At 67.1% G+C, this 115,343-nt stretch carries 96 protein-coding genes, 7 tRNA genes and 1 pseudogene (1 of these 104 running past the window's edge); 24 read left to right on the plus strand and 80 right to left on the minus strand.

All coding sequences use genetic code 11. The features are described from left to right. Positions 1-319, plus strand: a 319-nt coding sequence (locus ACQ3HB_RS15715) for an HNH endonuclease (protein ID WP_430921202.1), incomplete at its 5' end; no start/stop codon positions are given. A gap of 120 nt (positions 320-439) precedes the next feature. Here ACQ3HB_RS15715 and ACQ3HB_RS15720 read toward each other — a convergent pair. The 7 genes from ACQ3HB_RS15720 to ACQ3HB_RS15750 form a co-directional block, all read right to left on the minus strand. After that, the gene (locus ACQ3HB_RS15720) at positions 440-1,576 is read right to left on the minus strand and encodes a carbohydrate ABC transporter permease (RefSeq protein WP_430921204.1); all 1,137 of its coding nucleotides are present in this window, start codon (positions 1,574-1,576) and stop codon (positions 440-442) included. Continuing rightward, positions 1,573-2,541, minus strand: coding sequence for a carbohydrate ABC transporter permease (locus tag ACQ3HB_RS15725; RefSeq protein WP_430921206.1), 969 nt, complete (start codon positions 2,539-2,541; stop codon positions 1,573-1,575). The genes ACQ3HB_RS15720 and ACQ3HB_RS15725 overlap by 4 nt, the downstream gene beginning before the upstream one ends. Positions 2,542-2,721: 180 nt before the next feature. Next, positions 2,722-4,176 (minus strand): ABC transporter substrate-binding protein, encoded by a 1,455-nt coding sequence (locus tag ACQ3HB_RS15730; RefSeq protein WP_430921208.1) that lies wholly within the window; start codon positions 4,174-4,176, stop codon positions 2,722-2,724. 151 nt (positions 4,177-4,327) lie between these two features. After that, positions 4,328-6,022, minus strand: coding sequence for a glycoside hydrolase family 13 protein (locus ACQ3HB_RS15735; RefSeq protein WP_430921402.1), 1,695 nt, complete (start codon positions 6,020-6,022; stop codon positions 4,328-4,330). 522 nt (positions 6,023-6,544) lie between these two features. After that, the gene (locus ACQ3HB_RS15740) at positions 6,545-7,624 is read right to left on the minus strand and encodes a LacI family DNA-binding transcriptional regulator (RefSeq protein WP_430921209.1); all 1,080 of its coding nucleotides are present in this window, start codon (positions 7,622-7,624) and stop codon (positions 6,545-6,547) included. A 263-nt stretch (positions 7,625-7,887) separates the two neighbouring features. Beyond that, on the minus strand, positions 7,888-8,760 hold the full coding sequence (locus ACQ3HB_RS15745; protein WP_430921210.1) for an NAD-dependent epimerase/dehydratase family protein: 873 nt from the start codon (positions 8,758-8,760) through the stop codon (positions 7,888-7,890). 295 nt (positions 8,761-9,055) lie between these two features. After that, positions 9,056-9,556 (minus strand): GNAT family N-acetyltransferase, encoded by a 501-nt coding sequence (locus tag ACQ3HB_RS15750; protein ID WP_430921212.1) that lies wholly within the window; start codon positions 9,554-9,556, stop codon positions 9,056-9,058. A 217-nt stretch (positions 9,557-9,773) separates the two neighbouring features. Here ACQ3HB_RS15750 and ACQ3HB_RS15755 point away from each other — a divergent pair, with 217 nt between their 5' ends. The 6 genes from ACQ3HB_RS15755 (at position 9,774) to ACQ3HB_RS15780 (ending at position 16,104) form a co-directional block, all read left to right on the plus strand. Then, positions 9,774-10,691 carry a DUF1684 domain-containing protein gene (locus ACQ3HB_RS15755; protein ID WP_430921213.1) on the plus strand — a complete coding sequence of 306 codons (918 nt, stop codon included), beginning with the start codon at positions 9,774-9,776 and terminating at the stop codon, positions 10,689-10,691. A 133-nt stretch (positions 10,692-10,824) separates the two neighbouring features. After that, the gene (locus ACQ3HB_RS15760) at positions 10,825-12,339 is read left to right on the plus strand and encodes an ABC transporter substrate-binding protein (protein WP_430921214.1); all 1,515 of its coding nucleotides are present in this window, start codon (positions 10,825-10,827) and stop codon (positions 12,337-12,339) included. Positions 12,340-12,471: 132 nt separating this feature from the next. Then, the gene (locus tag ACQ3HB_RS15765) at positions 12,472-13,434 is read left to right on the plus strand and encodes an ABC transporter permease (protein ID WP_430921216.1); all 963 of its coding nucleotides are present in this window, start codon (positions 12,472-12,474) and stop codon (positions 13,432-13,434) included. Beyond that, positions 13,431-14,348: an ABC transporter permease gene (locus tag ACQ3HB_RS15770; RefSeq protein WP_430921218.1), complete on the plus strand. Its 918-nt coding sequence runs from the start codon at positions 13,431-13,433 to the stop codon at positions 14,346-14,348. Before ACQ3HB_RS15765 ends, ACQ3HB_RS15770 begins: the two co-directional genes overlap by 4 nt. A 62-nt stretch (positions 14,349-14,410) precedes the next feature. After that, a complete protein-coding gene (locus tag ACQ3HB_RS15775) occupies positions 14,411-15,223 on the plus strand; it encodes an ATP-binding cassette domain-containing protein (RefSeq protein ID WP_430921219.1) in 813 nt (270 codons plus the stop codon). Then, entirely contained in the window at positions 15,220-16,104 is an 885-nt protein-coding gene (locus tag ACQ3HB_RS15780) for an ABC transporter ATP-binding protein (protein WP_430921221.1), read from the plus strand. Before ACQ3HB_RS15775 ends, ACQ3HB_RS15780 begins: the two co-directional genes overlap by 4 nt. A 31-nt stretch (positions 16,105-16,135) precedes the next feature. On the opposite strand, the gene ACQ3HB_RS15785 is transcribed toward ACQ3HB_RS15780, so the two are convergent. Then, positions 16,136-16,927 (minus strand): response regulator transcription factor, encoded by a 792-nt coding sequence (locus ACQ3HB_RS15785; RefSeq protein ID WP_430921223.1) that lies wholly within the window; start codon positions 16,925-16,927, stop codon positions 16,136-16,138. A gap of 7 nt (positions 16,928-16,934) precedes the next feature. Continuing rightward, the gene (locus tag ACQ3HB_RS15790) at positions 16,935-18,137 is read right to left on the minus strand and encodes a sensor histidine kinase (RefSeq protein WP_430921224.1); all 1,203 of its coding nucleotides are present in this window, start codon (positions 18,135-18,137) and stop codon (positions 16,935-16,937) included. A 380-nt stretch (positions 18,138-18,517) separates the two neighbouring features. Between ACQ3HB_RS15790 and ACQ3HB_RS15795 the strand changes: the two genes are divergently transcribed. Both ACQ3HB_RS15795 and ACQ3HB_RS15800 read left to right on the plus strand, forming a co-directional pair. Further along, positions 18,518-19,111 (plus strand): hypothetical protein, encoded by a 594-nt coding sequence (locus ACQ3HB_RS15795; protein WP_430921225.1) that lies wholly within the window; start codon positions 18,518-18,520, stop codon positions 19,109-19,111. 190 nt (positions 19,112-19,301) lie between these two features. Then, entirely contained in the window at positions 19,302-20,912 is a 1,611-nt protein-coding gene (locus tag ACQ3HB_RS15800; protein ID WP_430921226.1) for an MFS transporter, read from the plus strand. Between the two features lie 63 nt (positions 20,913-20,975). Here the strand turns inward: ACQ3HB_RS15800 and ACQ3HB_RS15805 are convergent, their stop codons facing one another. The 3 genes from ACQ3HB_RS15805 to ACQ3HB_RS15815 all read right to left on the minus strand — a co-directional run bounded on the left by ACQ3HB_RS15805 (position 20,976) and on the right by ACQ3HB_RS15815 (position 24,397). After that, on the minus strand, positions 20,976-23,135 hold the full coding sequence (locus ACQ3HB_RS15805; protein WP_430921227.1) for a RecQ family ATP-dependent DNA helicase: 2,160 nt from the start codon (positions 23,133-23,135) through the stop codon (positions 20,976-20,978). A gap of 93 nt (positions 23,136-23,228) precedes the next feature. After that, a complete protein-coding gene (locus ACQ3HB_RS15810; RefSeq protein ID WP_430921228.1) occupies positions 23,229-23,705 on the minus strand; it encodes a VOC family protein in 477 nt (158 codons plus the stop codon). A 179-nt stretch (positions 23,706-23,884) separates the two neighbouring features. After that, positions 23,885-24,397 carry a DUF3224 domain-containing protein gene (locus ACQ3HB_RS15815; protein ID WP_430921229.1) on the minus strand — a complete coding sequence of 171 codons (513 nt, stop codon included), beginning with the start codon at positions 24,395-24,397 and terminating at the stop codon, positions 23,885-23,887. Positions 24,398-24,431: 34 nt separating this feature from the next. Here ACQ3HB_RS15815 and ACQ3HB_RS15820 point away from each other — a divergent pair, with 34 nt between their 5' ends. Next, a complete protein-coding gene (locus ACQ3HB_RS15820; protein WP_430921230.1) occupies positions 24,432-25,421 on the plus strand; it encodes a DUF6597 domain-containing transcriptional factor in 990 nt (329 codons plus the stop codon). 54 nt (positions 25,422-25,475) lie between these two features. Further along, positions 25,476-25,868, plus strand: coding sequence for a VOC family protein (locus ACQ3HB_RS15825; RefSeq protein ID WP_430921231.1), 393 nt, complete (start codon positions 25,476-25,478; stop codon positions 25,866-25,868). Positions 25,869-25,985: 117 nt separating this feature from the next. On the opposite strand, the gene ACQ3HB_RS15830 is transcribed toward ACQ3HB_RS15825, so the two are convergent. Next, positions 25,986-26,822 (minus strand): helix-turn-helix domain-containing protein, encoded by an 837-nt coding sequence (locus ACQ3HB_RS15830; RefSeq protein WP_430921232.1) that lies wholly within the window; start codon positions 26,820-26,822, stop codon positions 25,986-25,988. 123 nt (positions 26,823-26,945) lie between these two features. Beyond that, positions 26,946-27,974 (minus strand): non-homologous end joining protein Ku, encoded by a 1,029-nt coding sequence (gene ku, locus ACQ3HB_RS15835; RefSeq protein WP_430921233.1) that lies wholly within the window; start codon positions 27,972-27,974, stop codon positions 26,946-26,948. A gap of 161 nt (positions 27,975-28,135) precedes the next feature. On the opposite strand from ku, the gene ACQ3HB_RS15840 reads away from it, so the two are divergent. Further along, positions 28,136-30,775, plus strand: a complete 2,640-nt coding sequence (locus ACQ3HB_RS15840; protein WP_430921235.1) for an ATP-dependent DNA ligase — start codon at positions 28,136-28,138, stop codon at positions 30,773-30,775. A gap of 252 nt (positions 30,776-31,027) precedes the next feature. Next, complete coding sequence (locus tag ACQ3HB_RS15845; protein ID WP_430921237.1) at positions 31,028-32,575, plus strand: acyltransferase family protein; 1,548 nt, start codon at positions 31,028-31,030, stop codon at positions 32,573-32,575. Here the strand turns inward: ACQ3HB_RS15845 and ACQ3HB_RS15850 are convergent. The 48 genes and pseudogenes from ACQ3HB_RS15850 to ACQ3HB_RS16085 form a co-directional block, all read right to left on the minus strand. Beyond that, positions 32,529-33,320 (minus strand): response regulator, encoded by a 792-nt coding sequence (locus tag ACQ3HB_RS15850; RefSeq protein WP_430921239.1) that lies wholly within the window; start codon positions 33,318-33,320, stop codon positions 32,529-32,531. The genes ACQ3HB_RS15845 and ACQ3HB_RS15850 overlap by 47 nt on opposite strands. Further along, positions 33,317-34,966 (minus strand): sensor histidine kinase, encoded by a 1,650-nt coding sequence (locus tag ACQ3HB_RS15855; protein WP_430921240.1) that lies wholly within the window; start codon positions 34,964-34,966, stop codon positions 33,317-33,319. The genes ACQ3HB_RS15850 and ACQ3HB_RS15855 overlap by 4 nt, the downstream gene beginning before the upstream one ends. A 151-nt stretch (positions 34,967-35,117) precedes the next feature. Beyond that, a complete protein-coding gene (locus tag ACQ3HB_RS15860) occupies positions 35,118-36,092 on the minus strand; it encodes an aldo/keto reductase (RefSeq protein WP_430921242.1) in 975 nt (324 codons plus the stop codon). Between the two features lie 236 nt (positions 36,093-36,328). After that, positions 36,329-37,756, minus strand: a complete 1,428-nt coding sequence (locus tag ACQ3HB_RS15865; protein ID WP_430921243.1) for an HNH endonuclease signature motif containing protein — start codon at positions 37,754-37,756, stop codon at positions 36,329-36,331. Between the two features lie 503 nt (positions 37,757-38,259). Then, the gene (locus ACQ3HB_RS15870; protein WP_430921244.1) at positions 38,260-38,928 is read right to left on the minus strand and encodes a histidine phosphatase family protein; all 669 of its coding nucleotides are present in this window, start codon (positions 38,926-38,928) and stop codon (positions 38,260-38,262) included. Between the two features lie 112 nt (positions 38,929-39,040). Next, complete coding sequence (locus ACQ3HB_RS15875) at positions 39,041-40,591, minus strand: CoA transferase (RefSeq protein ID WP_430921245.1); 1,551 nt, start codon at positions 40,589-40,591, stop codon at positions 39,041-39,043. A 167-nt stretch (positions 40,592-40,758) separates the two neighbouring features. Continuing rightward, positions 40,759-42,174, minus strand: a complete 1,416-nt coding sequence (gene pyk / locus ACQ3HB_RS15880; protein WP_430921246.1) for a pyruvate kinase — start codon at positions 42,172-42,174, stop codon at positions 40,759-40,761. Positions 42,175-42,248: 74 nt separating this feature from the next. Continuing rightward, positions 42,249-43,706 (minus strand): glutamate synthase subunit beta, encoded by a 1,458-nt coding sequence (locus ACQ3HB_RS15885; RefSeq protein WP_430921247.1) that lies wholly within the window; start codon positions 43,704-43,706, stop codon positions 42,249-42,251. Then, a complete protein-coding gene (gltB, locus tag ACQ3HB_RS15890) occupies positions 43,699-48,261 on the minus strand; it encodes a glutamate synthase large subunit (protein WP_430921249.1) in 4,563 nt (1,520 codons plus the stop codon). Before gltB ends, ACQ3HB_RS15885 begins: the two co-directional genes overlap by 8 nt. A gap of 122 nt (positions 48,262-48,383) precedes the next feature. After that, positions 48,384-49,388, minus strand: coding sequence for a prolipoprotein diacylglyceryl transferase (gene lgt, locus ACQ3HB_RS15895; RefSeq protein WP_430921251.1), 1,005 nt, complete (start codon positions 49,386-49,388; stop codon positions 48,384-48,386). A 46-nt stretch (positions 49,389-49,434) separates the two neighbouring features. After that, positions 49,435-50,238, minus strand: a complete 804-nt coding sequence (gene trpA / locus ACQ3HB_RS15900) for a tryptophan synthase subunit alpha (RefSeq protein WP_430921253.1) — start codon at positions 50,236-50,238, stop codon at positions 49,435-49,437. Next, positions 50,235-51,455 (minus strand): tryptophan synthase subunit beta, encoded by a 1,221-nt coding sequence (gene trpB, locus ACQ3HB_RS15905; RefSeq protein WP_430921255.1) that lies wholly within the window; start codon positions 51,453-51,455, stop codon positions 50,235-50,237. The genes trpA and trpB overlap by 4 nt, the downstream gene beginning before the upstream one ends. Further along, positions 51,452-52,231: an indole-3-glycerol phosphate synthase TrpC gene (gene trpC, locus ACQ3HB_RS15910; protein WP_430921256.1), complete on the minus strand. Its 780-nt coding sequence runs from the start codon at positions 52,229-52,231 to the stop codon at positions 51,452-51,454. The genes trpB and trpC overlap by 4 nt, the downstream gene beginning before the upstream one ends. A gap of 3 nt (positions 52,232-52,234) precedes the next feature. Further along, on the minus strand, positions 52,235-52,465 hold the full coding sequence (locus ACQ3HB_RS15915; protein WP_430921258.1) for a DUF6704 family protein: 231 nt from the start codon (positions 52,463-52,465) through the stop codon (positions 52,235-52,237). Positions 52,466-52,631: 166 nt separating this feature from the next. Next, positions 52,632-53,234 (minus strand): Trp biosynthesis-associated membrane protein, encoded by a 603-nt coding sequence (locus ACQ3HB_RS15920; RefSeq protein ID WP_430921260.1) that lies wholly within the window; start codon positions 53,232-53,234, stop codon positions 52,632-52,634. A gap of 2 nt (positions 53,235-53,236) precedes the next feature. After that, on the minus strand, positions 53,237-54,769 hold the full coding sequence (locus tag ACQ3HB_RS15925) for an anthranilate synthase component I (RefSeq protein WP_430921262.1): 1,533 nt from the start codon (positions 54,767-54,769) through the stop codon (positions 53,237-53,239). 31 nt (positions 54,770-54,800) lie between these two features. Continuing rightward, positions 54,801-55,163, minus strand: coding sequence for a phosphoribosyl-AMP cyclohydrolase (hisI, locus tag ACQ3HB_RS15930; RefSeq protein ID WP_430921264.1), 363 nt, complete (start codon positions 55,161-55,163; stop codon positions 54,801-54,803). Further along, positions 55,160-55,921 (minus strand): imidazole glycerol phosphate synthase subunit HisF, encoded by a 762-nt coding sequence (gene hisF, locus ACQ3HB_RS15935; protein WP_430921266.1) that lies wholly within the window; start codon positions 55,919-55,921, stop codon positions 55,160-55,162. The genes hisI and hisF overlap by 4 nt, the downstream gene beginning before the upstream one ends. A gap of 10 nt (positions 55,922-55,931) precedes the next feature. Continuing rightward, positions 55,932-56,771, minus strand: coding sequence for an ATP phosphoribosyltransferase (gene hisG / locus ACQ3HB_RS15940; RefSeq protein WP_430921268.1), 840 nt, complete (start codon positions 56,769-56,771; stop codon positions 55,932-55,934). Between the two features lie 80 nt (positions 56,772-56,851). Continuing rightward, positions 56,852-57,115, minus strand: coding sequence for a phosphoribosyl-ATP diphosphatase (locus ACQ3HB_RS15945; protein ID WP_430921269.1), 264 nt, complete (start codon positions 57,113-57,115; stop codon positions 56,852-56,854). Between the two features lie 175 nt (positions 57,116-57,290). After that, positions 57,291-57,953 carry a ribulose-phosphate 3-epimerase gene (gene rpe / locus ACQ3HB_RS15950; protein ID WP_430921271.1) on the minus strand — a complete coding sequence of 221 codons (663 nt, stop codon included), beginning with the start codon at positions 57,951-57,953 and terminating at the stop codon, positions 57,291-57,293. A 9-nt stretch (positions 57,954-57,962) separates the two neighbouring features. Beyond that, on the minus strand, positions 57,963-59,396 hold the full coding sequence (locus ACQ3HB_RS15955; RefSeq protein WP_430921272.1) for an RsmB/NOP family class I SAM-dependent RNA methyltransferase: 1,434 nt from the start codon (positions 59,394-59,396) through the stop codon (positions 57,963-57,965). Further along, positions 59,393-60,322, minus strand: a complete 930-nt coding sequence (gene fmt / locus ACQ3HB_RS15960; RefSeq protein ID WP_430921273.1) for a methionyl-tRNA formyltransferase — start codon at positions 60,320-60,322, stop codon at positions 59,393-59,395. Before fmt ends, ACQ3HB_RS15955 begins: the two co-directional genes overlap by 4 nt. A gap of 40 nt (positions 60,323-60,362) precedes the next feature. Beyond that, the gene (locus ACQ3HB_RS15965; RefSeq protein ID WP_430921275.1) at positions 60,363-62,324 is read right to left on the minus strand and encodes a primosomal protein N' family DNA-binding protein; all 1,962 of its coding nucleotides are present in this window, start codon (positions 62,322-62,324) and stop codon (positions 60,363-60,365) included. Further along, complete coding sequence (gene metK / locus ACQ3HB_RS15970; protein ID WP_430921276.1) at positions 62,324-63,517, minus strand: methionine adenosyltransferase; 1,194 nt, start codon at positions 63,515-63,517, stop codon at positions 62,324-62,326. Before metK ends, ACQ3HB_RS15965 begins: the two co-directional genes overlap by 1 nt. A gap of 334 nt (positions 63,518-63,851) precedes the next feature. Beyond that, positions 63,852-64,109 (minus strand): DNA-directed RNA polymerase subunit omega, encoded by a 258-nt coding sequence (gene rpoZ, locus ACQ3HB_RS15975; protein WP_422780444.1) that lies wholly within the window; start codon positions 64,107-64,109, stop codon positions 63,852-63,854. A 68-nt stretch (positions 64,110-64,177) separates the two neighbouring features. Next, positions 64,178-65,056 carry a guanylate kinase gene (gene gmk, locus ACQ3HB_RS15980; RefSeq protein ID WP_430921404.1) on the minus strand — a complete coding sequence of 293 codons (879 nt, stop codon included), beginning with the start codon at positions 65,054-65,056 and terminating at the stop codon, positions 64,178-64,180. Positions 65,057-65,123: 67 nt separating this feature from the next. Further along, a complete protein-coding gene (pyrF, locus tag ACQ3HB_RS15985; RefSeq protein WP_430921405.1) occupies positions 65,124-65,981 on the minus strand; it encodes an orotidine-5'-phosphate decarboxylase in 858 nt (285 codons plus the stop codon). Then, on the minus strand, positions 65,975-69,268 hold the full coding sequence (gene carB, locus ACQ3HB_RS15990; protein ID WP_430921278.1) for a carbamoyl-phosphate synthase large subunit: 3,294 nt from the start codon (positions 69,266-69,268) through the stop codon (positions 65,975-65,977). Before carB ends, pyrF begins: the two co-directional genes overlap by 7 nt. Further along, positions 69,268-70,488, minus strand: a complete 1,221-nt coding sequence (gene carA, locus ACQ3HB_RS15995; RefSeq protein WP_430921279.1) for a glutamine-hydrolyzing carbamoyl-phosphate synthase small subunit — start codon at positions 70,486-70,488, stop codon at positions 69,268-69,270. Before carA ends, carB begins: the two co-directional genes overlap by 1 nt. After that, positions 70,485-71,012: a PH-like domain-containing protein gene (locus ACQ3HB_RS16000; RefSeq protein ID WP_430921280.1), complete on the minus strand. Its 528-nt coding sequence runs from the start codon at positions 71,010-71,012 to the stop codon at positions 70,485-70,487. The genes carA and ACQ3HB_RS16000 overlap by 4 nt, the downstream gene beginning before the upstream one ends. After that, positions 71,002-72,399, minus strand: coding sequence for a dihydroorotase (locus ACQ3HB_RS16005; RefSeq protein WP_430921281.1), 1,398 nt, complete (start codon positions 72,397-72,399; stop codon positions 71,002-71,004). Before ACQ3HB_RS16005 ends, ACQ3HB_RS16000 begins: the two co-directional genes overlap by 11 nt. After that, the gene (locus ACQ3HB_RS16010; protein ID WP_430921283.1) at positions 72,392-73,351 is read right to left on the minus strand and encodes an aspartate carbamoyltransferase catalytic subunit; all 960 of its coding nucleotides are present in this window, start codon (positions 73,349-73,351) and stop codon (positions 72,392-72,394) included. The genes ACQ3HB_RS16005 and ACQ3HB_RS16010 overlap by 8 nt, the downstream gene beginning before the upstream one ends. Then, positions 73,348-73,890, minus strand: a pseudogene (pyrR, locus tag ACQ3HB_RS16015) (bifunctional pyr operon transcriptional regulator/uracil phosphoribosyltransferase PyrR); the annotation flags it as partial. The gene ACQ3HB_RS16010 and the pseudogene pyrR, both read right to left, overlap by 4 nt. Positions 73,891-74,421: 531 nt before the next feature. Further along, complete coding sequence (locus ACQ3HB_RS16020) at positions 74,422-74,808, minus strand: VOC family protein (protein WP_430921285.1); 387 nt, start codon at positions 74,806-74,808, stop codon at positions 74,422-74,424. Between the two features lie 9 nt (positions 74,809-74,817). Next, positions 74,818-75,234, minus strand: coding sequence for a transcription antitermination factor NusB (gene nusB, locus ACQ3HB_RS16025; RefSeq protein ID WP_430921287.1), 417 nt, complete (start codon positions 75,232-75,234; stop codon positions 74,818-74,820). After that, entirely contained in the window at positions 75,234-75,797 is a 564-nt protein-coding gene (efp, locus tag ACQ3HB_RS16030; RefSeq protein ID WP_422780434.1) for an elongation factor P, read from the minus strand. Before efp ends, nusB begins: the two co-directional genes overlap by 1 nt. 96 nt (positions 75,798-75,893) lie before the next feature. After that, positions 75,894-76,349, minus strand: a complete 456-nt coding sequence (locus ACQ3HB_RS16035) for a type II 3-dehydroquinate dehydratase (protein WP_430921288.1) — start codon at positions 76,347-76,349, stop codon at positions 75,894-75,896. 24 nt (positions 76,350-76,373) lie between these two features. Beyond that, a complete protein-coding gene (aroB, locus tag ACQ3HB_RS16040) occupies positions 76,374-77,453 on the minus strand; it encodes a 3-dehydroquinate synthase (RefSeq protein ID WP_430921290.1) in 1,080 nt (359 codons plus the stop codon). Then, on the minus strand, positions 77,450-78,061 hold the full coding sequence (locus ACQ3HB_RS16045) for a shikimate kinase (protein WP_430921292.1): 612 nt from the start codon (positions 78,059-78,061) through the stop codon (positions 77,450-77,452). The genes aroB and ACQ3HB_RS16045 overlap by 4 nt, the downstream gene beginning before the upstream one ends. Positions 78,062-78,069: 8 nt before the next feature. Continuing rightward, positions 78,070-79,272 carry a chorismate synthase gene (gene aroC / locus ACQ3HB_RS16050; protein WP_430921294.1) on the minus strand — a complete coding sequence of 401 codons (1,203 nt, stop codon included), beginning with the start codon at positions 79,270-79,272 and terminating at the stop codon, positions 78,070-78,072. Positions 79,273-79,324: 52 nt separating this feature from the next. Next, complete coding sequence (locus ACQ3HB_RS16055) at positions 79,325-80,200, minus strand: shikimate dehydrogenase (RefSeq protein WP_430921296.1); 876 nt, start codon at positions 80,198-80,200, stop codon at positions 79,325-79,327. Further along, positions 80,178-81,413, minus strand: coding sequence for an endolytic transglycosylase MltG (gene mltG / locus ACQ3HB_RS16060; protein WP_430921298.1), 1,236 nt, complete (start codon positions 81,411-81,413; stop codon positions 80,178-80,180). Before mltG ends, ACQ3HB_RS16055 begins: the two co-directional genes overlap by 23 nt. A gap of 502 nt (positions 81,414-81,915) precedes the next feature. Beyond that, entirely contained in the window at positions 81,916-82,386 is a 471-nt protein-coding gene (gene ruvX, locus ACQ3HB_RS16065; protein WP_430921300.1) for a Holliday junction resolvase RuvX, read from the minus strand. A gap of 3 nt (positions 82,387-82,389) precedes the next feature. Then, positions 82,390-85,044 carry an alanine--tRNA ligase gene (alaS, locus tag ACQ3HB_RS16070; protein WP_430921301.1) on the minus strand — a complete coding sequence of 885 codons (2,655 nt, stop codon included), beginning with the start codon at positions 85,042-85,044 and terminating at the stop codon, positions 82,390-82,392. 22 nt (positions 85,045-85,066) lie between these two features. After that, positions 85,067-85,297, minus strand: a complete 231-nt coding sequence (locus tag ACQ3HB_RS16075; RefSeq protein WP_430921302.1) for a hypothetical protein — start codon at positions 85,295-85,297, stop codon at positions 85,067-85,069. Between the two features lie 204 nt (positions 85,298-85,501). Beyond that, positions 85,502-86,131 carry a 30S ribosomal protein S4 gene (gene rpsD / locus ACQ3HB_RS16080; protein ID WP_422780426.1) on the minus strand — a complete coding sequence of 210 codons (630 nt, stop codon included), beginning with the start codon at positions 86,129-86,131 and terminating at the stop codon, positions 85,502-85,504. Positions 86,132-86,382: 251 nt separating this feature from the next. After that, entirely contained in the window at positions 86,383-87,873 is a 1,491-nt protein-coding gene (locus ACQ3HB_RS16085) for a replication-associated recombination protein A (protein WP_430921304.1), read from the minus strand. A 221-nt stretch (positions 87,874-88,094) separates the two neighbouring features. Between ACQ3HB_RS16085 and ACQ3HB_RS16090 the strand changes: the two genes are divergently transcribed. From ACQ3HB_RS16090 to ACQ3HB_RS16100, 3 genes are all read left to right on the plus strand, one after another. Then, complete coding sequence (locus ACQ3HB_RS16090) at positions 88,095-88,913, plus strand: peptidylprolyl isomerase (RefSeq protein ID WP_430921306.1); 819 nt, start codon at positions 88,095-88,097, stop codon at positions 88,911-88,913. A 117-nt stretch (positions 88,914-89,030) separates the two neighbouring features. Further along, positions 89,031-90,260 (plus strand): DUF349 domain-containing protein, encoded by a 1,230-nt coding sequence (locus tag ACQ3HB_RS16095; protein WP_430921308.1) that lies wholly within the window; start codon positions 89,031-89,033, stop codon positions 90,258-90,260. A gap of 104 nt (positions 90,261-90,364) precedes the next feature. Then, positions 90,365-90,958: a type IV toxin-antitoxin system AbiEi family antitoxin gene (locus tag ACQ3HB_RS16100; protein WP_430921310.1), complete on the plus strand. Its 594-nt coding sequence runs from the start codon at positions 90,365-90,367 to the stop codon at positions 90,956-90,958. Positions 90,959-90,999: 41 nt separating this feature from the next. Here ACQ3HB_RS16100 and ACQ3HB_RS16105 read toward each other — a convergent pair whose 3' ends face one another. The 12 genes from ACQ3HB_RS16105 to thrS form a co-directional block, all read right to left on the minus strand. Continuing rightward, positions 91,000-93,252 carry a RelA/SpoT family protein gene (locus ACQ3HB_RS16105; protein ID WP_430921311.1) on the minus strand — a complete coding sequence of 751 codons (2,253 nt, stop codon included), beginning with the start codon at positions 93,250-93,252 and terminating at the stop codon, positions 91,000-91,002. A 63-nt stretch (positions 93,253-93,315) separates the two neighbouring features. After that, positions 93,316-94,347, minus strand: coding sequence for a protein translocase subunit SecF (gene secF / locus ACQ3HB_RS16110; protein ID WP_430921313.1), 1,032 nt, complete (start codon positions 94,345-94,347; stop codon positions 93,316-93,318). Next, positions 94,347-96,092 carry a protein translocase subunit SecD gene (gene secD / locus ACQ3HB_RS16115; RefSeq protein ID WP_430921314.1) on the minus strand — a complete coding sequence of 582 codons (1,746 nt, stop codon included), beginning with the start codon at positions 96,090-96,092 and terminating at the stop codon, positions 94,347-94,349. Before secD ends, secF begins: the two co-directional genes overlap by 1 nt. 62 nt (positions 96,093-96,154) lie before the next feature. Further along, positions 96,155-96,529 carry a preprotein translocase subunit YajC gene (locus ACQ3HB_RS16120; protein WP_430921407.1) on the minus strand — a complete coding sequence of 125 codons (375 nt, stop codon included), beginning with the start codon at positions 96,527-96,529 and terminating at the stop codon, positions 96,155-96,157. 72 nt (positions 96,530-96,601) lie between these two features. After that, positions 96,602-97,636 carry a Holliday junction branch migration DNA helicase RuvB gene (gene ruvB / locus ACQ3HB_RS16125; RefSeq protein ID WP_430921315.1) on the minus strand — a complete coding sequence of 345 codons (1,035 nt, stop codon included), beginning with the start codon at positions 97,634-97,636 and terminating at the stop codon, positions 96,602-96,604. Then, entirely contained in the window at positions 97,633-98,259 is a 627-nt protein-coding gene (gene ruvA, locus ACQ3HB_RS16130; protein ID WP_430921317.1) for a Holliday junction branch migration protein RuvA, read from the minus strand. Before ruvA ends, ruvB begins: the two co-directional genes overlap by 4 nt. Beyond that, positions 98,256-98,870: a crossover junction endodeoxyribonuclease RuvC gene (gene ruvC, locus ACQ3HB_RS16135; protein WP_430921319.1), complete on the minus strand. Its 615-nt coding sequence runs from the start codon at positions 98,868-98,870 to the stop codon at positions 98,256-98,258. The genes ruvA and ruvC overlap by 4 nt, the downstream gene beginning before the upstream one ends. Before the next feature lie 114 nt (positions 98,871-98,984). Further along, positions 98,985-99,743, minus strand: coding sequence for a YebC/PmpR family DNA-binding transcriptional regulator (locus tag ACQ3HB_RS16140; protein ID WP_430921320.1), 759 nt, complete (start codon positions 99,741-99,743; stop codon positions 98,985-98,987). A 144-nt stretch (positions 99,744-99,887) separates the two neighbouring features. Beyond that, positions 99,888-100,490: a pyridoxal 5'-phosphate synthase glutaminase subunit PdxT gene (pdxT, locus tag ACQ3HB_RS16145; RefSeq protein WP_430921322.1), complete on the minus strand. Its 603-nt coding sequence runs from the start codon at positions 100,488-100,490 to the stop codon at positions 99,888-99,890. Then, positions 100,480-101,385 (minus strand): pyridoxal 5'-phosphate synthase lyase subunit PdxS, encoded by a 906-nt coding sequence (pdxS, locus tag ACQ3HB_RS16150; RefSeq protein WP_430921324.1) that lies wholly within the window; start codon positions 101,383-101,385, stop codon positions 100,480-100,482. The genes pdxT and pdxS overlap by 11 nt, the downstream gene beginning before the upstream one ends. 172 nt (positions 101,386-101,557) lie before the next feature. Beyond that, positions 101,558-102,136: an HIT family protein gene (locus ACQ3HB_RS16155; RefSeq protein WP_430921326.1), complete on the minus strand. Its 579-nt coding sequence runs from the start codon at positions 102,134-102,136 to the stop codon at positions 101,558-101,560. Continuing rightward, on the minus strand, positions 102,133-104,109 hold the full coding sequence (gene thrS, locus ACQ3HB_RS16160; RefSeq protein ID WP_430921328.1) for a threonine--tRNA ligase: 1,977 nt from the start codon (positions 104,107-104,109) through the stop codon (positions 102,133-102,135). Before thrS ends, ACQ3HB_RS16155 begins: the two co-directional genes overlap by 4 nt. Before the next feature lie 252 nt (positions 104,110-104,361). Here thrS and ACQ3HB_RS16165 point away from each other — a divergent pair, with 252 nt between their 5' ends. After that, entirely contained in the window at positions 104,362-105,057 is a 696-nt protein-coding gene (locus ACQ3HB_RS16165) for a lysoplasmalogenase (RefSeq protein WP_430921330.1), read from the plus strand. Positions 105,058-105,428: 371 nt separating this feature from the next. Here the strand turns inward: ACQ3HB_RS16165 and ACQ3HB_RS16170 are convergent. The 6 genes from ACQ3HB_RS16170 to ACQ3HB_RS16195 all read right to left on the minus strand — a co-directional run bounded on the left by ACQ3HB_RS16170 (position 105,429) and on the right by ACQ3HB_RS16195 (position 106,388). Further along, positions 105,429-105,500, minus strand: a tRNA-Val gene (locus ACQ3HB_RS16170). A 24-nt stretch (positions 105,501-105,524) separates the two neighbouring features. Then, positions 105,525-105,598: transfer RNA gene (locus ACQ3HB_RS16175), tRNA-Cys, on the minus strand. 54 nt (positions 105,599-105,652) lie between these two features. Beyond that, a tRNA-Gly gene (locus ACQ3HB_RS16180) sits at positions 105,653-105,724 on the minus strand. A 306-nt stretch (positions 105,725-106,030) separates the two neighbouring features. Continuing rightward, positions 106,031-106,102: transfer RNA gene (locus ACQ3HB_RS16185), tRNA-Val, on the minus strand. 66 nt (positions 106,103-106,168) lie between these two features. Further along, positions 106,169-106,239: transfer RNA gene (locus tag ACQ3HB_RS16190), tRNA-Cys, on the minus strand. 77 nt (positions 106,240-106,316) lie between these two features. Continuing rightward, positions 106,317-106,388: transfer RNA gene (locus tag ACQ3HB_RS16195), tRNA-Gly, on the minus strand. A gap of 168 nt (positions 106,389-106,556) precedes the next feature. Here ACQ3HB_RS16195 and ACQ3HB_RS16200 point away from each other — a divergent pair. The 7 genes from ACQ3HB_RS16200 to ACQ3HB_RS16230 all read left to right on the plus strand — a co-directional run. Next, positions 106,557-106,632 (plus strand) — tRNA-Val (locus tag ACQ3HB_RS16200). 86 nt (positions 106,633-106,718) lie between these two features. After that, a complete protein-coding gene (locus ACQ3HB_RS16205; RefSeq protein WP_430921332.1) occupies positions 106,719-108,224 on the plus strand; it encodes a DUF3375 domain-containing protein in 1,506 nt (501 codons plus the stop codon). A 1-nt stretch (position 108,225) separates the two neighbouring features. Then, on the plus strand, positions 108,226-109,092 hold the full coding sequence (locus ACQ3HB_RS16210; RefSeq protein ID WP_430921333.1) for a DUF4194 domain-containing protein: 867 nt from the start codon (positions 108,226-108,228) through the stop codon (positions 109,090-109,092). Further along, positions 109,089-112,490 carry an ATP-binding protein gene (locus ACQ3HB_RS16215; protein ID WP_430921335.1) on the plus strand — a complete coding sequence of 1,134 codons (3,402 nt, stop codon included), beginning with the start codon at positions 109,089-109,091 and terminating at the stop codon, positions 112,488-112,490. The genes ACQ3HB_RS16210 and ACQ3HB_RS16215 overlap by 4 nt, the downstream gene beginning before the upstream one ends. Positions 112,491-112,658: 168 nt before the next feature. Then, on the plus strand, positions 112,659-113,087 hold the full coding sequence (locus ACQ3HB_RS16220; RefSeq protein WP_430921336.1) for an META domain-containing protein: 429 nt from the start codon (positions 112,659-112,661) through the stop codon (positions 113,085-113,087). 245 nt (positions 113,088-113,332) lie between these two features. After that, entirely contained in the window at positions 113,333-114,337 is a 1,005-nt protein-coding gene (locus ACQ3HB_RS16225; protein WP_430921338.1) for an alpha/beta hydrolase, read from the plus strand. 271 nt (positions 114,338-114,608) lie between these two features. After that, on the plus strand, positions 114,609-115,343 hold the 5' portion of the coding sequence (locus ACQ3HB_RS16230) for a helix-turn-helix domain-containing protein (protein ID WP_430921340.1). The gene runs 300 nt beyond the window's last position; the window shows 735 of its 1,035 coding nt (coding positions 1-735); its start codon is at positions 114,609-114,611; its stop codon lies off the right edge, out of view.

Here is a 115,343-nt window from a genome sequence, read left to right on the forward strand (position 1 = left end):
CCTCGGACAAAGCAGACGCTTGTTCAGCACCGGTCAGAAGATCGCCCTCGCCGAACGCGACGGCGGCTGCGCCTGGACCGGATGCCCACACCCACCCGCCTACACCCAAGCACACCACATCACCTGGTGGTCAACCGGCGGCACCACCAACCTCAACAACGGCATCCTGCTGTGCTCTCATCACCACCATCAGGTGCATGCCGACGGGTGGGACATCCGGATCCGTGACGGGTCCCCGTGGTTCATCCCACCCGCGCACCTCGACCGGACACGAACACCCCGACGCGGCGGCACACTCCACCTCGATGACACCGGATAACCCGTACCATCCCGCCCCAGACCCCAACCCTTCGACAGGCTCAGGGACCAGACCCTGCCCACAGTCGCCCGACCCCGGTCACTGAGCCTGTCGAAGTGCACGAACACAGGAACCACGAACCTACCCCTTGACCGCACCACCGAGGCCAGCACCGCTCAGGAACAGCCGCTGGAAGATGATGAAGATGATCACAGGGATGATCGTCGAGATCGCTAGAGCCGCGAGATACACATCGAGTTGAATCGCGTTCTGCAACGTCGGAAGGCGAACCGACAAGGGTTGGATCGCAGGGTCACGCAAGACGAGCAAAGGCCACAGGTAGTCCTTCCAAGCAGCGATCACTGCGAACACGGAAGCAACTCCGAGTATCGGCTTCGACATCGGAAGCACAATCGACCAGAACAGCCGGAACGGACCAGCCCCATCGGTCCGAGCGGCTTCGAACACCTCACGCGGGAGATTGTCGAAGAACCGCTTCACGATCACCACATTGAATGCACTCGCTCCGGCCGGCAGCCAGACGGCCCAGAACGTGTTGATGAGCGAAGTCCCAAGGAACGGAGGATCGAGGATCGTCAGATACAGAGGAACGAGGAGAACCACTGCAGGGACGAACAACGTACACAGGATGAGCCCATAGAGGATCGGACCGTACTTCGGCCGGAGGACCGACAGCGCATATCCACCGGTCGTCGCCACGATCATCTGAACGAGCCACGACCCCAGAGCGACCCAGATCGTGTTCATGAACTGGACGTCGATGTGCACCGTCGACCAAGCCGTCGAGAGATTCTCCCAGTCCACGCCGTTTGGGAAGAGCGCCATCGGTTGCTGCAGCGTGTCGGCGGTCGGGGTGATCGCGGACTTCGCCAACCAGAGGAGAGGACCGAGCCCTGCGATGATCAGCAGAACGAGGAGCACAGTATGCGTGACCGCGGTGCTGATGCGGATGCTGCGCTTCGAGCGATCAGCAGCGGACAGGATCCCACGATCTGGAGCGTCTGTCTCCCCCGCTTTCCGCTCCCGCCGACGAGCACCACGTCCGAACAGACCGATACGGCCCGACGAGGGAACAGCAGTGCCGGCGCCGAGGCCTCCTACAGTGCCGAGGGCGCCCATCGCACCGCCGATGGGCGCTTTCGACGCTGACGCGTCGGCGTCAGCCCCGGTCCCAGCTGCAGCAGATGTCGGTGCAGTACGTGCCTTCCCATCATTCCCCGACTCCGGACCAGGCAGGACAGTGTTCGAGACGGTCATGACTGGCTCCAGGACTTGGTGAGGCGGAAGTAGACGATCGAGAGGATGGCGAGGAACCCAGCGAGCATCAGGCTCAGCGCAGTGGCGGCTCCGTAGTCGCCTCCCAGACTGTTCTGGAAGGCGTAGCGGTAGATGAGCAGCAGGACCGTAACGGTCGAGTTGACCGGACCGCCACCCGTGAAGAGGAACGGTTCCAGGAAGACTTGAGCGGTTCCGATGATCTGGAGGATGAACGTGACGAGCAGAATCGATCGCAGTTGCGGCAGTGTCACATGCCAGACCTTCTGCCAGATCGAAGCACCATCGACTTCGGCTGCGTCGTAGAGCTCGGGTGGAACACTCGTGAGGGCTGCGAGGTAGATGATGATCGTTCCACCCGCTGCCGCCCAGGTCGCTTCGACGACGAGTGACGGCATCGCCTGCATCGCGTTCTGAATCCACGGTTGCGGAGGAATGCCGACCCACCCGAGCACCGTGTTGAACACACCGGTCGGTCGAGCATCGTAGAAGAACTTCCACAACAGAACAGCGACGACTGGAGGGACGACGACGGGAAGGTACGCAAGCGCACTGTAGAGACCTTTCGCCCGTTTGACCTCGCTCATGAGCACAGCGACGACGAGCGGAATCGGATAGCCGATGACGATCGCGAGGAGAGCGAACCAGGCGGTGTTGCCGATCGACGTCCAGAACAGCGGGTCGTTGACGACGGTGACGAAGTTGTCCCAACCGACGAAGGTCGGAGCTGTGACAAGATTCGTCTTCTGGACGCTCATGACGACAGCACGACCGATGGGGAACCAGGAGAACACACCGAAGATGAGCAGCAGCGGAACGAGGAAGACGAGCGTACTGAGTCCACCTCCGCGGACCCAGCTGAGTGGATTCCTCTTCCTTCCTCTCCTCCCCGTCGGAGTGTGAGCGGCCTGTTCGACAGGCCGCTGCGGACGATCAAGAGCTGTCATGGTGTTCCTCGAGTGGATGTGACGCGTGGACGTGAACCGCGTGCATGTGATGCGTGGAGGTGAAGCAGATGGATGAGCGTGCGGTCCGTGATGACGGGAAGACTGTCAGCGAGAGCGAACCCGGGATCCGGCTGCCCTCCCATGGACGGGAGAGCAGCCGGATCGCACACGGCATCGGCGCTACTTGTCGGCGTCGATCAGTTTCTGGATGTCGGTGTTGACCTTCTTGAGCAGAGCGTCGATGTCGGCGTTCTGGTCGGTCAGCACGGCCTGTACCACCGTGTCGAGCGCACCGTAGAGCTCCTGCGTGTGCGCTTTCGGCTCAGGGATGATGTTCTGGTCGAAGATCGTGCTCGTGAAGCCGGACACGTTCTCGAGCGGAATGTTCACCTCGGGAGCGATCCATTCCTGCTGCTGGTCGTACGTCGCCTTGTCGAAGATCGGAAGCGTCGGAACGCCGACCGGCTGACCCGACTTCGCGAGCACCTTGGCGTCGGCGACGGCCTGATCCTTGTCGAGCAGCTTCTGCATGTAGTAGAAGTCGATCCACTTGACCGCTGCGGCACGGTGCGCCGCATCCGACTTCACGCTGACCGCTGCGACGTTGCCACCGCTCAGCACGCCGGCTTCGGAGTTGCTTGCGTCGATCGGCAGTGCCGTCAGGCCGTAGTCCTTCGGGTCGACTGCGTTCTGCTGCACGAGAGACGTCAGCACGTCCGAACCACTCGGGTACATGGCGACCTGACCGGCACCGAACGCCTGGTTGATGCCACTCCAGTCGAGCAGGAAGTTGCTGCCGAGCGAGTTGTCGCTCCATCGCAGTTCCTTCAGCCATTCGAGGGATGCCTTCACCTGCGGGTCGTCGGCGGTGACGGTGACCTTGCCCTTCGAATCCGCCGTCTCGAGGCGACCGCCACGGGCGTACGTCGTCGTCGCCAGTTCCCAGCCGCCGTTGTTGCCCTGCGTCATCTGCATGTAGCCGGCGACTCCAGGGACCTTCTCGGAGATGGTCTTGGCCGCAGCACGTACTTCGTCCCAGGTCGTGGGCGGCTTGTCCGGATCGAGTCCGGCCTGCGTGAAGATCTTGCGGTTGTAGGACAGTCCCATGGCGTACGGTCCGTACGGGATGCCGAAGAAGTCGCCCTTGTCGTCTTGGGCGATGTTGATGACACTCGGGTTGAACTTGTCCGCATACGGCAGCTTCTTGACCTCAGCGGTGATGTTCGCGAGCTGTCCATTCTGCAGGAGCGTCTTCGCGTCGGTGAACGGCACGTTGAACGTGTCCGGAAGAGTTCCACCGGCGAGCTGCGTCGCGAAGGTGGGACCGGTCCACTGGTACTCCTCCGCCTGCACCTTGATGTCGGGGTTCGCTTTCTCGAACTCCTTCACGCGGTCGTCGAAGGCTTTGAACGCATCCTTGTCGCTGCCCGGGATGAGGCTCGCGACCCGAATGGTGATCTTGCCGTCATCGGCGGGAGTCGACGAGCAACTGGCGAGCAGACCGACGCTGAGCACGGCGACTGCTGTGATCGCGACTGCTCGCTTCGGACCGAATGCTCGAACGCCGGCTCTGGCTCTGGAACTCGCACTGGCAAATGCTGGGTTGTCTGCCAGTGATCTCGTGGGTGACTTCATCGTCATGTCCTTTCGATGGTGCTGCTGGATTGATGGTGCTGGGGTGCTGCGTTGATCGGTGCTGCGTTGATGGGTGCTGCGTTGATGGGTGCTGTGTAGATCGATGTTGTGCTGGTCGGTGTTGGACTGGTCGGTTGTGGACGTGCCGCGTTCAGGACTGCACCTCGAGCCAGGCTGTGGTGTCCGGAGGGAGGAGCCCGTCGTCGAGTGGACTGCTCGTGAGGAGCACCGCGTCGTGCGAGGGAAGGGCAACCGCAGCATCGGAGAGGTTCGTGATGCTCACGAAGCCACCACCGCGGGTGAACGCGAGGACGGACTGCGAGGCTCGTTGCGATTTCGGCTGTTGCGACTCGTCACCGTGCAGAACCGGTCCAGCGTCGATCCACTCGAGCGAACCGTCTCCGAGAGCGACCCGTTCACGACGGATCCTGAGTGCATTTCGGTAGAGCGACAGCATCGAGTCCGGATCGTCGGACTGTGCTTCGACCGTGAGTGCGGCCCAGTCGGCCGGCTGGGGCAGCCACGCGGAGTGTCCTGTGGTCGAGAAACCGAACGGTGGCTTCGAACCGGACCACGGCATCGGAACCCGACAGCCGTCACGTCCGGGATCGACACCACCCGATCTGAAGTGCATGGGGTCCTGGATGAGTGACCTCGGGAGGTCCTCCACCTCCGGCAGGCCCAGCTCATCGCCTTGGTAGAGGTAGAGCGAGCCGGGAAGCGCAGCCGTCAACAGCGCTGCAGCACGCGCACGACGCTGTCCGAGCGCGAGATCGGTGGGCGTCCCGAATCGCTTGCCGAGGAACGCGAACGAACTGTCCTCACGTCCGTACCTGGTGACGGGCCTCGTCACATCGTGGTTCGAGAGCAACCACGTCGACGGGGCGCCGACTGGAGCATGAGCGGCGAGCGTCGAATCGATCGATGCACGCAACTGTCCTGCATCCCACGGCCGAGCCAGGAAATCGAAGTTGAACGCCGTGTGCAGTTCATCCGGACGAAGGTACGCGGCGAACCGATCGATGTCGGGCAACCAGATCTCGCCGACGAGGATGCGTGCACCCGGATACGAATCGGCGACTCGTCGCCAGTCCCGGTAGATCTCGTGGAGCTCGTCACGGTCCGTGTTCGGGTGTTCCCCTGCCGCCGGAGCATCGGGGACCTCAGGGAGCGCAGGATCCTTCACGAGCAGAGCGGCCGAGTCGATGCGGACGCCGGCGACACCACGGTCGAACCAGAACCTGAGGATGTCCTCGTGTTCCCGTCGGACGTCCGGATGGTTCCAGTTCAGGTCCGGCTGTTCTGGGCTGAAGAGATGCAGATACCACTCGCCGGGAGTCCCGTCGGGGTTCGTCGTTCGAGTCCAGGTGTCCCCCGAGAAGTTGGAGACCCAGTGGTTCGGCATCTCGTCACCGCCCGGACCAGCACCCGGCCGGAACCAGAATCGATCACGTGCAGGAGAACCCGGTTCCGCAGCGAGAGCCTCCTGGAACCAGACGTGATCGCTCGAGACATGGTTCGGCACCACATCGACGATCGTCCGGATGCCGAGGGCGAGCGCATCGGCGATGAGCGCTTCGGCGTCCGCGAGTGTTCCGAACACGGGGTGGATCGTCCGGTAGTCCGCCACGTCGTAGCCGCCATCGGCCAAGGGTGACGTGTACCAGGGCGTGAACCAGATGGCGTCGACACCGAGGTCGCGAAGGTACGGGAGGTGGGCACGAACTCCCGCGAGGTCACCGGTTCCATCGCCGTCGCCGTCCGCGAAACTGCGCGGGTACACCTGGTAGATGACCGCACTCCGCCACCAGAGCGGGTCCTCGGTCGACGGGTTCAGGGGTTCCAGGTCCGTCGGCGTCGCGGTGGACGTCTGCGTTGCAGCGTGCAGGGAGGGCGCACCGGGCGCGGAGGACACACCCGGCACGTCACGTGATTCTGGCCGCGCCACCGTGCTGTGCGCTGCCGTGCCCCGTGTTCCTGTGCTCTGCGCTGCAGTACTCGGCGTCGCTGTGCCCTGCGCTGCGAGGGTCGATGGGTCCACGAGGGTCCTTGTCGGTCGGCCCGGAACGAGTGCGACCGTCCGTCAGGTGCTGCTCTGTTGCGCTGAACAGGCAGAAGCTGATGGCGTCGATCACACCGCCCGGGAGGCGGTCATCCGGACGATGCGCCGGCCCAGGACCGGACAACGTCGTCGTCGTGATGCCGAACGTAGCCTTCTCGACAAAATGATGCAAGAACTCAACAAAGCGCAAATCACTTGCGCGATTTGCGCGCTGCCGCCCTGATGAGGGCGGATTCAGCCACCGAGACAGGTGGCCGTAGATCACCGAGACCGGTGAGCGCAGAGCGCAGAGCGTCGAGCGCCGAGCTAAACCGCAGCAGCGACCGGCGCAGCAGTGACCGGCGCAGCAGTGACCGGCGCAGCAGCGATGGCCGGGTCAGCAGCGGCGACCGGTGCCGTCGAACCGCGAACGACGAGTTCCGGCTCGAACAGGAGCTCGTCGGAAGTTGCCGAATCGCCCGAGATCTGCCTGAGCAGCAACTCGATGATCGTCCGCCCCATCGGTTCGATCGGCTGACGGACCGTGGTCAGCGGTGGTTCCGTGCAGTTCATGAGCGCCGAATCGTCGTAGCCGATGACCGATACGTCCTCTGGCACGCGACGGCCGCTCCTGCGAACGGCACGGATTGCCCCGAGTGCCATTGGGTCGCTCGCGCACACGATCGCAGTCACGCCGGAGCGGAGCAGCTTCGTGGCTCCGGCCTGCGCCGATTCGAGCGAGTAGAGCGAGTGCACGATCTGATCATCGTGGAGCGGATGGGACCATTCGGCGGACAGTCGCTTGATCGTCGTGAGTTTCCGGATCGATGGCACGTGATCTCGCGGACCGAGCAGGAAGCCGATGCGAGTGTGCCCGAGCTGCTTGAGGTGCCCCATCGCCTGCTCGATCGCGACGGTGTCGTCACAGGAGACGGTCGCGAATCCGAGGTCTGCCACTGGAGCATTGACGAGCACGGTCGGAAGGCCGACTTCGACGAGTCGACCATAGTGGTCGTGATTCGCGTCCTCCTGCGCATACGCGCCTCCGACGAACACGACACCGGACACCTGTTGGCCGAGCAGGAGCTCGACGTAGTCGGACTCGCTGATGCCGCCGGCGGTCTGCGTGCAGAGGACCGGGGTGTAGCCGTTCTGAGCGAGTGCTCCACCGATCACCTCGGCGAAGGCCGGGAAGATCGGGTTCTGCAGTTCGGGGAGGACGAGTCCGACGAGTCTGGCTCGTTCACCACGGAGCTTCGTCGGTCGTTCGTAGCCGAGGACGTCGAGGGCGGTGAGCACCGTCTGTCGAGTCGCCTCGGAGACGCCCGGCTTCCCGTTGAGCACACGACTCACTGTGGCTTCGGAGACTCCGACTTTTCGAGCGACTTCGGCAAGACGTCTGGACATGCGCCCATGATACGCAAGGACTTACGTGTTGTCTGCAAAAATTTGACAAGCATGTGGTTCTTCACCGCGCCTCGACAGGCTCAGGGACTGGAAAACGGCTCCTGAACCTGTCAAAACGATGCCGAGGCCGGGCGCCGACGCTGGTCTCGGAGCCCGTCGAAGTGTCGACGATGTCATCGAGTCCGGTCACTGAGCTTGTCGAAGTGCGACGATGCAGCACGCCCCGGTTACTGAGCCCGTCGATGTAGCCGGTTCTACCCCGATCAGCTCGCTCGGTAGCTTCCCGATGCGAGGTCCTCGACGATGCCGACACCGGACGGCTTCCAGCCCAGTTCCTCTGTGGCACGAACACGGTGGACTTGCTGGTCGAGGAACAGAGCGTCGGCGAACGCTGCACCGAGCCGCTCACGTGAAGCGTCCTCACCCTCTGCGACCACCTCGACGTCGTCGCCGACGACCGCCTGGGCCAGTTCTGCGACGGTCGGGTTGTCTCCGGACGCGCCGATGTACGTTGCGCCTGCCGTACCGTGCTCGAGCACCGCCAGGTACAGGTCAGCGAGATCGTCGACGTGCACCGTCGGCCAGTGCTGTTCACCCGTGCCGACCGCGGTGATGGCTCCCGTCTCGGTCCGCGGTGCGTTCACGATGAGCGCCGGGATCCCGGAACCGTGGCCGTAGACGATCGTGGGAACGACGACGGATGCGTGCACCGGTGCCGTGAGGATCCGCTGTTCGCGCTCGTGCCGCCATGCGGTGAGTGCCGGCGGGTTGTTCGGGGATTCCTCGGTCACGTCGTCCGAGGAACCGTAGCTCCAGATCCCACCCGTGTGCACGTAGTGCTTGCCGGTGTCGCCGAACGCAGCCACGACCGCGGCGAGCACTGCATCGTCGAACTCGGCTGCTGGAGCGTCGGAAGGGGCTGCGGCATGGATGGCACCGTCGACGGTCGCCAGCTGCTCGGTGAGCCAAGCGACATCGGTCAGGTCGTGCAGCAGTGAAGTGGCACCCGCTGCCTCGACGGATGCGGCGGACGCGTCGCTCCTGACGACGGCGACCACGTCATGGCCTGCTCCGCGCAGTCGCTCAAGAACCTTGGAGCCGATGTAGCCGGTGCCGCCGGTGAGAAGAACCTTCATGTGCCTGCCGTTCCTGTGAGTGGGTGTGGGGTGGATCTGGACTGTTCCGGTTTCTGGACTGTTCCGATTCTGGACTGATCTGGATCTGGACTGTTCCGGATCTGGACTGATCGGGATCTGGACTGTTCCGGATCTGGACTGTTCCGAATGTGGACTGAAATCGGGGCGGAACGTTCTGCTGAACGCCCCACCGGAGTGCAATCGTCGTCGTCCCGGCGGTATTCCGAGCTCCATGCCGCCTGCGAACGACGGCCGTGCTCAGATGCTGGTCGACAGCCTGATGCTGATCAACGGGTCAGAGCGTTTTTCGCATCTGCAGGGAGGTCGTCTCGTACCCGAGCGACTCGTAGAGCGATCGCGCCGGAACGTTGAAGCCGAAGACGTTGAGGCCGAGGGAGTCAGCTCCGTGTTCGCGTGCTTGGACCTCGGCGAGCCGCATCGCTTCTCGGCCGAGTCCGCGTCCGCGGTGCGACTCGACGATCTCGATGTTCCACACCCACCAGTCGGTCGTGCTGTTGAGCGTGGGGCCGACCCAGAGGATGCCGATGGGATCAGCAGACGCAGCGGTCGCCTCAGGAGCCGGCCCTGCAGCAGCATCCTCGAGGATCTCGAAGACGAGTTGCCCCGGAGCGAGCTCGCCGCCCGGGAACAGCTGCGAGAAGGACCGTTCCGCATTGGCCGATGCTTCAGCTTCCGACTCCCCCGCCTTGATTCGTTCAAGCCGGTAGGACTCGGTCGTTTCGACCATCCAGACGGTGAGGCGGTCAGCGGGCATGTGGCGGAGAGCAGGTGACATTCTCCCAGTCTGTCAGCGCCGGGAATATCCGAGGGCATCCGAGCACTGAACTCTTGGGGCCCGAGAACTCCGGCGGGGGTCTGGGAACTCTGGGGCTTGGGACTCACGTCTCATCCCACCGGTGTGACGTGACCACACGCACCGAACTCGTGACCCGCACCGAACTATTGCGAAACACAATTGGGAGCATCGGCCCCTCTCTCGGAGAATTGACATCATGACGAGCACTTCCGCAACACCCGCTGCACAGAACGACGCACCGCAGGCGCCCGCAGCACAGGCGCCCGCAGCAGCGAACACCGCAGCACCGACCGTGATCGAAGCCGCACGAACCGCCCACGCAGCATGGCGCACACGTCGACTCGAGCAGCTCGTCGCTCCGCTCGGCAACCTCGCGCTCGTCGAGACCCGGTGGCTTCCGAACGGCCAACGCCTGACTGCAGAGGAAGCAGCATCGGGAACCGCCGACACGGTGACCGCGACGACGCTGCAGCGCACCAACCTGGACACCGGTGAGCCCGAGTACGGTGTCCGACTCTGGGACGCCCAGTCCCCCGCCATCCGTGCCTTCGACACGGTCGGCGCCTTCGACTTCGACCCCTCCTGGGTCATCGAGGCCGAGTTCACCCCGGTCGCCGAGGACCGGACGATCCCGTTCGAGCACATCCGTGACAACGGTGGCACACGCGATCTCGTCGTCCCGGGAGACATCCGATTCGCGAAGGACGGCGTCGACTACACGATGAGCGCCTTCGACGACGACGGAACGCTCCTCCTCGTATTCGGCGATGAGACGAACCACCGCACGGGAGATGGCGCGAGCTATGGTTCCGGACGATTCCTGTTCGTGCAGCGCATCGGAAGCGGCGCAGGAAGCGCAGTCGGAAGTGGGGTCGGAAACCAGGCCGGAAACGGCGCAGCTACCGGAGACGATGCAGTAGACAGCGGGTCGAACGGCTTCGGCGAAGCCGGACGCGTCCTTCTCGACTTCAACCAGGCCTTCGTTCCACCGTGTGGCTTCTCGGTGCAGTACAACTGTCCGATGCCGCCGGCCCAGAACCGATTCGCCGGTCCGGTCGAAGCAGGCGAACAGACCGCCGTGTTCCGCGACGGCTTCGACATCTACACGGTCTGAAGCCCGGCGAACGCGCATCCCGCACCGATCCCCCACCGATCCCCCACGAGACAGTGTCTCCCCGCACAGCCCCCCGCAGCACATCCCCACAGCACCCCATCCCCCAGCAGCACATCCCCAACACTGGAGCACCGTGAAACACAGATCAGCCAAACGCAGCACCACCCTCGGCGTCATCGCCCTCTCCCTGACGGCAGCCGTCACCCTCGCCGGCTGCGCAAGCGGCGGTTCGAGCAGCACCGCAGGCGCCGACGCGACGATCGAGATCGGGTCGCTCTACGAGCCCCAGAACCTGAGCAACGTCGACGGCGGAGGCCAGGGCGTCGTCGAGGCGTTCAGCAACAACGTCTACGAGGGCCTGTACAAGCTCACCGACGACGGAAAGGTCGAGCCCGTCCTCGCGAAGAGCAGCACCGTGAGCGACGACGGCCTCACCTACACGTTCACTCTGCAGGACAGTGTGACCTTCCACTCCGGCAAGAAGCTGACCTCGGCAGACGTCAAAGCGAGCATCGAAGCGGTCACCGCCCCCGACTCGCAGTCGGCCCGGAAGAGCAGCTTCACGGTGATCTCCGACATCGAGACCCCCGATGACCAGACGGTCGTCGTCAAGCTGTCCGAACGGTCGATCTCCTTCATCTACAACCTCAGCTACGTCTGGGTCGTCAACGACGAGCTGAAGGACCGCAAGACCAAGGAGGACGGCACCGGTCCGTACACCCTCGGCACGTGGAAGCGCGGATCATCCCTCGACCTGGAGCGGTCGAAGGACTACTGGGGCGATGCGCCGAAGAACAAGGAAGTGGTCTTCAACTACTTCACTGACGCGACCGCTCTGAGCAACGCACTCGTGACGAAGCAGATCGACGTCATCACGAGCGTCCAGAGCCCTGACCAGCTGAACCAGTTCACGGACAACAAGGACTACACGGTCAGCAACGGCAACTCGACCACGAAGGAGCTCCTCGCGTTCAACGATCGCGTGGCTCCATTCGATCAGGCCGGCGTCCGCAAGGCCGTCTACTCCGCGATCGACACGAAGAAGCTCCTCTCCTCCATCTGGGGCGACTACGGAACGCTCATCGGCTCGATGGTCCCGCCGACCGACCCGTGGTACGAGGACCTCACGAAGGTGAACCCGTACGATCCGGCGCTCGCCAAGCAGGAGCTCGCCGCAGCCGGGTACGCCGACGGCTTCACCTTCACGCTCGACACCCCGAGTTACGACCCGCACCCCGCCGTCGCCGAGTTCCTGAAGAGTGAACTCGCGAAGGTCGGCATCACGGTCGACATCAACACGATCAGTGCCGACGAGTGGTACTCGAAGGTCTTCAAGGACAAGAACTTCCAGGCGACGCTCCAGGAGCACGTGAACGACCGCGACGTGGTCTGGTACGGCAACCCGGACTTCTACTGGGGGTACAACAACCCGCAGGTGACGCAGTGGGTCGATGAAGCCGAACAGGCGACGACGACGGACGAGCAGACCGCGAAGCTCAAGCTCGTGAACGAGCAGATCGCGAAGGACGCGGCGAGCGTGTGGCTGTACCTGTACCCGCAGATCGTCGTCGCGACGAGCGACGTGTCCGGCTACTACGTCAACGGGCTGAACTCGCAGTTCCCCGTCGCCGGTATCGTCCGGAAGTAGCCAGCCGGATCGTCTGCACCGGTTCGTTTGCACAGGGTCACCAGGACCCGAGCATCTGTACCTGATCCACAACCCCAGCCGACGCCCGAGTGCTGCAGAACTGCAGCGCTCGGGCGTTAGCCTTGGATTCGAATGACTCTCTACCTCCTGCGGCGCTCCGCCTTCCTCGTGGTCTCCCTGCTGATCGCGATGGTGGTGCTGTTCGTGCTGCTCAGGCTCCTGCCCGGCGATCCGTCGAACGCGCTCCTGTCGGTGAACGCCACTCCTGAGCAGATCGAGGCCGCTCGGAGCCAGGTGGGCTCCGACCGGCCCCTCATCGAGCAGTTCACGACATGGTTCGGAAGCCTCATCACCCTCGATCTCGGGACCTCGTTCGTCTCGGGGCTGCCCGTGGGACCCGAGATCGTCTCCCGCCTCGCCGTCACCGTCCCGCTCACCCTCATCGCCTTCGTGATCGCCGTCATCGTCTCCCTGTTCGCCGGATTCGTCTCCGCGTACCGAGCCGACCGCTGGTACGGCATCGTCCTCTCCGGCTTCTCGCAGCTCGGCATCGCCGTTCCCGTGTTCTGGGTCGGAATCCTGCTCGTCGCCGTGTTCGCCATCACGCTCCGGATCTTCCCGTCCGGTGGGTTCCCGCGCGATGACTGGGCCAACCCTGCCGATGCGCTCACCTCGCTCGCGCTCCCCGTCATCACCGTCGCGATCGTCATGAGCGCTTCGCTCACGAGATACGTCCGGTCGGCGACGCTCGACGTGCTGGGAGCAGACTACCTGCGGTCCGCACGCGCTCAGGGCTCCGGTCTCGGTGAAGCGCTGTGGCGGCACGGCCTCCGCAACGGTGCGGTCCCCGTGGTCGCGATCCTCGGCATCGAACTGGCCACGACCTTCCTCGGCGCCGTCGTCGTCGAGAGCGTCTTCACACTTCCAGGACTCGGCAGCATGCTCCTCACCGCGATCGCCCAACACGACTACCCGAACATCCAGGGGATCCTGTTCGTCAGCACACTCGTCGTCCTCGTGATCGGTTTCCTCTCCGACATCGCGCAACGTCTCATCGATCCACGCCTCCGCGTGAGCATCTCGGGCAACCGATGAGCGCCGTCGAACAGCTCGCGTCCGGCGGCGCTGCGACGGGCCCGGTGTCGACCGATCACGGCGGCCCGAAGGCGTCAGCGGCTCAGGTTCGGAGACGCTCACGCCGTCGGTCGGCGACGCTCATCATCGGCCTCTGTCTCGTCGGAGTGATCGTCGCGATCGCCGTCATCTCGCTGTTCTGGCTCCCGTACGCGCCCGCCGACACGAGCGGAGGACGTCTGGAAGGGCCGAGCGGAGCACACTGGCTCGGAACCGACAAACTCGGCCGTGACCTCATGACACAACTCATGATCGGCGCCAGGATCGCGCTCACCGTCGGTCTCGGGGCCGTCGCCGTCGGTGCCGTCATCGGCGTCACGATCGGCCTCATCGCGGCGTTCTCACGGTCGTGGGTCGACGACACGATCTCTGCGGCGCTCGACGTCGTCATCGCGTTCCCGGTCCTCCTCCTCGCGATGCTCATCGTGGCCGCCCAAGGCGCATCGCTCGGTGCAGTGATCCTCGCCATCGGACTCGCGATGTCCGCGATCGTCGCTCGACTCACCCGGATCCTCGGACGTCGAGTCCTGAGCGAACAGTATGTGACGGCTGCGAGAACCTCCGGAACGGGATGGGTCGGCATCGTCACGCAGCACGTGCTGCCGAACATCTGGCCGACGCTGAGCGTCAACCTCGCCCTGCAATTCGGCGTCGCAGTGCTCGCGGAAGCGAGCCTCTCCTACCTGGGCCTCGGAGCTCCACCACCCAACGCATCCTGGGGTCGACTCCTGCAGGAGGCACAGGGCACCGTCAGCACGGCGCCCATCGGAGCGATCGCTCCCGGCATCGCCCTCGTGATCCTCGTCGTTGGCGTCAACTTCATCGCCGACGGTCTCCGTGACCTCGCCGATCCGACGAGGAGGCGATCACGATGACCGGAGATGCTGTGCGAGGTGATGCTGTGCCAGGTGACGCTGTAGGAGGTGACGCTGTGCAGGTGGTTTCGGCGCCTGTCCTCGACGTCTCGGGGCTGACGGTGCGGGCCACTCCGGATCGACCGCTCGTCGACGACCTGGGCTTCACGATCGCGGCGGGTGCACGCCTCGGCCTCATCGGTGAGTCCGGTTCCGGCAAGTCCCTCACCTCGCTCGCCGTCACGGGACTCCTGCCGGACGCGCTCCGGGCCTCAGGCAGTGTGCAGCTCGGCGGGACACAGGTGATCGGAGCGACGGAACGAGCGCTGCAACCGCTCCGAGGGCCGATCGCATCGATCGTGTTCCAGGAGCCCTTGACCGCACTCGATCCGCTCATGCGCCTCGGCAAGCAGGTCGCCGAACCCATTGCTCGCCATCGAGGACTCCGTGGTGCCGCTCTGCAGACGGCGGTCCGTGAAGCGCTCGCCGAGGTGGCGCTCCCGGACGTCAGCCGTATCGTCAGGGCGTATCCGCACGAGATCTCCGGTGGACAACGTCAACGGGTCGCGATCGCCATCGCCCTCGCGAGCCGTCCGCAGCTCCTCATCGCGGACGAGCCGACGACCGCGCTCGATGTGACGGTGCAAGCCGAGATCCTCGCGCTCCTCGACAGGCTCGTCCGCGAACGAGGCATGGCCCTGCTCTTCATCAGCCATGATCTGGCGGTCGTCTCCTCCCTCGTGGACGACGTCATCGTGCTGCGGTCAGGTGTCGCTGTCGAACGCGGTCCGGTCCTGGATGTGCTCGCACACCCTCGCGATCCGTACACGGTGGCCCTCGTCGCGAGCGCCAGAGCCCTCGACGACGCCCTCGACGCCGCTCAGGAGGAACGATGAACTCCCCGTTGGAACGCCCAGTGCACGACGCTGGGCACGACACTGGGCACGACGCTGGGCACGACGCTGGGCAGAGCGCTGCAGGAGGCGTCGGCGCCGCCTCGGCGGGTCCGCTCGCTGCGTCCATCCTCGAACTCCGAGGTGCAGGCTATCGATACCGCAACGGTGGGCTCGCCCTCGACGACGTGTCGCTCACGGTCGAGGCCGGAGCAGGCATCGGCCTCGTCGGTGAATCCGGTGCAGGCAAGACGACACTCCTCCGGCTCCTGCTCGGTCTCGACGATCCGACGACGGGTTCGGTCCACTTCGACGGCGAACCGCTCCGACGACGCGATCGTGCACAGCTCCGACGCTTCCGAGCCTCCGTCCAGACCGTGTTTCAGGACCCGTACTCGTCGCTCGATCCACGGCAGCGCATCGTTCGGATCGTGAGCGAACCGCTGCGGTCCCTCGGACTCGCGCGGGGTGAGGCCGCACGCGTGCGAGCCGCTGAGGCGCTCGATTCCGTTGGTCTCGCAGCCGATGTCCTCGACCGCTACCCCCATGAGTTCTCCGGTGGACAACGCCAACGGATCGCCATCGCCAGGGCGACCGTCTGTCGCCCCAGGCTCCTCCTCGCCGACGAGCCCGTGAGCGCTCTCGACGTGACGACGCGTATCCAGGTCATCGATCTGCTCGCCGAGCTCCGGGAGCGGAACGATCTCGCCGTCGTGATGGTGTCGCACGACCTGAGCGCCGTGGCCGCACTGTGCGAGCGGACCGTCGTCTTACGAGCTGGTCGAGTCGTCGAGTCCGGAACGACGGCGCAGATCCTCCATGCTCCCGTCGAGGCGTACACGAGTGCGCTCGTGGATGCCGTACCGAGGCTGCCCAAGGCCTGAGCCACCGGCGCGCCGAAGGAGGTCCGATGGCTCAGTGGGACCGGACCAGAGCGATCGCCTCGTCACGACTGCGGACGCCGAGTTTCGCGAACAGGTTGTTGATGTGCGTCTTCACGGTGGAGACGCTCACGTAGAGCTGTGCCGCGATCTCCGGGTTGCGACGCCGATCGAGCACGAGTGCGAGTACCCGTCGTTCCTGCTCGGTGAGTGACCCGAATCGAGGATCGGTGAGGAGCCGTTCGATCTCGTGCTGAGCATCACCGTGAGTCGCGGCTCCCTGGTCAGGCATCCCATTCGACCCTGAACCAGAGGTTGAAGGTGAAGGTGAAGGTGAAGGTATCCCACTTCCCGGCTCAGCCCCCGAAGTCCCATGCAGCCCACCGAGCATCCGTTTCGTGACCTCCGGAGCGAAGGTGTTCTGGCCCTGGGCCGTCGACCGGATGGCAGCGACGATGTCCGCACGGCCCGCACTCTTCGTGAGGTACCCGGCAGCCCCGGCGTCGAGTGCACGACGGATCGACACGTCGTCGACATAGGTGGTCAGGACGAGGATGCGGGTCGCAGGCAGTGCAGCGAGGATCGCGGTCGTCGCGCCCACCCCGTCGACGACCGGCATCCCGAGATCCATGAGCACCACATCAGGACGCGTCGCCGTCGCGAGCGAGAGAGCCTCTGCACCGTTCGCGGCTGCTCCGACGACGTCGATGCCCGGCGTCAGTTCGAGGATCGTCACGAGGCCGTCCCGAACGGTCGCCTGATCGTCCGCGACGAGGATCCTGATCGTCCGTCCGCCCCGGGGCGCTTGTTCCGCAGGTCCGTTCACCACTCCATCAGACATCACTGACCTCGCATTCGACAACCCATGATGCCCCCTGCCGGGCTGCGGAGAATCGTGCATCGACGCCCTCGGCACGTTCACGCATCCCCAGCAGGCCGTGTCCGCCGCCCGACCGCGCAAGGCCGTGGGCTGTATGGCCGGCATCGTCATCACCATCGCTCTGGAGCGCGTTCGTGACGCGGACGCGTTCACCCGTCGCCGTCCAGGTCAGCTCGACGTCGACGTCCGATCCCGGAGCGTGCTTGCGTGCGTTGGTGAGTGCTTCCCGAACGATACCGACGAAGGTCCTTGCGACCGTCGGATCGACCGTGTGTGTCTGGCCGGTCTGAACGAATCGCACCCGCGCTCCATCGATGGCCTGCGCAGCAGCAACGAGGTCCTCGAGAGCTCCGGCGATGTCGCCCTGACCGAGAGGCTGCGCGACACCGCGGAGTGCATCGACGGCTCGCTTCGCTTCCGCGAGCCCTTCCACGGCGAGAGCTCGCGATGCAGCGACCCGCGCCACGACATCAGCGTCGACGCCTCGACTCTCCAGGACCGCTTCCGTCGCATCCAACTGCACGACGAGGCCACCGAGGGAATGCGCGAGGACGTCGTGCACGTCACGAGCGATCCGTGCACGCTCGACGAGTGCCGTGTTCGTCGCCTCGTCCGCCAACCGTCGTCGGTGTGCTCGCTGTTCAATGGCCCGTTGGCGCCGGATCAGACCGCTCCCGATGCCGACGACGCTCCAGAGGAGCAGTTGTGGCGCGTCGGCCGAGATCTCGCCGGCCGCTCCGCTCTCCACGAACTCCATGGATCCCCAGGCGACGAGCGCCGCAACTACCGTGACTGCTCCGGTCCACGTCAACGGCGTGGTGATCGACGCGAACAGAGCGAACAATCCACCCGCGACGAGCGCATATGCGGTGCCCGCTCCGGAACCGCTCGCGAGCGCTCCGACGACGAGCACAGCGCTCCAGAGGCCCATCCTGGCCACGCGAATCCAGTCGAGGTCCGGACGATCGAACCACCCGAGCACGGCAGCGGTGAGCCAGCAGACGACGCCGATGAGCACGATCGGCAGCGTGTACGGAGGTCCGGTCGGGGTCGTGATCGCGAACCACACGACGAACCCGAGCCCGATCAGATGCAGGGCGAGTCCGATCGTTCGCGTCGTGAGCGAACGATACGGGACGTCGAGAGCGTCGATCATCGGCTTTCGGACCTCCTGTTCCCGATCGGTTGTGGGTGGTTCTGGTCGCGGCTGTCGCGGCTGTCGCCGCTGTGGCGGTGGTTGTACGACGCCGCTCTCGATTCTCTCGCAGCCACGAGCTCGAGACGGCCAGAACCTCACCCTGGGGCCGCTCTCCACCCGGTTCTCCACCCGAGGCAACCGAGTTCTCCACCCCACGTCGATGGACGGCAGAGGATCTCCACCGATCTCCACCGCCCGGGTGGTTCGCACTGGCGACGCAGCGGAGGACTCTGGAAACACCTCGGATCTCCGAGCCGAACCGCAGGAATCGATGCGCACACACGATGCGCACGATCAGCAGCACCCGATCAGCAGTACGCGAAAGGACCACACCGGTCATGGACACCTCAGGCATCATCACACTCCTCATCTCAGTCGTCATCCTCGGGTGGTTGCTGGTCAAACAGTTGAGCGTCAGGCCACTGAAAGACCGTTCAGTGCTCTGGGTCGTGTTCATCCTCGTCGGCCTCGTGCAGACGGCCAACTTCGTCCAAGGGGTGACGTTGAACGTGAGCGACGTCCTCCTGCTTCTCCTCAGCATCGCGGTCGGTATGGGGCTCGCAGCAGCCAGGGCCTTCACCACAGTTACATGGCGTGGCGAGGATGGCGTCCTCTACCGCAAGGGGAACTGGCTGACGGCGATCCTCTGGATCATCGGCATCGGACAGCATCTCCTCATCGATCACTTCGTCATCGACGGCTTCGGCACCGCGAGCATCATGCTCTACTTCGGTATCGTCATCGCCGTTCAGCGGCAGGTGCTGCTCCTCCGTGTGCGGCGTGGTGCCGTTCTCAGCGCTGCACCGGTCAGTGGCCGTGGCGCGGGAACCGGATCGGGATACGGATCGGGGAGCGAATCGGGACACGGGTCGGGTCTGGGTACTGGACACGGCACGGGTGGGAATACAGTGGGCTCTTCCCCGGTTGGCTGAACCAGGCGCGGCGGTCATCCGCTCGTGCTGAATTGCTCGTGCAGAACTCCTCGTGCAGTGGCCCAGTCGGAGCGTTCGGACAGAACATCCCGATCGGCCCACTGCACGAGTCGTTTCTGCTCCTGGAGTCGGCTGTCGGAAGCTCTACCGCCTCACAACAGAACACAGCCTCACAACAGAAACAGGATCCGTGCCAGCTGATCACCCAGCATCGAACGACGAACACTCCCCCACGACGAACCCCGGAGACGCTTCTGGCGGCGCCCCGGACGCTCCCACAGCACCAGCACCACAGGCATCACAGGAATCACCAGCACCAGCGGAATCAGTCGCTTCGGCAGATCCGGCAACGGCGGAGTCGTCAACGCTGAGTGCGGCGGAACGGGCGAGACTCAGCCGACCGACGAACGATCGAGCCGTCGTCGCCACGCTCGCGTTCACCGGCCTCATCGCTGCGTTCATGATGACGCTCGTGACACCGCTCCTCCCGGAACTGCCCCAGCTGCTCGATGTGCCGAGTTCCGACGCCATGTGGGTCGTCACGGCGACGCTGCTCGCAGCGGCTGTCGCGACGCCGATCGGTGGACGGCTGGGTGACCTCTACGGCAAACGACGCATGGTCCTCATCCTGCTCGCCGTCCTGATGGCCGGTTCCGTCCTCGCCGCGTTCTCGTCCACCCTGATTCCGCTCGTGATCGCTCGGTCGCTGCAAGGTGCTGCGATCGGTGTCATCCCACTCGGCATCAGCATCCTCCGCGATGTCCTCCACCGTGATCGGCTCGGCAGTGCCGTCGCGCTCGTGAGTGCGACGCTCGGCGTCGGTGGCGCGATCGGTCTTCCGGTCTCTGCGCTCATCTCGCAGTACCTGGACTGGCATGTGCTCTTCTGGGTCGCCGGTGGGCTCGGCCTCATCGGATTCCTCCTCATCTGGCGGATCGTTCCAGTGAGCACGCTCCGTTCCGAAGGCACCTTCGACTGGGTGGGTGCGATCGGACTGGCGATCGGTCTCGTTGGGATCCTGCTCGGTGTGTCGAAGGGCAACGAGTGGGGTTGGGCGAGCCCGGCCGCACTCGGCACCATGATCGGTGGAGCCGTCGTGCTCATCGTCTGGGGTGTCTTCGAGCTCCGAACCGCGAGTCCGCTCATCGATCTTCGTGTTGCGACGAGACGAACCGTGCTCCTCACGAACCTCGCTTCGATCACCGTCGGGTTCGCGTTCTTCGGCAGCACGGTGGCGCTTCCCCAGCTGATCGAAGCACCGACCGGAACAGGTGTCGGGCTCGGTCAGAGCATGCTCGTGGCGAGCCTCTGCCTCATGCCGAGCGGTCTGATCATGTGGGCGATGTCGCCGGTCGCTGCACGCCTGACGGCGAAACGTGGTGCGCGATTGAGCCTGCTCCTCGGCATCGTCATCATCGCCGTCGGCTACATGCTCGCAATCGGCCTCATGACCGAGGTGTGGCACACGGTTCTCACGGCGACAGCCGTCGGCTTCGGCGTCGGATTCGCGTATGCGGCGATGCCGACGCTCATCATGGGTGCGGTTCCCGCGAGTGAAACAGCTGCGTCGAACGGCCTGAACTCGGTGATGCGGACGCTCGGCTCCACGATCGCGAGTGCCGCGATGGGAGCGATCCTGTCGGCGAATCTGGTCACGGTCGGCGATGTCACGACACCGAGCGCAGCAGGCTTCCAGCTGACGTTCATCATCTGCGCGATCGCCGCCGTCGTCGGTGTCGTGTTCACGCTCTTCATTCCGCGGGCCGGTCGTCACTACGCTCAGGCGAGTCTTCCCGAGTAGGAGCACCTGGGCATGGATATGCTCCTGCTCGTGCCTGCGCTCCCGCTCGTGCTGGTGCTCCGCTCAGGCGACGAGCGCCAGCACGAACGGAAGCACAGCACCGACTCCGCTCCGGCGGAGGAGTCGACCGGCGACGGTCACCGTCCATCTGCTGTCCGAACGGTCGTCTACGAGCAGGACGGGACACCCGGCGAAGGGTTCGAGCGCGGCTCGGAGTTCGGGCCCGACCGAGAACGCGTTCCACACACCCGAGAGACGATAGGCGCTGTTGCCGCCTGGCCCGCCCTGCGGACCGTCGCCCTGCAGATCGAGCGATCCGAGGAAGGGCAGCCGCCCGAGCTCGGAGATACCTCGAGCGACGGAGTCGACGAGCACGGGATGTGATCGTGACGGGATGCTCACGACTGCAGCCGGCCGTTCGTCCCACGACCAGTCCTTCAGCACTCGAACACACGCATCGAGGACTGCCTGACTCGCGGGCGCATCGGGTGCACCTGCGGCGAACAGTTCTCGGAGAACACCACCCCAACCGAGATCGGTGAGCCGTGCGAGCGCACGACCGGACTCGACCCGGTCCTTCAGCGCGATCTTCCCTTTCACGGGTGATCCCTCATCGGACATGCCGAGGCGATCAGCACCGGTGGGCCACTGGGCTCTCGGTTCGAGTTCGACGCCGACACGTCCGAGTGCGTTCGAGGCCGAGGCCGCGGCGGATTCGTCCAGGTCGCTGCGGTACCAGGCGGTCGTGCAGTTGTCGCAGCGGCCGCACGGCGTCGCCGTCTCATCGTCGAGGTCACGCTGCAGCATCGCCATCCTGCAGTCCGTGGTGCGCTCGTACGCGATCATCGACTGCTGTTCGGCTACCCGTGCTTCAGCGATGCGCTCGTACCGTTCACGGTCGTAGTGCCACGGCTGCCCGGTTGAGACCCACCCGCCCGTGACGCGCTGCACCGCTCCATCGACGTCGAGCACCTTGAGGAGCAGTTCCAGAGGAGTCCGACGCAGATTGACCCGGGCTTCGAGGGCCGGCGTCGACATCGGTTGGCTGCCGAGCGCATCGAGCACAGCGGCCGCTCTGGCTTCGTCCGGCATGGACGCTGTTGCGAAGTAGCGCCAGATGTCCTCGTCCTCCGAGCCGGGGAGCAGGAGCACATCGGCGTCGTCGGTGGCGCGACCTGCGCGCCCGACCTGCTGGTAATAGGCGACCGGTGATGACGGCGCACCGAGGTGCACGACGAAGCCGAGGTCAGGCTTGTCGAACCCCATCCCAAGGGCGCTCGTCGCGACCAGTGCTTTCAGCTTGTTCTCCTTGAGGAGTCGCTCCGACTCCTCGCGCTCGTCCGGGTCCGTGCGGCCCGTGTACGAGCGGACTTCGTGCCCTGCGTCGCGCAGGAGACGAGCCGTGTCCTCCGCTGCGGAGACCGTGAGCGCGTAGATGATGCCGCTCCCCCGGAGATCGGTGAGGTGCGTCAGGAGCCAGGTGAGACGTTCTCGTGAATCCCGGAGCCGCAGGACTCCGAGCCGGAGTGATGCTCGTGCGAGCGATCCACGGATCGTCAGGACATCCGTCGCGGCTGTCGCTCCCGAATCCGCCGCTACGCTCAGCTGCTCTGCGACGTCCGTGACGACCCTGGCATTGGCCGTAGCCGTGGTCGCGAGCACGGGAATGCCCGATGGAAGCCGACGGATGAGCTCGGCCAGGCGACGGTAGTCCGGCCGGAAGTCGTGACCCCAGTCCGAGATGCAGTGTGCTTCGTCGACGACGAGCAGACCTGTTCGGGCCACGAGGTCTGGGAGCTGTTCGTCTCGGAAGCGCGGGTTGTTCAGTCGTTCCGGAGAGACGAGCAGGATGTCGACCTCGTCCGCGGCGAGCTGTGCACGAACATCGTCCCACTCGTGGAGGTTGGCAGAGTTGATGGCGACGGCTCGAACACCCGCACGCGCCGCAGCGGAGACCTGGTCGCGCATGAGCGCCAGCAATGGCGAGACGAGGAGCGTTGGACCCGCTCCACGCCGCCGGAGCAGCAGCGTCGCGATGAAGTACACCGCCGACTTGCCCCACCCGGTGCGCTGCACGACGAGCGCACGACGACGGTCATCGACGAGCGCGAGGATCGCTTCCAATTGGCCGTCGTGGAACTCTGCCGTCGGCACTCCGGTGAGCGCCCGAAGCGCTTCGAGCGCTTCATCGCGAGTGGTCGTCTGGGTGTCGACTGCTGTCATCGGACCAGTCTCGCAGGCGCCACCGACCCGCACCTCCGGATCACTCGCCTGTGGAGCATCACAGGCGAACGAGCGCCTGTGGAGGAAGGTCGCTCACGCTCCGTCGGCTGCGGCTTGCAGTTCGGCGATCACGAGCTTGCCCATCCCCATCATCGCCTGCATCGTGCGCCCGGCTCGTGCGGGATCCGGGTCCTGCAGGAGCTCCGGGAGGATCGTGGGGACGATCTGCCAGGAGAGCCCCCACCTGTCTTTCAACCACCCGCACTGGCTCGGCTCGCCACCATCCGCGATGAGTGCGTTCCAGAGGCGATCGACCTCCTCCTGTGTGTCGGCCTTCGTGGAGAAGGAGAAGGCTTCTGTGAAGTGGAACACCGGCCCAGCGTTGAGCGCTTGGACTTCGAGCCCGTCGATCACGAAGTCGACGACCATCGCGGTACCGGCCGGCATCGGCGATCCTTCGCCGTAGCGGGAGACGGCAGTGATGCGGGAGTTCGGGAAGAGCGACACGTAGAAGTTGGCCGCTTCCTCCGCTTGGTCGTCGTACCAGAGGAACGGGCTGATTCTCGACATCACGAGCTCCTTCGCTCAGCGACGCGCACCCGCAGTGGAGCACACGATTCCGATGGTCGACCCCAGATCGGTCGGCCCGATGCGACCCATGCTAGCTCTCCTTCGGAGACCTGACGAGGGCGGAACCGGATGTGGGCGCACACAGACGTGCGCCTCACCGCCTCACCGCCTCGGCCGGCTCAGCCCAGGGCGTAGTCGAGGACGAGTTCGTAACCGTCCTTCGACTCCCCGGCGATCCGAAGCTCGGCCCGACCCCGCAGCCCTGCCAACCCGCCGGTCCCGAGACCTTCGACGACCTCAATCGTCGCGGTCACGCTTCCGGCGTCCTGAACCCCGAGGTGCCGGAAGACGCAGGAGCCCTCCTGTCCTGCGATCGAGCCCTCGAACCGTTCGAAGCCGAGGACGGGAGCTTCGCCGCTCTGGTATCCGATCAGGTATCTCACGGTCCCGGTGCCCTCCATGCCTCCGGTGTATCGGTAGGCGACATCGGCTTGTGTCAAGCCGCGTTTCGGGTAGTACGTCTCCCCCATCGTCGTTCCCACACCGTCGATGTCGACGAAGGCCGTCTCCGACCAGGACGCGACCGTGAAGCGACTCGTGGCCTCGTTCGGGAATCCGGCGGTGCTGCTGGTGCTCGCGGTGCGATTGTCCGTGCTGTTCGTCTGCGTCGTGTCGTTCTCTGTCCCAGTCATGCTTCAACGATAGGAACCGACCCACAGTCCCGTCTTGCAGAAACGCGACACGCTCGACCACCACATGGCTACGCTCGACCACATGGATCGGAAACCGCACACCGGAGCGATCGCACCGCACCACGGGCACGAGCCCGCTGCGCTGGTCGGTCGGGCAGCCCCGGTCGATCAGGCAGCCCCGGTCGGTCATCCGGAGGCGATCGTGCGCCCGGTCGCGTCGTCCAGGCGCATCCGGGTCGAACGCGTCGCGCCTCGACCCGAGCTCGCCCACTTCGTCGACTACTTCTGGATCGTGCGCTGGGAGACCAGCGAACCCTACGAGCAACAGGTCGTTCCGCAACCTCGTGTCCACATCGCCGCCGAGGCCGGGCGACTGCTCGTCCACGGGCTGAACAGGGAACCGTTCGTCAGGCGGCTCGTCGGTCGCGGCCACACGATCGGAGCAGCGTTCCGGGCAGGTGGATTCAGACCCATGCTGCTCGCGAGTGCACGAGCGGGCACCGGCACCTGCACCGGCGTTGGCTCTCTGTCCGGAAGGGTCGTCCCGGCCTCCGAGGTGCTGGGATTCGATGATGCGGCCGTCGCTTCAGCCATCGCGGCGACCGAGGACAGCGCAGACATGGTCGCCGTATTCGAGGACGCGCTCCTCGGTTGCGATGCCCGACGGGATCCACTGGCGGAGCGTCTCGACGAGCTCGTCGGCTATGCGGAACGGACACGGTCGCTGACCCGGGCCGAAGAGCTTGCAGACGTCGCCGGAGTCAGCATGCGCACCCTGCAGCGGCAATTCACGGAGGTCATCGGCATCGGACCGAAGTGGGTCATCCAACGCTTTCGGCTGCTCGACGTCGCAGCTGCCATCGTGGGTGATGACGCCAGCGCGACCGATGCCGATGCCGCCATCGACTGGGCCGATCTCGCTGTCACACTCGGTTTCAGCGATCAATCCCACCTCATCCGGGTCTTCACGAGTGTCGTCGGAACCCCTCCAGCGCGCTACGCCGGCGATCCCGGGACCCGCTGAAGGCATGTCCGAAACGTTCATGACGAGCCGGAGCCGTCCACCTAGCCTGGAGACATGGAACTTCGACTGGACCTCTTCGGCTTCGTGGTGGACGACATGGCTCGTTCGCTCGACTTCTATCGCCGTCTCGGCCTCGACATCCCGGCGGAGGCCGATGCCGAGCAGCACGTCGAGATCGTGCTCCCTGGTGGATTGCGACTGGCGTGGGACACCGTGGATGTCATCCGCTCCTTCGATCCGGACTGGACCGCTCCGACGGGCGGTCACCGCATCGCACCAGCCGTGCTCTGCGACTCCCCCGCTGCCGTCGATCAGAAGACCACGGAACTCGCGACCGCCGGTTTCGCCGTCCACCGTGAGCCGTGGGATGCGTTCTGGGGGCAGCGCTACGCCGTCGTGACCGATCCAGATGGGAACACCGTCGACCTGTTCGCTCCGCTGGCCTGAAGGCCCTTCCCGACTGCTCAGAGATCAGCCTGACTGCTCAGAGATCAGCCTGACTGCTCAGAGATCAGCCCGACTGCTCAGAGATCAGCCCGACTGCTCAGAGATCAGCCCGACTGCTCAGAGATCAGCCTGGAGGAGGGTCGGCGACACCCCGGCGAATCGCGTGATCGATCGCGAGAGATGGGATTGGTCCGCGTATCCGGCGGTTGCCGCGATGCACGCCAGGGCAGCCCCCGTGCGCAGCAGTTCAGCGGCACGCTGGAAGCGAAGGATCGCATCGAGCGTCTTCGTGCCGTAGCCGAATGCCTCCAGACTCCTGCGTTGCAGCTGTCGTGGCGAATAGCCGATCTCCGCGGCGACATCCGCGACCGAGAGCCCACGAGCGAGCATCGCTGGGATGCGCAGCTCGGGGTGCGAGCCGTCATTGAGGTGGTGCACGTCGGATCCCGTCCGCTCGACGAGCAGTTGACGGACCTCATCCTCGAGGAACCGGCTCAGCAGCCCGGGTGTGTCCGTCGTTCCCGTCGTCCTCGTCGTCACCGCCCGCATGGTCGCTTCTCCTGCCGCCGAAGTCGTGACAGGTGCCATATTTGAGACAGGTGCCGTATTCGTGACAGGCGCCGCGCTCACCCGTCGGATGTGTTCCTCGAGCCGGTGCGCCCGACGATCGCCGACGAGCGCAGCGAACTCCGTGACCGACCCGACGAGTTCGTGCGCCCCGACGCCGAAGATGAGGGGTGCCAGCCCGGGAGGCAGCCTGAGCCCGACAGCGAGCGACGGCCCCGTTGACGCTGAGGTGCGGGCGAACAGGTCGGGTCCGGAGACGACGAGTGCTCCGTTCACCCAGATGAGGTCCATGCACCCGTCGGGCAGGATTCGGTTCGTTCCGGCGACCTCGGACGACGAGGTCCACACCATCGCACCCGTGATGGCCGATCGTCGCTCCCGGTACACCCCTTCAGCTTGGCACGTGCCCGTGCAACTTCGCATCCGTCCCGGCACGGTGACGGACATCCCGGCAACTGCTCGCCGGGCCCCGCAATCTCCTGGCGGCGATGATGCACACGGCGTCGCGGCTCAGGCTGTCGCCTGCTCTGGCTCACTCGCCTCCGTCGTACTCGTCCGCTTCGTGGCGGCGGGCTTTGCGGCGGTCGCGCGCTTCGATGCGGTCTTCGATGCGGTCTTCGATGCGCTCGTGGCCGCCGCACCATCGCTCCGAGCACTCGAAGCCGGCTTCTTCGAGGCAGCGACCTTCGATCCTGAACGCTTGGACCCTGAACGCTTGGACCCTGAACGCTTGGACCCTGAACTCTTCGAGCCGCCGCGCTGCTTCTCGACGCTCCGTCGCAACGCCTCCATGAGATCGATCGTCTCGCCTCCTCCGTCCTCTTCGGGCTGCACACCGAACGTCGCATCGGTGTCGACGGCATCGCCCTGTTCGAGTTTCGCGTCGATGAGCTGCCTCAGTTGCGCCTGGTACTCGTCGGTGAACGCATCGGGCCGGAACCGGGAGGAGAACGATTCGACGAGCGCTTCTGACATCTCCAGTTCCTTCGCGGAGATCCGTACCGACTCCTCGAGTGCGGGGAACCTGGCCTCACGGACCTCGTCGTCCCAGAGGAGGGATTGAAGCATGATGACGTCACCGCGAACACGAAGTGCTCCGAGTCGGGTCTTCTGCCGGAGTGCGAACCTCACGATGGCGGTGCGTTCCGTCTCCTCGAGCGTCCTGCGGAGCAGCACATACGCCTTCGAGGAACTCGAGTCCGGTTCGAGGAAGTAGCTCCGGTCGAACATGATCGGATCGATCTCATCGCTCCCCACGAACTCCACGACATCGATCTCGCGGCTTCGCTCGGCGGGCAACGAGGCCAAGTCCTCGTCGGTGAGGATGACGGTCCGTTCACCGTCCGCATACGCTTTGTCGATGTGCTCGTAGGTGACGACCTTCCCGCACACCTCGCACCGGCGTTGGTAACGGATGCGTCCTCCGTCCTTGTCGTGGACCTGATGGAGTTCGACGTCGTGGTCCTCGGTGGCGCTGTAGACCTTCACGGGCACGTTGACGAGGCCGAACGTGACGGCGCCCTTCCAGATCGCTCTCATGTCTGTGCCTCCCGATCGCCCCGCCGCCGACGGCTGTTCAGCAGCTACCACCTGTCCGCCAGCGCTGCCCTCGTGCATCAGCACTGCCCTTGTGCACCAGTAGACACCCGTTGGACTGTCAAGGGGTAGCCCTTGACGCCCGGACGGAGCACCATGGGGCGATGGCGACGGACACGAGCGCGCAGCAGGTCACCATCGACGGACACCGTCTGAAACTGACCAACCTCGAGAAGGTGATGTATCCGGAGACGGGTACCACCAAGGGCGATGTGCTCGCCTACTATGCGGCCGTCGCGGAGGTGCTCATCCCGCACACGAAGGATCGCCCGGCGACACGCAAGCGCTGGGTCCACGGTGTCGGAACGCCCGAGCATCCCGGTCAGGTCTTCTTCCAGAAGAACCTCGACGAGTCGACACCGAGCTGGGTCAGGCGACGGACGATCGAACACAGCGACCATTCGAACGAGTATCCGCTCGTCAACGATCTGGCGACGCTCACCTGGTTCGGCCAGATCGCTGCACTCGAGATCCACGTGCCCCAGTGGCGGTTCGGACGCACGGGAGCACGACGGAATCCGGATCGGTTCGTCCTCGACCTTGACCCCGGTGACGGAGCAACACTCGATGATTGCGCCGAAGTTGCCGGCTATGCGCGCTCGCTCCTGCGGGGCATGGGCCTCGATCCCGTCCCCGTCACGAGTGGGTCCAAAGGGATCCACCTCTATGCGGCGCTCGATGGCAAACAGACGTCGGATGAGGTCGCCCTCGTCGCTCATGAACTGGCGCGCTCGCTCGAAGCCGATCACCCGAAACTCGTCGTGAGCGACATGAAGAAGAGCCTTCGGACGGGAAGAGTCCTCGTCGACTGGAGCCAGAACAACGGCTCGAAGACGACGGTCGCTCCGTATTCGCTCCGAGGGCGATTCCGGCCGATGGTAGCCGCACCGCGCACGTGGAAGGAAGTGAACGCTGGAGGACTCGAGCAGCTCGAGATGAACGATGTCCTCCGACGTATCAAACGTCGCAAGGATCCGCTCGCGGCGCTCGACAACGTTCGTGCGTCGATCACGATGCCGAGTGAGGCCGGCGGTGCGGGTGATCGTCTCGTCACGTACCGCAGCAAACGAGACGGATCGAAGACCCCGGAGCCCGTCCCGGCGGACGTTCCGGAAACGACTTCAGGCCAGAGCTTCGTGATCCAACGCCACGATGCGAGGAACCTCCACTACGACTTCCGGCTCGAACACGATGGAGTCCTCGTGTCCTGGGCCCTTCCGAAGGGCGTTCCGACCGACCCGAAGCAGAACCACCTCGCGGTGCAGACGGAGGACCATCCGCTCGAATACGGTGCATTCGAGGGGACGATCCCGAACGGCGAGTACGGGGCAGGCGACGTCGAGATCTGGGATGCCGGCGAGTACGAACTCGAGAAATGGCGTGACGATGAAGTGATCGTGACGCTGCACGGCGACCCGGGTGGCGGGCTCGACGCCGTCGAACCTGCCGGTCCGAAGCGGTTCGCGCTCATCCGGACGAGCGGTGGCGGGAGCGGCCGTGGTGGGTCTGGCGGGTCTGGCGGGTCTGGCGGGTCTGGCGTCGCAGGCTCCGAGTCCAGTCATGGGGCGAAGCAGAACTGGCTCATCCACCTCATGAAGCCGGCGGGGACCGATGCTGGCTCCGCATCGCGCAACTCCGCATCGCACAGCTCCGCATCGCACAGCTCCGCATCGTCGGGATCGCACGGCTCGGGCTCGAGTTCCAGCCGTTGGTCGTCGTCGAAGCCGACCGCCGGCAGTGGAACACGCTCCGTTCCGGGAGCGGTCGCACCCATGCTCGCCTCCGTCGGATCCGCGATGGACGTCGAGGACGAAACCGAGTGGGCATTCGAGATGAAGTGGGACGGCATCAGGGCGATCGCCACGATCGAACGATCCGATCGCATCGTGCTCACGAGCCGCAACGGCAAGGACCTGACCCCGAGCTATCCGGAGGTCGTCGAAGCCTTACGAACGATCCAGAGCAGCGAAGCGGCGACCACGAAGGCATCGGGTGATCTGGTCCTCGACGGTGAGATCGTCGCGCTCGACCACACGGGGCGGCCCGACTTCTCGCTTCTGCAGCGTCGGATGCAGCTCACGGCACACGCGGACGTCGACCGTGAGCGGACGAAGACACCTGTCCGGTACTTGCTGTTCGACGTGCTGTCACGCAACGGTGACGACCTCACGAAGCGGACGTACGACGAGCGACGTCAGCTGCTCGAAGAACTCAACGTGGAAGGCGGTGTCGTGGAGGTTCCTCCGGCGTTCGACGGCGACCTGGAAGCCGCCGTCTCCAGCAGCCGCGAACTCGGGCTCGAGGGCATCATGGCGAAGGAACGGGACGCCGCCTACCGTCCCGGTCGGCGCAGCGGCTCCTGGATCAAGATCAAGCATCAGCGGTCGCAGGAAGTCGTGATCGGGGGGTGGCGTCCGGGCCGTGGTCGTCGAAGCGGCGCCGTCGGTTCGTTGCTCATGGGCATCCCCGACGGTGACGGCCTCCGGTACGCGGGACGAGTCGGAACCGGGTTCCGGGAGCGTGAACTCGTGGAGCTCACCGAGCGATTCGCCGCGATGTCACGCAAGACGACTCCGTTCCACGACGTCCCTCGTGCCGATGCATCCGATGCCCACTGGATCACACCCGAGCTCGTGGGTGAGGTGTCCTTCGCGGAGTGGACCCCCGAACACCGTCTGCGGCAGCCTGCCTGGCGTGGATGGCGCACGGACAAGGACCCGGACGACGTCGTCGAGGAGCGCTGAGGCGAGCACAGGGCAGCTGGTGGTGCGGTGCAGTTGGTGAGGCAGCGCAGCTAGTGAGACGTGCAGCTGGAGCCGGCGGGCTGCGCGTCTTCGGTCGGTGCACGTCATACCCAGTGGTGACACCACGGACTCCTTCGGGCCGACCACCTACCGGAGTACTGGCTCAGGTCAGCGCCAGGGACCGACGCGGGGCCCCGGCCTCGCTTCCTAGGCTGCAGAGGCACCCACTCGCACGACCTCTGGAGCCCCGGCATGACCACGACCGACCCGATCATCCGGCGCTCTTCCAGCGTTGACGCATCCCGCCGTCTCCCCCGTTTCGCTCTCTCCCGTTTCGTTCTCTCCCGAGAGCAGTCGAATGCGCCATCCACCCGTGATCGGGCGCTCGATCTGGTCCGATCCGTGAGCCTCGTTGTGGTCGTCCTCCTCCACGGCATGATGGCGGGGATCAGTGTCGGTCCTTCGCGTCAGGTGGTCGTCACGAATGCGCTCGAAGATCAGCCGTGGTTCGTTCCGCTCAGCTGGCTCGTGCAGGTCATGCCGTTGTTCTTCATCGTCGGTGGCTTCGCCGGCCTCTCGCAGTGGCGTCGGGTCCAGGCCCGCGGTGGCTCGGCCGTCGAGTTCGTCCGAAGCAGACTCGAACGTCTCGCACGTCCGGCCATCGTGGTGTTCGGGACGATCGCGGGAGGCCTTGTCGTCGCGTCGATCGCGGGTGTGTCGCCCGATCTCCTCGCCCAACTCGGCTTCCGGATGGCGCAACCGCTCTGGTTCCTCGCCGTCTACCTGGGTGTGTCGAGTCTCGTACCGGTGTTCGCGGCCGCGCACGATCGAGCGCCTCGTCGCTCGATCATCACTCTGGCGGGTGCGGCGCTCCTGGTCGACATCCTTCGGACCGCGACCGGCATCGAAGGACTCGGGTACCTCAACCTGGGGTTCGTCTGGCTGGCCGTGCAGCAGCTCGGCTTCTGGTGGGCCGACGGTGCGTTCACGAGGTGCAGTCCGGCCCGAGCGGTCGGCGGCATCGTCGCTTCGCTCACCGCTCTCCTCGTGCTCTGGCTCGTGGGACTCTCCTCCCCGGACATGTACGACGCTCTCAACCCGCCGACGAGTGCGCTCATCCTCCTCGGGCTCGCGCAGGCATTCGCGCTCGGGGTCCTGCATCCACGGCTGACGGCGGCCGCCGCCGATCCGCAGGTGCGGAGGATGGTTGAGGCCGTCGGCTCGCGTTCGATGACGATCTACCTCTGGCACATGCCCGTGCTCGTCATCATCGCGGCCGTGCTGCTCTTCAGTGGTGTCGTCTGGCCTGAGCCGCTGAGTGGACCGTGGTGGCTGACGAGGGGTGTCTGGCTCGGGACCATCCTCGTGACGCTCGTTCCCGTCGCCTCGATCATGGGTCGTTTCGAGCGTCGCTCGGCGGGCGGGTCGCCTGGGCCGACACCGAGTCCGACACGACGCCCTGGGATCCGGACGGCAACAGCCGTCGTACTCGCCATCGCCGGAGTGCTCGGTGTGCTGATCGGTGGCTTCACCGTGCTTACCGCCGTCACGGGAACACTCCTCCTCAGTGTCGCTGTGCGACTCGTGGGATCACGCCGCGAGATCAGGTCGACTAGCAGTCCATCGAGCACTCCATCGAACAGGCCGTCGAACAGGCCGTCGAACAGGCCGTCGAACAGTTCACCGGATCAACCTGTTAGAACCACGCGTTTCAGCACACGTCGCCCCGGATGGCTTCACCGCCGAGGCTCGGCTACTCCGCAGAGGGAACGACGAGGCCTGATTCGTACGCCGCGATGACCGCCTGAGCCCGATCCCGGACCTGGAGTTTTGCGAAGATCCTGCTCACGTGCGTCTTCACCGTCTGCTCGGCGATGAAGAGTTCATCCGCTGCTTCCTGATTCGACAGCCCCTTCGCGACGAGGATGAGGACTTCTCGTTCCCGCTCGGTCAGCTCGACGAGACTCCGTGGAGTCGGCCTCTGCTCTGCGGGAATCTTGGCGAACTGCTCGATCATCCGGCGAGTGATGCTCGGAGCCAAGAGCGCATCGCCTCGTGCGACGACCTGGACGGCTGAAACGAGATCACCCGGCAGTGCGTCCTTCAGCAGGAATCCGCTCGCTCCGGCTCGGAGCGCTTCGTACACGTAGTCGTCGATGTCGAACGTGGTCAGCATGATGATGCGCGGGAGCGGTGCGCACGTGATGCCGTTGGCCGCGACGGGTGAGGCTGCGGATCCAGTCCCTGGTGCGGCACCGGCGCCAGGAACACTTGCCGGTCCGGTGGGGTTCCCCGCTCCGATCAGTCCGTCGGAGGAGCCCAGTCCACCGCCCAGCAGTTGTCTCGTCGCATCGATGCCGTTGAGCACCGGCATGCGCACGTCCATCAGGACGACGTCGGGGTGCAGCTCGTGGACGAGGGCGACGCACTCGGCGCCGTCCTGTGCCTGGCCGACGACCTGCATCCCGGGTTGGGCGTCGAGGAGTGCTGCGAACCCTGCCCGCACCATCGCCTGGTCGTCGGCGATCACGATCGTGATGGTCATGTGGTGGCTCCAGGTTCGGGGTTCGAGGGAGTTGCGGGGCTTGCGTCTTGTGGGTCGGGCATGGGGGCGGTCGGATCAGCTGCCGGAGCGGACGCTGCAGCAGGCGTATCGCTCAGCAACGGCACGACGGCGATGACTTCGAAACCTCCGTCGTGGTTCGGTCCGAAGGTGACCGTTCCACCGACGCTCGACGCTCGCTCGCGCATTCCGCGGAGTCCGTGTCCGCGTGACGTGAGACGGGACACGTCCGCGAAGAGCGCGACCGCCTCGCCGGGAATCGATCCTCCGGGTGCGTCGTTCATGACCCGGACTCGAAGTGTCCGTCCGACGCGATCGAGCCGCACGGTGACATCGGTGTCCGGCGCGTGGCGGATCACGTTGCTCAGTGCCTCCTGAGCGATGCGATACGCGACGAGGCCGGTGACATCACTCAACCGGAGCGATCCTCGTGGAGACGTCCACTCGAGCGTCACCCTCAGTCCTGCACGCTCCGCGTTGCTGACGAGCGTTTCGATGTCGTCGAGCCCGGGCTGCGGGGCGAGCTGTCGTTCCGCTCCATCGTCACGGAGCACACCCAGCAGGGTTCGCATCTCCGTGAGCGCCTGACGAGAGGACGCTGCGATGTCGTCGAACTCGGTCACCAATGCCGCGTCGACGTTCGCGTGCCGATACTGCGCCGTCGTCGCCTGCACGTTGATGATCGACATGCTGTGGGCGATGATGTCGTGCAGCTCGCGTGCGATCCGTGTTTTCTCCTCCGCGATGACGCGACGCGAGTGCTCTTCCGCCGTCATCTGTCGTTCCTGCAACAGCTGTGATCGGATGCCCTGCCACTGGCGGACCACGATCCCGACGACAAGGGTGAACGCGGACAAGATCGTTGCTACGACGATGTTGGCCGTCGTCGAGTTCGAGTTGTGATCGTGAGGCATCACGATCACGAGGGAACTCGAAATGGCGAGACCTGCGAGCCATGTCAACGCACCGATCTGCCAACGTGCTCGAAGGCCGAGCAGTCCGATCAGCAGGATCTGCGTGAGCATCACCGGTATCGGCCACGGCCAGGGTGCGTCGGCTGCTCCGATCGAGAGCAACGCGAAGAGCGCGACGGCGACGACCCCAACGATGCCTGCGGCTCCGGGCCGTACCAGGACGAGCAGCAGTGAGCCGGAGTGCGCGAAGGCGAGCAGGAGTGCTGCCCCGACCGGAACAGCTGATAGGGCCGCTCCCACCGATGACTCGACCGAGAGCAGTGTGATCGATGCGATGAGCACAACGGCCCAGCCCCACGCCCCGGGTCGGAGCCGTCTGCGGCCGGGTTGAGTCGTTCCTGCGTGCGACGACGGCAGCGGAGGTTCGGCGGTCAACTCGTTGAGCCATTCGGCTGAACGTTCAGCGGTCCGTTCGGCACGACGAGCGCCCTTCGACAGATTCGTCTTCGCGGCGCGGACGGCTCGCTCGGCGCGTTTGGTGGGTTTGGTGGGTTTGGCAGATGCCGTCGCTTTCGCGGGCTTCGTGGGCTCCTCGGGCTTTGTGAGCTCCTCGGGCTTCGAAGGATTGGTCGGGTCGACGCCGTGCGCCTCACCGGAGCGTTTCAGCTCTGTCGTCGGCTGAGCCGGTGCTGTACGTTTCGTTCGTTTTGCCATCATCGGCCTGCCGTCGTCGGCGTCAGCGCTGCCTGTCCTGACGGTGCTGCCTGTTGTCGTGGTGCTGCCTGTTGTCGTGTTGCGGTCGCCGCCTGTGCCGCGGACGGCGGGCGCCGCACCGATTGTGTCTCGGGCGTCGTTCGCTGTTCCATCAGTATCCGGTGACGGGATGCGGTCGGTACGGGCTCTCGAGGCGAGTCAGCTCGTCGTCGGTCAGTTCGAAGTCGAGCGACGCGAGGGCGTCGTCGAGGTGTTCCGGTTTCGAGGCACCGATGATGGGCGCTGAGACGACCGGGTTCGCGGACACCCAGGCGAGAGCGATTTGGGCTCGGCTCACTCCTCGTTCGGTTGCGATGTCCGCGACGACTCCTGCGATCTCGCGATCGTTGTCGTCGCTCGTGTACAGGACTCCGTTGAAGACGTCGCTCTCGGATCTGACGGAGGCCTCGTCCCAAGGTCGAGTGAGCTTGCCGCGAGCGAGTGGGCTCCACGGGATGACGCCGATGCCTGCGTCCTCGCAGAGCGGGAACATCTCGCGTTCCTCTTCACGGCTGATGAGGTTGTAGTGATCCTGCATGCTCACGAAGCGGCTCCACCCGTTGCGTTCCTGCAGGTGGAGGGCCTTGCTGAACTGCCACGCGGCCATCGATGATGCACCGAGATACCGGACCTTGCCTGCCTTGACGACATCGTTGAGCGCTTCGAGCGTCTCTTCGATGGGAGTCGTGGGATCCCAGCGGTGGATCTGGTACAGATCGACGTAGTCCGTGCCGAGCCTGCTGAGACTCGCGTCGAGCTCGGTGAAGATCGCCTTCCGGGAGAGTCCGCCTCCGTTGGGCCCTGAACGCATGCGTCCGTGGACCTTCGTTGCGATGACCGTCTCGTCGCGGCGGCTGTACTCCGCGAGTGCCCGTCCGATGATCTCTTCGCTCGACCCGTCCGAGTACACGTTGGCCGTGTCGAAGAAGTTGATGCCCGCTTCGACCGCCTGGCGGAGCAGCGGTCGACTCGCGACTTCGGTGAGGGTCCACGGGTGGCTTCCGCGTTCGGGTTCACCGAACGTCATGCAGCCGAGGGCGAGGACCGAGATGTCGAGGCCAGTGGAGCCGAGCTTCGTGTAACGCATGCTTCCATTGTGGCGGACGTCGTGCTCGCCGGCACCCGAGCTCGCGTTTCGTCACTGCGCTGACCCTTTGATCCTGGGCCGCTTTCCTCTGGTCCCTGAGCTTGTCGAGGGGTGGGGTCCTTGGCGGTGGGGGTCTAGCACTTCGACAGGCTCAGTGACCGGGGTCGGGCGACTGTGGGCAGGGTCTGGTCCCTGAGCTTGTCGAAGGGTTGGGGTCTGGGGTGGGTTGGTACGGGTTATCCGGTGTTGTTGGGGTGGAGGGTGCCGCCGCGTCGTGGGGTTCGTGTCCGGTCGAGGTGGGCTGGTGGGATGAACCACGGGGACTCGTCACGGATCCGGATGTCCCACCCGTCGGCGTGCACCCGATGGTGGTGGTGTGAGCAGAGCAGGATGCCGTTGTTGAGGTTGGTGGTGCCGCCGGTTGACCACCAGGTGATGTGGTGGGCTTGGGTGTAGGCGGGTGGGTGTGGGCATCCGGTCCAGGCGCAGCCGCCGTCGCGTTCGGCGAGGGCGATCTTCTGACCCGGACTGAACAGGCGTCGGGCATGCCCGAGGTCGAGGATTTGGGAGGGTCCGGTGAGGATGGCGGGGATGAGGTTCGCGTCGCCGGCGATCCTGCGGACGGTGTTGGCGGTGATGGGTTCGGTGATGCCGTCGATATGCGCTGCCCCGATGCTGTGGGTGAGGTCGTCAAGGTCCATGCGGATCACGATGCTGACGGGTGCGAGTTGATTGGCGGCTTCGGTGCAGCCGGCGACGTGTCGGCAGGTGTCCACGAGTGCATCGAGACGGAGCTGTTCGAGGGTGCGGGGTTCGGGCATGTCAGCAGGGGCGGCTGGGTCCTGTTCAGTGTCGGAGGATCCGCCAGTGTCGGAGGATGTGCCAGTGTCGGAGGCCGATGAACCGCTTGGGCAAGCGCCGCTTCCACTATCGGCGGGATCTGCGGTGTCGACGAAGTGTGGGGTGCGGAGGGCTGTGCTGACGACGGCATCGATCGCGCCACGCACCCACATCGCCGACGCGGGATCCAGGACCGCGGTGAGTTTCGTCATCCCGCCCGGCAGTTCCAGGATCCGCAACGACCGGCGCGAGTGCAGCATCTGCTCCCGGGGTTGGGCGCCGTCCTGGTCAAGGATCATCCGCGCACGCACCGCCGCCTTCCTCGCATCCCCAGGCGACACCCCGGAACAGTGCTCGACCAAGACCCGCTCCACCGCAGCGGTCTTCAAGGTGGTGGCGACGCGGGCACCGAGCCGGAGCTCACGGACCATCGCAGCCGCAGCATCAACGGTCAGGGCCACCGGGGCGGCACCCACGGCGGGACCCTGCGAGACGGCGGTGTCCGCCGAGGGTGCCGCCGGCCGGATGGCCTCGGCAATGCCTGGGAACTCGCACTCCTGCACCTCGCCCAGGAACGTGCGCTTCGGAACGATGGCGCTGCCCACGTCGACCAGGACGGCGGCGCGGGCGGGGGCGATCCGCCACCGGTCCGCAAGCAGGGCTACTGGAGACGAATACCCGTGTGCTTTCGCGAGCCCGTCACCGCCACGTTCCTTCCCGGAACGCGCAGCAACCGTGCCAGCCCAGGCCGCTTGGGCGGCATCGAGCGCGTGCTGGAGCGCACCGAGCTCCTCACCGACCCGGAGCAACCCCGGATCGTCCATGGACTCAAGCTCCACCGCAACAAGACCACTCGATCCCGCAATCGCAGCACCAGCACCAGCAGCCGGAGTCGAATGTCCGAAGGCGGGCCGGGCACCGTCCCACACCGTGTCAACCGGCCGAGGGCCGCATCGACCGCGGCCAGAGCGCCGGGCTCGGCCGAGCCGGTCGCGGTAGGTGGGGCGGTGAGGGTCATGGAAAGATCATCGCATCGACCACCGACACTGATACACGTGTCGAATATCGCGCTGATCTGGGATGTTTTCCCAACGAGTGTCACCGAGATGCGGTGATCTGATCCGTCGAGTGTTGCCCTTCGACAGGCTCAGGGAACGGGGTGCGGCGCGCGGGAGGGTTGCCCTTCGACAAGCTCAGGGACCGGAGTGCGGCGCACGGGAGGGGTTGCCCTTCGACAGGCTCAGGGACCGGAGTGCGGCGCACGGGAGGGGTTGCCCTTCGACAGGCTCAGGGACCGGAGTTCGGCAGGCTGCCGAGCCGACGAACCTCAGAAGCCGCGGGACGTGACCTCTGCTGCAGGACCATCGGCAGCCGTCTCGGTGAGATCGAGCCCGCCGCCGGCGTCACCGGACCAACTCTCGACCGTCCACCCATCGGCGGGACTTCCCGTGACAACGAGAACGCCCGTGTTCGTGATGGGGTGAGCCGCGACGAACGCCGCATCGACGTTCGTGGAACGGAGGCCCACCCAGGTGCGCAGCATCGCACCATGGCTCACGACGACCACGGTCTCAAGGCCACTCATGGCGATCTCCTCGATGACCGTGTCGAATCGATCGAAGACTTCGGTTCCGCTCTCTCCGCCCGGCATCCGATGTTCCATGTCACCCCTCGCCCACGTGACGATCGCGTGCATGTACACCTCGACGGCAGGCATGTCGTTGCGCATCTCGTTGTCACCGGCGTGGATTTCACGGAGTCCGTCTCGAAGGATGACGTCATGTCCGATGGCGGCAGCGAGCGGAGCAGCAGTTTGCTGCGCACGTGCGGCGGTCGATGCGTAGACGGCGTCGATGCGCTCACCCTGGAGCGCCGAGGGGATCGCTGCGGCCTGCTCGCGTCCGAGGTCCGAGAGGTCGGCTCCCGGGATCGCGGTGTCGAGGAACCCCGCGACGTTCGAAGGAGTCTGACCGTGTCTGATGAGGATGAGGCGCATGCCTCCAGCGTATGCGAAGCCGCCTGAGCAGAGGGTAGATGAGCGACGCACAGCCGCGTGCTCAGAAGCTCGGCACCTCCGGCCACCCCACGCAGTCACGGAGCGCACTGGTTCAGCGGGTTCGTTCGGCCCACTCCGGAGTGTCTGAACCGAGCCGGTGGGCGGGGAACGCGTAGTCGTCGTACCCGGCCAATGCCGGACGCGCAGTGGTGATCCTCACACCGTCGACGATGTTCGTGACGATGGACTCGTGCCCCGGAACCGCAGCAGAACCAGAAGCAGCAGCACCAACCTGAGAAGCAGGAGAAGCAGCACCAGGAACACCCGGGTCACCACGGGAGTCGTCACGCTCGCCGACCAGACCAGCACCGAACAGAGCAGCACCGATGCGAGCCAGCGACACGGCCACTCGACGCCCCGACCCCGTCTCCAGACGCTCGGCCAGCGAGTCGATGACGGCGGCGGCGAGCAGGTAGCCGCTCGAGTGGTCGAGGGCTTGAGCGGGAAGAGCACCAGGGCTGTCCACGGACCCTTCGATCACAGCGATGCCCGACGCCGCCTGCACGAGGCTGTCGAAGCCTCGACGATCACGCCACGGGCCAGCACCTCCCCACGCGTCGACGGACGCTTCTACGAGCCCCTCAGGGCGCCTCAGGCCGAATGTCTCGACCGCGCCCGGCCGATAGCCGGTCACGAGCACATCGGCCGTGTCGAGGAGTGCCTGCAGCGTGTGCACGCCGGCCGGGGTCGCGGCATCGACCGAGACGGTCCGTTTGCCTTGACCGGTGTCGACGTGCTGCCACGGGATCTCCGGCAGCCGAGGCGAGTCGACACGCAGGACATCGGCCCCGAGCAGAGCGAGCGTCCGAGTCGCGACCGGCCCGGCGATCACCCGGGTCAGATCCAGGACACGGACGCCCGCGAGCGGGAAGCGCGCGGTCGCCTGTCCGTGCCTCGAATCCGAGGCACGGACCTGTCCGCCAGCGCCGTGTTCACGACGCTCGCCATGACCCTCACCGCTCCCCCGGCTCCGGTCGCGCCGGCGACTGTCCCCACGCGTACCAGGAGGCGCGCCCGCTCCCGACACCCGCACGAGCGGCTCCGCGACGAGTGAGGCCCACTGCGAACCGCTCATCCACTCGGCCGCGCTCCGCACGCGGACCGCCAACGCACCGGCAGCTGCGGCCGCTTCTTCGAGATCGCTCGCCGTCCTCAGAGAGACAGCCAGTTCGAGATCCGCTCGGCCGGCATCGCCGTGAAGTCCGAGGACCCGGCACAGTCGGTCGTGGTGGTGCGGATAGTTCGCGTGCGTACGGATCCAGCCGTCGGCCGCTCGGAAGAATCCCGAGAGCGCAGCGAACGCAGAGACAGGTACGTCATCGAATCGGAGCAGCTTGTCGCTCTGGTAGGCCGCCGCCACACGTTCCCGGTCGACGGTCGCGGGCGCCCGGGAGGCATCCGGTCCGCCGAGGCCAAGCGCGGCACGAAGACGATCTGCGGCATCCTCGACGGTCCCGACCGCTGCCATAGCGAACGGGAGGACTGGAAGTCTCGCTGCGAGGTATCCCTCTGACCCGATGACGGCGCGCGGGAGAGTGGGAGCGGACACCCCGAGCGATGCGCGGTAGTCGCTTGCGAGATCACCGTTCGTCGAGCGTTCCATGGCCTCACGATACGGCCTCAGCCGTCCGAGACGGACCTGCAAGCCCAGGCTGCTCCAACGAGCCCGGGTCGATCCCGCGGACACAGCGCAGCATCGACCGCGCACACAGAGAACCGCCCCGGCCTCCCCAGAGGGGCGCCGAGGCGGTCTCGTTCACGAGCAGTGGATCAGAGGACGTCGCCGACCTTGTGCACGCGGATGTCGTTCGTGGTGCCGGGGATTCCGGGAGGGGACCCGGAGATGATGATGACCTTTTCGCCGACCTGGGCCTTGCCCGTGGCGACGAGGACCTCGTCCACCTGGGCGACCATCTGGTCGGTGTGGGTCACACGCTCCACGACGAAGGACTCGACGCCCCAGTTGAGCGCCATGCGACGACGGATCGCCGGGTCCGGCGTGAACGCCAGAATCGGGATGCGGTTGCGCAGACGGGCCATACGACGCACGGACTCACCGGACTCGGTGAAGACGCAGAGGAACTTCGCACCGACGAAGTCGGCGACCTCAACGGCCGCGAGCGTGATGGCGCCGCCCTGGGTGCGGGGCTTCGTGCCGAGCGGGGCGACACGGTCGAGACCGTGCTCCTCGGTCGACTCCACGATGCGAGCCATGGTCTGCACGGTGATGACGGGGAACAGACCGACACTCGTCTCGCCGCTGAGCATGACTGCATCGGCGCCGTCGAGGACTGCGTTCGCGACGTCGGACGTCTCGGCACGCGTCGGGATCGGGTTCTGGATCATCGACTCGAGCATCTGCGTGGCGACGATGACGGGCTTCGCCATACGACGAGCCAGCTCGACGGCACGCTTCTGCACGATCGGAACGGCTTCGAGCGGGAGCTCGACACCGAGGTCGCCACGGGCGACCATGATCGCGTCGAAGGCTTCGACGATCTCTTCGAGGTTGTCGACGGCCTGCGGCTTCTCGATCTTGGCGATGACGGGGACCTTGCGGCCCTCCTCAGCCATGATCTCGTGGACGCGGACGATGTCGCTCGCGTCACGGACGAAGGAGAGGGCGATGAGGTCTGCACCGAGGCGGAGGCCCCAACGGAGATCCGCTTCGTCCTTCTCGCTCAGCGCGGGGACGTTCACGGCGACGCCGGGCAGGTTGATGCCCTTGTTGTTCGAGACCGGACCGGCCACGATGACCTCGGTCGTGACGACGGTGCCGTCGGTCTCGAGGACCTTGACCTTGACCTTGCCGTCGTCGATGAGGAGGAAGTCGCCCGCCTTGACGTCGTTCGGGAGGCCCTTGAACGTCGTGGAGGAGAGTTCCTTGGTGCCGAGGATGTCCTCGGTCGTGATCTTGAAGATGTCGCCTTCGGCGAGGTCGTACGGTCCGCCCTCGAACTTGCCGAGGCGGATCTTCGGACCCTGGAGGTCGACGAGGACGGCGACGGCACGGCCCGAATCCTCGGTGGCCTTCCGCACGTTGGCGTAGATGGCCTCGTGGACGTCATAGCTGCCGTGGCTGAGGTTCATCCGCGTCACGTCGACACCCGCATCGATGATGGCGCGGATGTTTTCGTACGTGGACACTGCCGGGCCCAGCGTTGCGACGATCTTGGCTCGTCTCATGTTGGTGTGTACTCCATGTTTCTGCGCGAAAGCGCTTTGTGCTCGCTGCTTGGTGTTTGTCGTCGTGACAAAGCCTAGAGGGAGATCGGCTGGTCCGTCGGACGAACCGGGAAGGGCAGCTGGGTGTCGCCTTCGAGGTACTGGTCCACTGCGGCTGCCGCGGCGCGGCCTTCCGCGATGGCCCAGACGATGAGGGACTGGCCGCGACCGGCGTCGCCGGCGACGAAGACGCCGGGCTCGCTGGTCTGGTAGTCGTCTTCTCGCTCGACGTTGCCGCGGCCGTCGAAGGGCAGGTTCCACTGCGATTCGAGGGTGTCGGACTCCGGACCCGTGAAGCCGAGGGCCAGGAGCACGAGGTCGGCGGGGATCTCACGTTCGGTGCCGCTCTTGGGGACGCGACGTCCGTCCACGAACTCGGTCTCGGCCACACGGATCGCGCGGACGTCGCCTTCGTCGTTGTGCAGGAATTCGACGGTGGAGACGAGGAACTCGCGGTCGCCGCCCTCCTCGTGCGCGCTCGAGATCTCGAACAGGTTGGGCTGCATCGGCCACGGCTGGTGATCGGGGCGGGCGATGCCGGGCTGACGCCCGATCGCGAGGTTGGTCACGGATGCAGCACCTTGGCGGTGCGCCGTTCCGATGCAGTCCGCTCCGGTGTCGCCACCGCCGAGGACGACCACGTGCTTGTCCTCGGCCGTGATCTGGCCGGGAACGCTGTCGCCGGCTCCCACCTTGTTCGCCTGGACGAGGTACTCCATCGCGAAGTGGACGCCGCCCAGGTCGCGACCGGGGATCGGAAGGTCACGGGGCACCATGGCACCTGTCGCGACGACGACCGCGTCGTACCGTGCACGGAGGTCGGACCAGGTGATATCCACACCGATGTTGACGCCCGCGCGGAACCGGGTGCCTTCATCCTGCATCTGCTTGAGGCGGATGTCGAGGTGCTTCTTCTCCATCTTGAAGTCCGGGATGCCGTAGCGCAGCAGGCCGCCGATGCGGTCGTCACGCTCGTACACGGCGACCGTGTGGCCGGCGCGCGTGAGCTGCTGCGCGGCGGCGAGGCCGGCAGGACCGGATCCGACGACGGCGACCGTCTTGCCGGTCAGACGCTCCGGCGGGTGCGACTCCACCCAGCCGTTCGCGAACGCCTGGTCGATGATCGAGACCTCGACCTGCTTGATGGTGACGGCCGGCTGGTTGATGCCGAGCACGCACGAGCTCTCGCAGGGCGCGGGGCACAGACGACCGGTGAACTCGGGGAAGTTGTTCGTGGCGTGGAGGCGCTCGATCGCAGAACGGCCTTCGCCGCGCCACATGAGGTCGTTCCACTCCGGAATGAGGTTGCCGAGCGGGCAGCCCTTGTGGCAGAACGGGATGCCGCAGTCCATGCAGCGTCCGGCCTGCTTGCGGACGGTCGCCGCGTCACCCTGCTCGTAGACCTCTTTCCAGTCCATGAGTCGTACCGGCACGGGCCGGCGCTTCGGGAGCTCGCGCTCCTGTACCTTCAGGAATCCCTTCGGATCAGCCACCGGTCACCTCCAAGATTCGAGTCCACACGATGTCGCCGTCGGGGTCGAGGCCTTCTTCGACGGCCGTCTGCCGGGTGGCGAGGACTGCCGCGTAGTCGCGTGGGAGTACTTTGACGAACTTCTGCATGGTCTGGTCGATGTCATCGAGCAGTCGGGCGGCGAGCGGGGAGCCCGTCTCCGCCAGGTGGCGTTCGAGGAGGTCGCGGACGATCTCGACGTCGCCGCTGCCGAGCGGCAGCAGTTCCAGTTCACCCGATTCGAGCGATTCTCGGTTGACGCGGTCGCGGACGAGGTCGTAGACGTACGCCGTTCCACCGGACATGCCGGCGCCGAGGTTGCGACCGGTCTCGCCGAGGATGAGCGCGAGCCCGCCGGTCATGTACTCGAGCGCGTGGTCGCCGACGCCTTCGACGACCGCGGTCGCTCCGGAGTTGCGGACGAGGAAGCGCTCCCCCACCATGCCGCCGAGGAACAGCGTCCCCTGCGTGGCCCCGTAGCCGATGACGTTGCCGGCGATGACGTTCTCCTCCGGCGCGAAGGTCGCTTCGGCCGAGGGCCGGACGACGATCTGACCACCGGAGAGTCCCTTGCCGACGTAGTCGTTCGAGTCGCCGATGAGACGCAGGCTGATGCCGCCGGGCAGGAACGCACCGAACGACTGTCCGGCGGAACCGCGGAGCGTGACATCGATGCTGCCTGCCGGCAGACCGTTCTCGCCGTGGCGGAGGGTGACCTCGTGGCCGAGCATCGTGCCGACCGCTCGTTCCGTGTTGCGGATCGGGAGGTCGATCGAGACGTGACCGCCGTTCTCGAGCACATCGGCACTGGCAGCGATGAGCCCGCGGTCGAAGTGCTTCTCGAGCTCGTGCTCCTGCTCGCGACGGTTCGTGCGCGGTTCGTCGTCGGCGAACTGGGGGCCGACGAGGACCGGCGTGAGGTCGAGACCGGACGCCTTCCAGTGCTCGATCGCGCCGTTCGCGTTGATGAGCTCGTTGTGACCGATGGCCTCTTCGATGCTGCGGAAACCGAGCTCGGCGAGATACTCGCGCACCTCCTGGGCGATGAACTCGAAGAAGTTCACGACGAACTCCGGCTTGCCCGTGAAGCGTTCACGGAGGACCGGGTTCTGCGTCGCGACGCCGACGGGGCACGTGTCGAGGTGGCAGACGCGCATCATGATGCAGCCGGAGACGACGAGGGGCGCGGTCGCGAAACCGAACTCCTCGGCACCGAGCAGCGCACCGATGATGACGTCACGGCCGGTCTTCATCTGCCCGTCGACCTGCACGACCACCCGGTCGCGCATGTTGTTGAGCATGAGCGTCTGCTGGGTCTCAGCGAGACCGAGCTCCCACGGCGTTCCGGCGTGCTTGAGCGAGTTGAGCGGGCTGGCGCCCGTTCCGCCGTCGTGGCCGGAGACGAGGATGACATCTGACAGCGCTTTCGCGACGCCTGCCGCGACCGCACCGATGCCGGACTGACTCACGAGCTTCGTGTGGATCCGAGCGCTCGGGTTCGCGCGCTTCAGGTCGAAGATGAGCTGCTTCAGGTCCTCGATCGAGTAGATGTCGTGGTGCGGGGGCGGCGAGATGAGGCCGACTCCGGCGGTCGCGTGACGCGTCCGAGCGACCCACGGGTACACCTTCGTGGGAGGCAGCTGACCGCCCTCGCCGGGCTTGGCGCCCTGGGCGAGTTTGATCTGGATGTCGTCGGCGTGCGTCAGGTACATGCTGGTGACGCCGAAACGACCGGACGCGACCTGCTTGATGGCACTGCGGCGCGTGGGGTCGAGGAGTCGGTCGACGTCCTCACCGCCCTCGCCGGTGTTGGACTTCGCGCCGAGGCTGTTCATGGCGATCGCGAGCGTCTCGTGGGCTTCACGGGAGATCGAGCCGTAGCTCATCGCACCCGTCGAGAAACGCTTCACGATGGACGCGACCGATTCGACCTCGTCGATCGGGACCGCGGGACGCACATCCGTGCGAAGCGTGAACATGCCGCGGATCGTCATGAGCGATGCCGCCTGCTCGTCGATCAGCTTCGTGTAGTCGCGGAAGATGTCGTAGCGACGAGTCCTGGTCGCGTGCTGCAGCTTGAACACCGTGTCCGGGTTGAAGAGGTGCGGTGAGCCGTCGCGGCGCCACTGGTATTCTCCACCGGACTGCAGACGCTCGTGAGCCGTCGATGCGGCGTCCTCCGGGTACGCGTAACGGTGGCGCTTCGCGTTCTCCTCGGCGATGACGTCGATGCCGACGCCACCGAGCTTCGATTCGGTGCCGGTGAAGTACGGGGCGATGAACCCCTCGTTCAGGCCGACGGCCTCGAACGCCTGTGCTCCCGCATAGGAGGACACCGTGGAGATGCCCATCTTCGACATGATCTTGAGGACGCCCTTGCCGAGTGCCTTGATGACGTTCTTGACGGCCTGCTCGGGCGTGACGCCCTGGATCATGCCGCTGCGGACGAGGTCCTCGCACGTCTCCATGGCGAGGTACGGGTTGATCGCGGAGGCGCCGTAGCCGATGAGGAGTGCGACGTGGTGCACCTCACGGACGTCGCCGGCCTCGACGACGAGCCCGACCTTCATGCGGTTCTCGGATCGGATGAGGTGGTGGTGCACGGCGCCGAGCGACAGGAGCGACGGGATCGGTGCGAGGTCGGTGTTGGAGTCGCGGTCGCTCAGCACGATGAATGCGGCACCGGCGGCGATCGCCTCGTCGACCTCGTCGCACATGGCGGCCAGGCGGTCCTCGAGTCCGCGCGCGCCGTCCTCGACGCGGTAGAGCGCCTTGATGGTCGACGTCAGGCTTCCGCCCGGACGCGGGTCGATGTGCTGGATCTTCGCGAGCTCGTCGTTGTCGATGACCGGGAAGTCGAGGACGACCTGCTTCGCGTGCTCCGGACCCCACGACAGCAGGTTCCGCTCCGGACCGAGGCCGAGCTTCAACGAGGTGACGACTTCTTCACGGATGGAGTCGAGCGGCGGGTTCGTGACCTGCGCGAACTGCTGGACGAAGTAGTCGAACAGCAGGCGCGGACGCTCCGACAGGATGGCGATGGGCGTGTCCGAGCCCATGGCGCCGAGCGGTTCCGCACCGTTCTGGCCCATCGGCTGGAGGAGGATGCGCACTTCCTCCTCGGTGTAGCCGAAGGTGCGCTGACGACGGGTGACCGATGCAGGCGTGTGCACGATGTGCTCGCGCTGCGGCAGGTCGCGGAGGTGGATACGGCCGTGTTCGAGCCACTCGCCCCACGGCTGTGATGCCGCGAGCTCGTCCTTGATCTCCGAGTCCTCGATGATGCGACCGGCTTCGGTGTCGACGAGGAACATCTTGCCCGGGCGCAGGCGGCCCTTGCGCTTGACGCGGCTGGGCTCGACGTCGAGGACGCCGATCTCGCTGCCGAGGACGACGAGGCCGTCGGTCGTCTCCAGCCAGCGCCCCGGACGGAGACCGTTGCGGTCGAGGGTCGCGCCGACGAGCGTGCCGTCGGTGAACGTGAGCGCGGCAGGACCGTCCCACGGTTCCATCTGCATGGAGTTGAACTCGTAGAAGTCGCGACGCGTCTGGTCGAGGCCGGTCTGCTTCTCCCAGGCCTCTGGCACCATCATCATCATCGCGTGGGGCAGACTGCGTCCCGTGAGCGTGAGGAGTTCCAGCACTTCGTCGAACGAGGCGGAGTCGCTCGCACCCGGGGTGATGATCGGGAGCAGTGGACGCACATCGCCGATGAGCTCGGACTCGAGCTGGGACTGACGCGCACGCATCCAGTTCCGGTTGCCCTCGACCGTGTTGATCTCTCCGTTGTGCGCCATCATCCGCAGCGGCTGCGCGAGCGGCCACGACGGGAACGTGTTCGTGGAGTACCTGGAGTGGACGATCGCGAGCTTCGTCGCGAAGCGCTCATCGGACAGGTCCGGGTAGAACGGCTCGAGCTGGAGCGTCGTCACCATGCCCTTGTAGACGAGCGTGCGGCTCGAGAGGGAGATGAAGTACGCGCCGAGCTCGCGTTCCGCGCGCTTGCGCAGACGGTATGCGATGCGGTCGAGCGCGATGCCGGACGGCTTGGTCTCGTGCGTGCTCGTGACGAAGAGCTGCTCGAACGACGGCATGGCCGCGCGAGCGAGCTTGCCGAGCTGGTCCGGGTTGACCGGTACGTCTCGCCAGCCGATGACCGACAGCTGCTCGTCAGCGGCGATCGCGGCGATGCCCGCCTTGAGTTCGTCGCGTGCGGCGTCATCCGTCGGCAGGAAGGCGATCCCGACCGCGTACTCGCCAACGGGCGGCAGCTCGAAGCCGGCCACACCGCGGAGGAACTCGTCCGGGATCTGCGTCAGGATGCCGGCGCCGTCACCGGTGCCTGCGTCGGAACCGATCGCGCCTCGGTGCTCCAGGTTGCGCAGCGAGCCGAGCGCGGCGTCGATGATGGCGTGGGAGGCCTCACCGCGGAGCGTGGCGACCATCGCCAGCCCACAGGCGTCCTTCTCATTCGCCGGGTCGTACATGCCTTGCTTGACCGGAACTGCGCTGAATTGTGCATACGGAGCATGCGCCATAGAACTACCGTCCTCACGAGGGGGATCACAGAAGGGACGTCGCTGGCCCTGGAAACGAGCAAAGGTGGCACCCCCCGAGAGCCGGAGGGTTCAGAGGCTGGGGAAGTCGGTGTGCGCCACGCCTAGGATTTCGAGCCGGTTCCGCTTGTGGCGACCGCTTCTCCCGACGCCGAGGAATCTGCGGCTGCGGACGTTCCATCTGCTTCGGAGGCTTCGTCAGCGCTACCGAGACCCAGGTTCTCCGCGTCGGTGTTGTAGTAGTGTACCGCAGCCTTCGGGTCGGACCATTCCCTCCCGGTCACGTACGGTGATGCTTCGCGGCCGGGGTGACGGCGCGTCTGCACGATGAGGATCACGATGCCGACGATGATCGCGAGGATCGCGGCCCACACGTTGGTGCGGATGCCGAAGAAGTACTCGCTCGGGTCGACACGGATGGTCTCCCAGACGGTGCGGCCCGCGCCGTACCAGATGAGGTAGACGGCGAAGAGCTTGCCCCACTGCGGGTTGAACTTCTTGCCGATCCAGAGGATGACGGCGACACCGAGCAGGTTCCAGATGATCTCGTACAGGAACGTGGGGTGGAAGAGCGTGCCGGCGGGCAGGCCGACCGGGAATGCAGGGTTGCTGGCTTCGATCTCGAGGCCCCACGGGAGGTTCGTCGGCAGGCCGAAGAGCTCGTGGTTGAAGTAGTTGCCGAGGCGACCGAACGCCTGCGCGAGCAGGAGACCGGGAGCGAGTGCATCCGCGAAGGTCCAGAAGCGGACCCCTGTCATGCGGCAGCCGATGTACGCACCGACGGCTCCACCGATGAGGGAGCCGAAGATCGCGATGCCGCCCTCCCAGATGTAGAGCGTCCTGAGGAGGTCGGCGCCCGGGTAGAAGTAGTCGCCCGGGTGAGTCAACACGTGGAAGATGCGTGCGCCGATGATGCCCAGCGGGATCGCCCACAGGATGATGTCGAGCACGATGCCGGGTTCGGCGCCGCGCTTCGTCAGGCGGCGCGACGTGAGGATCGTCGCCGCGATGATCCCCGCGATGATGCAGAGGGCGTAGAAGTGCACCGTGAATGGACCGAGACTGAAGCTCGAGACGCTGGGGCTCGGGATGCTGAGGGGTGCAATCACTGGTGTGAACGCCTTTCGTGGGGAAAACTCTGATCGAGTGTACGTCCTAGTGGGCGAGGACGGCGCCAACTGCCAGTTCGCGCGCGATCTCGGCGACCGCCGGGACGCCGCCGTCGGCGAGGGCCTTGACGATCGCCGAGCCGACGATCGCCCCGTCCGCGTAGGCGAGGACGTCCTTCACCTGCGCAGCGGTCGAGATGCCGATGCCGACGCACGCGTGCTCGGTGCCGACGGCTCGGAGCCGTGCGACGAGCGTCTTCGCAGCCGCATCGACGTCCTGCCTGGCGCCTGTGATGCCCATCGTGGAGACCGTGTACACGAATCCGCGCGAGCGCTCGTTGACGAGTGCGAGACGGACGTCGGTCGACGTGGGAGCGGCGAGGAAGACGCGGTCCAGGCCGAATCGATCGCTCGCGGCGAGCCAGTCGTCCGCAGCGTCCGGTGTGATGTCCGGCGTGATGAGCCCGGCTCCCCCGGCCTCGACGAGGTCGGAGGCGAAGCGCTCGACGCCGTACTGGAGCACGGGGTTCCAGTACGTCATCACGAGGACGGGGACGTCGACGGCCGCACGGATCGCACGGATCGCCGTGAAGACGTCGTGGAGGCGGAAGCCGCCTTCGAGGGCCTGCATCGTGGCCGCCTGGATGACGGAGCCGTCCATCACCGGGTCGGAGTACGGCACGCCGAGCTCGAGGATGTCGACGCCGTTCTGCGCGAGCGCGATCGCCGCATCGATGCTCGTCTGCAGGTCGGGGAAGCCGACGGGCAGGTACCCGATGAGGGCGCCGGCGCGATCCACTTTCGCGGCGTCGATCGCCTGTCCGACGGGGGAAGCGGTCGACGTGGTCACGAGGTGGCTCCTTCAGCGTGCTGGTCGTCGAGCAGGCCGAAGTACTTCGCCGCGGTCTCGACGTCCTTGTCCCCGCGCCCGGAGAGGTTGACGAGGATCGTCGTGTCAGGGCCGAGGCGCTCGCCCAGGGCGATGGCGCCGGCGAGGGCGTGAGCGGACTCGATGGCGGGGATGATGCCCTCGGTGCGGCTGAGGAGACGGAACGCGTCCATCGCCTCCGCGTCGGTCGCGGGGAGGTAGGTGGCGCGACCGGTGTCCGCGAGCCACGCGTGCTCCGGACCGACGCCCGGATAGTCGAGACCCGCGGAGATCGAGTGGGACTCGATCGTCTGGCCGTCCTCGTCCTGCAGGACGTAGGTCTTCGCGCCGTGGAGGATGCCGGGGCGCCCACGTTCGATCGATGCGGCGTGGCGCGGGGTGTCGACGCCGTCGCCGGCCGCCTCGATGCCGTACAGCGCGACCGAGGGGTCGTCGAGGAAGGCGTGGAAGATGCCGATCGCGTTCGAGCCGCCGCCGACGCAGGCGACCACGGCGTCCGGGAGCGAACCGGTGAGGTCGATGACCTGCTGTCGAGCCTCCTCCCCGATGATCTTCTGGAAGTCGCGGACCATCGCGGGGAACGGGTGCGGCCCGGCGGCCGTTCCGAAGATGTAGTTGGTTGTCTCGACGGAGGCGACCCAGTCGCGGTACGCCTCGTTGATCGCGTCCTTGAGGGTGCGCGATCCCGTCGTGACGGGGATGACCGTCGCGCCGAGCAGTTCCATGCGGGCCACGTTGAGGGCCTGTCGCTGGGTGTCGACCTCCCCCATGTAGATCGTGCACTCGAGGCCGAAGAGCGCCGCGGCGGTCGCGGTGGCGACGCCGTGCTGCCCTGCACCGGTCTCGGCGATCACGCGCGTTTTGCCGATGCGCTTCGTGAGGAGCGCCTGCCCGAGCACGTTGTTGATCTTGTGGGATCCCGTGTGGTTGAGGTCCTCACGCTTGAGGATGACCCGCGCGCCGCCCGCGTGCGCGGCGAACCGGGGCACCTCCGTGATGATCGAGGGACGACCGGCGTAGTCGCGGAGGAGCGCGGTGAGCTCCGCCTGGAACGTCTCGTCGGTCTTCGTCTGCTCGTAGGCCTCGGCGAGTTCGTCGACCGCTGCGATGAGGGATTCCGGCATGTATCTGCCGCCGAAATCCCCGAAGAACGGGCCTTGCTCGTCGCGGAGGTTCATCGTTGGTGGGCTCCCAGGAACTGTTGGAGGGTGGAGACGGGATCGCCCGTCACGAGTGCTTCGCCCACGAGGACGACGTCGGCGCCGTCTGCACGATACCTGGCGACGTCGTCTGCCGTCTTGACGGCGGACTCCGCGACCCGGACGGTGCCGGCGGGAATGCGGTCGGCGAGGGTGCCGAAGAGGCTCTGGTCGAGCTCGAAGGTGCTCAGGTTGCGGGCGTTGACGCCGATGAGCTTCGCGTCGATGTCGATCGCGCGCTCGAGCTCGTCCGCGGTGTGCGTCTCGACGAGCGGCGTCATCCCGAGTTCGAGGATGAGCTCGTGCAGGATCTGCAACGGCTTCTGCTCGAGCCCGGCGACGATGAGGAGCACGAGGTCTGCACGCGCAGCGCGCGCCTCGAACACCTGGTACGGCGATGAGATGAAGTCCTTGCGCAGCACCGGCAGCGAGATCGATGCACGAACGGCTTCGAGGTCCTCGAGGGAACCGCCGAATCGACGCCCTTCCGTGAGCACGCTCACCGCGCTCGCGCCGCCCTGCTCGTAGAGCGAGGCGAGGAGTGCCGGATCCGGGATCTCGGCGAGTGCGCCGCGAGACGGGCTCGAACGCTTGACCTCGGCGATGATCTTGACGCGATCGGCCGGTGCGAGAGCCGCGAGAGCGTCGAACGCCGGCGGAGCGGCGTGGGCCGCTGCTTCGACCGTTGCGAACGGTCGATTCGCCAGACGCGCTTCAGCGTCGGCCTTCGCGCCGGCCATCAGGTCGGCGAGCACGGGTCAGTGCTCTTTCGCGATGTACTTGGTGCCGTTGACGCCGTAGCCGGCCTTGCCCATGATCCAGCCGACGATTGCCCCGACGACGAGGAGTCCGGCGGATGCCCAGACGACGACGGGCAGGTCGAGCCAGAACGCGAGCGTTCCGATGGCGAATGCGACCAGCATGATGATCACTGCCGTCCAGGCGGCGGGCGAGTGTCCGTGGCCGGGGTCCGAGGGATCGGTGCTCATGAGTCTCCTTTGCAGCGGGTTCCTGAACAGTCTATCGGCTCGACGGCGGTGGTTCCGCGAGGCCGTGCGCAGGCTCCGGCTCGTGTGTTGGTCTGATGGGTTGGTGGTGCGGGGAATGGGGTCGTGCGTGAGGCGTTGCGGCGCCCGGTCGGCGCCCGGGTGCCGGTCAGCGCTTGCGGGTCGGGTCGTCGCCTCGGCTGAGGTCGTCCCAGGTGACGACGGGGTCGGCTTCAGCGTCCGGGTCGGCCTCGACGAAGCGGACGGCCTGGTACTTCTTCGACGAACCCGGCCAGGCGCGGAAGGTCACCGCGGTCGCAAGTCCGACGATCGCGAGCAGAACGCCGAGGATGAGCGTGATGACGGGCCAGGCCGTGAGCGACGAGCTCTCGACGAGCGCGCCCACGGACGAGGAGCCGGCCACGCCGGTGGCCTCGGTGACGGCACCGGCGCCAGCGGCTGCGGGATCGAGGAGCGCGGCGAGGGCCGAGTATCCGACGCACGCACCGATGACCGCCTCGAGGATGCCGAGCACGATGCGGAACACCGGTCCAGCAATCGCGAGTGCGCCGACGAGGGCGAGGCCCGCAAGCGCCAGCGCCGACAGTGCGGGCGCCGCGACCGAACCGACGACGTCGATCGTCCCCTTGTGCCCGGCGGCCGGCGCGAGCGTCACCGTGAGCCAGTTCTGCGTCCAGGACGCCAGGACGCCCGCGTTCACGAGGATCGCGGCCCCGAGCAGTGTGCTCTTGAGCCTCCGTGCATTCGGCATCGTCAGCGCACCCGTTCCATGCTGTTGGCCACGGCGACCGCGCGGAGCGGTGCTGCAGCCTTGTTCTGTGATTCGAGGAATTCGCTCTCGGGGTCGGAGTCCGCCACGAGGCCGCCTCCGGCCTGGACGTGAGCGACCCCGTCGATGATGGTCGCGGTCCGGATCGCGATGGCGAGGTCGAGATCGCCGGAGAAGCTGAAGTAGCCCACCACTCCCCCGTACACGCCGCGCTGAGCCGGTTCGAGGTCGTCGATGATCTCGAGGGCACGGGGTTTCGGGGCCCCGGACAGCGTTCCAGCGGGGAAGGTCGCGCGGAAGACGTCGATGGGCGAGACGTCCTGGCGCATGACGCCTTCGACGCTCGACACGAGATGCATGATGTGGCTGAATCTCTCGACGCGCATGAACTCGGTCACCTCGACCGTTCCCGCCTCGCAGACCTTCAGGAGGTCGTTCCGCGCGAGGTCGACGAGCATGAGGTGCTCAGCGCGTTCCTTCGCGTCGCCAGACAGCTCCGCTTCGAAGTCGGCGTCGGCCTCCGGCGTCGCCCCACGAGGTTTGGATCCGGCGATGGGGTGCGTGAGAGCACGACCCTCCTGCACCTTGACGAGCGCTTCCGGCGACGATCCGACGATCGTGTACGGGGTGCCGTCAGGCGTGTCGAGGGCGAGCAGGTACATGTACGGGCTCGGGTTGAGGCTGCGGAGCACCCGGTAGACGTCGATCGGGTCCGCGGGGCAGTCCTGATCGAAGCGCTGGGAGACGACGACCTGGAAGACGTCGCCGTCGCGGATGTGCTGCTTCGCCGTTTCGACGGATGCCAGGAAGTCGGCCTTGCGCGTGCGATGCGTTGGAGCGGGATCAGCACTGAAGTCGAGGTCGGCCAGCCACGCCTCGGACGGTTCGGCGAGTCGTCGTTGCATCCGGTCGAGGCGGTCCTGCGCTTCGTGCCACAGCGCGGCTGCGCCCTCCAGGCCGTCGTTCAGGACGTTCGCGATGAGATGGACGGTGCCGTCGCGGTGATCGATCGCCACCACATCGGCCGAGAAGGACAGCGCCTGACCGGGGACCTGCACTTCGCGCACCGGCCGGTTCGGGAGCCGCTCGATCTGCCTGATGGCCTCCCAGCCGACGAAACCGACGAGGCCGCCCGTCAGCGGAGGGAGCCCGGGGGGAGGCGTCGTCTGCCACCGCTCGTAGAGCTGTTCGAGGACCTGGAGCGGGCCGAGACCGGTCGTGTCGCCGAGCGCACGCTTCGCGGACAGGCCGTAGTCGAGCCAGACCGCGGCATCGCCCTCCTGGGTGAGTACGCCGAACGAGGAGACGCCGACGAAGGAGAACCGCGACCAGATGCCGCCCTGCTCTGCTGACTCCAGCAGGAACGTGCCCGGATTGCCGAGCGCGAGCTTCCGGTAGATGCCGACGGGCGTCTCACCGTCCGCGAACAGGGTGCGGACCACGGGGATCACTCGTCGGTCCGCGGCGAGTTCGTCGAACTCGCGCTTCGTGGTCGTTCCCGTCGAGGGAATCGTCATGACGTGCTCCAGGTGGGGATCGGTGGTCGTCTCAGGAGCCGACGACCGGATCGAGCTGCCGTCCGTCGAAGCAGGTGCGGGTACCCGTGTGGCACGCGGCGCCGACCTGGTCGACCTCCACCAACAGGGTATCCCCATCGCAGTCGTAGGACGCTTGGCGAACGTACTGGACGTGCCCGGAGGTGTCGCCCTTCCGCCAGTACTCCTGACGCGAGCGGGACCAGAAGGTGACCCGTCCTTCCGTCAGGGTGCGGCGCACGGCTTCCGCGTCCATCCAACCGAGCATGAGCACCTCACGGCTGTCCCACTGCTGGATGACGGCGGGGAGCAGGCCGTGGTCGTTGAAGGTCAGCTTCGCGAGGATCTCGTCCGTACCCGTCACCGCGTCCATCATCGAACCGTCCATCCTGCTGCTGAGAGTCCCGACTTCACGTCGCCGATCGTGAGTTCGCCGGAGTGGAAGACGCTTGCGGCGAGCACGGCGTCGGCTCCGGCCGCGATCGCGGGCGGGAAGTCCTCGACCTTGCCGGCGCCGCCGGAGGCGATCACGGGCACGGAGCTGACCTCGCGCATGAGCGTGATGAGCTCCGTGTCGAAGCCGGCTTTCGTCCCATCGGCGTCGATCGAGTTCACGAGGAGCTCGCCCGCACCGCGTTCGATCGCCTCCTTCGCCCAGTCGAGCGCGTCGATCGACGTCTCCTTCCGCCCGCCGTGCGTCGTCACGACGAACCCGGACGTGGTGCCGGGGTGGCGTTTGACGTCGAGCGAGAGCACGAGGACCTGTGCACCGAACCGGTCGGCGATCTCGCCGAGGAGCTCAGGGCGTGCGATCGCCGCGCTGTTGACGCCGACCTTGTCCGCACCGCTCGCGAGCAGCCGCGCGACATCGTCGACGGAACGGACGCCGCCGCCGACCGTGAGTGGGATGAAGACCTGCTCGGCCGTGCGGCTGACGAGGTCGTACGTGGTGTCCCGACCGGCGACCGTCGCGGTGACGTCGAGGAAGGTGAGCTCGTCCGCGCCCTGCTCGAAGTACTTCCGAGCGAGCTCGACGGGGTCGCCCGCGTCACGCAGGTCGAGGAAGTTGACGCCCTTGACGACGCGGCCGTCCGCCACGTCGAGGCACGGGATCACTCGGGTTGCGAGAGTCATGGTGCGCTCCTCAGAGACGTGCAGCGTGGATCGCCGTCACGAGGATGGCGCGGGCGCCCAGTTCGTACAGGCGGTCCATGACCTCGTTGGCGTCGTTGCGGTGGATCATGACACGCACGGCGACCCACTCCGGGTCGCGCAGCGGGGAGATCGTGGGCGATTCGATGCCGGCCGCGATCGACGTCGCCTGCTCGAGGAGCGTCGCGGGGAGGTCGTAGTCCATGAGGACGAACTGGCGGGCGACGAGCACACCCTGCAGACGACGGAGCAGCGTGTCGGTGGCCGGGTTCACCACGGGTGAGGTGATGAGGACGGCGGTCGATTCGAGGATGACCGGGCCGAAGATGTCAAGACCGGCCTTACGGAGCGTTGTGCCCGTCTCGACGACGTCTGCGACGGCATCGGCGACGCCCAGGCGAACGGCGGACTCGACGGCTCCGTCCAGGCGGACGAGCTCGGCGCTGATGCCGGCGTCGGCCAGGAAGGTCCCGACGAGGCCGGGGTAGCTCGTGGCGATGCGGGTGCCCTGGAGATCCTCGAGCTTCGTGAAGCGATCCGAGGGACCGGCGAAGCGGAAGGTCGAGTTGCCGAACCCGAGCGATGCGAGTTCGGAGGCCGGCGAGTGGGAGTCGAGCATGAGGTCACGGCCGGTGACGCCGACGTCGAGGGCACCGGAGCCGACGTACGTCGCGATGTCCCGCGGACGGAGGTAGAAGAACTCGACACCGTTGCGGGCGTCGACGACGTGCAGTTCCTTGGTGTCACGCCGTGTGGCGTACCCGGCTTCCTGCAGCATCTCGATGGCGGTCTCGGACAACGAGCCCTTGTTGGGCACGGCGACTCTCAGCATGGGGGTGACTTTCGTGTGGGTGGTGTGGTCTCGACGGGGAGGAGTGGCGCTGCGGTGGACGGAGTCCGTCGCTTGCGTTCCTACAGATGTCGGTACACGTCCGCCGGGGTCAGCCCTTTCGCAACCATGAGCACCTGCACGTGGTAGAGCAGCTGGGAGATCTCCTCAGCCGTCTCGATGTCGGTCTGGTACTCGGCGGCCATCCAGACCTCTGCCGCCTCTTCGACGATCTTCTTGCCGATGCCGTGGACGCCGGTGTCGAGTTCGCGGACGGTGCCGGAACCCTCAGGCCGGGTCTCGGCCTTCATCTGCAGTTCGTCGAACAGCTCGTCGAAGGTTTTCACCCTGCAAGGCTACCGGTTCTTGACGCGCTCTCGTGCCGCGGTGCGCCCTACCGACTGGTAGGGCGACTGGTAGGGCGACTGCTAGCGCGACTGGTAGCACGACAGCTGGACTCGTGGGGCGGCCTCGTCCGTGATCGGAGCGGCAACCGCGTCATCGACGGGATCCTGTGCTGGATCAGTGCGTGTGGGCAGCAGCCGCGGCGCGCAGTGTCGCGATATTGGCCGTCGGGTCGTCTCCGCCGAACACGGACGAACCCGCGACGAAGGTGTTGGCGCCGGCCTCCGCGGCGATCGTGATCGTGTCGGCCGTGATGCCGCCGTCGACCTGCAACCAGACGTCGAGTCCCGTTCGGGCCACCTCTGCCGAGAGCCGTTCGAGCTTCGGCATCGTCTCGCGCATGAACGACTGGCCGCCGAAGCCGGGCTCGACCGTCATCACGAGGATCTGGTCGAACTCGGGCAGCAGCTCGAGATAGTCGTCCACAGGCGTCCCGGGCTTGAGCGCGATGCCGGCGCGCGAACCGATCTCCCGCAGGCGACGAGCGAGCCGTACGGCGTCCTTCGCGGCTTCCGCATGGAACGTGACCGAATAGGAGCCGATCTCCGCGTAGGCGGGCGCCCAGCGGTCGGGGTCGTCGATCATGAGGTGGATGTCGAGCGGGATGGCAGAGACGTCCTGGATGCGCTGCACCATCTGCGGCCCGAACGTGAGGTTCGGGACGAAATGGTTATCCATGACGTCGACGTGCACGAGATCGGCCGAGGCGATGCGCCCCAGCTCGTGCTCCATGTTGACGAAGTCGGCGGACAGGATGCTCGGGTTGATGCGTACGGCCATGCTTCGAGCCTAGCGAGCCGCAGCGTCGTCGAACGGCTTCTGCAGGAGGGCGATGAACATCGCGTCGGTCCCGTGGCGGTGCGGCCACAACTGGACTGCACCCCCCGGCGCCGCCGCATCGAGCGGTTCCGCCGTCACCGCGTCGAGCACGGCGCTCGTGTCGAGGCGTTCGAGACCCGGATGCGAGCGGAGGGCGCTCTCGACGATGAGCGCGGTCTCACCGACGTGCGGGGAGCACGTGACGTAGGCGACGATGCCGCCCGGAGCGAGCGCGTCGATCGCCGAGTCGAGGAGCGCGCCCTGGAGCTTCGTCAGCTGCGAGACGTCCTTGGGCGTCTTCCGCCACCTGGCCTCCGGGCGACGACGGAGCGCCCCCAAACCGGTACACGGAGCGTCGAGGAGGATCCGGTCGTAATGACCCGTGCGGCTCGCACCGATCGTCGAACCGTCTTCGGTCGTGACGACGACGGGCAGCGGGACGGGGGCGATTGCACGCTCCACGAGACGCGCACGCGCCGGGACGAGTTCGTTCGCATCGAGTTCTGCGCCGGTGGCGAGGGCCTCCGCCGCCAGGAGCGCCGCCTTACCGCCGGGACCGGCGCACACGTCGAGCCACTGCTCCCCCGGTTCGACCGGCCTCGCGCGTGTCAGTGCGAGCGCTGCGAGCTGCGAACCCTCGTCCTGGACCCGGAGCGTGCCGCCGCTGGCGGTGACGACACCGAGCGGGTCGCCTCCGCCTGAGCGGAACCCGAAGGGCGAGAAGCGGTTGGGCGTCGCCGCCTCCGGACGCGTCGAGAGTCCTGGTAGGGCGACGAAGTTCACCTGCGGTGCGAGGTTGTCGGCCTCGAGGGCCGTCTCGAGCTCGTCGCCGCGACCCTGCAGATCGAGGGACTGCTTGATGGCGCGGACCACCCAGGAGGGGTGCGCCGTGCGAGCGGCGAGGCGATCGATCTCGGTCGTCGCGCCTCCCTGCACCTCCGCCTGCCAGGCGTCGGGCTCCTTGCGCGTGATCGCGCGGAGGACGCCGTTCGTGAATCCTGCCGCTGAGCGGGAGCCCGCACTGCGGGCGAGTTCGACCGATTCGTTGACCGCTGCGTGGCTCGCGACGCGCATCGAGAGCAGCTGATGGGCGCCCAGCCTGAGGACGTCGAGGATGGCAGGATCGATCTCGGACACGGGGCGGTTCGCGGCGCGGGCGATCACCTGGTCGTAGTAGCCGCGCAAGCGGAGGGTCCCGTAGGTGAGCTCCGTCGCGAGTCCGGCGTCGGCGGGCGACAGACGGGCCTCCGCCAGGCGGTGCGGGAGCAACAGGTTCGCGTAGGCGTCCGAGTCGCTCACCGCGCGGATGACGTCGAAGGCGATGCGGCGCGCCGGCTGCACCGTGCCGGTGTCCTTCGTCCGGTTCGGGCGCTGACGCCCCCGCTGCGGTTCGGAGCTCGTCATGAGGCCACCAGGCTTTCCGTGTCGATACCGCGCCACCAGTCGGCGGCCGCCATGGCGGTCTTGCCCGCCGGCTGCACGGTGTGGAGTCGGAGCGGCGTCGTGGCCGTCCCGATGAGGATCTGTCCGTCGCGTTCGACGATGATGCCGGGAGCGAGACGCTGGGCGTCGGCGTCGTTGCCGCCGACGAGCGTCGCTCGATGGATTTTGAACCGTGTACCGTCGATCGTCGTGTGCGCACCGGGCTCCGGGGTGACCCCGCGGATGAGCGCATCGACGGCGATGGCGTCCTTCGTCCAGTCGATGCGCGCGTCGTCGCTGCCGAGCTTCGGCGCGAGGGTGACGTCACCGCTCTGCTCGACGCCGATCGCAGTGCCCGCGGCGATCGCATCGACCACGGAGAGGGTCAACGGACCGCCCGCGATCGCGAGTCGTTCGAGGAGTTCGCCGGCCGTCTCGGTCTCGCCGATGGGCGTCTCGATCCGATCGAAGACGGGGCCTGCGTCGAGCGCGGCGACGAGTTGGAAGACGGCGGCGCCGGTCACCCGGTCGCCGCCCATGATCGACCGCTGCACGGGAGCAGCGCCCCGCCACGACGGCAGGAGCGAGAAGTGGAGGTTGATCCAGCCGTGGACGGGCGTCGACAGGAGGGGCTCGCGGACGAGGCCGCCGTAGGCGACGATGACGCCGAGGTCGGCGGACAGCGCCGCGATCCGTTCGGTGACGACTGCGTCGAGCCGGTTCGCCTTGATGACGGGGATGTCGAGTGCGGCCGCAGCGTCCGCGACGGGTGAGGGCGTGAGCACACGCTTCCGCCCCGTCGGAGCATCCTCCCGGGTGACGACCGCGACGACGTCGTGGTCGCTTGCGACGAGCGCCTGCAGGGTGGGGACGGCGACGGCTGGGGTGCCGGCGAAGACGAGCCTCACGCGGCCCGGACCGATCGCTCGGCGGCTCGGGTGGGGTGGATCATGACAGCATCTCCGGATCGTCGAATCGTACTCTGAGTGTAGGCGTGGGCTTCGTCTGGCGTCGGCCGGGGGCGGCCCGGCGGCGCTGCGCGGCGGACGCGATGACGGAGGCCCGCAGGTTCTCGGCGACCTCGGTCGCGTGCCGGTAGTCGACGCGCACGATCGCGACCGTGTCACCGGCCTCGTCCGTCGTCGGACCGAGGACACGTTGCTTGAGCGGCTCCGGCAACTCCCGCAACGCGGCGTCCACCGCCTCCTGCCTGCCGCTCAAGGTCGCGGTGCGGACCGCAGGCGGGAAGCCGAGGGCACGTCGTTCCGCGAGCTCCTCGCTCGCGAACCGCGGCTGCTGCCAGAGCGCCAGGGCGACGGCGACCGGGGCGTCGACGCCGATGAGGAGCACGGGTGCACCTGGCGCGGCCGTCGCTGCCGCGTTCGACCACCAGCGCAGGCAGTCCTCCCCCACACGCAGGGATTCGCGGGCGAGCATTCTGTCGGCGTCGACGAGCAGGACGGCGTGGTACCCGCCGTCGGCGAGCGGTTCGGCACCGCGCGTCGCGATCACGAGCGCTGGTTCCGCACCGACGCGCAGCTTGGGCGTCTCGCCGTCCGACACGATGATCTTCGTCTTCGGGAATGCACGGCCCAGCTCCTCGGCCGTCCGGCCCGTGCCGGCGGCCGTGACGCGGAGCCGGTGGTCACCGCACTCGGTGCACGTCCAACGGGCGGCGATCGCACCGCAGTAGCGGCACGACGGCTGCGACCTGCTCGTCGCGAGCATGAGCGGTCCCTGGCACGCGGCGCAGTGCGCTTTCGTCCCGCATCGTCCGCACGCGACGTGCGGCGCGTACCCGGGCCTCGCGACCTGGACGAGGACCGGCCCCGTGCGGAGCGCTTCGTCGACCGCCCGCCAGGCCCGCGTCGGGATGCGGGCCTGGCTCGTCATCGTGTCGTCGCCGTCCGGTTTGGAGGCCACGACCCTCGGCCGGACGAGCGGAGTCGGTTGGACGTCCGTGAGGAATCCGAGCTCGACGAGGCGCTGCGCCTCGGTGCTCCGCGAGTGCGCGGCGATGACGAGGGCCGCGCCCGTCTCCCCCTGGCGAACGAGTGCGACGTCCCGAGCGTGCACGTACGGCGCCAATTGCTCCTGATGCAGCGGGTCGCCGTCGTCCCACAGGGCGATGAGTCCGAGCTCGTGGGTCGGTGCGTAGACCGATGACCGGTTGCCGACGACGATGCGAGGCAGCGACCAGAGGCCTGCGAGGTACGACCGGTAGCGCTCCGCCGGTGTCTGTCTCGCGTCCGTCCGATAGACGTGGTCGGAGACGCCGAGCGTCCGCAGCGCCGCGAGCAGGTGCTCCTCATCGCGATAGTCGGGAACGGCGAGGACGCTGCTGCGGCCTTCGACGAGTTGATTGATCGCGAGCGCAGCGAAGGTGAACGCCCAGTCGGGGACTGCGGAGCCGTCATCTGCCGTACTCAGCGAAGGACGTGCGCTCAGGGCGATGCGATCCCCCGGCTGGAGTCGATCGAGGGCGCCTGGCGCGTAGCCGGGAACCGGGCGACGCACCTCGACGGGAGACTCCGGCTGCGGCGTCGCGCGCCACGACTTCTCGACGCGCACCTGCCTCGGCGGAATCGCGAGCCGGATGACGTCCATCGCGCTTCCGGCGCTCCGATCGGCGACCTTCCGCGCGAGCGACCACAGCTCCGGGGTCAGGACCGGGACCGGCGAGACGACCGACTGCAACGGGCTGAGCGCACCGCCGAACTCGCTCGTCTCCGCGAGGTCGACGATGAACCCGGAGGACGTTCGTCCGGCCGACCTCAGCGAGACGGTGACGCGAGCGCCGATGACGGCGTCCTCCGCGAACTCCTCGGGGATGCCGTAGTCGAAGAGGTGGTCGAGCTGGGGAAGCGGCGAGTCGAGCACCACCCGGGCGACCTTCGCCCCCACTGCCATTAGACCCCTGCAGCGCTCTGCAGAGCCTCCACCCGGTCGAGGCGTTCCCACGTGAAGTCGGGCAGTTCACGCCCGAAGTGGCCGTACGCGGCCGTTGCGGTGTAGATGGGGCGCAGGAGATCGAGGTCGTTGATGATGGCAGCGGGTCGGAGGTCGAAGACCTCACGGATCGCGGATGTGATGGTGGCGTCCGGCAGATGTCCGGTACCGAAGGTCTCGACGTAGAGTCCGACGGGCGCCGCCTTGCCGATGGCGTACGCGATCTGAACCTCGAGTCGCTCGGCGAATCCGGCTGCGACGGCGTTCTTCGCGACCCAGCGCATCGCGTACGCGGCCGAGCGGTCCACCTTCGACGGGTCCTTGCCGCTGAACGCGCCGCCGCCGTGACGCGCTGCGCCTCCATAGGTGTCGATGATGATCTTGCGGCCCGTGAGGCCGGCGTCGCCCTTGGGGCCTCCGACGACGAAGATGCCGGTCGGGTTGATGAGGTGGCGCACGTTCGAGCTGTCGAGGGACACGGTCTCGAGGACCGGAGCGATGACGTGGCGGGCGATGTCCTTGCGGAGCTGCTCCGTGGAGACGCCGGGGTTGTGCTGGGTGGAGATGACGACCGTCTCGACCGTCTTCGGGACGATGCCGTCGTAGCCGACGGTCACCTGGGTCTTGCCGTCTGGACGGAGGTAGTCCAACTCACCGGACTTGCGCACTTCCGCCAGGCGCTCGGCCAGGCGGTGTGCGATCCAGCTGGGCAGCGGCATCAGCTGCGGGGTCTCACGCGTCGCGAAACCGAACATGATGCCCTGGTCCCCCGCGCCCTGCAGGTCGTAGGAGTCGCTCGAGGACTCCTCACGGGACTCGAAGGCGTGGTCGACGCCCGCGGCGATGTCCGCGGACTGCGAGCCGATCGAGACCGAGACGCCGCACGAGTCGCCGTCGAAGCCGATGTCCGAGGAGGTGTAGCCGATGGCCTTCACGCGCTCCCGCACGATCGTGGGGATGTCCACGTAGCCGCTCGTGGACACTTCGCCCACGACGTGCACGAGGCCCGTCGTGACGAGGGTCTCGACCGCGACGCGGCTCTGCGGGTCCACCTCCAGGAGCGCATCGAGGATGCTGTCCGAGATCTGGTCGCAGATCTTGTCCGGGTGGCCCTCGGTCACGGATTCGGAGGTGAACAGGCGCAGATCGGTCATGCGGTCTCCCAGGGTGGGTGGTGTGCCGTGCAGCGCCATGGAGCGCCCGTGGGTCACAGGCAGGCTCGGCGCGGGTCGGCCCACGGCGGTGTGCCGGGCCTCACTCACTATAACGCGGGCCTCGGACAGCGCGTCGGACTGTGACGCAGCGCTGTGGAGAGCCTGGGCCGCCGTGAGCGTGGATATGACGAGCTCGGCTGTGGCGTCACGATGGAGCGTCACGATGGAGCGGCACGGATCTGGCGGGCACCGGCGTGCAGAGGCACGGGGGTGGCGGATCAACGACGAAGTCCGCCACCTCGTCTGTGACGAGCTGACGGACCTCGGTGAATCGTTATTCGCCGGAGGGGCGAACCTGAAGCTTGTCTTCGTTGATCTCGTGGAGCGCGATCGACAGCGGCTTGTCCTCGACCGACGAGTCGACGAGCGGTCCGACGTTGTCGAACAGGCTTCCCTCGTGGAGGTCAGCGTAGTAGTCGTTGATCTGACGCGCACGCTTGGACGCGAAGATCACGAGTGCGTACTTGGACTCGACCTTGGTGAGCAGGGAGTCGATGGGCGGATCGATGATGCCTTTGAGCTTGTCAGCCATGCTGGGTCACACTCCTCGTGTGGTTGTTCGGGGATGGGAGGGGTTCGACGCGGGGTGCCGCTCGGACTTCATTCCCCGTGAATCTTCATCAAGTCTACGACCTCTTGGGCCGCGCGGGCCACGTCGTCGTTGACGACCTGGTAATCGAACTCGTTCGCGGCGGCCAATTCGACTTTCGCGGTGCCCAGTCGGCGCTCCCGCTCCTCGGCGTCCTCGGTGCCACGACCGACGAGTCTGCGGACGAGTTCGTCCCAGCTCGGCGGCTGCAGGAAGACGAGCGTGGCCTCCGGCATCGCGGCCCGAACCTGCCTGGCGCCCTGGATGTCGATCTCGAGGAGCGCGCTCTCGCCCGCTGCCAGTGCACGTTCGATGGGACCGCGCGGTGTGCCGTAGCGGTGGGCGTTGTGCACCGTCGCGTACTCGAGGAGTTCACCGTTCGCGATGAGTTCGTCGAAGCCCTCGTCCGAGACGAAGTAGTAGTTGACCGCTTCGACCTCGCCCGGGCGCGGCTTCCGCGTCGTGGCGGAGACCGAGAGGTGGACGTCCGGGAAGTTGTCGCGGATGTAGGCCGCGACAGTGCCCTTGCCGACGGCGGTCGGTCCCGCGAGGACGACGAGGCGGCTGCGACGACGGCCCGGATAGCGGTCTGCGATGAACTCGCGGAGGCGTTCCCGCTGCAGGCGGCCGAGCCCGCCGAGGCGCTTCACCGGCGAGATCTCGAGGGCCTCGAGGATGCGGTGGAGCTTCGTGACGCCGACGCTCGGGATGCTGAGGATGTACTCGGTCACCCGGATGCTGCCTTCGATGCCGGAGGGCTCTCTGGTCGCCTGGTCGAGCACGTCGAGAGGTGTGCGAGCACCGGACGCGATCGAGGACTTCACGGTCGCACGGGCCCGCCGCTTCCGCACGGCCTCGCGGGAGGCGGCGACGCGGTCGACCTCCGGCATCGCACGATCGGAATCCGTCGAGGCGGATGTCGAGTCGGGCGTGTCGTCACTGGTGGTGTCTGCGGCGTCAGCCAATTGCGGTCCTCACGTTGTCTGCTGTGCGTTCGACGGCCGAGGCGAGGCCGTCCGGTCCGGCGCCGAGGATGCTCCGCGACTCGGACACGATGACGCCGGGAAGTGCGGCGCCGAAGATCTGTGCGGCGTCCTCGATCTTCGCGCCCTGGTGGCCGAAGCCGGGCGCGAGGACGGGGACGACCGCGGTTCTGCCGGCCGACGGGGCTTCGAGTCCGAACTCTGCCAGGTCGAGCGTCGCGCCGATGACGGCGCCGATCGAGCCGAACGCCCCGGTGCTGTTGGCCGTGTTCCACTCGTCGATCGAGTCGGCGATGCCGCGCGCGACCGAGCGGCCGGTTCCAGGATCCGCCGCCGTCTGGACGGTCCGTCCTTCAGGATTCGACGTCGCGGTCAGCACGAACGCGCCCTTCCCGTTCGCCTCCGCGAATGCGAAGGTGCCGGCGAAGGAACCGAAACCGAGGTACGGGTTCACGGTCATGGCATCGACCTCGAGGCTGCTGCCTGGCGTCAGCCAAGCCTCCCCGTACGCCTCCATGCTCGTGCCGATCTCGCCGCGTTTCACGTCCCCGATCACGAGCAGTCCTGCATCGCGGGCAGCCGCGAGGACGCGCTCCAACGCGAGGTACCCGGCAGAGCCGAACCGCTCGTAGAACGCGATCTGCGGCTTGACGATGCCGGCGCGCCCCGCTACGGCCTCGACGACCGTCAGACCGAACGACTCCGCACCGGTGGCCGAATCGGCGAGCCCCCACGCGTCGAGGAGGAACCGATGCGGGTCGATGCCCACACAGAGCCTCCCCGACGCGGCGAACGTCCGCTCGAGTCGGTCTCCGAAGGAGGACGTCACGATCGGGCGGCCCGATCGAGCGCGTACTCCTGGAGCGAGCGGACCTCGAAGCCCGTCCCGACAGCCTCGAACGAGGCGACGGCGGCGGTCAGCTGGGCGATCGTCGTGAAGAGCGGCTTGTCGGCTGCTACGGCGGCCGCACGGATCTCGTATCCGTCGGCGCGAGCGGAACGGCCGGACGGCGTGTTGATCACGATGTCGACCTCGTCGCGGTTGATGAGGTCGACGATCGACCCGTCGAGCGCGTCGTCGGCCTGCGTCTCGCTGTACTTGCGCACGGTGCGAGCGCTGATGCCGTTGCGGTTGAGCACCTCCGCGGTGCCGTCGGTCGCGAGGATCTCGAAGCCGAGCTGCTGCAGACGGAGGACGGGGAGGATGATCGAACGCTTGTCACGGTCGGAGACGGAGACGAAGACGGTGCCACTCGTGGGTAGGCCGCCGTAGGCAGCTTCCTGCGACTTCGCGAATGCCCGTGGGAAGTCCTTGTCGATGCCCATGACCTCACCGGTCGAGCGCATCTCCGGGCCGAGCACGCTGTCGACGATCTGACCGTCCTTCGTGCGGAAGCGCTTGAAGGGCAGCACAGCCTCCTTGACGGAGACGGGCGAGTCGATCGGGACACGCGAGCCGTCGACGGGCGGCAGGAGGCCGCTGTCCTTGAGCTCTGCGACGGTCGAGCCGGTCATGATGAGCGATGCCGCCTTCGCGAGCGGGATGCCGAGCGCTTTCGAGACGAACGGGACGGTACGGGACGCACGCGGGTTCGCTTCGATGACGTAGAGGATCCCGGCGCCGATCGCGAACTGCACGTTGAGCAGACCGCGCACGCCGATGCCCTGCGCGATCGCGAGGGTCGCGTCACGGACGCGGTCGATCTCGGCACGACCGAGGGACACGGGCGGCAGGGTGCAGCTCGAGTCGCCGGAGTGGATGCCGGCCTCCTCGATGTGCTCCATGACGCCGCCGATGTAGAGCTCGTCGCCGTCGAACAGGGCGTCGACGTCGATCTCGATCGCGTCGTCGAGGAAGTGGTCGACGAGCAGCGGCTGCTGCGGTCCGACGATGCCCTGGTCCTCGATGCGGACGAAGTAGTCGGTGAGCGAGGCGTTGTCGTAGATGATCTCCATGCCGCGGCCGCCGAGCACGAAGCTCGGACGGACGAGCACGGGGTAGCCGATCTCCTCGGCGACGCGCAGCGCACCCTCGATCTCGACCGCGGTGCCGTTGCGCGGTGCGATGAGGCCCGCTGCGTCGAGGATCTCTTGGAACTGGCCGCGCTCTTCAGCGAGGTCGATGGCGGACGGCGTCGTTCCGAGGATCGGGACGCCTGCAGCTTCGAGCCCCTTGGCGAGGCCGAGGGCGGTCTGGCCGCCGAGCTGGACGACGACGCCGACGAGCTCGCCGGACTGGCTCTCCGCGTGGATGACCTCGAGCACGTCCTCGAGCGTGAGTGGCTCGAAGTACAGGCGGTCGCTCGTGTCGTAGTCGGTGGAGACCGTCTCCGGGTTGCAGTTGATCATGATCGTCTCGAACCCGGCACCCTGGAGGGCGAACGAGGCGTGCACGCACGAGTAGTCGAACTCGATGCCCTGACCGATGCGGTTCGGGCCGGAGCCGAGGATGACGACCTTGCGGCGGTCGCTCGGGGCGACCTCCGTCTCCTGGTCGTAGCTCGAGTAGTGGTAGGGCGTGAGGGCGGGGAACTCGCCGGCGCAGGTGTCGACCGTCTTGTAGACGGGCCGGACCCCGAGGATGTGCCGCACCTCGCGGACCTCCTGCTCGCCGAAGCCGCGGAGCTGACCGATCTGTGCGTCCGAGAAGCCGTGGTTCTTCGCGTTCGTGAGCACGTCGGTGTCGAGACGTTCGGCGTTCGCGATGTAGTCGGCGACGTCGTTGATGAGGATGATCTGGTCGATGAACCACGGGTCGATCTTCGTGGCCTCGAAGACCTGCTCGGCCGTCGCGCCCTTGCGGAGCGCCTGCTGCACGACGACGATGCGTCCGTCGGTCGGCACAGCCATGACCTCGATGAGTTCCTCGACGGAGCGCTTCTCCTCGCCCCAGTGGAAGCTCGATCCGCGCTTCTCGAGCGAACGGAGCGCCTTCTGGAGCGCGGTCGAGTAGTTGCGGCCGATCGCCATCGCCTCACCGACGGACTTCATGGTCGTCGTGAGGGTGGGGTCTGCGGCCGGGAACTTCTCGAACGCGAACCGGGGCACCTTGACGACGACGTAGTCGAGGGTCGGCTCGAAGCTCGCCGGAGTGACCTTGGTGATGTCGTTCGGGATCTCGTCGAGGCGGTAGCCGATGGCGAGCTTCGCGGCGATCTTCGCGATCGGGAAGCCCGTCGCCTTCGACGCGAGGGCGCTCGACCGGGAGACGCGCGGGTTCATCTCGATGACGATGACGCGGCCGTTCGACGGGTCGATCGCGAACTGGATGTTGCAGCCACCGGTGTCGACGCCGACGGCACGGATGATGTCGATGCCGATGTCCCGGAGGTTCTGGTACTCGCGGTCGGTGAGCGTCAGTGCTGGTGCGACGGTGATCGAGTCGCCCGTGTGCACGCCGACGGGGTCGACGTTCTCGATCGAGCAGACGACGACCGTGTTGTCGGCCGTGTCACGCATGAGCTCGAGCTCGTACTCCTTCCAACCGAGGATCGACTCCTCGAGGAGGACCTCGGTGGTCGGGCTCTGGTGGAGGCCGTCACCGACGATGCGGCGGAGCTCCTGCTCCGTGTACGCGAAGCCGGAGCCGAGGCCGCCCATCGTGAAGGAGGGGCGGACGACGAGCGGGTAGCCGAGGTCCTCGGCGAAACCGACAGCCTCCTCGACCGTGTGCGCGATGTGGGAGCGGGCCACGTCCGCGCCGGCGTCGAGCACGAGCTGCTTGAAGATCTGGCGGTCCTCGCCCTTGTTGATGGCTTCGAAGTTCGCGCCGATGAGCTCGACGTCGTACTTCTCGAGGATGCCGTGCTCGTGGAGCTGGATGGCCGCGTTGAGGGCCGTCTGGCCGCCGAGCGTCGGGAGGATCGCGTCGGGCTTCTCCTTCGCGATGATCGTCTCGATGACCTGCCACGTGATGGGCTCCACGTACGTCGCGTCGGCGAAGTCGGGGTCGGTCATGATCGTCGCGGGGTTGGAGTTCACGAGGATGACGCGCACGCCCTCCTCGCGGAGCACACGGCACGCCTGGGTTCCCGAGTAGTCGAACTCGGCTGCCTGCCCGATGACGATCGGCCCTGAGCCGATCACGAGCACGCTGTTGATGTCGTCGCGCTTGGGCACTAGTTGTTCTCCTCGGTGGTGGCGATGGTGTGTGGGTCGACGGCTTCGTCCGCGACGTCCTGAGCGCGGGCGGTGCCGCGGTTCAGGACCATTTCGCGGAAGCGGTCGAAGAGGTAGTTGGCGTCGTGCGGGCCGGCCGCCGATTCTGGGTGGTACTGCACGGAGAACGCCGGGATGTCGAGGCAGTTGAGGCCTTCGACGACGTGGTCGTTGAGGCTGTAGTGGCTGACCTCTGCGCGACCGAAGCCGGCCGGGGTCTCGTGCTGGCCCTCGATCGGCAGGTCGACCGCGAAGCCGTGGTTCTGCGAGGTGATCTCCACACGGCCGGTGGCCTTGTCGAGCACCGGCTGGTTGATGCCACGGTGGCCGAACGGCAGCTTGTAGGTGCCGAAGCCGAGTGCGCGGCCGAGGAGCTGGTTGCCGAAGCAGATGCCGAAGTACGGCACGCCCGCGCGCAGCACGTCCTGCAGGAGTGCGACGTGGCGGTCGCTCGCACCGGGGTCGCCGGGCCCGTTCGAGAAGAACAGCGCGGACGGTTCGAGCGCCAGGACGTCCTCGGCGGTCACCGTCTGCGGGAGCACGATGACGTCGAAGCCGCGCTGGGCGAGGTGGTTGAGCGTCGACGTCTTCACGCCGAGGTCGAGGACAGCGACGGAGCCGATGCGCTCGGAGGTCGCCTCGACCGTGTACTGCTCGCTCGTGGAGACCTGCGCGGAGAGGTTGAGTCCCTCCATCTGGACGCCGGCGCGGACGAGGCTCAGCTGCTCCGCCCCCGAGAGTTCGAAGTCGGCGCCGGAGAAGATCCCGGAGCGCATCGAGCCGGCCGAGCGGATGTGGCGCGTCACGGCGCGCGTGTCGATCCCACTGATGCCGATGACGCCGTCCTCGGCGAGTTCCTCGTCGAGGCTGCGGTCGGCGCGGAAGTTCGAGACGACGCGGGAGGGGTCGCGGACGATGTAGCCGGCGACCCAGATCTTCGAGGACTCCATGTCCTCGCGGTTGACGCCCGTGTTGCCGATGTGCGGCGCCGTCTGCAGGACGATCTGTCCGGCATAGGACGGGTCGGTGAGCGTCTCCTGGTAGCCGGACATGCCGGTCGCGAAGACGACCTCGCCGAGCGTTCGTCCCTGTGCGCCGTAGGCGTGTCCGACGAAGCGGTTGCCGTCTTCGAGGACGAGGACGGCTGGTGTGGGGGGCGTGAAGGTGGTGGAGGTCATCATGCGCTCTCGTTGTGCGGTCGTGAGTCCCGGAGGGCCGGGGTGATGTCGGTGATGGAGGAGATGAGGGCACTGCGATCGGCCTGATCGAGCACCCGGAAGTAGCTGTCGGCGTCGAGTCCCGGAGCGGGGCTCCAGGCGAGGACGATGAGTCCGTCGCGTTCGACGACGCGGTCGATGGTCCAGCTCGCCTGGCCGACGGACGCGATGGCCGCGGCGGGGACGAAGGTGGGGCGGTCGCCCGGCACGTCGATGACGAGGCCCTGCGCGCTCACCTCGAGCTGGACCTTGGATCGGTAGGCCAGTCCGGGGAGGGCGAGGCGTTCGATCGGTTCGTCCCGCTTGCTCGTGGCGACGTAGAGCACGGTCGCCGTGCGGATCGGCGTCGGGCGGGGGTCCGGAACGGGCGTCGCGACGGCGATGGTGCTGTCCCGCTTCACGCGCTTGCGCCAGGCGAAGAGCATGCCGAGGAGCGCGAGGACGAGGACGACCGCGACGATGAGTGCGGCGATGATCCTAGTGTCCATGGCGTGCACCCCCGCTCGTCGCACTGCTCATCGAATCCGACGGGGCGCCGTGCAGAGCAGCGCGGGCGCGTGCGTTCTCCGCGACGAGGTCGGCGCCGAGCAGCACCCCGTCGAGGACGGTCGCGTAGCCGCGGTGGAAGGTGGAGACGACCCGACCGGGCAGGGTGAGTCCGAGGTAGGGCGAGTTGACGCCCTTCCCCTGGAGCAGCTCCGTGCCGAACGGACGGGACGCGGACGGGTCGTAGAGGACGATCTCCGCCGGCGCACCGGCTTCGAGCGCGTGACCGTGCCCGGCGAGCCGGCCGATCGCCGCCGGCTTCGCAGAGAGCACTCTGGCGACGTCCTCCCACCCGAACAGGCCGGTCGCGACCATCGATGCGTGGACGACCGACAGCGCGGACTCGAGTCCGACCATGCCGTTCGCGGCGGCGTCCCACTCGCAGTCCTTCGCCTCCGTCGGGTGCGGAGCGTGGTCCGTCGCGACGATGTCGATGGTCCCGTCGGCGAGGGCTTCGCGGAGCGCCTGGACGTCTTCCGCGCGGCGGAGCGGCGGGTTGACCTTGTAGCGGGAGTCGTAGCTCGACACGAGTTCCTCCGTGAGGAGCAGGTGGTGGGGTGTGACCTCCGCCGTGACATCGATGCCGCGCGCCTTCGCCCAGCGCAGGACGTCGACGGAGCCGGCGGTCGAGACGTGGCAGACGTGCAGTCGGGAGCCGACGTGCTCGGCGAGGAGGACGTCGCGGGCGATGATCGACTCCTCGGCGACCGCGGGCCAGCCGGTGAGGCCGAGTTCGCCCGAGAGGGCGCCCTCGTTCATCTGGGCGCCGACCGTCAGTCGCGGCTCCTGGGCGTGCTGTGCGATGACGCCGTCGAACGCCTTCACGTACTCAAGCGCGCGGCGCATGAGGAGCGGGTCGGAAACGCAGAAGCCGTCGTCGGAGAAGACGCGGACACGGGCTCTGGAGGACGCCATCGCGCCGAGTTCGGCGAGCCGCTCCCCCGCGAGCCCGACCGTGACGGCACCGATCGGCTGCACCGTCGCGTAGCCGGCCTGCTCGCCGAGCGACTGCTCCTGCTCGACGACGCCGGCCGTGTCGGCGACCGGAGAGGTGTTCGCCATCGCGAACACGGCGGTGAACCCGCCGGCTGCAGCCGCACGGGTGCCGGTGAGGACGGTCTCGCTCTGCTCGTAGCCGGGTTCACGCAGGTGCGTGTGGAGGTCGACGAGACCGGGCAGTGCGACGAGGCCGTCCGCGTCGACGACCGTCGCGCCGGCGGACGAGAGCCCCGTGCCCGTCTCGGCGATGCGTCCATCACGGACGAGGAGGTCGGTGCGGGTGCCGTCGGCGAGAGCTGCTCCGACGATGAGCGTGGTGGATTCAGACACGTTCGGTTTCCTCTCGATCACCGGACAGGAGCAGGTAGAGGGCGGCCATGCGGACGGAGACGCCGTTCGCGACCTGTTCCCTCACCGTCGATTGGGGCGAATCCGCGGCGCCGGACGAGATCTCCAGGCCGCGGTTCATGGGTCCGGGGTGCATGACAATGCTAGCCGGATCGAGACGTGCCATTCGTTCGTCGTCCAGACCCCACCGACGTGAATACTCCCGGCTGTTCGGGAAAAACGCGGCGTGCATGCGCTCGGATTGGATTCGGAGCATCATGAGGACTTCGGGCTGCTCGGCGATCGCGTCGTCGAGGTCGTACCTGATGGTCGCCGGCCAGTGGCTCGTGTCGACCGGCAGGAGCGTCGGCGGGGCGACGAGGGTCACGTTGGCGCCGAGCGTGTGCAGGAGCCAGACGTTGGAGCGAGCGACGCGCGAGTGCAGGATGTCGCCGACGATCGTCACGGTCACACCGTCGAGGTCCTTTCCGCGAGACGCGTCGCCGTGGAGGCGCTTGCGCATCGTGAACGCGTCGAGCAGCGCCTGCGTGGGGTGCTCGTGCGTGCCGTCGCCGGCGTTCAGGATGCCGGCGTCGATCCACCCGCTGTCGGCGAGCGTCTGCGGCGCACCGGAGGCAGGGTGACGGATGACGACGGCGTCCGCGTGCATCGCCATGAGCGTCTGCGCGGTGTCCTTGAGGCTCTCGCCCTTCGAAACGCTCGAGCCCTTGGCGCTGAAGTTGATGACATCGGCCGAGAGCCGCTTGGCAGCCGCCTCGAAGGAGATCCGTGTGCGGGTCGAGTCCTCGAAGAAGAGGTTCACGACCGTCTTGCCGCGCAGGGTCGGGAGCTTCTTGACCTCGCGCTCCTGCGTCTGGGCCATGTCCTCCGCCACGTCGAGGATGCGGATCGCCTCGGTGCGGTCGAGGTCCTTCGTGGAGAGCAAGTGCCTCATGCCGACGCCCCCTCGATGCTCACGGACTCTTCGCCGTCGAGTTCGGCGAGACGGACGTTGATGCGCTCGGTCTGCGAGGAGGGCAGGTTCTTGCCGACGAAGTCCGGCCGGATCGGCAGTTCGCGGTGGCCGCGATCCACGAGCGCCGCGAGGCGCACGATACGAGGACGCCCGAGGTCGGTGAGACCGTCGAGGGCGGCACGGATCGTCCGTCCCGAGTAGAGCACGTCGTCGACGAGCACCACGGTCTTGCCGTCGATGCCCCCGGGCGGCAGCGTCGTCGGCTGCGGCACACGCGTCGGTTGCCTCGCGAGATCGTCACGGTACATCGTGATGTCGAGCGAACCCGACTCGATGTGCGTTCCGGAGATCTCGCTGATGAGGGCTGCGATCCTGGACGCGAGGATGACCCCGCGCGTGGGGATGCCGAGGATCACGAGGTGGTCTGCGCCACGGTTGGACTCGAGGATCTCGTGCGAGATCCGAGTCAACGCCCGAGCGATGTCAGCTTGTTGCAGCACGATACGTGCGCTCATCGCCGACTCCCTTCTCCGTCTCTCTGGACGGCCTTAAAGGTTGTCTGTACGGGGCAAGCCTAGCAGTCGCCGGACGGGTGGAGCGGACCGGAGAAGCACGCGCGAGCCGGTCCACCGGACGCGATCGGGCGCGAACCGCCGTGACACGACACGACCGACGACCGTGTCCTGCATATGGGGGATATCCCTCTACTCGGCGAGCGTCCACCGGGAGTACAGTCGGTGCACCGCCTGGTTTCGCCCGGCGGCCACCCGTTCCTGAACATCGCGGACGGCGACTGCACCGAAGGAGTTCGTCTCCCGGCCCAGCCGTCGCCCGGAGAGCGCGCCGTGTGTGGGGATGCACGGACCCGACGCGTTTCACCCCAGGAACGTGTTCCCCGCCGCATGGCCTCGGCCGTCGTGCGGCGGGGAGCCTCAGGGTCACGTGTTGCGACGCGATTCACGCCTCGCCAACGAGTGCCGTGCCGCATGGCCTCGGCCGTCGTGCGGCGGGGAGCCTCAGGGTCACGTGTTGCGACGCGCAGAGACTCGCTACGCCTCGTACAGCTCCAACGGCAGCTCGTCGGGATCGAAGAAGAAGACCATCTTGCGTCCCGTGTGCGGATCGATCCGCACCTCCTCGACGCGGACGCCCTTCGCGACGAGTTCCGCACGCGCCCCATCCACGTCGTCGACCGCGAACGCGAGGTGCCGGAGCCCCAACGCCTCCGGTCCGCTCGGCCGCTTCGGCGGATCCGGGAAGGAGAAGAGCTCGATGAGGTACTCGCCGTTCAGTGCGAGATCCCCCATCCACGAATCGCGCTCGGCCCGGAACACCTCGGAGAGGAGTTCGCAGCCGAGCACGTCCGTGTAGAACCGTTTCGACGCTTCGTAGTCACTCGCGATGATCGCGATGTGGTGCACGCGCTTCAGGTCCATCGATGGGTCCTATCGGGGGTTGATCTGCGAGATCTTGCCGAGGAGTCCGTTGATGAAGCCGGCGGAGTCGTCGGTGGACAACGTCTTGGCGGCTTCCACGGCCTCGTCGATCGCCACGCCGTGCGGGATCTCCTCGTTGAAGAGGATCTCCCAGATGGCGATGCGCAGGATCGCGCGGTCGACCGTCGGCATCCGCGCGAGCGTCCACCCCTGGGCGTACGTCTCGATCTGCTCGTCGATCTCGGCGGCGTGATCGCTCACGCCGTCCACGATCTCACGCGCGTACAGCCAGGAGGCCTGGCGGTCCGGTTCGCTCACGGCGCGCTGCGCCTCGGCGGACAGGACGTCGGCGATCGGCGACTGACGGACGTCGGCCTGGTACAGCAGGTCGAGGGCGCGCTTGCGCGCTTTGGTGCGTGCTCCCACTAGTCGTTGACGCGACCGAGGTAGTCGCCCGTCCTGGTGTCGACCTTGACCTTGGTGCCGGTCTCGAGGAACAGCGGGACCTGGATCTCGTAGCCGGTCTCGACCGTCGCGGGCTTCGTGCCGCCGGTCGAGCGGTCGCCCTGCAGGCCGGGCTCCGTGTACGTGACCTCGAGGATGACCGATGCGGGGAGCTCGACGTACAGCGGGTTGCCGTTGTTGAGCGCGACCGTGACGGCCTGGTTCTCGAGCAGGAAGTTCTTGGTGTCGCCCACGATGACGGCGGGGATGGTGATCTGGTCGTAGTCGCTCGTGTCCATGAACACGTATGCGTCGCCGTCCGCGTAGAGGTACGTGAAGTCACGGCGGTCGACGTTCTCGATCTCGATCTTGGTGCCGGCGTTGTACGTCTTGTCGACGACCTTGCCGGTCATGATGTTCTTCATCTTGGTGCGGACGAACGCGCCACCCTTGCCGGGCTTGACGTGCTGGAACTCGATCACGGTCCACAGCTGGCCGTCGATGTTGAGGACGACGCCGTTTCTGATGTCAGCGGTAGATGCCATGTGAGAGTGTGTCCGTTCGGTGGATGGTGTACGGCCGGATGCGACCCAACGAACGAGTGTAGCCGCCGCGAGGACGTGCGGCCAACGAACCCTCGCTCAGGCCGGGTGTTTCGTGCCCTGGTCCCGGGTGATGACGTCGAGGGCGAGGCGGTAGGAGTCGAAGCCGAAGCCGGCGATGACGCCCGTCGCGATGCCGGAGATAACGCTCGTGTGACGGAACGTCTCCCGAGTGTGCGGGTTGGAGATGTGGACCTCGATGAGCGTGAGGCCGGCTTTCGTGACGAGGGCCGCGGCATCACGCAGTCCGTAGCTGTAGTGCGTGAACGCGGCGGGGTTCAGAATGACGGACGTCCGGCTGTCGACGGCGCCGTGGAGCCAGGCGATGAGCTCGGCCTCGTCGTCGGTCTGACGGAGGTCGATCGCGGTGCCGGCCGGCGCGCTCTCCTGCAGGTAGCTGCGGAGCGCGTCGAGGTCGGCGGAGCCGTAGACGTCGGGTTCGCGGCTGCCGAGGCGCCCGAGGTTGGGCCCGTTGAGTACGAGGACGGTCGTCATGTCTTCAGCGTATCCGGTCCCGGCTCAGGAGCCGATCTCCTGGTACGCGGCGAAGAGGAGCGAGGCTTCCGGGCCCTGGAGCACGGTCGGCTTGGCGATGTCGTCGAGCACGATGAAGCGCAGCATCGAGCCGCGCGTCTTCTTGTCGCGCTGCATCGTGGCGATGAGCGTGTTCCAGCGACCGACGGGGTACGAGACGGGGAGCGTCAGGAGTTCGAGCACACGACGGTGGCGGTCGACGGCCTCGTCCGAGAGGCGACCGGCCAGGCGGGACAGCTCCGCGGCGAACATCATGCCGACGGCGACGGCCGCGCCGTGGCGCCACTGGTAGCGCTCGGTGTGCTCGATCGCGTGCCCGAGGGTGTGACCGTAGTTGAGGATCTCGCGGAGGCCCTGTTCCGTGAAGTCCTCGCTCACGACGTCCGCCTTCATCTGGATGGCGAGTTCGATGGCGCGCCGGAACTCCGGCGTCGTCGGATCGGTCGCGCGATCGACGTCGGCTTCGACGATGTCGAGGATCTCCGGGTAGCGGATGAACCCGGCTTTGACGACCTCCGCGAATCCGGCGAGGATCTCGTTCTTCGGCAGGGTGTCGAGGGTGTCCAGGTCGTTGATGACGGCGGCGGGAGCATAGAACGCTCCCACGAGGTTCTTGCCCTCTGCGGTGTTGATGGCGGTCTTCCCCCCGACGGCGGCGTCGACCATGCCGAGCACGGTCGTCGGCAGCTGGACGAGGCGGACGCCGCGGAGCCACGTGGCGGCGACGAAGCCGGCGACGTCGGTCACCGCTCCCCCGCCGAAGCCGATGACGGCGTCGGTCCTGGTGAAGTTCGCCTGCCCCATGACGCCCCAGCAGAATGCTGCGACCTCGACGCGCTTGCCGGCTTCCGCATCGGGGATCTCCGCGAGGAGGACCTCGTAGTGCTCGAGGAGCGATTCGCGGAGGCGTGCAGCCTTCTCGCCGAGGGTCGGCGGGTGCACGATCAGGACACGCGCGACGTTCGTGCCGAGCGCCTCCACGATCTCAGCGCCCAGCCCGCGGCCGACGATGATCGGGTACGGGTTGTCCCCCGTGACCTCGATGACGGTACGTTCTGTGGTCATTTCGGCTCCTTGGCCCAGGCGACGAGTTCGTCGACGATGCCCGAGATCGGGCGGTTCGAGGTGTCGAACGTCACGGTCGCGAGACGTTCGTAGACGGGTCGACGCGCCGCGTAGATACGAGACCAGGCGTCGGGATCGTCGCGCAGCAGCGGACGTTTGTCGAGGTTCGCCCTGGCGAGGACGGCTTCCGCCGTCACGGTGAGGAGCGCGACCCTGGCAGAGGCGAGTTCCGCCTGCGTCTCCGCGTGGAGCACGGCCCCGCCGCCGAGGGAGACGACCGCTTCGCTCCGGAGCGCTGCCGCGACCGCGGCGCGTTCAAGGTCGCGGAAGTGCGCTTCGCCGTGCGTGTCGAAGATCGCTGTGATTGGCCCGTGCTCGCCCTGGATGACCGAATCGGTGTCGATGAACGGCACCCCGAGACGCTTCGCGAGCTGCTTCCCCGCGCGGCTCTTGCCCGCCCCCATCGGACCGATGAGGACTATCGGGAGGTCGATGTGGAGGTCGATGGGCGACGCGTGCTCGGCGGGGTGCTCCTCGCACGCGTCCGTCTCGCACTCGTCGTCGGGCGATGCACCCGTTCGGTCCGTCGGTTCGCTCGGTTCCGTCATGCTGCGGATCAGCCCTCGGCGCCGCGCGTGCGCAGGTTCGCCGGGATGGCCTGGACGTACCCGTCGAGGTTGCGCTTCGTCTCGGTGACCGAATCGCCGCCGAACTTCTCCAGGACGGCTTCGGCGAGGACGAGCGCGACCATGGCCTCTGCGACGACGCCAGCGGCCGGGACGGCACAGACGTCGGATCGCTGGTGGTGGGCGGTCGCGGCTTCGCTCGTGGCGACGTCGATCGTCCGCAGCGAGTGGGGAACGGTCGCGATGGGCTTCATGCCGGCGCGGACACGAAGCACGGTGCCCGTCGTCATGCCGCCTTCGATGCCGCCTGCGCGGTCGCTCACCCGAGTGATCTCACCGGCGTCCTGGACGAGTTCGTCGTGCGCTGCGGAACCGCGGCGCGTGGTCGTCGTGAAGCCGTCGCCGACCTCGACGCCCTTGATCGCCTGGATGCCCATGAGCGCGGCGGACAGCCGGGCGTCGAGGCGCCGGTCCCAGTGGACGTAAGAGCCGAGTCCGGGCGGAAGCCCGTAAGCGAGGACCTCGACGACGCCCCCGAGGGTGTCGCCCTCCTTCTTTGCGTCGTCGACCTCGGCGACCATCAACTCGGAGGTCGCGGGGTCGAAGCAGCGCAGCGGATCGGCGTCGAGCGTGTCGACGTCGGACGGCTTCGGCAACGGGCTGCCGTCCGGCACGCGCACGGGCCCGATCGAGAGCGTGTGACTCACGAGGGTGATGCCGAGCTCACCGAGGAACGCGCGGGCGACGGCGCCCAGGGCGACGCGAGCGGCGGTCTCACGGGCGCTCGCACGTTCGAGAACGGGTCGGGACTCCTCGAAGCCGTACTTCTGCATGCCGACCAGGTCGGCGTGGCCGGGCCGCGGGCGGGTGAGGGGTGCGTTCCGACCGCGTGAGCGCTCGGTCTCCTCCTCGACGGGTTCCGGGCTCATGACCTCGACCCACTTGGGCCATTCGGTGTTGCCGATGCGGACGGCGACGGGGCTGCCCATCGACCAGCCGTGGCGGACGCCTCCGGAGATCGCGAGCTCGTCCTGCTCGAACTTCATGCGCGAACCACGGCCGTAGCCGAGCTTCCTGCGCGCGAGGTCGGCACGGATGCCGTCCATGGAAACAGGGACCCCCGCGGGGAGCCCCTCGATGACGGCGATGAGTTCCGGGCCGTGAGACTCTCCGGCAGTGAGCCAACGAAGCATGGGTCTATCTTTCCATAACGGGTGGGGGTGATCGTGCGCGAAGGACCGGCGGTCAGCGCACGGAGCCGTCCGCGGCGAGGCCGACGGAGGCGAGCATGTCCTCGAGAACGGATGATTCATCCTCGAGCGGGACGAGCGGGTCGCCCGTGAGGAAGATCCGCACCTGGAGCACGGCCTGGTGGACGAGCATCGCGAGGCCGCTCAGGACCCCACCGCCTGCCTCGGTCCACGCGGCCGCCAACGGGCTCGGCCACGGGTCGTAGGCGACGTCGAACAGGAGTGCGCCCGCCGCGGCACCGACGAGCGGGGCCGGGTCGATGCCGGAGCCGCCGGGCAGCGTGCTCACGACGAGCGGCACGGGCGGCAGTGGAGCGTCGAGCGGGATGAAGCCGATCCGGAGCCCGAGTCCGCTGGCCAGATCGGCGAGATGCGCCGCCCGCGCGGGAGTGCGGACCGCGACGTCCACGCGTTCAGCGCCGAGCTCGGCGACGGCCATGACCGCCGAGGCGGCAGTCGCTCCCCCGCCGAGGACGACGGCTTCGTCGATGCGGTTCACCCCGGCCGCGCCGATCGCACGGACGATGCCGCCCACGTCGGTGTTGAAACCCCTCAGCGTGACGCCATCGGCGCTCCGGTCGAAACGGATGGTGTTGACCGCGCCCGTCGCCGTCGCGACCGCGTCGAGTTCGTCGCAGAGCGCGAACGCCTGCTGTTTGAGCGGCATCGTGAGCGACAGTCCGCGCCACTCGTCCCCGAGCTCCCCGATGGCGTCGGCGAGTTCTGACGCCTCCACACGGCGCGCCTCGTACTCCCACGGCAGCCCGAGCCGCCCGTAGGCGATCCGATGCAGCGTCGGTGACTTCGAGTGCGCGATGGGCGATCCGATGACCGCCAGTCGCTGCGGGTTACTGGTACTCAGGGTGCTCATCCATCCATGCGAGCCACTTGGCGACGGCTGCGTCGTGCTCCTCGCCCGTCGTGGAGAAGATCGTCTCCCCCGTGTCGAGGTTCCAGGTCACGAAGTACAGCCACGGGCCGTCCGCCGGGTGCAACGCCGCATCGATCGCGAGGTCGCCCGGGTTCGAGATGGGGCCGACGACCATGCCGGGGTGCACGTAGGTGTTGTACGGGTTGCCCGCGTCCTCGCGCTCGGCGTCGGAGGTTGACACCCGGTGGGTGTTGCCGGTTCCGTAGGCGACCGTCGCATCGGACTGCAGGAGCCCACTCTCCCACTGTGCGGGGTCGAGGCGGTTCAGGAAGACGCGCGAGACCTTGTAGTAGTCGTCCTTGAGGCCGGCTTCCTTCTGCACGAGCGATGCGAGGACGATCGTCTTCCAGCGGTCCGCCGGCACGACCCCGGCATCATCGAGCGCTTGGAACGACCGGTCGACGAACATCTTCAGGATGTCGTGGGCGTTCGTGCCTGGCGGGATCGTATACGTCGCCGGGAACAGGAAGCCCTCGAGCGTCTTCGCCTCGGCCGGCAGGCCGAACGCCGAGGGATCGGCGGCCGCCGCCTGGAGGTCGGCGAGGGCGATACCGGTCGTCTCTGAGATGGATTCGAGGACGTCGGCTTCGACGGTCCCCTCGGGAACCACGACGGCGTCCTTCAACCTGTTCTTCTCGTCCAGGAGGGCATCGAGTGCCGACTGCGCGCTCATGTTCTTCTTCAGCTGGTACGCGCCGGGGAAGAATTCCGGTTGCTTCGGCTCCGCGAGGAGCAGGTCGTAGAAGGCGTCGAAGGTCTTCGTGACGCCTGCAGCGTGGAGGGTCTTGGCGATGTCCTCGCCGATGTCGCCCTCCTTGATCATGACGGTGACGTCGCCCGTGCCGGTGCCCTCGTAGTCGTTGGGCTCCTCCCAGCCGAGCACCTTACGGATCTGCGGCTCGTAGGTCGTCCAGATGAACGCACCGCAGCCGACGATCGCACCGACGACGACGACCGAGACGATGAGGGCGATGAGGCCGCGACGACCGTGCTTCTCGCGTGGCGGGTATCCGCCGCCCTTCGCTCGACGCTGGCCCCGGTGCGGCGGTTCCCCGTCGTGGCCGTCGCCCGAGATTGGAGCATCGCCGAACGCGGTGAGGATCGCATCGGTGCCGAGGTGCGGGCCGTCGTCGAGGACCGTGCTCGTGGGCACCTGCGGCGCTGCGGGCGCTCGGGATGCTCCGGGTGCTGCTGCTGCTGCTGCTGGCGTGACTGGCGCCGCGGAAGCTACGGGTGCAGCTGCAGGTACAGGTGCAGGTGCAGATGCAGATGCAGATGCAGCACCGGTCGTCTGAGCGCCGGTCGTCTGAGCACTGGGCGGTGTCGGAGGTGTCACGAGGGGCCGCTCGGTCGCAGGCGACGGCGTGACGGGTGGGCGGAGCACGGGCGGCTCGACCGCCGGAACGGGAGTCTCAGCCACGGCAGGCGCGGGGTTGGAGGCAGGAGTAGTACCAGCGGCAGGAGCAGCTGACTCCGCGGGGGCTGCATCCGCAACGCGGGGCGGCGTCGCAGCGGCCTGCGCAGCGCGCTCGGCCTCCTGCCGCTGCTCGAGTTCGCGGGCCTCGCGCCGGGACAGCGGAACCGCCGGCGGCTCGGTGAACGATTCGTCCTCAGGTGGATTCGGGGGCGTCACATTCGGCACAGGCGCGTCCTTCTCACAGGTCGATGAGGGTTCCGGGGGCTCGGCCCGAACCGCGTTCAGCGTCGAGGGCGTACTGCAAGAGTATGACGGCGGCGACCTGATCGACAATCGACCGGGTGGTTTTGGAGCGTCTTCCCGCCGATCTCAGAGCCGCATGAGCCGTCACCGTCGTCAATCGCTCGTCCACGAGACGGGTCGGGAGACCCGTCGCCGCAGCGAGCCTGGCGGCGAACTCGCGCGCGTCCCCCGTCGATGCCGTGTCCTTCCCCGCGAGGGAGATGGGCAGGCCGACGACGAGTTCGACGACGCTCAAATCGACGCAGATCGCCGTGATGGCGGCGATGTCGGCGTCGCCGCCGAGATCACGCGCGACCGTCTCGACAGGGGTCGCGAGCAGCCCGTCTGGGTCGCTCCGGGCGACGCCGACGCGGGCTTTGCCCACGTCGACGCCGAGACGCACACCGCGTCTGAACCCGTCGGACACGTCCTAGCCGATTTCGCGAGCGATCGCCGCGAGGGCGTCCGGCAGCGCCGATGCGTCGGCACCGCCGCCCTGCGCGAGGTCGTCCTTGCCGCCGCCGTTGCCGCCGAGGACGCCGGCCGCGACGCGCACGAGCGCTCCGGCCTTGTGTCCGGCGTCACGGCCGCCCTGGTTCGTCGCCACGACGATCGCGGGCTTGTCCGCCACGACGGCGCCGAGCGCGATGACGGCAGGTGCGTCGCCGAGACGCTCGCGGACGGCGGTCACCAGGCTGCGGAGATCGTTCTGCGAGGCGAGCTCACCGAGCGACTCCGCGACGAGTGTGACACCGCCGACCGATGCGGCCTTCGCCGCGAGGGCGGGAACGCGGTCGCTCAACGACCGTGCCTCGAACGACGCGATCTTCTTCTCAGCGGCCTTGAGGCTGCTGACGAGCTCGGCGATGCGATCGGGCAGCTGGTCCTTGGGCGTCTTCAGGTTCGACGAGAGCTGCGACACGATGGCGCGCTCTGCAGCGAGATCGCGGAACGCCTCGAGGCCGACGAGCGACTCGACACGACGGTTGGTGGACCCCACTGACGACTCGCTGATGAGGTTGATCATGCCGATCTCCGCGCTGGAGCCGACGTGCGTGCCGGCGCACAGCTCGCGTGACCACGGGCCGCCGATGTCGACGACGCGAACGGTCTCGCCGTACTTCTCGCCGAACAGCGCCATCGCGCCGAGCGCCTTAGCGTCGTCGAGCGCCATCTCGCGCGTCGAGACGAGCAGGTTGTCGCGGATCGCGTTGTTCGAGATCTCCTCGATCTCCGTCTTGGTCTCCGGCGAGAGCGCCTGGTTCCAGGTGAAGTCGAGACGCAGGTAACCCGCACGGTTCGCCGAACCGGACTGGTGGGCGCTCGACCCGAGCACCTGGCGGAGCGCAGCATGGATGATGTGCGTCCCGGAGTGCGCCTGCTGTGCGCCACGACGGTAGTTCGCGTCCACGATCGACGTCGCCGGCGAATCGACACCGACCTCGCCCTGCGTCACCTGCACCTTGTGCGCGATGAGCCCCTTGACGGGCTTCTGGACGTCGAGGACTTCGAGTTCGTAGCCGGGGCCGACGATGACGCCCTGGTCGGCTTCCTGTCCACCCGACTCGGCGTAGAGCGAGGTCTCCGCGAGGAAGACTTCAGCGATGTCGCCGACGACGGCCTTCGTGACGGGGTGACCGTCGACGATGATGCCGAGGATGCGGGACTCCGTCTCGAGTTCCGTATAGCCCGTGAAGACGGTCTCACCGAGGGATCGGAGCGAGCTGTACACGGACAGGTCCGCGAGCACGCTGCGCTTCGCCTTCGCGTCGGCCTTCGCACGCGAGCGCTGTTCGGCCATGAGCGTGTCGAACGCGGTGCGGTCGACGGACAGGCCGGCCTCCTCCGCGATCTCGAGCGTGAGGTCGATCGGGAAGCCGTAGGTGTCGTGGAGCAGGAACGCCTGCTTGCCGCCGAGCTGTTTGGCGCCCGTCTCCTTGGTCTTGTCGAGCTCGAGGTCGAGGATCGTCGAACCGCTCGCGAGCGTGCGGAGGAAGGTCTCCTCCTCCGCGTACGCGGCCTGCGAGATCTGGCCGTAGTCCGCCTCGACCTCCGGGTAGGACGCCTTCATCGCGTCCTTCGATGCGGTGAGGAGCTCCGGCATGGTCGCCGTGTCGACGCCGAGCAGGCGCATCGCACGGACGCTGCGACGGAGCAGGCGACGCAGGATGTACCCGCGACCCTCGTTGGACGGCGTCACGCCGTCACTCAGGAGCATGAGCGATGAGCGGACGTGGTCGGCGATGACGCGCATGCGTACGTCGTCGCCGTGGTCGGCGCCGTAGCGGCGACCGCTCAGCTGCGAGGCGAGGTCGAGGACCGGACGGACCTGGTCGATCTCGTACATGTTCTCGACGCCCTGCTTGATGAACGCGACGCGCTCGAGGCCCATGCCCGTGTCGATGTTGCGCTTCGGCAGCTCGCTCACGATGTCGAAGTCGACCTTGCTGCGGACGTTCGCGACGAGGTACTGCATGAACACGAGGTTCCAGATCTCGACGTAGCGGTCGTCGTCCGTCGCCGGTCCGCCATCCGCACCATAGGCGGGGCCGCGGTCGAAGAAGATCTCCGAGCTCGGACCCGCGGGGCCCGGCTGGCCGGTGGACCAGTAGTTGGTGTCCTTGTCGAGGCGCTGGATGCGTTCGTCTGGCAGGCCGGCGACCTTCTTCCAGAGCGCGATCGCCTCTTCATCGTCCTTGTAGACGGTGACCCACAGGTCCTTCTCGTCGAAGCCGTAACCGCCTGCGGACTCCAGCCCGGTGAGGAGCTCCCAGGCGTAGCCGATCGCTCCCTCCTTGAAGTAGTCACCGAAGGAGAAGTTCCCGTTCATCTGGAAGAACGTGCCGTGGCGCGGCGTCTTGCCCACTTCTTCGATGTCGTTCGTCCGGATGCACTTCTGCACGCTCGTCGCGCGGTCGAAGGGCGCGGGGACGACACCTGTGAGGTACGGGACGAACGGCACCATGCCGGCGACCGTGAAGAGGAGCGTCGGGTCATCGCTCACGAGCGACGCCGACGGCACGACCGTGTGCCCCCGATCTCCGAAGAATTGAAGCCAGCGGGAGCGAATGTCTGCGGTTTGCATAGTTTCCGTACGTCGGGAGGGATTAGTTCTTGAGGTCGTCGACGGCGTTCTCCGCCTCGTCGACGATGGTGTCGACCGTGTCGCGCAATTGCGCTTCGCGTTCCTTGTACGCGTCGCTCACCGTCTCGGTGAACTCCTTCACGCGCGCATCCAGCTCGGCGAAGAACAGCTTGCCCTTGCGCGTCTTGTTGATCTGGTGGGCGACGACGAATCCGGCGCCGATACCCACGACCAGCCAGAACACGTTCTTCATGTGGAGCTCCTTCTCTGCGGATGCGACGTTCGATGCGACGACGTGCAGGGCCAGTCACCCATCGTAGTCCAGGCGTCTGGCGAGTGCCGTCACCCGCACACTGCGAGGAAACCGCTCGCTGCAACGAAAAGAAGGGCCGTGGCGTAAGCCACGACCCCTCCTGTCCCGGCAAGCGGGACCTGCTCCGCGATGCGGAGCGATCGACTAGCGAGCTGCGTAGTACTCGACGACGAGCTGAACTTCACACGTCACGGGGACCTCGGCGCGCTTCGGACGACGCTCGAGGCGTGCCTGCAGCTTGTCGAGCTCGACCGAGAGGTACGCGGGCACCTTGGGGAGCACGTCGACGTGACCGCCGGCTGCTGCAACCTGGAAGGGCTCGGTTCCTTCGGAACGCGGCTTGACGTGGATGAGCTGACCCGGCTTCACGCGGAAGGACGGGCGGTCGACGAGCTGGCCGTCGACGAGGATGTGGCGGTGCACGACCATCTGGCGAGCCTGCGCCGTGGTGCGGGCGAAGCCGGCACGGAGCACGAGTGCGTCGAGGCGCGTCTCGAGGATCTCGACCAGGTTCTCACCGGTCAGGCCCTGCGTGCGACGAGCTTCCTGGAACGCGATCTTCAGCTGGGCTTCGCGGATGCCGTACTGGGCGCGCAGACGCTGCTTCTCGCGCAGACGGACGGCGTAGTCGCTGTCGGCCTTGCGCTTGGTGCGGCCGTGCTCACCGGGAGCGTAGGGACGCTTCTCGAGGTACTTGGCAGCCTTCGGGGTGAGGGCGATGCCGAGGGCCCGCGAGAGGCGGGTCTTGCTGCGGGTACGTGACTTGGTAGACACGGTTTCCTTTCAATGAAGTCTCAAACGATGGATACCGGTGCTGTGTCGGCCGGGACGCAGTGGTCCTGGCGCAGTGATGCACCGGAAAGTCAGAGGGGTCGGCCAGGGCTGTTCGGCTACAGAACACACCCGTCGAACGAAGATGATCGCGCAGCCGCACGGTCACATCTGGTCTAGGCCGGATCAATACTAGCACGAGCACTCCCCCGCGACCGTCAGCCGTGACGGTCGGCGAGGCGTCGTCGCGCCGGTCAGTCGTTCGAGCCCCGCACGATCTTCCGCAGCTTCTCGAGCCGCGCGGAGACCTCGCGTTCGTGACCGTGGTCGGTCGGCTCGTAGTAGCGCACATCCGTGAGCTCGTCGGGGATGTACTGCTGCTTGACGACGCCGATGGCGGTGTCGTGCGGATAGCGGTAGCCCTTGCCGTGGCCGAGCCGCTTCGCGCCTGCGTAGTGCGCGTCGCGCATCGGTTTCGGGACTCGCCCGAAGGATCCGGAGCGCACGTCGGCGATGGCCTTGTCGATGGCGAGGTAGGCGGCGTTCGACTTCGCGGCGGTCGCGAGGTAGACGACGGCCTCTGCGAGCGGGATCCGCCCCTCCGGCATGCCGATGAACTGCACGGCGTCCGCCGCGGCGATCGCGATGGGGAGCGCCTGCGGGTCGGCGATCCCGATGTCCTCAGCGGCGGAGATGATGATGCGCCTGGCGATGAACCGCGGGTCCTCCCCCGCCTCGATCATCCGTGCGAGGTAGTGGAGTGCCGCATCGACGTCCGATCCCCTGATGCTCTTGATGAACGCGCTGATGACGTCGTAGTGCTCGTCACCGTTGCGGTCGTAGCGGAGCAGAGCGCGGTCGACCGCTTGCGCGACGAGTTCGTCGGTGATCACTGGCCCGGTGTGGACGGCGGCCGCAGCGGAGTCGTCCTCGGGAGCGCTGCCACTGGCCCCCTCGGCGTCCCCATCGCCAGCGTCCTCATCCTCATCGTCGTCATCCTCGTCGCCGAGGCCGAGCATGGCGGAATCGTCCAACTCGTCGTCCGCGGAAGGCGTCCTGCCGAGGTCGGCGTCCGCGGCGATCGCTGCGGCCTCGAGGGCCGTGAGCGCCCGCCGTGCGTCGCCGGAGGACAGCCTGATGAGTGCGTCACGCGCTTCCGGTGTCACGGTGAAACGGCCGCCCAGACCGCGTGGGTCGGTGGCGGCACGGTCGATCAGGATGCCGAGATCGTCGTCGCTCAGCTGTTCGAGCGTGAGCAGGAGCGAGCGCGACAGCAGTGGCGAGATGACGGAGAACGACGGGTTCTCGGTCGTGGCCGCGACGAGGATGACCCATCCGTTCTCGACACCGGGCAGCAGTGCGTCCTGCTGGGCCTTGCTGAAGCGGTGGATCTCGTCGAGGAAGAGGACGGTGGAGGTGCCGTAGAGATCGCGTCCGGACATCGCCGCTTCCATGACCTGACGGACGTCCTTGACGCCGGCCGTCACGGCCGAGAGCTCCACGAAGCGCCGACCGGAGCTGTGCGCGATCGCCTGCGCGAGGGTCGTCTTGCCCGTCCCGGGCGGACCCCAGAGGATGACCGAGACCGCGGCCTGATTACCGGAGACGTCCGTTGCGAGCCGCACGAGCGGTGAGCCGGGGCGCAGCAGATGCCGCTGCCCCGCCACCTCGTCGAGGCTGCGCGGACGCATGCGGACGGCGAGGGGCACCTGTCCGCCCGAGATCCCAGGGCCTGCATCCAACATGTGTCCAGGCTAGTGGCGACGACTGACAGTGCTCCGCGAACGGGCCCGTCGAGGCGGCCCGACGATCGCGGCGCACGATCGACTCCCCGATGCGACGGTGTGAAACCCCTGCGCCCATTTGGCGGCCGAACTCGCGTCCCCGTAAGGTTCTCGTGGGCCGCACGACGTGGGGCACGTGGCGATGTCGCCGAATCATCGGGCGGCATCTGGAGGGAACAGACGTGGCAACGAGCAAGGGTCCGGACAAAGAGGCACGTGAAGCGCGAGCGCGCATCCGCGGCTACAACGCGAGGCGGACGGTGCACGAGCAGCGTTCGAAGCGTCGCGTCCGGGACAACATCATCGCGACCGTCGCCCTCGTCGTCGTGATCGGTGCCGCGACGATCGCCCAGGTCTTCTACTTCTCCGGCGGCCCTGGAACGCCCGTAGCCACGCCGAGCGCATCCGCTTCGGCGCCCGCGAACGCGGAGGGCTGCGGTACCAACGGCCCGGCCGACGGCAGCAACACGGGAGACGTCCCGCCCACGAGCCTCGCCGAGGGGCGCGACTGGACCGGCACGATGACGATCAACGACATCGCGCTCGACCTGCAGCTCGACGGCGCGTGCGCACCTCAGGGCGTTTCCTCGTTCATCGCCCTCGCGAAGTCGGGCTTCTACGACGGCGTGACCTGCCACCGCCTCACGACGAGCGGCATCTACGTCCTCCAGTGCGGCGACCCCAAGGGCGACGGCACGGGCGGTCCCGGCTACAACTACGGCCCCGTCGAGAACGCTCCCGCAGGAGACGTCTACCCCGCAGGCACCATCGCGATGGCACGTCAGGGCGGCAACGGCTACAGCAACGGCAGCCAGTTCTTCATCGTCTACCAGGACTCGACCATCCCCTCGGATGCGGCGGGCGGCTACACGATCCTCGGCAACGTGACCGACGGCCTCGACCAGCTCATCTCCGGCGTCACGTCGGCGGGCGTGTCGGGCGGCGGCGGCGACGGGGCGCCGTCGGTACCTGCCAAGATCACTTCGGTGACCGTTCAGTAACGAGTCACCGGAAGCGCGTTCGATCCGTGAGTTTCGCCAGCGACGCCGTCTGGCGTATTAGGCTTGCGGATTGATCAAGATTGTCAATGAGGCGACCAACACAGCAAGGTGAGGCGTGTGACGAGTTCAGACATGATGCCGTGGGGCAGGGTGGACGACGACGGAACGGTCTACGTCCGCGAAGCTGACGGCGAACGAGCCGTCGGGCAGTACCCGGACGGCACGAAAGAAGAGGCGCTCGCGTACTTCGAGCGCAAGTACACCGATCTCGCGGGCCAGGTCCGTCTGCTCGAGCAGCGCGCGAAGGGCGGCGCTCCGGCGACCGACATCGCGAAGGCCGTTGCATCGCTGCGCCGCAACGTGGAGTCGGCGAACGCTGTCGGCGACCTGGAAGCGCTCGTGACGCGGCTCGCCGCTCTCGACGGCAAGGTGGGCGAACTCACGGAGGCACAGACGCAGGTCGCGAAGGCCGCACTCGAAGAGGCCGTGCAGTCGCGCGTCGCCATCGTCGAGGAGGCCGAAGCGCTCGCTCTGCAGGATCCGGCTCGTGTGCAGTGGAAGCAGACCTCCACCCGGCTCGACGAGCTCTTCGCCGAGTGGCAGCGCCAGCAGCACGACGGCCCGCGGCTCCCGAAGACCGAGGGCAACGAGCTGTGGAAGCGATTCCGCACGGCCCGTGCCACGCTCGAGCAGCACCGCCGCGCGTTCTACTCCGAGCTCGATTCGGTGCACAAGGAGGCGCGCGCCAAGAAGCAGGCGCTCGTCGACGCCGCGGAAGCGCTCATCCCCCAGGGAGCTGACGGCGTTCCCGCCTACCGCAACCTGCTCGACGACTGGAAGAAGTCGCCGCGTGCCGGCAAGCGCCAGGACGATGCCCTCTGGGCGAAATTCAAGGCGGCCGGTGACGCGATCTACGGTGCCAAGGCCGAGATCGATGCACGCGACAACGCCGAGTTCCAGGGCAACCTCGATCTGAAGCTCGCCGTCCTCACGGACGCCGAGCCGATCCTCACGGAGCAGGACCGCGACAAGGCCCGCACGGCCCTCGCCGCGATCCAGCGCCGTTGGGACGAGATCGGCAAGGTCCCGCGCGACCAGGTCCGCGTCGTCGAGGATCGCCTCCGCAAGGTGGAAGCCCACGTCAAGCAGCTCGAGGACGACCACTGGAAGCGGAACAACCCCGAGACGAAGGCACGGACCGAGGGGCTCGCGAGCCAGCTCGCCGACGCCATCGCCAAGCTCGAGGACGAGGTGACCGCTGCACGGGCCTCCGGCGACGCCGCTCGCCTCGCCGCCGCGATCGAAGCCCTCGACGCCCGGAAGGCGTGGCTCGGCGCCATCCGCTAGCCGTTCTGCCGATCCGTTGCCCCACAGGCTGCGGACCACGGCGACGTTCTCCACAGCAGTCCCAGATCCTCCTGTACGCACCTTGCGTGCAGGAGGATCGTTGCATGTCCGACCGATTGAGCGCGTTCCTCCGACCTCCAGCCCTCCCGCTCGCGGAGCTGAGCGCCGCACGCCTCGACGGCGACCTCTTCGCCCTCGACGACGGCTACTGCAGCATCGATGAACCAGACACGGTCGATCTCCGAGCGGAGATCCTCTCGCGGCTCGTCCCTGACTGGGCCGTCGTGGCCGGGCAGAGCGCCGCATGGCTCCACGGAGCGCTGTCGATGCCCCCTCGTATCCACGAGGCGTTCGTCCGGCCCGCCAGACGCGGCTCGCTCGTGAGTTCGCGCGCGCTCCTCGTGCGACAGATCCGAATGGATGCCGACGACGTCGAGACGCTCGGCGGGATGCTCGTGACCACACCGCTGCGCACCGCCATCGATCTTGCGCGGGACCACGACGTCGGATCCCCCGGCTTCGACGCATTGAGCAGGCTCGTCGACTCCCGACTGGTCGGCGCAGAAGCCGTCGAGCGGTGGCTCTCCGTCAATCGACGGCTCGCGGGCCGTCGGCGCGTCCTGACACGCCTGGCACTGGCCGTGGAAGCGACTCTGCCGGGTCTGGATCGTCCGTCGGCGTCGTTATCGCTCGATTGACCCGTGACGCGGGAGACGGGGAGCAGTGCCGGAGACGCCGCTCAGCCGCCGTTGACCCGGTAGACGTCGTAGACGGTGTCGATGCGACGCACGGCGTTGAGCACCCGGTCGAGGTGGGTCGTGTCGCCCATCTCGAAGACGAATCGGCTGATCGCCAATCGATCGCTCGAGGTGTTGACCGTCGCGGACAGGATGTTCACGTGGTACTCGGACAGCACGCGGGTCACATCGCTGAGGAGGCCTGCACGGTCGAGGGCCTCGACCTGGATCTGGACGAGGAACACGCTCTTCGACGACGGAGCCCACTCGACGTCGATCATCCGCTCCGGTTCCTGCAGGAGCGACTGGACGTTGTGGCAGTCCGAGCGGTGCACCGAGACGCCTGCGCCGCGCGTCACGAAGCCGACGATCTCGTCGCCGGGCACCGGCGTGCAGCATTTGGCGAGCTTCACGAGGATGTCGCCCGCGCCACGGACGAGCACGCCGGAATCGCTGTTCTTGAGTCGCTCACGACGACCGCGCGCGGGGAGCGTGAACTCGGTGTTCTCGCTCTCGGCGTCCTGGTGGAGGAACGCGACGACCTTCTCCAGGACGGACTGGGTCGACACGTGGCCTTCGCCGACGGCCGCGTACATCGCCGTGACGTCCTCGTAGCGTAGCTGCGCGGCGACCTCGGCGAACGAGTCCTGGTTCATGAGCTTCTGCAGCGGCAGGTTCTGCTTGCGCATCGCCCGCGCGATCGCGTCACGGCCCTGTTCGATCGCCTCGTCGCGGCGCTCCTTCGTGAACCACTGGCGGATCTTGTTCCGCGCCCTGGGGCTCTTGACGAAGTTGAGCCAGTCCTGGCTGGGGCCGGAGTCGGGGTTCTTCGAGGTAAAGACCTCGACGACGTCGCCCGTGTTGAGCGTGCTCTCGAGGGGAACCAGACGACCGTTGACGCGGGCACCCATCGTGCGATGGCCGACCTCGGTGTGCACCGCGTAGGCGAAGTCGACGGGCGTCGCGCTGGCCGGCAGACCGATCACACGGCCCTTCGGTGTGAAGACGTAGACCTCTTTCGCGCCGATCTCGAAGCGCAGCGAGTCGAGGAACTCCCCCGGGTCGGCCGTTTCGGCCTGCCAGTCGGAGATGTGCGCGAGCCACGCCATCGAGGCGTCCGGCTCGGACGAGGACTGCGCTTTGCCGCTGTTGACGCGCTCCTTGTACTTCCAGTGCGCGGCGACACCGAACTCGGCGCGCTGATGCATCTCATTCGTGCGGATCTGGATCTCGACGGGCTTGCCGCCCGGACCCACGACCGTCGTGTGCAACGACTGGTACAGGTTGAACTTCGGAGTCGCGATGTAGTCCTTGAACCGCCCGGGAACCGGAGTCCAGCGCGCGTGGATCGAGCCGAGGACGGCGTAGCAGTCGCGCAGCGAGTTCACGAGCACGCGGATGCCGACGAGATCGTAGATGTCGTCGAACTCGCGGCCCCGGACGACCATCTTCTGGTAGATCGAGTAGTACTGCTTCGGTCGTCCCACGACCTTGCCGCGGATGCGCTGCGCCTTGAGGTCGTCGCTCACCGCGTCGATGACGCTCTGCACGTACTCCTCGCGCTGCGGCGTGCGCTGCTTCACGAGGGATTCGATCTCGGCGTAGAGCTTGGGGTACAACACGGCGAAGGAGAGGTCTTCGAGCTCCCACTTGATGGCCTGGATGCCGAGGCGGTGCGCGAGGGGCGCGTAGATCTCGAGTGTCTCCGTGGCCTTCTTCGCAGCCTTCTCGGCGGGTACGAAGCCCCACGTGCGTGCGTTGTGCAAGCGGTCGGCGAGCTTGATGATGAGCACACGGATGTCCTTGGACATCGCGACGATCATCTTGCGGACGGTCTCGGCCTGTGCGCTGTGTCCGTACTTGACCTTGTCGAGCTTCGTGACGCCGTCGACGAGCATCGCGACCTCGTCGCCGAAGTCGGCGTGGAGCTGTTCGAGCGAGTAGTCGGTGTCCTCGACCGTGTCGTGCAGGAGCGCGGCGACGATCGTCTTCGGGCCGATGCCGAGGTCCGCGAGGATCTGCGCGACCGCGACGGGATGCGTGATGTAGGGCTCGCCGCTCTGACGCTTCTGGCCTGAGTGAGCGCGCTCCGCGACGGTGTACGCGCGCTCGATGAGGGCGAGGTCCGCTTTGGGGTGGTGCTGCCGCACCGTCCGCATCAGGGTGTCGACCGCGCCGGCCGGCTGCGCCTTCGAGAAGATGCGTGGAACGAGACGACGAAGGGAGGCCGTCGAGGACGTTGTCGTATCCGCCATGTCAGACCTCCCTTCGATGATTCATCGCTCGCGAGTGGGTTCGTACTCAGTGCAACAACGAGATCAGGCGTCTACTTCCACGACGTCGAGATCTGCAGCCGAACCGTTCTCCTTGGCACGTTCGCGGGCCACGAGGACGCGCTTGTCGTGCTTGGCGATCTTGGGTTCCCCCTGACGGAAGTTCGCGTACAGCGGGGCTGCCACGAAGACCGTCGAGTACGTACCGACGAGGATGCCGACGAGGAGCGCGAGCGAGATGTCGCGCAGGGTGTCGGCGCCGAGCACGAACGCGCCGATGAACAGGATGGCCGCGACCGGCAGAGCCGCCACGACACCCGTGTTGATCGAGCGGACGAGGGTCTGGTTGACCGCGAGGTTGACCGACTCGCCGAAGGTGCGCGAGGCGCCGTCCGCGTCGAGCGTCGTGTTCTCGCGGATCTTGTCGAACACCACGACGGTGTCGTAGAGCGAGAAGCCGAGGATCGTGAGGAAGCCGATCATGGCCGCCGGTGTGATCTCCCAGCCGGTCGCAGCGTAGACGCCGGCCGTGATCAAGAGGTCGTGCAGGAGGGACATGAGCGCAGCGGCGGACATCTTCCAGGTGCGGAAGTACAACGCCATCAGGATCGCGGCGAGCACGAGGAACACCAGGAGGCCCTTGATGGCCTGCTGGGAGACGTCCTGGCCCCACGACGGGCCGACGAACGACACGGTGACCTCGGTCACGGGGACGTCGTACGCCTTCGCGAGCGCCGCGGAGACCTCCTTCGTCTGCGCGTCGTTCTTCAGCTGGTCGGTCTGCACCCGAACGGCGTTGTCGCCGACGATCGTGACGTGCACGACAGCGCTCGGGACAACCGTCGCGACGGCCTCCTCGGCGAGCTTCTGGTCGGTGTCCTTGACCTCGGAGATCTGGAACTGCGATCCGCCGCGGAACTCGATGCCGAAGTTGAAGCCGCCCTTGACGAGCGGGATCAGGATGGAGAGGGCGATCGCGACGATGGCGATCGTGTACCAGATCTTGCGCTTGCCGACGAAGTCGTAGGAACGCTTGCCGGTGTAGAGCTCGTTTCCGAACCGTGCGAACGCACCCATCAGGAATCCTTCCCCTCGGTCGGTGCTTGCTCGTCGATGGCGTCGCCGCCCGTTCCGACGAGAGCGGCCTGCTTGCGCTCGGCGATCGTCTGTCGCTTGGCGGCCTCACGGCTCGCTCCTGCGGTCTTGCCCGTCGAATCCGTTGGCTTCCGGAACTCGGCGCGTCCTCGGTAGATGGCGCCGAGCGCCGTCGGGTCGAGACCCGTGATGGGCTTGCCGCTGTTGAAGAACCTGGTCTGCGCCAGGAGCTGCATCATCGGGTGCGTGAAGATGAGCACGATGATGACGTCGATCACGGTCGTGATGCCGAGCGTGAGGGCGAAGCCGCGGACGTTGCCCACCGCGAGGATGTAGAGCACGACTGCCGAGAGGAGGTTGACGCCCTTCGCCGCGTAGATGGTCCGCTTGGCGCGCTTCCAGCCCGCCTCGACGGCGGACTCCAGGCCACGGCCGTCGCGGAGTTCGTCCTTGATGCGCTCGAAGTACACGATGAACGAGTCCGCCGTGAAGCCGATGGCGACGATGAGGCCCGCGACACCCGCGAGTGACAGCCGGAACCCTTCTCGCCAGGACAGGAGCAGCACGACCACGTAGGTCAGTGCGGCGGCTGCCACGAGGGAGGCGATCGTCACGAGTCCGAGCAATCGGTACTGGAAGAGCGTGTAGATCACGACGAGGATGAGACCGATGAGACCGGCGATGAGACCGCTCTGCAGCTGCGAGGAACCGAGCGTCGCGGAGATCGTGTCGGACGACTGCACCGCGAAGCTGATCGGCAGTGCTCCGTACTTCAGCTGGTCGGCGAGCGTCTTCGCGGACTCCTGCGTGAACGATCCACTGATCTCGGGCTTGCCGTCGGAGATGACCGCGAGGGACTGCGGTGCCGAGATGACGTTGCCGTCGAGCACGATCGCGAACTGGTTCTGCGGGCTCTGCAGCGAGGTCAGGCGACCGGTGACGTCGGCGAAGAGCTTGGTGCCACGTGCGTTGAACACGGGGTACACGGCCCACTCGCCCGTGCTCGCGCCGGACTGGGTCGTCTTGATGCCCGCGCTCGCGTCGGACAGATCCTCGCCAGTCACTTCGACGGGGCCGAGGATGTACTTGAACGAGCCGTCGTTCTCGCACGTGATGAGCGGCTTGTCGGCGGGAGCAGCCGATGCGTCGAGTCCGTCGTCCGCGGCACAGTCGAACGCCTGGAATTCGGCGTAGAGCGCCGGTGTGACGTAGTTCAGGTCGCTCGCGTTCGTGGGCTTCGCGGTCGGCGTGCTCTCGAGCCCGGGATCGGGTGTGGGGTACGGCGTCGACTTGCCGTCCTGACCCATGAAGGTGTTGGACGGCTGACCGGGCGTCAGCTGCTGTGACGTGAGCACCGGTCGGAACTCGAGCTTGGCGGACGCCTGGATGCGCTTGAGCGTCTCGTCGTCCGGCGTTCCCGGGATCGACACGACGACGTTCTGGCCCTGCGTCGTGATCTCAGCCTCGGACACGCCGGACGCGTCGACGCGTTCACGGATGATCGAGACCGCCTGGGTGAGCTGCTCAGACGACACCGTCTGACCGGACTCCACCTTCGGCGCGAGGATGATCTGCGTTCCGCCCTCGAGGTCGAGGGCGAGCTTGGGCGTCCAGGAACTCCCACCCCAGATCACCCCGGCCGCATTGATCGCGAACAAACCGATGATGATCACGCCAAGCCACGTGAGCGAGCGCCACGCTTTCTTGACCGGGGTCGACTTTGCCAAACTCGGAACTCAGCTTTCTCTGCCTGCGACGGCATCACTGTCGTCGCACGGGAAGGTTGGTATTAGTCGTCGCTCTTCTTCTGGTTCGACTGGTCTTCGATCCGCTGACCGAATTCAGGCGTCCCAGCTGCGGTCTCGTCCGTGATGGACTCGACTGCAGGAGCGTCGGCAGGCGTCTCGACGACGGGCTCCGGAACGACGCTACCGGCGAAACGCGGGTCGATGGTCACGATGATTCCCGGGGCGATCTCCACGTCTGCCTTACGGGCGTCGCGATCCATCGAGATCAGGGTACCGTACACGCCGAAGCCCGTGAGCACCTCTGCTCCGGGGACGAGCTTGGATTCGGTTGCAGCAGCAGCCTTCTTACGCTTGTTGTTGCTCACCATCATGAAAACGATCATGACGCCGGCGAGGCCGAACAGGACGAGAGTCATTGCATCCACGAGGGGAACCTTCCAGAGGGGTATGGGGGTCGGACACGCCGTCGGCGCACCGCCAAAGGGTAATTATAGGTGATCGAGCGTGGGCGCTTGCTGAGAAGGTGACCTGCCGAAGTGCTGCCAGGCGTTCCGAGTCGCGATCCTGCCGCGAGGCGTCCGCGAGATGAGCCCGATGCGGACGAGGAACGGCTCCACGACGGACTCGATGGTCTCCGGCTCCTCACCGACCGAGACCGCGAGCGTGTTGAGGCCGACGGGTCCGCCGTCGAAGCGGTCGAGCATCGCCTCCATGACCGTGCGGTCGAGGCGGTCGAGGCCGAGCGCGTCGACGTCGTAGAGCTCGAGGGCTGCGCGCACGGTGGCGAGGTCAGCAGCTCCCCCGTGCACGAGCGCGTAGTCGCGGACGCGGCGGAGCAGGCGGTTCGCGATGCGCGGAGTACCGCGGCACCGACCGGCGATCTCCGCGATCGCCTCGCCGTCGATCGTGAGCCCGAGCATGTCCGCCGTGCGCGCGAGCACCTGCTGAAGTTCCGACTCGTCGTAGAACTCGAGGTGCGCAGTGAAGCCGAAACGGTCTCGGAGGGGGTTCGGGAGGAGCCCGGATCGGGTGGTGGCGCCGACGAGCGTGAAGGGGGCGAGTTCGAGCGGGATGCTCGTCGCTCCCGCGCCCTTGCCCACCATGATGTCGATGCGGAAGTCCTCCATCGCGAGGTAGAGCATCTCCTCAGCCGGCCTGGCCATGCGGTGGATCTCGTCGATGAAGAGGATCTCTCCCGGCGTGAGCGACGACAGGACCGCGGCGAGGTCGCCGGCGTGCTGGATGGCCGGACCGCTCGTGAGCCGCAGCGGCTTGCCTGTCTCGTGCGCGACGATCATCGCGAGCGTCGTCTTCCCGAGACCGGGAGGGCCGGCGAGCAGGATGTGGTCCGGCGTGCGGTTCTGCATGCCGGCGGCCGTGATGAGCAGTTGCAGCTGCCCACGCGCTTTGCTCTGGCCGACGAATTCGGAGAGCGACCGCGGGCGGAGCGCGCCCTCGAACGCGAGCTCGGCGTCGGATTCCGGTTCAGGGTTCGTGAGGTCGTCGTTCTGGGCGTCGCTCATGAGGTGCGTCCTGCGGAGTGCGCCGGACCGAGCCGGGCGAGCGCGAGGCGTAGGAGCGCGGGAACGGCGACCAGGTCGGTGGCTGAAGCGTCTGCTGAAGCATCGACGACGGCCTGGACCGCGGTCTTCTCAGGCCAGCCGAGGCCGATGAGGGCCGTGACGACGCGTTCGGAGATCGCCGATGCGTCGACGACTGCGCCGCTCTTCGCCGCCGTGGGCGGGGTGACCCGCAGCTTGCCGGTGAGCGAGAGGACGATGAGCTTCGCCGTCTTCGGGCCGATGCCGGACACCTTGCGGAACGGCGCGTCGTCGTCCGCGGCGACCGCAGCAGCGATCTGATCCGGCGTGAGCGAGCCGAGCACTCCGAGCGCCGACTTGGGACCGACCCCCGTGACGCCGAGGAGCAGCTCGAAGACCGCGAGTTCCTCCGACGACCGGAAGCCGAAGAGCGTGAGCGAGTCCTCGCGGACGATGAGCGTCGTCACCAACCGCGCCTCCTCACCGATGCGGAGCGAGAGCGCGAGTTCCGGGACGACCTGCACGGCGAAGCCGATGCCGCCCACTTCGATCACGACGACGCTCCCGAGAGCGCTGAGGACGGGGCCACGTACGGAGGAGATCACGATCCAAGCCTAGGGCGAGCGACGGACACGGGGTGCTTCGACGTGCGCTCCGCCGCCTGCCAGGCACGTTGGGCGGGGGTGAGGCCGGCACCGGCAGCGGCGCCAGGCATCGACTGGGACACGGCAGCGGCCGTACTCGGGCGCCACGCGTGGCAGATCGCGAGGGCGAGCGCATCCGCGGCGTCCGCCGGCTTCGGCGCCTCGGCGAGCCCGAGGATCCGTGCGACCATCGCCTGCACCTGCTTCTTGTCCGCCTGGCCGTAGCCGGTGACCGCGGCCTTCACCTCGCTCGGCGTGTGCAGCCCGACGGGAATGCCACGTGACGCGGCCGCGTGGAGCGCAAGCCCGCTCGCCTGAGCCGTGCCCATGACCGTGCGGACGTTGTGCTGCGCGAACACCCGCTCCACCGCCATCGCGTGCGGAGCCGTGCGTTCGATGAATTCCGCGATGCCCTCCGCGATGGCGAGCAGCCGGAACTCCAAGGGAAGGTCCGGATCGGTCCGCACCACCCCGTACTCGACGAGCACGGCTGTGCGGTTCGGCTCGACGTCCACGACGCCGACGCCGCATCTGGTGAGCCCAGGATCGATGCCGAGCACTCTGAGCGTCATACTCCGAGGTTAACGACCAACGGGTCGCCCGCAGCGCGGGCGACCCGGAGTGTCGTACATCCGTTCGAATCGAGGCGCTCCTGTGGGGCGCCCCCGAGGGACGGCTCTCGGCGACTACTCGTCGGCTTCGAGCTCCGCCTGGACCTCCGGCGAGATGTCGAGGTTGCTGTAGATGTTCTGCACGTCGTCGTTGTCCTCGAGGGCGTCGATGAGGCGCAGGACCTTGCGAGCGGTCTCGGCGTCCACCTCGACCTTCAGGCTCGGGACGAACGCGACGTCCGCCGAGTCGTAGTCGATGCCGGCTTCCTGGAGCGCGGCGCGCGTCGCGACCATGTCGCTCGGGTCGGTGATGACCTCGAACGTCTCGCTCTCCGTCACGACCTCTTCCGCCCCTGCGTCGAGCACGGCGCCGAGGACGTCGTCCTCGGTCGTGCCCTCGGCCTGGACGACGATGAGGCCCTTGCGGTGGAAGTTGTACGCGACACTGCCCGGGTCGGCCATGGTGCCGCCGTTGCGGCTCATGATCGTGCGGACGTCCGCTGCGGCACGGTTCTTGTTGTCGGTGAGGCACTCCACGAGGAGTGCGACGCCGTTCGGGCCGTAGCCCTCGTACATGATCGTCGTGTAATCGATCGACTCACCGGCGAGTCCCGCACCGCGCTTGACGGCGCGGTCGATGTTGTCGTTCGGGACCGAGGTCTTCTTCGCCTTCTGGATGGCGTCCACGAGAGTGGGGTTGCCGGAGAGGTCGGCTCCGCCCATCTTGGCGGCGACTTCGATGTTCTTGATGAGCTTCGCGAACGACTTGGCGCGACGGCTGTCGATGACGGCCTTCTTGTGCTTGGTCGTTGCCCACTTGGAGTGTCCGGACATGTGCTCCCTAACTGCGTGAAAAGAACCCACCCAGTCTAGAACAGCTGCGGCACGCGTGCCGTCAGGCGAGCCGCCGGAGGCCCGACCGACCGTAGAGAGGCCCGTGAACAGGCCTCTGCGCAAGCTCAGGCGCTTGCGCAAAGCTCAGACGGCTGCAGCCACCTTGGTGAGGAAGTACGCGTGGAAGCGCGTGTCACCGGTGACTTCCGGGTGGAACGACGTGCCGAGCAGGTTGCCCTGCTCGACGGCGACCATGCGGCCGTCCGGCAGGGACGCGAGCGGTGTGACCGACTCCCCCGCCGACTCGACGATGGGCGCGCGGATGAAGACCGCGTGCACGGGCGGTTCGCCGAGGACCGGGATCTCGAGATCGGTCTCGAACGAGTCGAGCTGCGAGCCGAAGGCGTTGCGACGCACCGAGACGTCGAGGCCGCCGAGACTCTGCTGCCCGACGATGCCGTCGACGATGCGGTCCGCGAGCATGATCAGCCCCGCGCACGTCCCGTAGACCGGCAGACCGTCCGCGATCGCCTGCTTGAGCGGCCCCTGGAGGTCGAACGTCCGCGAGAGCTTGTCCATCACGCTCGACTCCCCACCGGGGATCACGAGGCCGTCGACGGCAGCGAGCTCCTCCGGGCGTCGGACGAGCGTGACGCTCGCTCCGAGCCCGGAGAGCACTGCTGCATGTTCGCGGAAATCGCCCTGGAGGGCGAGGACGCCGACGCGGGGCGAGCTGCTACCAGCCACGCTCGGCGAGGCGGTGCGGCGCCGCGAGGTCGGAGACGTTGATGCCGACCATCGCTTCACCGAGTCCGCGGGAGACCTCGGCGATGACGGCCGGGTCGTCGTAGAACGTGGTGGCCTTGACGACGGCTGCCGCACGCTGAGCGGGGTTGCCCGACTTGAAGATGCCGGAGCCGACGAACACACCGTCCGCGCCGAGCTGCATCATCATGGCCGCATCGGCGGGGGTGGCGACGCCGCCGGCGGTGAAGAGCACGACGGGGAGCTTGCCGGTCTCGGCAACCTCGACGACGAGGTCGTACGGAGCCTGGAGTTCCTTGGCCGCGACGTACAGCTCGTCCTTGCTCATGGCGCTGAGGGCCGCGACCTCGGACTTGATCTTCCGGATGTGCTTCGTCGCCTCGGAGACGTCGCCTGTTCCGGCTTCGCCCTTCGAACGGATCATGGCCGCACCCTCGTTGATGCGACGCAGCGCCTCACCGAGGTTCGTGGCACCGCAGACGAAGGGGATCGTGAAGTTCCATTTGTCGATGTGGTTGACGTAGTCCGCGGGGCTCAGGACCTCCGACTCGTCGATGTAGTCGACGTCGAGGGCCTGGAGGACCTGCGCTTCGACGAAGTGGCCGATGCGGGCCTTCGCCATGACGGGGATGGAGACCTCGGCGCGGATGGCGTCGATGAGGTCGGGGTCACTCATGCGGGCGACGCCGCCCTGCGAGCGGATGTCTGCGGGGACGCGCTCGAGCGCCATGACGGCGACGGCTCCTGCGTCTTCGGCGATGCGGGCCTGCTCAGCTGTGACGACGTCCATGATGACGCCGCCCTTCAGCATCTCTGCGAGGCCGCGCTTCACGCGGTTCGAGCCGTATTCTCCGGTGGACGTGGCGCTATCGGTCATGGTGTCGATTCTACTCGTGAGTGGTGTGGTGGATCGCCGTCCACCGTCCAGGAATTGGACTGGCGGGCGGCAGCGGTTGTGGTGCGGATGCCTGCGTCGTGGGGCCGGTGGGTGCTGCTCAGCGAGGTTCGGCTGCTCGGCTCGGTACGGGTGATCGGCTTGGTTCGGGTGGTCAGGCGTCGTCTGACGGCCACGCGTCGGCGATGGCCTTCCGGACGTCGCCGAGGAGCTGTGGCAGGGCTTTCGTCCTGGCGATGATCGGGAAGAAGTTCGCATCGGTCGCCCACCTCGGCACGATGTGCTGGTGGAGGTGCGCGGCGATGCCGGCCCCTGCGACCTGACCCTGGTTCATCCCGATGTTGAACCCGTCGTTCCGCGAGACCTGCTTCACGACGCGCATGGCCGTCTGCGTGAGGTTCGCGATCTCGACGACCTCCTCCTGCGTCGCGTCGTCATACATCGCCACATGGCGGTACGGGCAGACGAGCAGGTGCCCCGAGTTGTACGGGAACAGGTTGAGCAGGACGAAGGCGTGTGTGCCGCGGTGGACGATGAGCGCTCGCTCGTCGTCCATCGACGGCGCCATGCAGAACGGGCAGCCGTCGTCGTCGGGCTGGCCCTGCTGGATGTAGACCATCCGATGCGGGGTCCACAGCCGCTGGAACTCGTCCGGAACTCCGGCGAAGTCGCTCGACGCCTCGAGTTCGGCGTCGGCGAGTCCGCCGTCGCCGAACCCGTGGTCGTCGGTCATGCTGGCAGCTCCTCCGCGCCGTTCACGAGCACGCGCTGGGCGATCGACTCGCGGATGCGACGGATCGCGTCCTCGACGGGCACGCCGTTCTCCTGCGTGCCGTCGCGGAAGCGGAAGCTGACCGAGCCGTTGGCCTGGTCCTCTTCGCCCACGATCAGCTGGAACGGGACCTTCGCCTTGGTGTGGTTCCGGATCTTCTTCTGCATCCGCTCATCGGACGAGTCGAGCTGGGCGCGGATCCCGAGCGCCTTGAGCTGAGCGATGACGGAGCCCAGGAACTCGCCGTATTGCTCGGCGACGGGGATGCCGACGACCTGCACGGGCGCGAGCCACACCGGGAACGCTCCGGCGTAGTGCTCGAGGAGGATCGCGAAGAACCGTTCGATCGAGCCGAGGAGTGCGCGGTGGATCATGGCAGGCTGCTTGCGCGTGCCGTCCGCTGCCGTGTACTCGAGCTCGAAGAGCTCAGGCTGGTTGAAGTCGAGCTGCACGGTGGAGAGCTGCCAGGTCCGGCCGATCGCGTCGCGGGCCTGCACGGAGATCTTCGGACCGTAGAACGCGGCTCCGCCAGGGTCGGCGACGAGCTCGAGGCCGGACTCGATAGCGACAGCTCGGAGCGTCTCGGTGGCCTGCTCCCAGAGCTCGTCGGAGCCGACGGACTTCTCGGGGTTCCGGGTGGAGAGCTCGAGGTAGAAGTCGTCCAGCCCGTACCCGCGAAGCGTCTCGAGGACGAATTCGAGCTGCTTGCCGACCTCGTCCTTGATCTGCTCCTCGGTCACGTAGATGTGGGCGTCGTCCTGCGTCAGACCGCGAACACGGGTGAGACCGGACAGCGTTCCACTCTTCTCGTAGCGGTAGACGGTGCCGAACTCCGCGAGACGGAGGGGCAGCTCACGGTAGCTGCGGCCTCGTGCACGGTAGATCAGGTTGTGCATCGGGCAGTTCATGGGCTTCAGGTAGTAGTCCTGGCCCTGCCTGGTGATGTTGCCCTCGGCGTCGTGCTCCTCGTCGAGGTGCATCGCCGGGAACATCCCCTCCTTGTACCAGTTGAGGTGCTGGCTGGTCTCGAAGAGGTGGCCCTTGGTGATGTGCGGCGTGTTCACGAGCTCGTAGTCGTTCGCGATGAGCCGCTCGCGCATGTAGTTCTCGATCTCGTTGCGGATGATGCCGCCCTTGGGGTGGAACACGGCCAGGCCGGAACCGATCTCCTCGGGGAACGAGAACAGGTCGAGTTCCGCGCCGAGCTTGCGGTGGTCGCGCTTCGCGGCCTCCTCGATGCGGGCCTGGTAGGCGCGCAGCTCGTCCTTCGTCGGCCATGCGGTGCCGTAGATGCGCTGCAGCTGCGGGTTCTTCTCACTGCCGCGCCAGTAGGCCGCTGCGACGCGCGTCAAGGCGTACCCGTTGCCGATCATGCGAGTGTTCGGGAGGTGCGGCCCGCGGCAGAGGTCCTTCCAGAGGGTCTCGCCGGTCTTGGGATCGACGTTGTCGTAGATCGTGAGCTCGGAGCCGCCGACCTCGACGTTCTCGCCGTCCTGGCCGTTCTCGGCCGAACCGCCCTTGAGGCCGATGAGCTCGAGCTTGTACGGCTCGTCTGCGAGCTCGATGCGCGCCTCGTCCTCGGTCACGACCCGGCGGATGAACCGCTGGCCCTGACGGATGATGCGGTCCATGTTCTTGGAGATCGCCTTGAGGTCCTCCGGCGTGAAGGACTCGGCGACGTCGAAGTCGTAGTAGAAGCCGTCGGTGACGGGCGGGCCGATGCCGAGGTTCGCGTGCGGGTCGATCTGCTGCACGGCCTGTGCGAGCACGTGCGCAGCCGAGTGGCGGAGGATGTTCAACCCATCCGGAGTGTCGATGTGGACGGCCTCGACGGTGTCCGTCTCCGTCACCGTCGTGGCGAGGTCTTTCAGCTCGCCGTTGACGCGCATGGCGACAACGGAACGGTCGGTGAACAGTGCGAACCCGTCACTCACGGATGGTGCTCCTTCTCAGCTCGTTCCAACCGTTCCACCTTACTGCGAGCCGACGCGTACCCCGTGCGCCCGGCGAACTCGCTGCGAGCGGACAGGTGCCCCGTGCGCCCGGCGAACTCGCTGCGAGCGGACAGGTGCCCCGTGCGCCCGGCGGAGCATCGCCATCGTGCGCACTCAGGGACAGCCCTAGGGTGCCAGGGACGCCCGCTGGGTAGAGTTGTCCGCAATCGCGCATCGGACGACGGAGGCAGTGTGAGCGGACCGGATCACCCATCGACGATGGCCGTGTTCGCCGTCTTCCCCGTGATCGCCATTGTGCACGTCGCCGGTCTCGCCCTGGACCTCTCGTGGCTGTCGCTCACGACGAAGCCGCTCATCATGCTCTCCCTCGCCGTAGCCCTCGTCTGGTCGGTCACGGCGATCAGTCGAGCGCTGATCGTCACGCTCGTCGCGATCCTCTGCAGTTGGCTCGGCGACCTCGCCCTCATGGTTCCGGGCGAGATCCCGTTCCTGCTCGGCATCGTGGGCTTCATGCTCGCTCAGGCCGCCTACGTCATCCTCTTCCGAACGCAGCTGCGCACGAGGCGCCTCCCGTGGTGGTCGCTCGTCTACGTGCTCTGGTTGGCAGTCGGCGTCTGGCTGCTCGTCCAGCAGTCGATGGGCCCGCTCCTGCCCGCCGTGATCGTCTACGGTGCCGTGATCGGTGCTATGGCGGCCTCGGCAACGGCGACGACGCCCATGATCGCGGCGGGCGGCGCGCTCTTCCTGATCTCCGACTCGCTCATTGCGATCGACCGGTTCGTTCCGTCACTTCCGCTCTGGGCCGCCGACGAACTCATCATGATCGGCTACTGCGCCGGCCAGGGGCTCATCGTCTTCGGAGTGGCTCGTGTCCTCCGCGCCCGTGCCGCTATTCGCGTTCGAGCGGGATCCACGTCGATCGCCTGACTCCGGTGACGGCACGGCTCCGGAGGGGCGGGACTGGGCCGTTCGGTGCACGACGCGCACGACGAGTGCGCAACAGGACGAGGAGCGCGGCCGCCAGTGCGAGGAGAAGCATGGCCGCCGCCAGGAGGTTCCACACCAACACCGACACGTTCACCCCCGAGGACGTCGCGCCGCCCGTCCCGCAGCGCGTTCTCCACGCTACGCACGGGGTGATGGCCCACAACAGGGGGGTAGCCCTGCATCTCAGGAGTGCATCCGCTCTCCCCCGACGACCAGCGGAAATACCTCGGACGAGACGGAAGGTCGGCATGTCGGCACCGGATACGCAGAAGGCCCCGACGTCTCCGTCGGGGCCTTCCGTTTCTTCTGTGTGGGCGATACTGGGATCGAACCAGTGACCTCTTCCGTGTCAGGGAAGCGCGCTACCGCTGCGCCAATCGCCCGGGTATTCAGTTCTGCTGTGCGAGTGGAGGTGGCGACGGGATTCGAACCCGTGTGGACGGCTTTGCAGGCCGCTGCCTAGCCTCTCGGCCACGCCACCGCGTGTGGGTGAAGCCCACGGCCGCAACCGATCACAGACCGGTCACTGCACTCGAGCGGATGACGAGATTCGAACTCGCGACCCTCACCTTGGCAAGGTGATGCGCTACCACTGCGCCACATCCGCATTTCACAACCGGTTTCCCGGGTGCTTGAAAACTCTAGCCGATGCCGGAAGGCGTTCGTGACATCGGTGGGCCTCGACCCGCGTTCTTCCCCTGAATGACGCGGAAAACTCGTTGTGCAACCCGGGCGCGTCTCGCGGTGTGAGCGCTGCCCGAGCGCAGGAGGAACCCACGGGAGGAGGACGATGTGCACGAAATCGTCCTGCCGCCGTGCGGTTGTCCTCACCCCACGCGGCGCCCGCAGCAACAGCAGCGCAACAACGCAGAAGGCCCCGACGTCTCCGTCGGGGCCTTCTGCTTGTTCTGTGTGGGCGATACTGGGATCGAACCAGTGACCTCTTCCGTGTCAGGGAAGCGCGCTACCGCTGCGCCAATCGCCCGGGGTGAACCGGCCCGGTGAACCGGGGTGCTGCTCTGAGTGCGGTCAACTCTGCAAGCAGAGTGTGAGGTGGCGACGGGATTCGAACCCGTGTGGACGGCTTTGCAGGCCGCTGCCTCGCCTCTCGGCCACGCCACCGCGTGTGGGCGAGCCCACATGCGCGACCCGTCCGAAGACCGATCACAACCGGCCCGAAGGCCGGTCTGTTGCACTCGAGCGGATGACGAGATTCGAACTCGCGACCCTCACCTTGGCAAGGTGATGCGCTACCACTGCGCCACATCCGCATTTCGCTCGCATTGCTGCGTGCTGGGAAGACTCTATCCGTTCGACGGCAGAACCTCAAACCGAGCCGCGGATCGTGACCGGCCGGGCGTGTCAGGCGGCCGATGTGCGCTCGCCTTCCAAGTTCGGCTAGTATCGTGAATCGCGGTTGTTCACGACGGACATCCTGCGGGCGATTGGCGCAGTTGGTAGCGCGCTTCCTTCACACGGAAGAGGTCATCGGTTCGAGTCCGGTATCGCCCACCACTCACCCCGGGACCCTCCCGGGGTTTCGTCGTTGTGGAGCGTGCGGATCCGCTCCCGACATCGTTTGGCACCGCGCTGGAGGCCCTGTGGGAGAGATCGACGGCGAGTTCGGCCGCGTCAGGGACGCACTCGAACGCCCGACGATCCGGCTCCTCAGCCGTCCCAGCTCCCCCGTGCTCGTCGCGATCTTCCGGGTGACCTTCGGACGCGACGTGCAGTACGTGCCGGCCGATCGTTTCCACCTGCAGGTCGAGGAGTATCTCGCCGACCTCGCAGCACGCGGCGCGAAGATCCCGTCGAACGGGGCCGAACGCGGCAGCGGCCGAGCACTCTGCCGGGAGTGGGTGCACGATCAGTGGCTCGTGCGCACGAGCACCGACGACGGCGAAGAGCAGTACTCGCTCACCTCGTACGCGCTCGAGGCGCTCTCCCTCATCGACGGCCTCTCGCAGGACCGCGCCCTCATCAGCGAGTCCCGACTCGCGATGATCCTCGATTCGGTCAGGCGCTGGGCCCTCAAAGCGAGCCCGGACCGCGATGAGCACGTCCGCCGCATCGACGCCCAGATCCTCGAGCTCACGGCTGAGCGCGACCGCCTCGCCGCTGGCGGCGTCGTCGAGGCCGCGACGAACGAGAACATGCAGGACGGCTACGCGAACGTCTCCGACCTCATCAGGCAGCTCCCGAGCGACTTCAAGCGCGTCGAGGAGTCCGTCGTCACGATGCACCGTGCGATCGTCGAGGACTTCCGCAACGACACGCGCCCCATCGGCGAGATCCTCGACGAGTACCTCAGCCGTACCGACGAACTCATGACCTCGACTGCCGAGGGGCGTGCGTTCGAGGGCGCGTTCGAACTCCTGCGCGACGAGAACCTGCTCCTCGGCCTGAAGAACGACCTGCAGGCGATCCTCGAGCACCCGTTCGCCGGCGGCCTGCCGAGTGGCGAGCAGCGGAGCTTCCGCGGCACCGTCGGCATCATCCGCCAGGGCATCGACGATGTGCTCGCGCAACGACGACGGCTCACGGCGACGCTGCGCGACCACATCGTGAACCACGACGTCATCCACGACGGGCACCTGGACGCCGTGCTCCGCTCGCTCAACCAGCAGCTCGCCGTGTGGATGCGGACCGCGGGCCCGCGCGCATCGGTCCCTCTGCCTCTCCTCCCGGAGTCGGTCGACGTCGACCACCTGCGCGAGCGCTTCCACGACCCGGACGTCGACATCGTGCCGCCCGGCATCGCCGACGATGACGACGACGCCCCGGAACCTCTCACCCTCGAGGAGCTCCGCACCCAGGGTGGGCCGCTCCTCATCGAGATGCGTGCGGCGCTCTCGGCGGCGGTCGACGGCGGCGCAGCCGACACCCATGACGTCTTCAACGCGCTGCCGGACGAGCTGCGGCGACCCGTCGAGCTCTTCGGTCTCCTGCACATCGTGACGCAGCTCGACGCCGACGAGCGCTCGACCGCGCGCGAGGCGTACACGGCCGTACGACCGGACGGCTCGCGCGCGACGTTCGAACTCCCGACCATCCCCCTGCTCGCTGACGACCTCCGAGCACTGCTCGAAGCAACCGAAACGGACTGACATGACGGACGAAGCTCTCGCGACGGACGAGGCACCGGTGACGAGCGAAGATCCGGCGACGGATGCGGCCACCGATGACCCGTACACGGACGACGCGCCGGAATCGGCTGACGGCACCATCGACGGCGGCGCAGCGCGCGACGCTGACGACGCAGACGATGCCACTGACGACGACACCGTCAGCGACGACACCGTCAGCGACGACCCGACCTTCGCGCTCTTCGAAGGCGACGAGGGCCGCCTCAGCCTCGACCAGCGACGCACGCTCGTCGCGCTCCTGAAGCACCGCTACATCAGCCCTTCGCAGCACCCGCTCGAGTGGCGGACGATGCTCGCCGCGGAGTCCCTCTTCCGCTCGCGCTTGAACGAGCTGTTCCTGGAGCTCCAGATCGACCGGAACGCCGAAGTGGCCTTCAAGCGCCAGGCCTCGTCGGAGAGCGGTCGTCGCCCGTTCCCGACGCTGCTCCACGACACGGCGTACACGCGCGAGGAGACGATCCTGCTCGTGTACCTCCGCACTCGCCTCCGCAACGAGCGCGCGGGCGGCACCGAGAACGTCGTCGTCGACCAGCAGGAGCTCCTCGACTACGTCGCCGGCTTCCGCCCCGCCCACGCGACCGACCGATCCCGCGACGAAGGCCGCGTGGAGCGCGCCATCGAGAAGCTTCTCTCGGTGCGCGTCCTGCTGAAGACGAAGGACCTCAAGCGCCACCGCATCGCCCCGGTCGTCGAGACGCTGCTCCCGCTGGAACGACTCGAGGAGCTCCTCGAATGGCTTCAGACGCAGTCGGACGACGCGCCGGCCGGGGACGAGCACGAGACCACGCCGGCGACGTCGCCCGCACCCGCAGGAGAGGAGACGGCGTGACCGACTCGATCGCAGCACCAGCCCTCATCGACGTCGTCGAGCAGTGGCGGGTCGAGACCATGCAGCTCATCAACTGGGGAGGCTTCGACGGCTACCGCTCGGTCGACTTCTCCCCCAGCGCGACCCTCATCTCCGGCGCGTCCGGCACGGGCAAGAGCTCGCTCATGGATGCGTACCTCGCCGTCATGATGTCCTCCGACGTTCCGTTCAACGGCGCCTCGAACGACGCGACGGGCGGCCGGGCACGCAGCCCGGAGCAGCGCAACCTCCTCACCTATCTCCGTGGCAAGGTCGACTCGACCCGCGATCCCGTGACGGGCACGCTCCGCGACATCAACCTGCGCGGTGCAGAACAGATCACCTGGGGCGCCCTCGCCGTCACCTTCGCGAATGACGACGAGCGTCGCTTCACCGTCCTGCGCGCCTACCTCGTGCCCCGCCGCGCCCAGCGCACGGGAGACATCTCGATGACGATGGCGACGATCGACGACTCGTTCGATCTGCGCCGCCTCGAAGAGTTCCGCGCCAAGCGCTTCGACGCCGGAGAACTGCAGGGACGCATCCCCGGACTCGTCGTCCGCGACACGTACGCGGAGCTGTCCTACGCGCTCTACACCCGCCTCGGCATCGGGTCAGGCGGCGACGGCAGCCGCGCCATGCGCCTGCTCGCGCGCATCCAGGCCGGCCAGAACCTGCCGACCGTCGACGGCCTCTACAAGTCGATGGTCCTCGAACGACCAGGCACCTACGACGCCGCCGATCGCGCGATCGCGCACTTCGGCGCCCTCGACGAGGCGTACGCGGCGATGGAGACGGAGAACCGCAAGGCTCGTGTGCTCGACCGCCTCCCGGAACTGCACACCGAGTACGTCGACGCCGTCGAATCGGCGCAGGTGCTCGACGTCATCGGCGTCACGGGCGACGGTGACACCCCGTTCACGCTGTGGCGGAGCAGACGGCACGAATCGCTGTTGGAGGACGCCGTCGATGCCAACCGTCGCGCCAGGGCCGACGCCGCTGCCTCCGTCGAGGCCGCTCGAGCCGCGAGCAAGGCGGGCGAGGTGCAACTCGTCCAGCTCGAACAGCAGATCGCCGAGCAGGGCGGCTCCGCGCTCCGCCGGCTCGAGGAGCGCATCGAAGGACTCGAGACGAAGCGCACCGAGACGAACGACGCCCGTTCGACGCTCGAGGACCGCTTGGCCCCGCTCGAGGCGCCGATCACCTCACGCGCCGACTTCGACGAAGCGCGCTCCGCGAGCGAGACGTTCCTCGAACGCTTCGACGGCGCCCGGTCCGTCCTCGACGACGCGCGCGCCGCCCTGCAGCGCGAGGGCTACCCGCTCGAACAGCGCAACACAGAGCTGCGCCAGGAGAAGTCCTCGCTCGCCGGCCGCCAGGGAGCCGTGTCGCACCGCCTCCACGACGCACGTCTCGAACTCGCGAAGGCCGCGGGCCTCTCCCCCGAGCAGCTGCCGTTCGCGGCGGAACTCATGGACGTCCGTCCCGACGAGGAGCGGTGGCGCTCCGCAATCGAGGTCACGCTCTTCCAGGTCGCGCGAACGCTCCTGGTCGACGAGAACCTCCTCGACGACTTCGGGCGCAGCATCGACGGCGTCCGCATCCCGACCCGTCTGAGCTTCGAAGGCGTGCGTCTGGGCGACCGCGAGGACGTCGACGCCGATCCGGACCGGGTGTCCGGCAAGGTCGTCTTCAAGGACTCGCCCTTCAGCGGCTGGGTCCAGGACCGCATCAGCTCCGAACGGGTCGACGCCGTGTGCGTCGACGACGCCTCAGAACTGGGCGACGGCGGACGCCGGGTCACTCCGACCGGCCAGATCCGCGACGGACGCCGTGGATCGCACGGCGAGACCGGCGCGGCACCGATCATCGGCTTCACGAACGACGCTCGCGTCGCCTCCATCGAGCTCGAAACCGCCGATCTCGCACGTCGACTCACGGAGCTCGCCGAGCGGCAGCGCTCGGTTGCGGCGGAGCTCACCTCGCTCGAACGCGAACGCGTCGCGCATCGGTACCTCCTGGACGCGGAGTGGACGTCGATCGACGTCGCAGCGATCGACCAGGAACTCGCCGAGGCACGTGGAGAGTACGACCGGCTGCTCGAATCCAGTGACATCCTCACCGATCTCCGCCAGCAGGCAGCGAAGGCGAAATCGTCACTCGACGCCGCGAACAAGCTGCGGTACGTGTCCGAGGAGCGACTCCGCATCCTCGAAGAGGAGCACGGGCGCCTCGTCGACGAACAGGATGCCGCGACACACGTCATCGACCGCGTCGAGCGATCCGGCGGCGTCGACCTCACCGAGGACCAGGCAGCGCGTATCGAAGATGCCCTCAAGACGGTCGGCGATGCACACGACCTCGTCGGGTTCACCGAGACGGTCAAACGCCTGACCGCCAAGCTCGGCGACGAACTCGCGACGGCGCTCCACCGTGCCGAGCGCGCACGGGACGCGCTCGAGAACATGTTCGACAACTACCGTTCGCTCTGGTTCGACCCGAACCTCGGAACGGGCGTCGAATCCTACGCCGACTACCGGGCCATCCTCGACGCCATCATCGGCACGGGGCTGCCGGAACGGCGCAAGGAATGGCGTCGACGCCTCGCTCAGTGGAGCGGTGAGGACCTCGTTCCGCTCAGCGGGGCGTTCGACAGCGCGGTGGAGGAGATCGAGGACCGCCTCGTGCCCGTCAACGACATCCTGCGCGACCTCCCCTTCGGCGCCAATCACGACCGACTGAAGATCGTGCTGCGCCGTGGGCACCGCGAAGAACTGGCGGCCTTCCGCCGGGAGCTCAAACAGCTCTCGGGCGATACGAGTGGAACCCTCGACGACGACGCCCTCGAAGCGCGCTTCGAGCGGCTGCGGAACTTCATGGACACCATTCGGCTCCCTGAAGCGTCCGACCGGCCTGCGGCATCGAAGCGCGACCAGTTCCTGGATGTGCGTCGCCACGTCGAGATCACCGCCGTCCGGTACGACACGGCGGGCAACGACCTCAGCGTGTACTCCTCGCTCGGCGACAAGAGCGGCGGCGAGACCCAGGAGCTCGTCGCGTTCATCGTCGGCGCCGCACTGCGCTACCAGTTGGGCGACGAATCCCGACCGCGGCCGAGGTTCGCCCCGGTCCTCCTCGACGAGGGGTTCATCAAAGCCGACTCCGAGTTCGCGGGCCGCGCAGTCGCCGCGTGGCTGCGTCTCGGCTTCCAGCTCGTGATCGGCGCGCCGCTCGACAAGGTGACCGCGTTGGAGCCGTACATGGACACCCTCCTGTCGATGCGGAAGCACCCGACGACCAGGCACTCCTACATCACGGACATCACGAGGGCCGTCGTCGAGGAGCCTGCGACGAGTGCCGCCGTCACGGCGGTTGTGTAGGCCAGCCACGTCCGGGCTCGTCGACCGTCCGGGCCGCGGGCGCTGGCGCTGGCGCGAGAACGGACTCGACCGGACGCCGGATCGCGCTGTCCGTCATCACGCGGAGCGCGTCTGTCGCTAGCATCGGTCCAGGAGCGTCGGCGAGGGCCGTCGCGGAACGGGGTGGACATGCACGGGTTCCGAATCGGAACGATCACGACGGCGGCGGTCGCCGTCGTCCTGCTCTTCGCGGGCTGCGCGTCATCCGTGCCGGGGGATGCCTCCAGCACGACGCCGTCGAGCGAGTCCAGCGGCGCCGGATCCGCGGACGCGGTCGGGATCGTCGGCGTGTGGGGCACCGAGGACCAGGGGAAGCCGTCGCTGACCTTCGGCGAGGACGGCGCGCTCTCCGGAACGGACGGCTGCAACCGCCTCGTCGGGAAGTGGACGGCTGACGCAGGGACCGTGGAGTTCGGCCCCCTCGCATCCACCCGGATGGCCTGCGAGGGTGTCGACACCTGGTTGTCCGACGGCGTCTCCGGCACCTACACGGACGCCGAGTTGACCGTGCTCGACAGCGCTGGGAAGACGATCGGCACGCTCGAGCGCTCGAACTAGTCCGCTGCCGACGCTCCAGCATCCCGACTCGCCACGGTTCGGACGGGTCGTTCCCCGGTCTTGCCACGGTTCGGAAGCGTCGTTCCCCGGTCTCGCCATCGCCCGGTGCAGCGGGCATCGCCGAGCCGCCATTCGGCGGGCCGGGCCATCCGGTTCGAGTCCGGACGGCGGTTCCGAATCCTCGGACCGTCGGAGAAACTCGACACAGGACACAACGAGGTGTCCCTGACCGATGGAGGTCCACCATGTCGACGAACACCACCACGCCCTTCCCCGCACCGCCGTTCGACGTCGAACTCGCGGCGGCGCTCACGACCGTCGCCGAGACCATGCCGTCGACGCTCACGCCCGAGATGATCGCTCCCATGCGTCAGGCGATGGCAGCTCTGCCCGCGGGCGCCAGCCTCGACGCGCTCCTGGCCGGACGCGATGTCGTGCACACGGAACGCACGATTCCCGGGCCGGAGGGCGACCCCGACATCGTCGTCTCGATCTTCCAGAAGCGCGATCACGTCATCGGCGGCCCCGCGTTCTTCCACACCCACGGCGGCGGCATGATCATCGGGGACCGCTTCACGGGGATGGACGCCGTGCTCGAGTGGGTCGAGGAGTTCGACGCGGTCGCCGTCACGGTCGAGTACCGTCTGGCGCCGGAGCACCCGGATCCCGCACCGGTCGAGGACTGCTACGCGGGTCTGGTCTGGACGGCAGAGCATGCGGACGAGCTCGGTTTCGATCCGGAGCGGCTCGTCATCGTCGGTGCGAGCGCGGGAGGCGGGCTGGCGGCCGGCGTCTCGCTGCTCACGAGAGACCGCCGTGGGCCCTCACTCGCCGGGCAGGTCCTCATCTACCCGATGATCGACGACCGCAACGACACCGTGTCAAGCCATCAGATCGACGGGTTCGGCGTCTGGGACCGCGGCAGCAACGACACCGGCTGGGACGCGCTCCTCGGCGATCGTCGCGGCACGGACGCGGTCTCGATCTACGCCTCCCCGAGTCGCGCCGAGGACCTGTCCGGGCTCCCTCCCGCATTCATCGACGTCGGCTCGGCAGAGGTCTTCCGTGATGAGGACGTCGCCTACGCCTCGCGCATCTGGGCATGCGGCGGCATCGCAGAACTGCACGTGTGGCCTGGCGGGTTCCACGGCTTCGACATGATGGCACCGCACGCCGCCGTCTCGGTCGCGATGCGTGAGACGCGCACACGTTGGGTGCGGCGTCTCCTCGGCCACTCGCCCGCCTGCTGAGCCTTCTCGCCCGTCCCTGTCGCCCCTGCCCTGCCGCGGTGGTTGCACAATTCAGGAACATCCGCACAATTCAGGAATGTAGGGGCCGAACACGCGGCCAATCGTCCTGAATTGTGGAAACGTTCCTGAATTGTGCAACCCCGGTCGGAAGCGTTGGGCAGAGGGAGGCGGGCGTTCGAGGGACGAGGGGTGGTGGAGGACGCACGGCCGCTCGACGACGTAGGGTTGGCGGAGCGACGACGGAGCGCACCCGAGCGATGGAGTGATCGAGATGCAGGAACTCGCAGGACGGCTCGGGGCGCTCGACCCGGAGGCGGGCGAGAGCCTCAAGGTGATCGCGTACTTCGACGCCCTCGTCAACGGACGAGCCGATGCGGCGGCGCTCCTCCGCGGAGCGGCAGTGCTGACCGGGTGTGCGGTCGGCGTCGTCGCGGGCGGGCTCCTCCTGCGGATCGGCGGCGATCTCCCCGAGCACGCCCCGGACGCGGCACCGCAGACCGGACGCTGGCCGGAACACACCGTCTCTGGGACCGCCCGCGTCTGGCTGGAGCGGGCGGGCTCGCCACACGCGAACGACGACATGGTCCTCGAACGCCTCGCGCTCGCTCTCGCGATCACGCTCGAACGCTCAGGAACGCGCGCGGCCGCCAGGCGAGCGGTCGATGTGGCCCTCGATGCGAACGCGTCCGCCGACGATCGTGCCGTCGCCGCGTCACGACTTCGTCTCGACCCGCACGCGCGCCACGTCGTCATCGCCGTCCCTGTTGCGACGATCGCTCCAGACGGCCACCAGAGCGTCCTCGACACCCGATTCGGGCGGGTCCGAGCGGTCATCCGCCGTCACGATGCGACACCTGAGAACGGCTTCGAACACGCTGGGATCGGGATGCCGTCCGCAGCGCACGAGCTGCCGGAGTCCTTCGCTTCGTCCGTGCTCGCGCTGCGCCTCACGACTCCGCGCGAGCCCATGCAGAGCGCGGAAGCGCTCGGGCTCCTCCCCTGGCTC

Source organism: Plantibacter lichenum (assembly GCF_050587525.1).
Classification (GTDB): Bacteria; Actinomycetota; Actinomycetes; order Actinomycetales; family Microbacteriaceae; genus Plantibacter.

Coding starts and splice junctions, on each gene's coding strand:
- ACQ3HB_RS15720 (WP_430921204.1), bottom strand. CDS start 1,576: ATGACCGTCTCGAACACTGTCCTGCCTGGTCCGGAGTCGGGGAATGAT.
- ACQ3HB_RS15725 (WP_430921206.1), bottom strand. CDS start 2,541: ATGACAGCTCTTGATCGTCCGCAGCGGCCTGTCGAACAGGCCGCTCAC.
- ACQ3HB_RS15730 (WP_430921208.1), bottom strand. CDS start 4,176: ATGAAGTCACCCACGAGATCACTGGCAGACAACCCAGCATTTGCCAGT.
- ACQ3HB_RS15740 (WP_430921209.1), bottom strand. CDS start 7,624: ATGTCCAGACGTCTTGCCGAAGTCGCTCGAAAAGTCGGAGTCTCCGAA.
- ACQ3HB_RS15745 (WP_430921210.1), bottom strand. CDS start 8,760: ATGAAGGTTCTTCTCACCGGCGGCACCGGCTACATCGGCTCCAAGGTT.
- ACQ3HB_RS15750 (WP_430921212.1), bottom strand. CDS start 9,556: ATGTCACCTGCTCTCCGCCACATGCCCGCTGACCGCCTCACCGTCTGG.
- ACQ3HB_RS15755 (WP_430921213.1), top strand. CDS start 9,774: ATGACGAGCACTTCCGCAACACCCGCTGCACAGAACGACGCACCGCAG.
- ACQ3HB_RS15765 (WP_430921216.1), top strand. CDS start 12,472: ATGACTCTCTACCTCCTGCGGCGCTCCGCCTTCCTCGTGGTCTCCCTG.
- ACQ3HB_RS15770 (WP_430921218.1), top strand. CDS start 13,431: ATGAGCGCCGTCGAACAGCTCGCGTCCGGCGGCGCTGCGACGGGCCCG.
- ACQ3HB_RS15780 (WP_430921221.1), top strand. CDS start 15,220: ATGAACTCCCCGTTGGAACGCCCAGTGCACGACGCTGGGCACGACACT.
- ACQ3HB_RS15790 (WP_430921224.1), bottom strand. CDS start 18,137: ATGATCGACGCTCTCGACGTCCCGTATCGTTCGCTCACGACGCGAACG.
- ACQ3HB_RS15795 (WP_430921225.1), top strand. CDS start 18,518: ATGGACACCTCAGGCATCATCACACTCCTCATCTCAGTCGTCATCCTC.
- ACQ3HB_RS15805 (WP_430921227.1), bottom strand. CDS start 23,135: ATGACAGCAGTCGACACCCAGACGACCACTCGCGATGAAGCGCTCGAA.
- ACQ3HB_RS15810 (WP_430921228.1), bottom strand. CDS start 23,705: ATGTCGAGAATCAGCCCGTTCCTCTGGTACGACGACCAAGCGGAGGAA.
- ACQ3HB_RS15815 (WP_430921229.1), bottom strand. CDS start 24,397: ATGACTGGGACAGAGAACGACACGACGCAGACGAACAGCACGGACAAT.
- ACQ3HB_RS15825 (WP_430921231.1), top strand. CDS start 25,476: ATGGAACTTCGACTGGACCTCTTCGGCTTCGTGGTGGACGACATGGCT.
- ku (WP_430921233.1), bottom strand. CDS start 27,974: ATGAGAGCGATCTGGAAGGGCGCCGTCACGTTCGGCCTCGTCAACGTG.
- ACQ3HB_RS15840 (WP_430921235.1), top strand. CDS start 28,136: ATGGCGACGGACACGAGCGCGCAGCAGGTCACCATCGACGGACACCGT.
- ACQ3HB_RS15845 (WP_430921237.1), top strand. CDS start 31,028: ATGACCACGACCGACCCGATCATCCGGCGCTCTTCCAGCGTTGACGCA.
- ACQ3HB_RS15850 (WP_430921239.1), bottom strand. CDS start 33,320: ATGACCATCACGATCGTGATCGCCGACGACCAGGCGATGGTGCGGGCA.
- ACQ3HB_RS15855 (WP_430921240.1), bottom strand. CDS start 34,966: ATGGCAAAACGAACGAAACGTACAGCACCGGCTCAGCCGACGACAGAG.
- ACQ3HB_RS15860 (WP_430921242.1), bottom strand. CDS start 36,092: ATGCGTTACACGAAGCTCGGCTCCACTGGCCTCGACATCTCGGTCCTC.
- ACQ3HB_RS15865 (WP_430921243.1), bottom strand. CDS start 37,756: ATGGACGATCCGGGGTTGCTCCGGGTCGGTGAGGAGCTCGGTGCGCTC.
- ACQ3HB_RS15870 (WP_430921244.1), bottom strand. CDS start 38,928: ATGCGCCTCATCCTCATCAGACACGGTCAGACTCCTTCGAACGTCGCG.
- ACQ3HB_RS15875 (WP_430921245.1), bottom strand. CDS start 40,591: ATGGAACGCTCGACGAACGGTGATCTCGCAAGCGACTACCGCGCATCG.
- pyk (WP_430921246.1), bottom strand. CDS start 42,174: ATGAGACGAGCCAAGATCGTCGCAACGCTGGGCCCGGCAGTGTCCACG.
- gltB (WP_430921249.1), bottom strand. CDS start 48,261: ATGGCGCATGCTCCGTATGCACAATTCAGCGCAGTTCCGGTCAAGCAA.
- trpB (WP_430921255.1), bottom strand. CDS start 51,455: ATGAACCTCCGCGACGAGCAAGGCCCGTTCTTCGGGGATTTCGGCGGC.
- ACQ3HB_RS15915 (WP_430921258.1), bottom strand. CDS start 52,465: ATGAGCACCGATCCCTCGGACCCCGGCCACGGACACTCGCCCGCCGCC.
- ACQ3HB_RS15920 (WP_430921260.1), bottom strand. CDS start 53,234: ATGCCGAATGCACGGAGGCTCAAGAGCACACTGCTCGGGGCCGCGATC.
- ACQ3HB_RS15925 (WP_430921262.1), bottom strand. CDS start 54,769: ATGACGATTCCCTCGACGGGAACGACCACGAAGCGCGAGTTCGACGAA.
- hisI (WP_430921264.1), bottom strand. CDS start 55,163: ATGATGGACGCGGTGACGGGTACGGACGAGATCCTCGCGAAGCTGACC.
- hisF (WP_430921266.1), bottom strand. CDS start 55,921: ATGACTCTCGCAACCCGAGTGATCCCGTGCCTCGACGTGGCGGACGGC.
- hisG (WP_430921268.1), bottom strand. CDS start 56,771: ATGCTGAGAGTCGCCGTGCCCAACAAGGGCTCGTTGTCCGAGACCGCC.
- rpe (WP_430921271.1), bottom strand. CDS start 57,953: ATGGCCGTACGCATCAACCCGAGCATCCTGTCCGCCGACTTCGTCAAC.
- ACQ3HB_RS15955 (WP_430921272.1), bottom strand. CDS start 59,396: ATGACGAGCTCCGAACCGCAGCGGGGGCGTCAGCGCCCGAACCGGACG.
- ACQ3HB_RS15965 (WP_430921275.1), bottom strand. CDS start 62,324: ATGGCAGTGGGGGCGAAGGTCGCCCGGGTGGTGCTCGACTCGCCGCTT.
- metK (WP_430921276.1), bottom strand. CDS start 63,517: ATGACCGATCTGCGCCTGTTCACCTCCGAATCCGTGACCGAGGGCCAC.
- rpoZ (WP_422780444.1), bottom strand. CDS start 64,109: ATGGCTGACAAGCTCAAAGGCATCATCGATCCGCCCATCGACTCCCTG.
- gmk (WP_430921404.1), bottom strand. CDS start 65,056: ATGCCGGAGGTCGACCGCGTCGCCGCCTCCCGCGAGGCCGTGCGGAAG.
- carA (WP_430921279.1), bottom strand. CDS start 70,488: ATGATGACCTCCACCACCTTCACGCCCCCCACACCAGCCGTCCTCGTC.
- ACQ3HB_RS16000 (WP_430921280.1), bottom strand. CDS start 71,012: ATGGACACTAGGATCATCGCCGCACTCATCGTCGCGGTCGTCCTCGTC.
- ACQ3HB_RS16010 (WP_430921283.1), bottom strand. CDS start 73,351: ATGAGGCACTTGCTCTCCACGAAGGACCTCGACCGCACCGAGGCGATC.
- ACQ3HB_RS16020 (WP_430921285.1), bottom strand. CDS start 74,808: ATGGACCTGAAGCGCGTGCACCACATCGCGATCATCGCGAGTGACTAC.
- efp (WP_422780434.1), bottom strand. CDS start 75,797: ATGGCATCTACCGCTGACATCAGAAACGGCGTCGTCCTCAACATCGAC.
- ACQ3HB_RS16035 (WP_430921288.1), bottom strand. CDS start 76,349: ATGACGACCGTCCTCGTACTCAACGGGCCCAACCTCGGGCGCCTCGGC.
- aroB (WP_430921290.1), bottom strand. CDS start 77,453: ATGACCACAGAACGTACCGTCATCGAGGTCACGGGGGACAACCCGTAC.
- ACQ3HB_RS16045 (WP_430921292.1), bottom strand. CDS start 78,061: ATGACGGAACCGAGCGAACCGACGGACCGAACGGGTGCATCGCCCGAC.
- aroC (WP_430921294.1), bottom strand. CDS start 79,272: ATGCTTCGTTGGCTCACTGCCGGAGAGTCTCACGGCCCGGAACTCATC.
- ACQ3HB_RS16055 (WP_430921296.1), bottom strand. CDS start 80,200: ATGAGCACCCTGAGTACCAGTAACCCGCAGCGACTGGCGGTCATCGGA.
- alaS (WP_430921301.1), bottom strand. CDS start 85,044: ATGCAAACCGCAGACATTCGCTCCCGCTGGCTTCAATTCTTCGGAGAT.
- ACQ3HB_RS16075 (WP_430921302.1), bottom strand. CDS start 85,297: ATGAAGAACGTGTTCTGGCTGGTCGTGGGTATCGGCGCCGGATTCGTC.
- ACQ3HB_RS16085 (WP_430921304.1), bottom strand. CDS start 87,873: ATGTTGGATGCAGGCCCTGGGATCTCGGGCGGACAGGTGCCCCTCGCC.
- ACQ3HB_RS16100 (WP_430921310.1), top strand. CDS start 90,365: ATGTCCGACCGATTGAGCGCGTTCCTCCGACCTCCAGCCCTCCCGCTC.
- ACQ3HB_RS16105 (WP_430921311.1), bottom strand. CDS start 93,252: ATGGCGGATACGACAACGTCCTCGACGGCCTCCCTTCGTCGTCTCGTT.
- secF (WP_430921313.1), bottom strand. CDS start 94,347: ATGGGTGCGTTCGCACGGTTCGGAAACGAGCTCTACACCGGCAAGCGT.
- ACQ3HB_RS16120 (WP_430921407.1), bottom strand. CDS start 96,529: ATGACTCTCGTCCTGTTCGGCCTCGCCGGCGTCATGATCGTTTTCATG.
- ruvB (WP_430921315.1), bottom strand. CDS start 97,636: ATGAGCGACGCCCAGAACGACGACCTCACGAACCCTGAACCGGAATCC.
- ruvC (WP_430921319.1), bottom strand. CDS start 98,870: ATGACGCTCAGAGTGCTCGGCATCGATCCTGGGCTCACCAGATGCGGC.
- ACQ3HB_RS16140 (WP_430921320.1), bottom strand. CDS start 99,743: ATGTCCGGACACTCCAAGTGGGCAACGACCAAGCACAAGAAGGCCGTC.
- pdxS (WP_430921324.1), bottom strand. CDS start 101,385: ATGACCGATAGCGCCACGTCCACCGGAGAATACGGCTCGAACCGCGTG.
- ACQ3HB_RS16155 (WP_430921326.1), bottom strand. CDS start 102,136: ATGACCGACGACCACGGGTTCGGCGACGGCGGACTCGCCGACGCCGAA.
- ACQ3HB_RS16210 (WP_430921333.1), top strand. CDS start 108,226: ATGACGGACGAAGCTCTCGCGACGGACGAGGCACCGGTGACGAGCGAA.
- ACQ3HB_RS16220 (WP_430921336.1), top strand. CDS start 112,659: ATGCACGGGTTCCGAATCGGAACGATCACGACGGCGGCGGTCGCCGTC.
- ACQ3HB_RS16225 (WP_430921338.1), top strand. CDS start 113,333: ATGTCGACGAACACCACCACGCCCTTCCCCGCACCGCCGTTCGACGTC.